Source organism: Sphingopyxis sp. Geo25 (assembly GCF_949769135.1).
Lineage (GTDB): Bacteria > Pseudomonadota > Alphaproteobacteria > Sphingomonadales > Sphingomonadaceae > Sphingopyxis.
Genome location: NZ_CATKOZ010000001.1, coordinates 1,233,775 through 1,349,117 on the forward strand (window position 1 = coordinate 1,233,775; position 115,343 = coordinate 1,349,117).

Sequence of the window (115,343 nt, forward strand, 5' to 3'; positions counted from 1 at the left end):
ATGGCGCTTGCGTTGACGAGCGCGGAGGCGGCCGCTTTGCCAGCGCTTCTCGCTCCGCTTAGCCTGGACCGCGCATCGCTTGCCCCGCTTGAAGCATCGCTCGCCGCGCTGCCATCGCGCACGGTCGAGACGCGCGGATGAACGAGCGGATCGTTCGCGGCCGCGTCGATAGCGCGGGCAGGTTGGTGAGCGCCGACGCGCCGCTGCTGCGCCTGCAACAGCGCGCGGGGGCGGCGATCGGCCAGCCGCTTGCGCTGCCCAATCTCGCGCGGCTCGTTGTGCTGGCGCAGCGGCTGCAGCGCGACATTTCGCGGCCGCTCTATGCCGCTGACGATCATAGCGACATTCATGCGCTCGTTCGCGTCCTGCCCGATGGGGAGGGCGCAAATCTTGAAATCAGCGACTGGCGTACGCGGCCGATCCTGCTTCCCGAGGCGCCGGCTGACGGCGCGGGCATGGCGTCGGCCGACGGGTGGACATGGGAATGCGATCAGCGGCTGCGCCTGCTGACCTTGCACGCCGAGGGCGATGCGCTGCCGATTCCAGCCGACTGGGAGGGACGGTCGCTGTCCGAGTTGTTCGAGCTCCAGCCCGACGAGCAAGGCCGGTTCCCGGTGCTGCGCGCGCTCGCGGGGCAGTCGCGGTTCGACGGGCAACGCGTGCGCGTCGAGACCGAACAAGGCACGGTTACGATGACGCTGGCGGCCGAACCGCTGTTCGACGCAACCGGGCGGCTGACCGGCTTTCGCGGCGTCGCGGTGAGGGGGGCGGCCGATACGGACGCCGGCGAATATCCGGCACCACCGCCCGATCCGGCCTTTGGATCGCTGCCACTGTCCGATCCGCAATTCGGACGGCGGATCGATGGTGCGCTGCGCGGTCCGTTGAGCCGCATCATCGCGACTGCCGAGACGATCCATGGGCAGTTCGACGGGCCGATCCGCGCCGACTATGCGCGCTATGCCGGCGATATCGCGCACGCGGGGCGGCACCTGCTCGGGCTCGTCGATGATCTGGCCGACCTCCAGAATATCGAGCGTCCGGGGTTCAAGGCGGCCGCCGACCAGATCGACCTTGGCGACCTGGCGCGCCGCGCCGTCGGCCTGCTCGGCATGAAAGCGGAAGAAAAGGGCATTCGCATCGACGCGCCGCGCGTCGACGACAAGATGCCGGCGACCGGCGAATTCCGGCGCGTGTTGCAAGTGCTGTTGAACCTGCTCGGCAACGCGATCCGCTATTCGCCCGACAATTCGCAGATATGGATCCGCGTCGATCGCGAGGGCAACCGCGCGATGGTGACCGTGGCCGATCAGGGGCAGGGCATTTCGGCCGAACAGCAGGATGTCGTGTTCGAGAAATTCGAACGACTGGGGCGCACCGATAGCGGGGGGTCGGGGCTCGGCCTTTATATTGCGCGCCGCCTGGCGCGCGCGATGGATGGCGACCTGACCGTCGACAGCGCGCCCGGGCAGGGGGCCAGGTTTACGCTGAGTTTGCCGGCGCGGGATTGAAGGCGCCGCGATTGACGATGTCGTGGCGGGGAGCTCAGATGTCTTCCCCGATCGTTGCGGGCCGGACTTTCAAAGTTCAGGAAAGTTCAGCCCATTGCATCGCCCGTCGTCGCCGGGAAAATTGCCGAACGCATCGCGCTCGCCGCGTGGCAGCCGCACCCGCAAACCGGGCCGCGACCGCATTTATCCGACCCGGTGAAGGCTGGCACAGCGGGATAATGTAGGAAAGGCCTTTTTTGAAGGCGATGACAGCTTCGGGTGAAGGCGGACAACTTCCTGCGCGATCGCCTGCGAAAGCCGGGGATCACATCCGCCAAGGCAGCGATCCGCCGAAAGCGACTATTGCCGAAACCCGATCGCAGCAGGTTCAGTTGCGCTTCGCATTCCACGCGCGAACGGCAGCCATCGTCTTTTCGATATGCGCCTGCGGCTTGCTGTCGCTGTAGCTCAGCAAGATCGTCCCGTTCGGCGCGATCACATAGGATGTGCGATTGGAGAGCGGCTTCCCGTCCGCCCCCTGCATCGTTGCATCATATTGCGCCGCGACCTTCGCGCCCGGATCGGCCGCGACCGCGAATTTGTCGCGGCACTCCGACCGCGAAAACTCGGCGACGCGGTGAATATTGCCTGCAGTCACGCCGATCACCCGCGCGCCCAGCTGGTTGAACTGGCTGTTCGCTTCCGCAAACAGATGCGCCTCAACCGTGCAGCCGGGGGTGAAGGCGGCGGGAAAGAAATAGAGCACGACCGGCCCGTTCCGCAGCGTCTGTCTCAGCGACAGGCGGAATTCCTTGCCCGCCTGCGCCGCATTCAGCGTAAAATCGGGCGCTTTCGCGCCCTGCTGCAGCGCCGCGATGCCCTGCCCGGGAAGGATCAGGGCAGCAAGGCCGAGGCTGGCCGCAAACGCCAGTTTCGTCGCGATTTTCATTTGCGGTCTCCACCTTCAACTGCGGGATCATGCCCCACCGGGGTGATCACTCTACCGCGTTATTTGCCGACCGCAATCACGCCGGTGCCGATCCGCCGACACTTGGACCGCTGCAACCTCGGTTACACGGCGCAAGTGCCAGCCGGACCTCACCCTCGATCAGCAGCGGCGATCGCCGCGATCGATCTCGCGTCCGATCAGCGCACCGGCGGCACCACCGATGATCGTGCCGGGAACGCGGTCGCCATAGCGATCGACCTCGCGGCCGAGCAAGGCGCCCGCGGCGCCACCGACGATCAGGCCTGTCGTGCCGCTGCCGCGCCGGCAATAATAGCGGCGGTCGCGATAGTCGTTGCGGCGATAATCCCTGCGGTAGTCGCGCCGGTAATCGCCATAGCGATCATGGTCGCGGTGGCCGTGATAGCCGTGGCGGTGGTGCCGGTCGTGCGCGTCCGCTTCGGCGGGCAACGCGGGAAAGGCACTGGCGCCAATGAGCGCAGCCAACGCCATATTCCTGAACCCGAACATCTGTTTTCTCCATCCTGTCCCCCGACGCCGTCAAGGTAGAGCGGCGAAGATGGCGCGTGGATGAATTGCCGACGCCCCGCGCGCCTGCGAGAATCGGCTCGACGAACTTTCGGGGCATCCTGCCGCGCCCGATTGACCCCGCGCGCCATTCGGCGCAGCATCGGCGCATGACCTTGACCATCGCCCCCAGCGGTCAGGCGTGCGGTGCCCGCGTGACCGGCGTCGACCTGACGAAGCCGCTCGATGCCGGAACCGTGGCCGAAATTCGCGCCGCATGGCTCGACCATCATGTCCTGTCCTTCCCCGACCAGAAGTTGAGTGCGGAGGATCTCGAGCGCTTTACGGGCTATTTCGGCGGCTTCGGCGACGATCCTTTCATCCAGCCGATCCCCGGCCACGATCATATCATCGCGGTAAAGCGCCGTGCCGACGAGACCGCGCCGCTCTTCGCCGAAAACTGGCATAGCGACTGGAGTTTCCAGGAGCGCCCACCCGCGGGCACCTGCCTTTACGGCATCACCATTCCGCCCGTCGGCGGCAACACCGAATTTTCGAACCAGCACGCCGCGCTCGACGCGATGCCCGCCGAATTGCGCGCGCGCGTCGAGGGGCTGCAGGCCATCCACAGCGCACGCAACGGCTATGCGCCGACCGGCATGTACGGCGCGAACGACCCAAAGGGCCCGGGGGGCCGCAGCATGGACATCCGCTCGGACGACGCGGCGCTGGAGACCCAACTCCATCCCTTCGTCCGCACGCATCCCGAAACCGGCCGCCTCGGCCTGTTCGGCTGCGCGGGCTACATCATCGGTTTCGACGGGCTCGACGACAGCGAGGGGCTTCCCCTGCTCTACGAACTCATCCAGTGGCAAGGGCGCGAGGAGTTTCGCTACTCCCACAAATGGGAGCCCGATATGCTTGTCATGTGGGACAATCGCTCGGTCCTCCACCGCGCGACCGGCGGCTACGACGGCCACGACCGCCTGCTTCATCGCACGACGATCGCGGCGTGGGATGGCGCCTAGGGTCCTGCCCCTAGGCTTTCGTTTCCTTCGCAAGCGTGCTCACCACACCCCATGCAATCAGCGCCTGCCCGCCGAAATAGAGCGGCCAGATCAGCCACATCGTGACGTCGCGGGGGAGCACCCCGCCCTCGGCGGCAAAGATGAACAGATCGCTGGCCAGGAACATCATCGCTCCGATTCCGGTGCGATAGCGCGGGAACTGGCTGCCCCACGCGCTGGCCGCCATCGCCGAGACGAAAAAGCTGTAGACGGCGATGCCGAGCCGTTCGGGCACGGGCATCAGCATGCACGCGATCCAGACGCTTGCTGGAACGGTCAAGGCAATGAGCAAGCGTTGGCTGAAGGTCGTCTTGGGCCGATAGTGGCGCAGGTGGAGGACGATGGCGAGGGCGTGCCCCGCCAGAAATGCCACCGCTCCGGGGATCATCCCCGAGGTTTCGAGCAGGACATCGCCGAGCGCGCCGAGCGCCATTACCGCGGCGATCAGCCAGCCGTAGAGCCCGCGCGCGTTCGCGGCGGCCCAGAGCGCCAGCAGCGTCACACCAGAGCCCTTCCAGGCGATGATCCCAGGCCCATCCCAGCGCTGGACCACCGCGAGGAAAAAGCTGATCCCGCCAAGCAGCGCGAGCAGCCACAACCACCGCGCCCGGTCCCAACCCGCTTGTCCCATGCTCCGCCCCTTTGCATCTTGCCCGCAACCGGCCTAGTGCGCGGCGCATCAAGTACAAGTCAACGGATAGCGTAAATGGTTCACGACATTCACATCATCGGCGGCGGCCTCGCGGGCTCCGAAGCCGCCTGGCAGCTTGCCGAGGCGGGCTATCGCGTACGCCTGTCCGAAATGCGCGGGGGCGGCGACATGACGCCGGCGCATCAGGGCGACACGCTCGCCGAGATGGTCTGCTCGAACAGCTTCCGCAGCGACGACGGCGACAGCAACGCCGTCGGCCTGCTCCACCGCGAGATGCGTGCGCTCGGCTCGATCATCATGCGCGAGGCCGACGCCACCAAAGTGCCCGCGGGGTCGGCGCTCGCAGTCGACCGCGACCTCTTCTCGGGCGGCGTCACCAGGGCGCTTTCCGAACATCCCAATATCACCATCGTCCGCGAACGCATCGACACGCTGCCGAGCGAAGGCCTGACGATCGTCGCCACCGGCCCGCTCACTGCGGCTGGCCTCGCGGAAAGCATCGGCGCCGCGACGGGCAAGGATGCGCTCGCCTTCTTCGACGCCATCGCGCCGATCGTCTACCGCGACAGCATCGACATGGACGTCGCATGGATGGCGAGCCGCTGGGACAAGGTCGGGCCAATCGGCGACGGCAAGGACTATATCAACTGCCCGATGGACAAGGACCAGTATCACGCCTTCGTCCAGGGGCTGATCGACGGCGACAAGACCGACTTCAAGGATTGGGAGAAGGACACGCCTTACTTTGAAGGCTGCATGCCGATCGAGGTGATGGCCGAGCGCGGCGTCGAAACGCTGCGCTTCGGTCCGATGAAGGGCGTCGGCCTCGACAATCCGCGCACCGGGCGATGGCCCTATGCGGTGGTCCAGTTGCGGCAGGACAATGCGCTCGGCACGCTCTGGAACATGGTCGGCTTCCAGACCAAGCTCAAGCATGGCGCGCAGGTCGAGCTGTTCCGCACCATCCCCGGCCTCGAAAAAGCCGAGTTCGCGCGCCTCGGCGGCCTGCATCGGAACAGCTTCATCCGCTCGCCCGAATTGCTCGACGGCGAGCTTCGCCTGAAATCGGCGCCGCACATTCGGTTTGCCGGGCAGATTACCGGCTGCGAAGGCTATGTCGAAAGCGCCGCGATCGGTCTCGTCGCCGCGCGCTTCGCCATCGCCGAGCTTGGCGGCCGCACGCTTGCGCCGCCGCCACCCGAAACCGCGCTCGGGGCGCTGCTCGGCCACATCACCGGCGGCGCCGACGCCGCATGCTACCAGCCCATGAACGTCAATTTCGGCCTCTTCCCGCCGCTCGCCGAGGATGTCCGCAAGAAGGATCGAAAACTCGGCTACACCCGGCGCGCGGGCGAGGCGCTGGCGGAGTGGATGAAGGTCGCGGACGGCGTTGCGGCCTAGGCGCGGGCCGCAGCGGCTGAGAGGTCGGAATGGCGGCTTTGGGGTGGGGAGCGGACGATATGGTCCCCCCATCGACTTGCGATGGGGAGGTGGCGGCCCGAAGGGCTGACGGAGGGGCCGAGCGCGCAGCGCTCGCTAACGCCCGCCGCCCCTCCACCACCGCTTCGCGGAGTGCTGGGTCGTCCAGTCCCCCGGACTGGACTTGGATTGCCGGGGGCAATCCAACCCTGCACTCCCCCTCCCCATCGCAAGTCGATGGGGAGGATCTTATGGCAGCAACCGGCCGCTTTCACACTCTCGTCATTCAGCATCCCTCCGATCCTCCTGTCCGGCCCCGCCGCGGGAAATAATCGTGCTTCCCCCACTGGCGCGCTTGGCTCCCACTGGTTACATGGGCCGCCACCAAACGAGTCGCGAGTGCCGCCCCGAACCCTGCGGGCAGGCGCCGCCCGCATGAGAAAGTGGCATCCATGGAAATCATCACCGGCCTGACCTTCGACGACGTGTTGCTGGTGCCCGGCGCGTCGGACATTCTGCCGTCGGATGCCAATCTCCAGACCCAGCTTACCAGCGACATTTCGCTCAACATTCCGATTCTCTCGTCGGCGATGGATACGGTGACCGAGGCCGACATGGCGATCCTGATGGCGCAGATCGGCGGCATCGGCGTCCTCCACCGTAACCTCACGATCGAGGAACAGGCGGCGGCGGTGCGGCAGGTCAAGCGCTTCGAAAGCGGGATGATCGTCAACCCGATCACCATCACCCCCGACGCGCCGCTCTCCTATGCGACCGCGCTGATGGACCAGCACAGGATCTCCGGCATTCCGGTGGTCGAACCCGGCGGCAAGCTCGTCGGCATCCTGACGCACCGCGACGTCCGTTTCGCCGACAACCCCGGCCAGCCTGTCCGCGAGCTGATGACCGCCGACAATCTCGCGACCGTGCGTCCGGGCGTCGGGCAGGACGAGGCACGCAAGCTGCTCCACCAGCGCCGCATCGAAAAGCTGCTGGTGGTCGATGACGACTATCATTGCATCGGGCTGATCACCGTCAAGGATATGGAAAAGGCGGTGAACTTCCCCGACGCGACCAAGGACGGCAGCGGCCGCCTGCGCGTCGCGGCGGCGACAAACACCGGCGACAGCGGGATCGAACGCGCCGAGGCACTCCTCGATGCCGAGTGCGACCTGATCGTCGTCGACACCGCGCATGGCCATAGCAAGGGCGTCGGCGCCACCGTCGAACGGATCAAGAAATTGTCGAACCGCGTGCAGGTGCTCGCGGGCAACGTCGCCACCGGCGATGCGACCAAGGCTTTGATCGACTGCGGGGCCGACGGCGTAAAGGTCGGGATCGGCCCCGGCTCGATCTGCACCACGCGCGTCGTCGCGGGCGTCGGCGTGCCGCAGCTCACCGCGATCCTCGACAGCGTCGAGGCGGCGTCGAAGCTGGGCGTCCCGGTGATCGCCGATGGCGGCCTCCGCACGTCGGGCGACATCGCCAAGGCGCTCGCTGCGGGCGCGTCGAGCGTCATGGTCGGTTCGCTCCTTGCGGGGACGGCCGAGGCCCCGGGCGAAACCTTCCTCTTCCAGGGCCGCACCTACAAAAGCTACCGCGGCATGGGCAGCGTCGGCGCGATGGCGCGCGGCAGTGCCGACCGCTATTTCCAGCAGGACATCAAGGATCAGATGAAGCTGGTTCCCGAGGGCATCGAGGGACAGGTGCCGTTCAAGGGCCCGGCGAAGGACGTGATCCACCAGCTCGTCGGCGGCGTGAAGGCAGCGATGGGCTATACCGGCAGCCGGACGCTAAAGGATCTGCGCGAGCGCGCGAAGTTCGTGCGCATCACCAATGCGGGCCTGCGCGAAAGCCATGTCCACGACGTCGCGATCACCCGTGAGGCGCCGAATTATCCGGTTGGATAACATGACGGGGGAAGGTTGAAGCAGTGACCCCTGCCGCCCGCATCCAGACCGCGATCGAAATTCTCGACGCCATCGCCGCCGCGGCACGTGAGGGCGGAGCGCCCGCCGATGCCATTTTCGCAGAAGCGATGCGCGCCCGCCGCTATGCGGGGTCGAAGGATCGACGCGCGATCCGGGCGCATGTCTATGACGCGATCCGCTTGGTGCGCTCGGCGCCCGAATCGGGCCGCGCGGCGATGCTTGCGCTCGCCGACGCCGACCCCGATATGGCGGGCTCGTTCGACGGATCGCCCTACGGTCCCGCGCCGATCGCGGCGGACGAGCCGCGCGCCGAGACAGGGCTGGCCGCGCAGGCGCTGGTCGATCTCTTCGACCCGCTGGTGGGGATGGACGAGGGCAGTGCGATGCTTGCCCGTGCCTCGCTCGACCTGCGCGCCAACCGCCTCAAGGCGACGGTAGCGGACCTCGCGACGCTCTTCGCAGAAGGCGAGGCGATCCCGGGCGCGCCCGACGGCTGGCGCCTGCCGCCCGAAACCGCGGCGGCCCAGCATCGCGCCTACACCGACGGCGCGTTCGAGGTGCAGGACGCCGCCAGCCAATATGCCTCGGCCGCGCTCGATGCGTCGCCGGGGCAGGCGATCGTCGATCTTTGCGCGGGGGGCGGCGGCAAGACGCTCGCCATCGCTTCGCTGACCGGTGGCGACGCCGAAATCCTTGCCTGCGACACCAACCGTGCGCGGCTGCAGCAGCTCTCACCGCGCGCCGAGCGCGCGGGCGCGACGCGCATCGAGACACGATTGTTGAACCCCGACCGGGAATCGGAGATGCTCGCCGACTGGCAAGGGCGGGCCGACCGCGTGTTTGTCGACGCCCCCTGCTCGGGCAGCGGGACGTGGCGGCGCAGCCCCGAATTGCGCTGGCGGCTCACCCCCTCGCGGCTCGACCGGCATCTCGCCGATCAGGCCAAGCTGATCGACATCGGCGCCGATCTGGTGGCGCCGGGCGGCAAACTTCTTTATGCTGTCTGCTCGATCATCGCGCGCGAGGGGCGGGTCCAGGTGGACGAGTTTTTGAACCGGCATCCCGACTGGACGGCTGACAGCGGCTATCTGCCCGAAGGCATCGGGCGCGCCGCAGGGCACGGTTTTCTGCTAACTCCGGCGCACGACGGATGCGACGGATTTTTTCTCGCGCGGCTGACACGGCCATGTTAGCATCCCCCGAAATGACGAAATGGGAGAATGTGATGCGCGTCAGTTTCCTGGCTATCGGTGCCGGCCTCATCCTTGCCAGCATGCCCGTGGCCTCGGACGCGCAGCGCGCCGACAATGACATCCTGCCGCGCTCGGTGGCGCTCCAGCATCAGGGGGTGGAGGCGCAGGCGAAGGGCGACCTTGCCGCCGCGGTCGATTTCTATGAATCGGCGCTCGCCGCCGATCCGCGCAACCGGTCGGCGATCGTTGCGCTGGCACAGGTCGCACGGGCACAGGGCTTGCCCGGGAAGGCGATCGGTTTCTACCGCGAGGCGCTGCTTCTCGAACCCAATGACGTCGTCGCGCTGACCGGGCAGGGCGAGGCGCTCGCCGACAAGGGCGCGCTCGAACTCGCGCGCGAAAAGCTTGCCGATGCGAAACGCGTGTGCAAGGCGAACTGCCCGCAGGTCGCCGCGCTCGAAAAGGCGATCGCGGCGGGCAGCGAAAAGCGGGTCGTCGCGGCCGAGGCGATCGCGCCGAAACCCGTCGTCGCGACGGTCGGCACCAGCCAGAACTGATCTTCGCAGATTCGAGACGCCTGGCGTCGGAGTTGGGTGGGAAACTGTCACGCCCTCCCGGATCATTGCGGCCTGGGTTTTTCAAAGTTCAGGGAAGTTCAGCCCATTGCGTCCCCGTTCTGGACCGGGCGGTTCGCCCAGCGCATCTCGCACGCCGTGCCGCGGCCGACTTTATCCGCCAGATGAAGGAGCCGGATGAAGGCTGACACACCGGGATAATGTTGGAAAGGCCTATTTGAAGGCGTGCCGGCTATGGGGTGGGAAGCGGTACGGTAGCTTTCGGCGATGCGTCGCGGAGTTGCGACCGTCAACTTGGTTGCTGAATTCCAGGTGAGCCTATCGGGCTCTCTTCCGAAGATAGCGGTCAAGCCAGTCCAGCGTTTCATGAACGATGTCGCGAATATTAGCCGGCGATAGGCCGAGGCCATGGCTTTCCCCCCAATAACGGAGAAGGCGCGCGGTCTTGCCTTGGCGGTAGAGGGCGTGAAAGAATGTTTCCGCCTGCGCCGGTCCGCCCCTGATGTCGAATTCCCCATGGATCATCAGCAGGGGCGTCTCCACCCGTCCCACATTCGCAATGGGTGAATTGTTCGAATAATGCGTGGGATCCTCGTAAGGCGGTTGGCCGAATCCACGTCCGGATTCGAATATGGTCCAGTTTCTCGATTTTTCATGTTCGATGCCGGGATAGCCGCTCGCAGTCGGGTCGAACTGCCCATGGGCCTGCGCTATGTCGGTCAATCCCGATAGCGCCACGGCCGCCTTGAAGCGGTTGGTCTGGGTAACAAGCGTGTAGACGCTATGCCCGCCAAAACTATGACCCCAAAGGCCAAGCCTCTCGGGATCGGCAATGCCCAGGCTAATCAGCTTATCCACGGCGGGAAGCACATTATCGGCGAGCTCGGCCTTGGGATCGTTCCCCGGCAGGATGCGATGCGATGGTATCGAAGGAACCAGAACGACATATCCCTGTGCCGCATATAATCTCATATTGTGGATGCCCGGCATATAGGGATTGAGCACGAATTCGTCGGCAGTGCGGACAACATAACCTTGATACACCCAAGTGATGACGGGATAGCGTGTTCCTTCTTGGTAGCCCGGCGGCAACAGGACGGCAGCCTTTAGCGACTGGCCGCCGGCCCCGAGATAATCGACCAGCCGTGTCTCCCCCCAATCGACGCTGGCAAGATGCGTATTGACTGTGAGGAGACGTGTCGATTTGCCATCGGGTAGCAATGTTCGCCCCAGATGCAGTCCTGTCTTAGTCGCTTCCCGCCACAGGATCGCGTCATCGCGCGCTTCGAGCAGTTCGGCACCTTTGGGTAGACCCGCTAATGCGCCGGATGGATCGGCATTCCGACCCGGCAGAGCCTCAGAATTCGGACTGGCGGGCCTTATTTCGGCGGCGACATCAGCGGCGAACAGCGCGGCCGAAGTGTCTTCGAACCGAGCACGGGCACGAAACCAGACGGTCCGGGAATCGGGCGCCCAATCCAATAGTTCCAGCGGGTAGCGTGCGGCTTCGGGTGGAGCCAGCCACCGCACCTTACTCGCTCCAGCAAGCGCCATAATGCCAAGTTGTTTTTCCACCATCCATTCGCCGTCGAACTTTGGAATGCGAAGGTCGCGCGTGGGTGGGATGGCGCCGCGCGGCGCGAGTACGGCAATTTGCTCGCCATTCGGCGATACGCTTAACGTAAGCGAGCCCTCGAACGGATAAGCCGGCACTTCGCCCAATATTGACGCCGCTTGTGTATCCGCGTTCACGATCCGGATGATGGCGCGGGGAACATGATCCTGATCCGATATTCTTTCGGCACCGCTTCCCATTGCCGAAACGGTCGGCGACACAGCATCCCGCAGGGCTATCCATGTCTTCGCGGTCCGATCAAATGGCCGGCCGCCTTCGTCGATTAGGGCCGAGACTTGTCCGGCGGGCAGCGTAACGGTCAGCAAGCGGCCGTCATCGAGCCATGCGAAGGGGGCATTTTCCATCCCGATGCCGTTTTGGCAGTTATGGGTGGCACCGCCGCCGCCCGCGCCACCGCGAAGATCGAGTTTGCTCAGCGACGAATATGGTGTCTGCGTCATCACCGGAGCTTCGGTAATCCGCCGTATTTTATCCGAAGCACGATCCCAGACATACAGATGGACATTGTCGCCGCCGCGGGGCTCGGCCCTCTCGGGGCGCGTGGAAAGCATCGCCAATTTGTCACCGGTTGGCGACCAAGTCGCACACCAGAACCCCGCCGCGTGCTCTTGCCCTTGTGTCACATTGCGGCGTTCGCCCGTCCGGGAGGATATCAGCCAGACATCGTTGCGGGATGGGTCGACCTCATAGGATGTGCGTCCGAAAACTTCGCCCTGTCGTGCCGGTCGCTGGACAACCGCCGCTACCCATTCGCCGTCTGGAGATGTCGTAGCCCGTTCGATCGAAACGGTGTCGAGCACGTCGCTTATGACAAAGCTGTGCTTACTATTTTCTGCGGCTATTGCCGAAGTCGCAAGGGCGATATCCAACGCAACGACGAATGAGAGGGCCGAAGCATACTTCAAAATCCATTTAACTGTCACGCCATCAGGACTTTCAATACTAGGTTAGCTAGCTGCCCTCAGAATGATGGATGAGAGTCCGCATTGGCGAAAGCAAAAATCGAGGTGAAATGTCCGCTATCGGTCGTTTCCAGACACTACGCCCAGGCCCTATTTTCTCAGCAACTGCATTTCGCCTTCACGGCCCGCTTCGGCGCGGTCGTTGCGAACTCGGCGCGTGTCAGGTCGCCGGACTTGTCGGCATCTGCCCCCGCGAAGCGCTCGCCCGTCGCCGCCGCCCATTCCTCGAAGGTCAGCAGATTGTTGCCATCCTTGTCGAGCTTGCGAAATCCTGCCGTGCGCGCCGACATCAGTTCGACGCGACTGATCCTGTTGTTCCGGTCGCGATCGAAGCGGTTGAAACGCCGCTCTTCGCGCGACGCCTCTTTCGCGGCGGGCAGTTCGGGCGGCGCTGGTCCGCGCTTCGGCGCACCTGCTCCCGCGACCGGGATCGCAGGCAAGGCTGGCGGCGGTTCAGGCAGCTCCTCCTCCTCGGCGATCTGGCTATAGCCCTTCCACAAGAAAAGCCCGCCGGTCAGCAGCAGCGCGCTTGCCACGCCGCCGATCAGGAATCGCGAAACCGCCATAAAGCCCTCCATCCTGCGACTTAGCTAGCACAGGACGTCGCGCGCCAGCGGAAAACGCCACCAATATGGTCGCGAATATATATATCGAGCAAACTGTTCAAAAATGAAAAATCTATGGCTATATCCGATCAATGCACAACTACCTCCCCTCGCTGAAGCAGATGCAATATCTCGTCGCGCTCCATGAGCACGGCCATTTCGGACGTGCCGCTGACGCGTGTAACGTGACGCAGTCGACGCTGTCGGCGGGGATACGCGAGCTTGAGACCCTTCTCGGTCAGACGCTCGTCGAGCGCACCCGCCGCGTCGTCCGCTTCACCACGCTCGGCAATGCGATCGTGGACAAGGCGCATCGCGTGCTGCGCGAGGCCGAGGAACTGGCCGATATGGCGGCGGCTGCCGCTGCCCCGCTGGTCGGCGAGCTGCGCATGAGCGTGATCCCCACGATCGCGCCTTTTCTGCTTCCCGGCCTGCTTCCGCGCCTTCGCAAGGAACGCCCTTCGCTCAAGCTGTTTCTCCGCGAGGAACCGAGCGCGCAGGCGTGCGAGTCGCTCCACCACGGCATGGTCGATTGCGTCCTCCTCGCGCTCCCCTATGCCTGCGGCGACGTCGAGAGCGAGAAATTGTTCGACGACGCGCTGTTCGTCGCCTTCCCGGGCGACCAGGCCGAGGATCTCCCCGCGATGGTCAGCGCCGACCAGCTCGACCCCGCGCAGATGCTGATGCTCGAGGACGGCCATTGCCTGAAGGATCACGCGCTCGCCGCGTGCAACCGCCCCGAACTGCGCGCCGGCGCCCGCATGATGGGCACATCGCTCCACACGCTCGTCCAGATGGTCGACAACGGCCTCGGCATCACAATGCTGCCGCAGATGGCGATCGAGGCGGGGATCCTCGATCACACCGACATCGACACGCGCCCGCTCGATTCGGATCACGACTGGCGCACCATCGCGCTCGTCTGGCGCAAGGGCAGTCCGCGCGCCGACGAGTTCCGGATGCTCGCGGACATCTTTCGCAAGCATCAGGCGAACTAGCCCCATCGATGCCGGATCAAATCCGGCATGAGGGGGAAAGTCGGCTAACGACCGCAACCGGCCGTTGCCCGCTATTCGCTTACGAAAAAGGGGCCGCAAAACGGCCCCTTTTGCTGTTGCCGTTGACCTGACCGCGCCTAGCGCTGGTCGACCGGCACGTACGGACGGTGCGTCGGGCCGGTGTAGAGCTGGCGCGGACGGCCGATTTTCTGTGCGGGGTCCGAGATCATCTCGTTCCACTGCGCGACCCAGCCGACGGTGCGGGCGAGTGCGAACAGCGCGGTGAACATCGTCGTCGGGAAGCCGATCGCCGAGAGGATCACGCCTGAATAGAAGTCGACGTTCGGGAACAGCTTCTTCTCGACGAAATAGCTGTCGTTGAGCGCCATTTCCTCGAGCTGCAGCGCGACCTCGAACACCGGGTCGTTGACCTTGAGCGCGTCGAACACCTCGCGCACCGTCTTCTGCATCACGGTCGCGCGCGGGTCGTAATTCTTGTAAACGCGGTGGCCGAAGCCCATCAGGCGGAACGGATCATCCTTGTCCTTCGCGCGCGCGATATACTCGGGAATGCGTTCCGGACGACCGATTTCGCGCAGCATGTTGAGCGCCGCTTCGTTCGCGCCGCCATGCGCGGGGCCCCACAGGCAAGCAATGCCCGCCGCGATGCACGCGAAGGGATTGGCGCCCGACGAGCCCGCGAGGCGGACGGTCGAGGTCGACGCGTTCTGTTCGTGATCGGCATGAAGGATGAAGATGCGGTCGAGCGCCCGCTCGACGGCGGGAACCACCTCATATTCCTCGGCGGGGACGCCGAAGGTCATGCGGAGGAAATTGCCGGTGTAGCTGAGGTCGTTGCGCGGATAGACGAAGGGCTGACCGATCGAATATTTATACGCCATCGCCGCAATCGTCGGCATCTTCGCGATCAGCCGGTGGCTGGCGACCATGCGCTGGTACGGGTCGTGGATCTCGGTCGAGTCGTGATAGAAGGCCGAGAGCGCGCCAACGACGCCGCACATGACGGCCATCGGGTGCGCGTCGCGACGGAAGCCGCGATAGAAGGTCGCGAGCTGCTCGTGCAGCATCGTGTGGCGCGTGATCGTATTGTCGAAATCGCTGAGTTCCTGCGCGTTCGGCAACTCGCCGTTGAGCAGCAGGTAGCAGACTTCCATGAAGCTGGAATTTTCGGCGAGGTCGCCGATCGCATAGCCGCGGTGGAGGAGCACGCCCTCGTCGCCGTCGATGTAGGTGATCTGCGACTCACAACTCGCGGTCGAGGTAAAGCCCGGGTCATAGGTGAAGGCGCCGGTCTGGGCGTAGAATTTGCGGATATCGACGACATCGGGGCCGACCGTGCCCTTGAGCACGGGATTCTCGACGGTGGTGTCGCCCAGGGTGATCTTTGCAGTATCGGTCATTTTCTTCCCCTGATGCTAGGGCGGGAGACGTTGCGTTACGCCCCTGCCGGATAATTGTGCGCTGCGTCAAGTCGCGCCAGGCTCGCATCACGGCCGAGCAGCAGCAAGACGTCAAAAATCCCCGGCGACACCGTTCGCCCGGTGAGCGCGGCGCGCAGCGGCTGCGCGAGTTTGCCGAGCCCGACTCCGGCCGACTCGCTTGTCGCGCGAACCGCCGCCTCGATATCTTCGCCAGTCCAGCCGTTCAGGCCGCGCAGCTTTTCGGTGACGCTCGCGAGCACTCCCTCCGGAGCGTCCCTTAGCACCTGCGCCGCCTTTTCGTCCACCGCCAGCGGCAGGGTTTCAAAAAGGAAAAGCGCGCCTTCGGCGATTTCGTCGAGGGTCTTCGCGCGCGGCTTCAGCGACTCCATCGCGCGGGTGAGCAGCGCAAGGTCGGCATCGCCGAGCGCGCGGCCGACGAGCGTTTCGACACGCGGCGCAACAAGGCCGGCGAGGCGGGCGTCATCGGCTTCGCGGATATAGTGGCCGTTGAGATTTTCGAGCTTCTTGAAGTCGAAGCGCGACGGCGAGCGGCCGACATTGGCGAGGTCGAACCATTCGACCGCCTGCTCGCGGCTGATGATCTCGGCATCGCCATGCCCCCAGCCGAGGCGGAGGAGATAGTTGTTGATAGCCTCGGGCAGATAGCCAAGCTCGTCGCGATAGGCGTCGACGCCAAGCGCGCCGTGGCGCTTCGACAGCTTCGCGCCGTCGGCGCCGTGAATCAGCGGCACATGGGCATAGGTCGGCTCGCGCCAGTTCATCGCGCGGATCAGCGCGAGCTGGCGGAAGGCATTGTTGAGATGGTCGTCGCCGCGGATGACGTGGGTGATCCCCATGTCATTGTCATCGACGACGACGCTGAGCATATAGGTCGGCGTGCCGTCGCTGCGGAGCAGGATGAAGTCGTCGAGCTCGGCATTCTGGACGGTAACCGCGCCCTGCACGCGGTCGTGGATCGTCACCTCTCCCTCCTGTGGTGCGCGCAGCCGGATGACGTGCGGGACCGCCGGATCGCCGTCCTCGCGGTCGCGCCATGGGCTGCGGACACGGAAAGGAATGCGCTTCTCCTGCGCCTCGGCCCGCATCGCGGCGAGTTCGTCCTGCGTCAGGTAGCAGCGATAGGCCTCGCCCCTCGCAAGCAGTTCGTGCGCAACCTCGGCATGACGCGGCGCGCGCGCGAATTGATAGACGGTCTCGCCGTCCCAATCGAGGTCGAGCCACCGCATCCCATCGAGGATCGCGTCGATCGCGGCGTCGGTCGAGCGTGCGCGGTCGGTATCCTCGATGCGGAGCAGGAATTTGCCGCCGTGGTGGCGTGCGAACAGCCAGTTGAACAGCGCCGTGCGCGCGCCGCCGATATGAAGATAGCCGGTCGGGGAGGGGGCGAAGCGCGTCACGACGTCAGCGCCGGTCGCTTCTGCCAGATCGGTTGGGGTTTCGGTTGCCACCTTGGCCTCTTTCTTTCATTCTTCCGCCCTTGAGGGTCGGAGGTCGGGGCAGCCCCTAGCATGGCGACAAGGCGGCTTCAAACGCCCATTGGCCTGCGCTTTGCGGCGCCGTTGCGCCGGCTTTTGGCCGACATCGAAGCGCGACTCGACAGCGAGCGGGAACGGACAGGGTTGTGGCTGCCCGTCGCGCTCGGCACAGGCATCGCGGCATGGTTCGCCTTGCCTGCGGCGGCGCACTGGACCGGCTTGCTGTTCATGCTCGCGAGCGGCGGGCTGGCCGGGTTGCTCATCGGATGGTCGAGCCGGATCGGCCGCATGGTCATGGTGGGCTGCGGCATCATCGCGATCGGGGTGCTGCTGATATGGGCGCGCGCGACATCGGTCGGTGCGCCGGTGCTGGCGCAGCCCGCGACGACGGCTTTTTCGGCCGAGGTCGAGGCCGTCGAACCGCTGCCGGCGCGGAGCGAGACGCGACTGATCCTGCGCCCGCGCGGACGCGATGACCTGCCGCCGCGGGTTCGCGTCACGTTGCGTGGCGAAGCGCGCGGCACGATCATGCCGGGCGAGCGGATCGGGCTGCGCGCGCGGTTGATGCCGCCGCCCGCGGCAAGCCTGCCCGGAAGCTATGATTTTGCGCAGCGGGCGTGGTTCGACCGGATCGGCGCGGTGGGAACGGTGTTGGGCGATGTTTCGCGCGCGCCGGGTGCGGGGCAGGGCAGGCAACCGCTGCGCGCCCGGCTGAGCGAGCATATCCACCGCCAGATCGAGGGTTCGCCGGGCGGGATCGCGGCGGCGCTGGTCACCGGGGACCGGGGGGCGATCTCCGCCGAAGACGAGGAGGCGATGCGACGAAGCGGGCTGGCGCATCTGCTGTCGATCAGCGGGTTGCACGTCACCGCGGTGATCGGGTTTGCCATGCTGTTTGCGCGGCGGCTGTTCGCCCTGAGCCCGCGCCTGGCACTGGGCGGATATGTGCTGCCGGTCGCGGCGGCCGCCGGGGCGCTGGCGGGGGCGGGCTATACGTGGCTAGCGGGCGCCGAGGTGCCGACATTGCGATCGCTGATCGCGGCGCTGCTGGTGCTCGTGGCCTTGCTGATGGGGCGCGAGGCGCTGACCTTGCGGTTGGTCGCGGCGGGCGCCTTGATCGTCCTCGTCTGGCGGCCCGAGTCGCTCGTCGGGCCGAGCTTCCAGCTGAGCTTCGCGGCGGTGACGGCGATCGTCGTGCTGCACGAAAGCCCCGCGATGCAGCGCTTCATGGCGCGGCGCGACGAGGGACTGGTGCGACGCTGGGCGCGCGGGATCGCCGGCCTGCTGGTCACCGGTCTGGTGGTCGAGGTCGCGCTGGCGCCGATCGCATTGTTCCATTTTCACAAGGCCGGACTTTATGGCGCGCTGGCAAATGTCGTCGCGATTCCGCTGACGACCTTCGTTGTCATGCCGTTCGAGGCGCTCGCGTTGCTGTTCGACAGCCTCGGGCTCGGAGCACCCTTCTGGTGGGTTGCCGAGCAGGCCCTGCGAGTCCTGATTGCGCTCGCGCATCAGGTCGCCGACGCGCCGGGTGCAGTCGCTACGCTACCGCGGTTTCCGGCATGGGCGTTTGCGCTGGCGATTGCTGGCGGCTTGTGGATTCTCGTCTGGCAGCGATCATGGCGCTGGTGGGGACTCGCTCCGCTCGTCGCGGGCATGGCGGTGCTCGTCCTGCAGCCGCGCCCCGATTTGCTGATCACTGCCGATGGTCGAAACATCGCCGCTGCTGTGCCCGGCGGCGGTTATGCGCTGCTGCGCGATCGCGCGGGCGATTTCGTCCGCGATACGATGAACGAGGCGGGCGGCAGCGACGCGCCGCTGGGCGCGCTGGCCATGCTCGACCATGTCGCGTGCAATGTCGATTTCTGCCGCTGGGTACAGGAGGGCCGCATCGTCCTCGCCTCACGCGGCCGCGACCGGATCGAGGGAAGCGTGATGGCGCCCGCCTGCGCCGCCGCCGATGTGGTGATCAGCGACCGTTGGCTACCACGCGAATGCGTCGGGCGCTGGCTGACGATCGACCGCGACAGTCTGGCGGAAAGCGGCGGGCTTGCCATCTACCTTGGCGAAAAGCCGAAAGCCGTCGCCGCGCTGACGGCGGGCGACGGCCATCCGTGGCGCAATGCGCCGCAGGTCAGTGGTAACGACGAAGCAGTCCCGAAAGCCGCCCTTGCACAATGACGCGCCCAGCTTCGTAGCGCTGGGGTTCGTACGAACTGTTTGCAGGATCGAGCCGGATCATCTTGCCTTCGCGGCGGAAGAATTTGAGCGTCGCATCCTGTCCGTCGACGAGCGCGACGACGATATCGCCCTCGCGAGCGGTGCTGACCTTCTGGATCAGCGCATAGTCGCCGTCGAAAATCCCCGCCTCGACCATCGAATCGCCCGAAACCTCGAGCGCGTAATGTTCGCCGGCGCCGAGCAGCGCGGCGGGAACCGCGAGCTGGTTGTGATCCTCGAACGCCTCGATCGGGACGCCAGCCGCGATCTTCCCGTGCAGCGGCACTTCGACGATATCGTTCGCGGCAATCGGTTTGAGCGAGGGGGCGGGCTTGCGGAGCGGAACGACATTATCGTTGCGCACGGGCGTCTTGGCCGCCTCGGGCACCTTCAGCACCTCGAGCGCGCGGGCGCGGTTGGGCAGGCGGCGGAGAAAACCCCTTTCTTCCAAAGCGCTTATCAGGCGATGGATACCCGATTTCGACTTCAGGCCCAGCGCTTCCTTCATTTCCTCGAACGACGGCGAAATGCCGCTCGCGTCAAGGCGCTGCTGGATGAAGTGGAGCAGTTCGTGCTGCTTCGCGGTCAACATCGCTTGTTCTCCATGATGTCAGTTCCGGACATAGGGAGAACGATAGTGGAACAAACCGGAACTTGTCAAGCGATAGCGATATAGTCCGCTGGTTCACCCACCAAGCGCGCCGGCGCAGCGATGTCGCGGATCACCAGCGCGTTCGCTTCGGCGAGCGGCACGGTGCGGCCGCTGTCCTGTCCGTCGAAGACCGAGAGCAAGCCGCCCTCCAGCCGTGCGCGGAGATAGTCGCGCCGCTTGCCGCCGGGGCCGAGCGCGGCGGCGAGCGGAGCTTGCCGAACCTCGGGTAACGGCGCGTGCGCCCCGGCGAGGTGGCGAACGAGGGGGAGGAGGAACAGCGTCGCGGTGACAAAGGCGGACGAGGGATTGCCGGGCAGGCCGAGCAATATGGCGTCGTCGATGCGGCCGGCAATCAGGGGCTTGCCCGGGCGCATCGCAATCTTCCAGAAATCGAGGGAGCCGCCAGCGTCCTCAAGCGCGCCGCGGACATGATCATGATCGCCGACGGAGGCGCCGCCGACGGTCACGATGACGTCGTGACGTCGCGCCAGGTCCCTGAGAACACGCGATATCATCAGCCGGTCATCGCGAATGTGCAAAGGCAGCGAGACGTCGGCGGGCTCGGTCCCGAGCATCGCCGCGAGCATTGTGCCGTTGCTGTCCGGGATCTGGCCGGGCGCGAGCGCGTGGCCCGGCTGGACGAGTTCGTCGCCGGTGGTGATGATCGCGACGCGCGAACGGGTGCCTACCGGCAACTGCGCGGCGCCGCTCATGATCGCGGCGGCAATGACGCCGGGCGTGACGCGGGTTCCGGCGGCGAGAAGGCGCGCGCCCGTCGGAAAGTCGCTCGCGCGCGACCGGACGTGCTGGCCGGGCCGGATCTCGTCAGCGGTGGCGAGACGCAAATGCGTGCCCTCGGTAATGGCATCCTCCTGGATAACGATCGTGTCGGCGCCCTCGGGAAGCATCGCGCCGGTGAAGATGCGCATCGCCTCGCCGGGGCCGACGCGCTGGAGCGGCGTGCTGCCCGCAGCGATTTCGCCGGTCACCGCCCACGGGCCGGGCAGGTCGGCGGCGCGGATTGCGTAGCCATCCATCGCCGACAGGTCGGCCGAAGGCTGGTCGCGTTGGGCGAGGATATCCTGCGAAAGATATCGACCAAAGGACCGGGAAAAGATGACATTCTCGCTACCGAGCGGCCCTCGCAGGGCCAGCAGCCGGGCCTGCGCCTCCTCGACCGGGAGCAGGCCGCTCATTCGGCGCGCCAGTCGCCCGAGCGACCGCCGCTCTTTTCGAGCAGGCGGATATCGCCGAGGATCATCGCGCGGTCGAGCGCCTTCGCCATGTCGTAAAGCGTCAGGAGCGCAACCGATGCAGCCGTGAGCGCCTCCATTTCGACGCCGGTCGGGCCGGTCGTCGCGGCGGTTGCGCGCACGGCGATGCCGGTGCTTTCCCACGCGAACTCGACCGACACTTTAGAGAGCGCGAGCGGGTGGCAGAGCGGAATGAGATCGGCCGTGCGCTTGGCGGCCATGATCCCGGCAATACGCGCGGTTGAGAGGACGTCGCCCTTGGGCGCGTCGCCGCTGCGGATCGCGTCGAGCGCATCGGCTGACATCGTGATCCGGCCGCCCGCGACGGCGCGGCGCCCGGTGGCGGGCTTGGTCCCGACATCGACCATATGCGCGGCGCCGGTGTCGTCGAGATGAGTCGGTTTGGGTTTCATCGTCGGGAGCGAAGCAAGGCAGGGCTGGAAAGGCAAGGGGAATGGCAGGAAACGACCGATTGCGGACATAAACGCTCCGTGGCAAGTTTACCTGATGCGCCCCATCATTCTGCTTCCAACAGTTTTTCTGCTCTGCAGCTGTATAGGCCAGCCCAGCAGCGATGAGGTCGCGTCAGTTACCTCACCTGACGGAACGACCCGCGCCATTCTGTTCGAGACGAATGGTGGCGCAACGACTGCGTTTGGATACGAAATTAAACTGCGGCCATCGCGCGCAGAAACAGACGACACTGTTGCTGCCGGTGCGCTATATGGGGCCACGCGAAGCGAGTGCAGTTGGGGGGTTAATCTGAGGTGGTCGTCACCGACTGAGCTTGTTGTTGAGTTTATGGAAGCAGACCAGACGAAGCTGCCGGCCCAAGTCCAGATTGGCAACAAAACAGTGGTAATCACTCAGCGCTCTGGAATTTCAGATAAGGCGGCGCCGTGCGGAGGAATGCTCGCTAACTTACGCTAGTGGGCAACGTCTGCTTTCCACCCCAAAGCGGCCGTCAGCCTTCGAGCAGCGCTTTCGTTGCCGCCGTGACGTCGTCCTGGCGCATCAGGCTTTCGCCGACGAGAAAGGTTTTTACGCCGCTTTCCGCGAGGCGTTGGCAGTCTGCGCGGGTCGCGATGCCGCTTTCGCCGACGAGCAACGTGCCCGCCGGAACGCGCTTCGCAAGGCGCTCGGTGACGGCGAGATCGGTTTCGAAGGTGCGCAGGTCACGGTTGTTGACGCCGATCAGGCGCGACTGGAGCTTGGCCAGCGCCCGGTCGAGTTCGGCTTCGTCGTGGACTTCGACGAGCACGTCCATGCCGCGCTCGACCGCCGCCGCCTCGATGTCGCGCATGGCGCCGTCGTCGAGTGCCGCGACGATGATCAGGATCGCATCGGCGCCGATCGAGCGCGCCTCGGCGACCTGCCAGGGGTCGATCATGAAATCCTTGCGCAGGACGGGCAGATCGCACGCGGTGCGCGCGGCGATGAGGAACTCTTCATGCCCCTGAAAATAAGGGGCGTCGGTGAGCACCGAGAGGCAGGCCGCGCCGCCGGCGGCATAGGCGCGGGCATGGTCGGCGGGATTGAAATTGGGACGAATCAATCCCTTGGAAGGCGATGCTTTCTTGATTTCGGCGATCAGGGCGTAGCCGCCCGCATCGATCTTTGCCTGCAGGGCGGCTTGAAAGCCGCGCGGAGCGCCCGCGTCGACACGGTCGAGGTCAGCCATCGAATAGGCCTGCCGCCGGGTCGCGACCTCATCCGCCTTGGTGGCGAGAATCTGGGTGAGCTTGTTCATCTGTAGGCGATCCAGCAATTGAGGAGCGCGTTGGCAAGCCCCTTGTCGATGGCTTCGGCGGCTTCCTCGACCCCGTCGATCCGGTTTTCGACCGCTCCGGCGACGATGAGCGCCTCGGCGGCATTATAAAGCACGGCGTCGCGATAGGCGTTCCGTTCACCTTGCAGGAGGCCGCGCAGCGCGCGGGCATTTTCTCGCGCATCGCCGCCGCGGATCGCCGAAATGGGATGGCCGGGAAGCCCCGCGTCGGCCGCAACGCTGCGCTGCATACGGACATTCTCGCGCGTGACGATCGCGACCTCGTTGCCGCCGGCGAGCGAGAGTTCGTCGAGCCCTTCGTCGCCGGAAATCACCCGCGAATGATCCGTCCCCAACCGGTGCAGCGCTTCGGCATAGACGGGGACATATGCGGGGCGCGCAATGCCGACGAGCTGGCGGGTGACGCGCGCCGGGTTGGCGAGCGGTCCCATCAGGTTGAAGATGGTGCGGCGGCCGATCGCCTTGCGGATCGGCATGATGTGCTTCATCGCCGGATGGTGGTGCGCGGCGAACAGGAAACAGATGCCGAGGTCGGCCAGCTGCGCTTCGGCCATCTGCGCGGCGCGTTCCATGTCGAGGCCAAGCGCTTCGAGCGTGTCGGCGGCGCCCGATTTGGAAGAAGCCGCGCGATTTCCATGCTTCGCTACAGGAACTTCGCACGCCGCCACGACGATCGCGACCGCAGTCGAGACATTCAGCGTATGGTGACCGTCGCCGCCGGTGCCGCAGACGTCGATCGCGCCGGCTGGCGCATCGATCGGGATCATCCGGTTGCGCATCGCCTGCGCAGCGGCGGCGATTTCGACCATCGTTTCGCCGCGCTCGGCCAGCGCGATCAGGAATTCGGTGATCGCCTCGTCGCTGGCGGTGCTGTCGAGAATGGCGGCGAAAGCGTCCGCCGCCTCGTCATGATCCAGCAGTTCGGCGGGATCGGGAAGCGGACCGAAGCGGCTCATGCCGCCTGCCGCGCCGCCACCGGCAGTCCCGCGAGGTGCAGGAAATTGGCGAGCATCGCGTGGCCATGCTCGGTCGCGATGCTTTCGGGATGGAATTGCACCCCGTGGATCGGCAGCTCTGCGTGGCGGAAGCCCATCACCGCGCCATCATCGCTGGTCGCGTTGATCAGCAATTCGGCAGGAATATCGACGACCTCGAGGCTGTGATAGCGCGTCGCGGTGAGCGGCGATGGCAGGTCGATGAACAGGCCGGTGCCGTCGTGGCAGACGGGCGAGGTCTTGCCGTGCATCAGGTGGCCGCGCTGGACGATCCCGCCGAAATGCTGGCCGATCGCCTGATGCCCGAGACAAACGCCGAGCAGTGGGCGCTTGGCTTGGGCGCAGGCGGCAACGAGGTCGAGGCTGACGCCTGCCTCGTTCGGGGTGCAGGGACCGGGCGAGATGAGGAAAGCCGATGCGCCCGTCGCGAGTGCTTCGGCGGCGGTCAGCGCGTCGTTGCGCTCGACGCGCACCTCGGCCCCCAGCTCGATCAGATAATGAACGAGGTTGAAGGTGAAGCTGTCATAATTGTCGATGACGAGGATCATGGGGGCGCCCTAACGGCTTTGCGGGAATTGGGGAAGGGATAGAAGCTTTTCGCGCCGCAATGCTGGCTTTTAGGCCACCATGCGCACGACGACCTTGCCCTTCGCACGTCCGGATTCGAGATAGGCGATCGCTTCGCCGATCTCGGCAAAGGCGAATACGCAGTCGATGACGGGCTCCAGCCTTTCGTCGACGACGAGCTGCGCGAGTTCGGCGAGTTCGGCGCCGCTTGGATGCATGAAGAGATAGCGGTACCTCACGCTCTTTTTGCGAGCCTTGGCGCGGAGGCCGAAGCTGGCGAACCAGAAGAGCGCAGCGAGGCCGACGCCGCGGCCGAGATCCTTTCGTGCGGTCAGCGGTTCCGGCATTCCCGCGACCGAAACGACCATGCCGCCCGGCTTTACCACGCCGAAGCATTTTTCGAGTGTGTCGCCGCCGATCAGGTCAAAGGCGCCGTCCATGTCGCGCACTTCATCCTCGAAATTCTGCGTGGTGTAGTCGATGATATGGTCGGCGCCGAGGCGTTCGACGAGCGCGCGGCCGCGTGGCGAGGCGGTGGTCGTCACCTCGGCGCCGAGCCATTTGGCGATCTGGATCGCGAAAGTGCCGACGCCGCCCGCGCCGCCGGGGATGAGGATGCGACTGCCGGGTTTGAGCTGCAATTCGTCGCGTAGCGCTTGAAGCGCGGTGAGGCCCGCGAGCGGAATGCCCGCGGCGGTATCGAAATCGATCGACGCCGGCAGGAGCGCAATGTGGCTCGCGGGAACGGCGGCATAGTCGGCAAAGGCACCCATCCGGCTCTTCGGAACGCGCGCGAAGACACGGTCGCCGGGCTTGAAGTCGGTGACACCTTCGCCGATGCCTTCGACCGTGCCGGCGAGTTCATTGCCCATGACGACCGGGAAATCATAGCCCTGCACGACCTTCAGCATGCCGTCGCGGGTCTTGAAATCGACAGGGTTGAGGCCCGCGGCGTGGACGCGGACGAGGACGTCGCCGGAACCGGGAACGGGACACGGGACTTCCTGCAACCCGGTCGCTTCAGCGCCGCCGTAGCGATTAAGAACAAAGCCCTGCATCCGTGTCACTCCGCCATCAGCTTCGCAAGATCGTCTTTCCAGAATTTCGCCCAGGTGTGCGTGCTGTGGCCCTTGGTCTCGGCGCTCGCAGGGATGAGGATGTAGCGCGCGCGGGGCATGCGCTTCACGCCCTCTGCGGGGTAGGAGAAGCCCGGCGGGTTGATGAAATCGTCGGCCGAGCTGATCCAGAGCACAGGCACGGTGATCTTTTCGAGGTTCGGCCACGGGTTGTAATTGCGCGACGAATCAAGCTGGTAAATCGTGTCGTTCGCATCGTTGCGGCCAAAGGTGCGCGCGAAGGCCTCGTCCTTATATTTTTCCGCCGCGACGCGGGTCGGATATTGGGCCTGCAGCGCATAGGGGTTTGCACCCGCGATCATCGAGAGCGAAGCGGCGGTGCGCAGGCCCGAGAGTGGCGGGTCGGTGTAATTGCCATCCTTCCACAGCGGATCGGCCTTGATCGCGTCGATCGAGAGGGTGCGCCACATGCGGTTCTCGCCCGCTATCTCGACCGGCTGGCACGCAAAGGGCGCGAGGCGTTCGGCAAATCCGGGGTAGGTTTCGCCCCAGACGAAGGCGTGCATACAGCCCATCGAGGTGCCGAGGATCAGTTCGAGCTTCTGCACGCCGAGCTTTTCGGTGAGCATCCGGTATTGCGCCGCCACCATGTCGTCATAGTCGTACTTCGGGAATTGCATGCGCAGGCCATCGCTGGGTTTCGATGAGCCGCCGTGGCCGAGATTGTCGGGCAGGATGACGTAATATTTGCTGGTGTCGAGAAGCTGGCCGGCGCCGAAGAGTTCGTTCGCGAACTGCGGCTGGAAGAATTGCTTGCCGGTGCCGCCGGTGCCGTGGAGGATCATCACCGCGTTGGCGATGCGGCCCTGCTTGTCACGCCGGGGCTTTCCGAGCGTGGTGTAATGCATCTTGATTTCGGGCAGTTTCTCCCCGGTGTGGAAGGCGAAATCCTTGAGAATCGCGTCGCCCTCGACGGCGCCATCGACCGTCTGGGCATGGGCGGGGGCGGTGCCGGCGAGCAGCAGGGCGAGCGGGGCGAGTATCTTGTACATGGCAGGACGCTAGCGCGCGTCCCGGCGCGGTCAAGCTATTGCCCGTAGCCCGGCGTTCCGGCGAGCCGCACCGCTTCGCGCGCGGCGGCGAAGAGCGCGCCGGCCTTGGCCTCGCACTCGCGCTGCTCATAGGCGGGGTCGCTGTCGGCGACGATGCCCGCGCCTGCCTGGACGTGCATTTCGCCGTCCTTCACGATCGCGGTCCTGAGGACGATGCAGCTGTCCATATTGCCGTCGGGCGCGAAATAGCCGACGCCGCCGGCGTAGGGCCCGCGCGCATCGGCTTCGAGTTCGGCGATGATCTGGCAGGCGCGCACCTTGGGCGCACCGCTGACCGTGCCGGCGGGGAAGCCCGCGAACAGCGCGTCGATCGCGTCCTTGTCGGGCGCGATGCGGCCGATGACGTTCGACACGATATGCATGACGTGGCTGTAGAATTCGACCGTGTAGCTGTCAGTGACGGTCACGCTGCCGCCGGTCGCGGCGCGGCCGACGTCGTTGCGGCCGAGGTCGAGGAGCATCAGATGCTCGGCGCGTTCCTTGGGGTCCGCGAGCAGGCTTTCGCGATTTTCGGCATCCTCGGCGCTCGTGCGACCGCGCGGGCGGGTGCCGGCGATGGGCCTGATCGTGATCTCGCCGTCGCGGACGCGGACGAGAATCTCGGGGGACGAGCCGATGATCGCAAAGCCGGGCAGATCGAGGAAATAGAGGAAGGGGGATGGGTTGATGCGCCTAAGCGCGCGATAGAGGTCGAAGGGCGGCAGGTCGAACGGGGTCGAGAAACGCTGCGAGAGGACGACCTGAAAGATATCGCCCGCGGCGATATATTCCTTCGCCGCCGCGACCATCTTCGCGAACTGCGCGGGCGTCGTCGCGGGGGTCGCGGCAATGTCGGTGGGCAAGGCACCGGTCGTGGCGCGGTCGGCGTGCGCGCTCGCGCTCGACAGGCGCGCGGCGACATCGTCGAGCCGGTCCTGCGCCGCTTCGATCATCCGGTCGATGGCCCCTTCGGGATCGGGCCAAATCGGCGCGATCAGGAAGAGCTCGTCGGCGAGGCGGTCGAAGACGAGGATCACCGTCGGCCGCATGAACACCATGTCGGGCAGGCCAAGGCCCGCGCCCGGCGCGCGCGGAATACGCTCGACGAGGCCGATCGTTTCGTAGGCGAAGAAGCCGACGAGCGTGGCGAGCGCCTTCGGCAGCGCGTCCGGTACGTCGAAGCGGCATTCGGCGACGAGGTCGCGCAACGCCTGCAGCGCGCCCGTATCGAGCGGCTGGAACGCGGTGCGGTCGCGGCGCCAGTTGCGGTTGATGCGGGCCGAGTCGCCGGTGACCTCAAAGAGCAGGTCGGGGTCGAGCCCGATCAGGCTGTAACGGCCGCGCGTCTCGCCGCTTTCGACCGATTCGAGCACCCAGTCGCCGCGTCCGGGCTCGATAAGCTTCAGCGCGGCCGACACCGGGGTCTCGACGTCGGCGATCAGCCGCTGCCACACGACCGCGCCGCGGCCCTGCGCCAGCGCCTCGAGCGCCGCGGCTCTGCCCTCGATCGCCACGCCTGCGCTTATTCGCCGGCCGGCGCGGCGCCGGTCAGCTCTTTGCGGAGCTGATCGACCAGGTCCTTGTTGATCGTCACCCCGACACGGCGCTTCGCCTCGGCGGCGAGTTGTTCGACCAGCTCGTTACCGAATGCCGAGGCGAGCGGTTGCGCGAGCGCGGCGACGCGCGCGGGTTCGATCGACTTGGGATCGGGGCGATCGACCTTGTCGAGCGCGATGACCATCCAGCCGCGGTTGCCGGGGACTTCGAGCGTCTTGACGCTGTTCTTCGCCATCGAGAAGAGCAGCGCGAGTTCGGGAGGGACGCCCTTGCCGTCGCGGCCGAGTTCGGAGCGGCGGCCGCCGATCGTCTGGACGCTGCCGATGTTGGGGCCGGCGGCGCGCGCGGCCTCGGCGAGGCTCTTGCCGCCTTCGACCGCCTTGACGATGGCGCGCGCCTTGTCGCGGGCGACCTTCTGCCCCTCGGCGAAGCGCCATTCCTCGAGCAGGGCGGGGCGGATTTCGGCAAAAGGCGGCGGTGCGGCCGCAAGGATGGATTTCACCGAATAGACGGCAAATTTCTCGTTCTCGACCAGCGTTGCGATCTGGCTTTCGCCTTCGCCGCTACCCTGGAAGGCGCCGCTGACCATCGGCGCGAGTTCGGGAGCGAGCGCGAAGCCCGCCACCTTCGGGGCACGGCCGCTGGGGAGAAGGGCGGGGGTTTCCTCGACCTTCAGCTTGCGGTCGGCCGCGATCTCTTCCAGCGAGGCGCCGCTGTTCACGGCGTCCTGGATCGCGTTGAAATAGTCGACCATCGCCTCGTTTGCCTTGTTCTTGGCGAGTTCGGCGCGGATTTCGGGGGTCGCGTCGGCAAGGCTGCGCGCGGGCTTCGCGGTCACCGCCTCGACCCGTGCGACCGCCCAGCCGAGGCCGGTCTGGGTCGGGCCGAGAATGTCGCCGCGCTTGGCGGCGAAGGCCGTTTTGGCCATCGCGTCGCTGGTCGTCGCGGCGTAGGCCGAAAGGGTGAGTTCGCCCGTCGTCGAGGCCGAAAGCCCCGATGCCTGCGCGGCGGCGGCGAGCGGCGTGCCGGCGCGCGCCTTTGCCGCGATGCTGTTGGCGGTGGCCTGATCGGGGGCGATCACTTGGGCAAAGCGGCGCGTCTCGCTGGCGGCATATTGGGCGGCGTTTGCCTTATACGCCTTTTCGATTTCGGCGTCGCTGACCGCGGGAACCGCAACGGAGCTGCGGTCGAAGAGCGCATATTGCAGCACGCGCCGTTCGGGGACCGTGAACTTCGATTTGTTTTGGGCAAGGAAGCTTTGCAGCGCGGCGTCGCCCGGATCATTCTTCGGTGCGAAGATGCTGGCGGGGATGAAGGTTGCCTGGCCGCTGCGCTGTTCGAGCAGCAGCGCGGTATAGGGGCTGGCAATGCCCGTCGCGATACGCGGCAGGTTACCGATGGGCGCGCCGATCTGTTCGAGCAGCAGCTGCTGCTTGATGTCGCGGCGAAGCTGCGCCTCGGTCATCCCCTGCTGGCGCAGGAAATTTTCGAACGTCTTCTGGTCGAACTTGCCCGACACCCCCGAAAAGGCGGGAATGTCGGCGATACGGCCATCGATCTGGCGCTTGCTGACGCTGAAGCCGAGCTCGGTCGCGAATTGTTCGAAGGCGATGCCGTCGACCATCTGGTTGAGCGCCTGGTCGAGCCCGCCCGATTCGACGAAGGCCGCCATCGTGAGGCCCGGCTGCTGCTGCCGCGCCTGGTTGTAGGCGAGGCGAACGCGTTCGCGAAGCTCGCCGACGCCGAGCTGGCTCTTGCCGACCTTGGCGACATTGGCGCCGCCGAGGCCGCCGAACGAGGCGTTGCCGGTGACGTCGCCGAGCGCGAACAGCACGCCGATCAGGGCGATGAAGCCGAGCGCGATAATCTTGCCGAGGGTGGATCCGAACAGACGGCGGAGAGACGTGATCATGAAACGACTATACTTTCGGCGTGGCGCCTTCGGGCGCGGTTTGGGCGCTGCTTTAGGCGGGAGGCGGGCAGGCTTCAAGGCGGGAAAGCGCGAAGCGGCGCGCGCTTGCATTGGAACGCCGCCGGGCGCTAGGGGCGGGCATCACGACGACAGGCAGGAGGATCGGGTCAATGGCGCGGCGCAAATATGTGGTCGGCAACTGGAAGATGAACGGGCTGACGGCCGCGCTGGGCGAGGCGCAGGCGATTTTCGACGCCGCGAAAGCGCATCCCGCCGTCGATGTGGCGCTTTGTCCGCCTTTTACGCTGATCGGGCCGATGCTTGCGTCGGCGCCGGGCGCGGCGGTCGGCGGACAGGATTGCCATAGCGCGGTATCGGGAGCCTACACAGGATCGGTCGCGGCGGCGATGCTGGCCGACATCGGCGCAACGCTCGCCATCGTCGGGCATAGCGAGCGCCGCGAAGGTTTTGGTGAGAGCGACGCCGATGTGAAGGCCAAGGCCGAAGCGGCGCTCGCCGCCGGTCTGTCGGTGATCCTGTGCGTCGGTGAGCCGCGCGAGGTGCGCGAATCGGGCGGCGCGATCAACTATGTTCTGGCGCAGGTCGCGGGATCGCTGCCGACGGACTTCGATGCGTCGCGGCTTGCCATCGCTTACGAGCCGATCTGGGCGATCGGGACCGGGCTGGTGCCGACGGTTGATGATGTGGCGGCGATGCACGGCGCGATCCGCGCCAAGCTCGGCGAACTCGCGGGTAGCGGTGCGGCGGGCACGATGCGCATTCTCTACGGCGGTTCGGTGAATGCCGAGAATGCCGCCGAATTGCTGGGTGCGGGCGATGTCGACGGCGCGCTGGTCGGCGGCGCCAGCCTGACGGCGGTCAAGTTCGTGCCGATCATCGCGGCGGCCTCGGGGCTCTAGCGATCGTCGCCCCCGCGAGGACGGGGCGACGGTATGCAGGCTTGAACCCCCGGCACTTCATCTCTATGTGCGCCGCGGGCGTGGTCCGTGTGGGACCGCGCAAGTCCGGGAAAATTCGATGTCCAGCCTCTTCACCTTCCTGCTCGTCGTCCAGGCGCTCGTTGCCGCGGCGATGATCGGCGTCATCCTGATGCAGAAGTCGGAAGGTGGTGGCCTTGGCGTCGGCGGCAGCCCTGCGGGCCTGCTGTCGGCGCGCGGCGCGGCGGACTTCCTGACCCGGGCGACGACGGTTCTCGCCAGCCTGTTCGTCGGACTGTCGATCCTGCTCGCGGCGCTCGCGTCGGTAGGTAGCGCTGGCGGTTCGGCCATCGATACCTCGCTGTCGAAATCGGCGCAGCCGAGCAGCGGCGCGCCGACCTCGTCGCTCACCGGCCCGGCACAGGCTCCGGCGCAGACTGCGCCGGCCCAGACTGCTCCGGCCTCGGACGATCCGCTGGCAGCAGCCGCTGCAGCGGCCAGCCAGAGCGCTCCGGCACCCGCCGAGGCCCCTGCCAAGAAATAGACCGGCGGCTTCGGCCACCGGCATCGCACGCGCGGCGGCGGAATTTTTTCCGCCGCAAGCGATTCGACGGCTTGCGCCGTCACCCTCCTGTTGAGTAAGTCTTTCCTCCCATGGCGCGGTTCATTTTTATCACCGGCGGCGTGGTCTCCTCGCTTGGCAAAGGTTTGATGGCGGCTAGCCTCGCTGCCTTGTTGCAGGCGCGTGGCTACCGTGTTCGCATCCGGAAGTTCGATCCCTATCTCAATGTCGACCCGGGCACGATGTCGCCCTATCAGCATGGCGAAGTCTATGTGACCGACGACGGGGCCGAAACCGACCTCGACCTCGGCCATTACGAGCGCTTTACCGGCGTTGCGGCTCGGCAGAGCGACAATGTCACCTCGGGCCGCATCTATCAGCAGATCATCACCAAGGAACGTCGCGGCGATTATCTTGGCGCGACGGTGCAGGTCGTTCCGCACGTCACCGACGCGATCAAGGCGTTCGCGCGCGCCGAGACCGACGACCTCGATTTCGTGCTGTGCGAGATCGGCGGCACGGTCGGCGACATCGAATCGCTGCCCTTCATCGAAGCGATCCGCCAGCTGAGGAACGAGGAGGGGCGCGAGAACACGCTCTCCGTCCACGTCACGCTGGTGCCGTACATCGCCGCCGCGGGCGAGCTGAAGACCAAGCCGACGCAGCACAGCGTGCGCGAACTCGCGTCGCTTGGCGTCCAGCCCGACATCCTGCTTTGCCGCTGCGAAAAGCCGCTGCCCGAGGGCGAGCGCGCCAAGATCGCGCAATTCTGCAACGTGCGGAAGGAAGCGGTGATCCCGGCGCTTGATGCCGATTCCATCTATTCGGTCCCCGTGCAATATCATGGCGAGGGGCTCGACAGCGAAGTGCTGCGCGCCTTCGGCATCCATGACGCGCCCGATCCCGACCTGTCGGCGTGGTACGACATCATGGACCGCAAGCAGCACCCCGAGGGCGAGGTCACGATCGGCGTCGTCGGCAAATATGTCTCGCTGCCCGATGCGTACAAGTCGCTTAACGAGGCGCTCGTCCACGGCGGCATGGCGAACCGGGTCAAGGTCAACATCCGCTGGCTCGACGCCGAAATGTTCGAGCGCGGCGACGACCTCGCGAACGAACTTGAGCCGATGCACGGCATTCTCGTCCCCGGCGGCTTCGGCGAACGCGGGTCGGAGGGCAAGATCGAGAGCGTCCGCTTCGCGCGCGAGCGCAATGTGCCCTTCTTCGGCATCTGCCTTGGGATGCAGATGGCGTGTATCGAGGGCGCGCGGAACACGAGCGGCATCGAAAAGGCGTCGAGCACCGAATTCGGCCCGACGAGCGAGCCGGTCGTCGGCCTGATCACCGAATGGATGAGCGCCGAGGGGCTGCAGCAGCGCGGCGCGAACACCGACATGGGCGGTACGATGCGGCTCGGCGCCTATGAGGCGAAGCTGTCGCCGAACAGCCATGTCGCGGCGATTTACGGCGCGAACGACATCAGCGAGCGTCACCGCCACCGCTATGAGGTGAACGGCGCCTATCGCGACAGCCTTGAAAAGGGCGGACTTGTCTTTTCTGGCATGTCTCCCGATGGCATGTTACCCGAGATCGTCGAGCGGCCGGACCATCCATGGTTCATCGGGGTGCAATTCCACCCCGAACTGAAATCCAAACCCTTCGATCCGCATCCCCTGTTCCGGGGATTCATCGAAGCGGCGGTGAAACAGAGCCGGCTCGTCTGAGGTCTGTTGGGCGGACGACAGGAAAGGGACGACAGGGGCATGGATCACGCGAGACTCGCCGAGCTTCAGGGCCCCGACAGCATCTTTTCCGGTCTGAGCGTCGAGGACTGGGCCGAAATCGCCAGCCGGTCGGTGCAGATCAGCTTCGTGAAGGGCAAGGAGTTGCTCGTCCAGGGCGATCCGGGCGACATGATGCTGATCCTGACCGAAGGCACGGCGCGCGTGTCGATGTTGACCGCGGGCGGGCGCGAGATCGTGCTCGCCTATGCCGAACCCGGCGCGGTGCTGGGCGAGATTGCGCTGCTCGACGGCGGCGAGCGCACGGCGTCGGTGACTGCGACGAGCGCCGGGAGTGCGCTCCAGCTCGGCCGCAATGCGCTCAAGGATTTCGCGGCGAGCCATCCCGAATTCACCTGGTCGCTGATGCAGCAGCTCGCGCGGCGGCTGCGCACCGCCGACCAGACGATCGAAAGCGACCGCGCCTATGCCTCGGGCCCGCGGCTCGCGCGTTACCTCAAACGCCTGATCCGCAAGGACAGTGCCGAAAAGTCGCACCGTGTCGAACTCAGCCAGACCGAACTCGGCAATTTCGCCGGGATGAGCCGCGAGCATATCAACCGCCAGCTCAAGAGCTGGGAAGAATCTGGTGTGATCTCGTTGGAGCAGGGCCGCGTGCGCGTGCTCGATGCGGATATGCTGGAGGATATCAGCGAGTGCGAGGGGTAGGGGCGCCGCAAAACGCCCCTCGCTCGCGAGTGTTTATGCCACCACCGACCTCGTCCACATGAGTCATGCCTGCCGGATGATTCGTGACAGGAGCATGACTTCGTCGGTGCCTGTGCCATATCAAGACGATATCGAAAACACACGCGGGGCCAATTAACATTTGGTTGACCAAATTAACCGTGCATGGGAGGCCGTAACGATATCTGCTGCATTTTGGGGGTAAGGCGATGTTGATTTTCAAGCTATTCGGACGATTCTGGCTGTCGCTCGTTGCGGCATGCGCGATCGGGCTATCGCCAGCGGCGGCCGCCGAACTCGTGACCTATAGCTGGACGACCACCAATGCGGGCTTTGGGTCGCATGTGTCGCAGCCGACATCGGCGACGTTCCAAGTGCCGCTGTCCTCCGTGCTTGCAGGAAAGATCAACTATTCGGATATCAGCAATATTCAGTTTGCTTACCCCGGATTGACGTTCAATGCCTATTCGGCGAGCTCAACCGGGCTGGATTTCGCATCCTATGTGGATCCCGCGACCGGGGCGTTCATCTTTAACAATGTCAATCAGGGTCTCGCGGTGATCGGATATGAGGGCGGCTTGTTTTCGGACAGCTTTCTGTCGATCACGGTCGGGAACCCGAACTCCAGTTTCACGGGCGTTGCCGATCAGTTCAACGCACTGAAGAATGGATCGCCTTATGCAGGGTTCCCGACGGCCGGCTATTGGTCCGCGAGCTTCCCGACCACCTCGGCTGTTCCCGAGCCCGCCACCTGGGCGATGATGCTTCTCGGTTTCGGCGCCGTCGGTTTTGCGATGCGTCGCAAGCGGCATTTCACGACGAGCTACGCGACCGCCTGATCCGGTTTCGTTTCAGCGCGCGACAGGGCGCCCCGGTTTTTGGCCGGGGCGCCTTTTGTTATTCGTCCCAGCCATTTTGCCCCAAATGCCTTCGTTCCGGCCCCAGTGCTAAACGGAGATGCGTCGTGGGGCCGGAATCACAACGCCCGGGCCTCTTCCGAGACCCGGGCGCCTGTGACGAACACTCGCCATCCCCCTTGTGCGCAGACCGGCGACGGATCTGCACTCCCTGGAGCCGGGCCGTTTGGCCGCGTTGAACCAGAAGCCATGTGGGTAGGTCGAAGGGGGCGCTTTGTCACCCTCCACGCGCGATGACGCCTTCTTTTGCGTCCGCCCTGTGGCCGTTGGGCAACATATTGTGCGAATCGTTCGCAAGTACTGCGTGAATTCGTGGCCATTGCCAGCATCGCCCGCGCTCCCTAAAGCGACGGCATGACCGCACCGCGTATCGCGCTTCCAAGGCCGCCCGCCCGATGATCCTGCGTCCTTACGAACGCGCTATCTTCAAACGCTATCTTCTGCCGCAGCGCGGCGAGGGCTTCATCTTCGTCGCCGCGGCCTTCAGCTTCATTGCGGTGACGCTCGGCGTCGCGGCGCTGGTGATTGTGATGAGCGTGATGAACGGCGTCCGCTCCGACCTGTTCGACAAGATCGTGGGGCTCAACGGCCATGCCGTCGTGCAGGGCTTCGGCGGGCGGCTCGACGACTGGCAAGATGTGCTGAAGCAGGCGAAGGCGACCCCCGGCGTGGTGTCGGCGACGCCGCTGATCGAACAACCGTTGCTGGCGAGCTTCAGCGGGCGTGTCGAGGGCGTGCTGGTGCGGGGGATGACCGTGCAGGACATTCGCAAGAATGACGTGCTCGGCGGAAAGGTGCTGCAAGGCAGCCTGAACGCGCTGACCCCCAATTCGGGCAATATTGCGCTCGGCAGCGAGTTGGCACGCAATCTGGGCGCGACGGTCGGATCGACCGTCACGATCATCAATCCGCAGGGACGGGCGACGCCCTTCGGCACCGTGCCGCGCGAGATCGCCTATCGGGTGTCGGCGATCTTCGAGATCGGTGTGTATGACTTCGACAAGGCCTATGTCGTGATGCCGATGGAGGATGCGCAACTGTTGCTGCTGATCGGCGATCAGGTGGGGATGATCGAGGTCAAGGTGACCGATCCCGACCGGGTCGGCGAAACGCTGCAGCCGCTGGCCGAGAAGGTTGCGGCGAAAGCGGTTATTTCCGACTGGCGATCGATGAACGCGAGCCTGTTCGAGGCCTTGTCGATCGAGCGCGTCGCGATGTTCGTGATCCTGTCGCTGATCATCCTTGTCGCCGCGTTCAACATCATTTCGTCGCTGATCATGCTGGTGCGAGCGAAGACGCGCGACATGGCGATCTTGCGCACGATGGGCGCCCCGCGCGATTCGGTGATGCGGATATTCATCGCGATCGGGCTTTCGATCGGCGTTGCAGGCACGGTCGCGGGTATGGCGATCGGGTTCGGGCTGCTTTTCTTCCGCCAGAATGTCCTGCGCGGGTTCGAGATTCTGACCGGGCAATCGCTGTGGGATCCCTCGATCCGCTTCCTCACCGAATTGCCGTCGAAGCCCGATCCGTTCGAGATCACGGGGATCGCGGTCATGACGATCGTTTTCAGTTTCCTCGCCACGCTCTATCCCGCGTACAAGGCCGCGAATACCGATCCGGTGCAGGTGCTGCGCTATGAGTGATGTGGTCCTTGAACTCGCCGGCCTGAAGCGCAGCTTCACCCAGGCCGACGTCACCATCGAGGTGCTGCGCGGCGTCGATGCGAACCTGAAACGCGGCGAAATCGTCGCGCTGCTCGGGCCGTCGGGGTCGGGCAAGTCGACGATGCTGCAGGCCGTCGGCCTGCTCGAAGGCGGCTTCGGCGGCACGATCCGTATCGACGGCGAGGATGTGACGCGCATCGACCAGGGGGAGCGGACGAGGACGCGGCGCGAGAAGATCGGCTTCGTCTATCAGTTCCACCATCTGCTGCCGGACTTTACCGCGATCGAAAATGTCGTGCTGCCGCAGCTGATCCGCGGCGCCAGCCAGGCCGATGCCGAGGCCCGTGCGACCGAACTGCTCGGGCGGCTGGGCCTCGCCGAGCGGCTTCATCACAAGCCGAGCAAGCTGTCGGGCGGGGAGCAGCAGCGCGTCGCGGTGGCGCGCGCGCTCGCGAACCGGCCTTTGCTCGTGCTCGCCGATGAGCCGACGGGCAATCTTGACGAGGCGACCGCCGACCGCGTGTTCGACCAGTTTGTGCAGCTGGTGCGCGACCATGGCTCGGCGGCGCTGGTCGCGACGCATAACGAACGGCTGGCGGCGCGGATGGACCGGGTGTTGCGCTTGCATGAGGGGCATATCGAGGCGTAGCGTTGCGATTCTGCGGGAGGGGACGAATGATCCGTTCGCTATCATTTGCGGCACTTGCTCTTGTGGCCGCGCCGGCGCACGCCGGATTTCAGTCTCCTCCTCCGCCGCCTCCGCCGATCCAGCTTCCGCCACCGCCGGCGGCTATTCCGTCGCAACCCGCGCCGCTGGTCCAGCTTCCGTGTACGGGCCCGGACTATCATGCCTTCGATTTCTGGGTCGGCGAATGGGATGTGTTCCCGAACGGCAGCAGCACGCAGGTCGCGACGAGCAGCATCGAATCGATGTTTCTCGGCTGCGCGATCCGCGAGACGTGGAAACCGCTGAAAGGCGGAGGCGGCGGCTCGTTCAGCCATTATGATGCCGAGCGCCGCTACTGGCGGCAGGCGTGGGTCGACGCGACCGGCGCGCGGGTCGATTTCGATGGCGGTCCGGTTGATGGCGGGATGGTGCTGACCGGCCATTGGGCGAATGTCGTTGCCAAGGGTCAGGACGGCCTTATTCGTATGACCTATTCGAAACAGCCCGACGGATCGGTGCGCCAGCATGGCGAGCAATCGACCGACCACGGGCTTACATGGACGACGAGCTTCGACTTCATTTACAGACCGCGCAAGGCGGGGGAGAAATAATATGGGCCTCTATGATCTTTCGGCGAAGCTGCCGGGCGGCGGCGAGCAGCCGTTGGCCGATTACAAGGGCAAGGTGCTGCTGATCGTCAACACCGCGTCGAAATGCGGCTTCACCCCGCAATATGAGGGGCTGGAAGAGCTGTACCGCGATTACAAGGATCGCGGGTTCGAGGTGCTGGGCTTTCCGTGCAACCAGTTCGGCGCGCAGGAACCGGGCAATGCAGAGGAGATCGCGAATTTCTGTTCGCTGACCTATGATGTGACCTTTCCGCTGATGGCGAAGATCGACGTCAACGGATCGAACGCCGATCCGATCTTCAAACATCTGAAGGACGAGCAGACCGGGCTGCTGGGTAGCGGGATCAAGTGGAACTTTACCAAATTCCTCGTCGATCGCGACGGCAAGGTGGTGTCGCGCCACGCGCCGACGACCAAGCCCGAGCAACTGCGCAAAGAGATTGAGGAATTGTTGGGTTAACCGTTGGCAGAATCACCGCTGTCACTGTAGCGTCATCCGATGGCCTACAGCCCCTTCGTTCCCCTGCGCGTCTTTTCCAGTTTCACGATGCTGGAGGGGGCGATCGAGCCCAAGGCGATTGCAAAAGCCGCACGCGAGCGTGGATTTCCGGCGATTGCGGTCGCCGATCGCAACGGGCTCTACGGCGTCATGGCGTTCGGCGAGGCGTGCAAGGCTGCGGGGGTGCAGCCGATCGTCGGCGCCCTCCTGAGCGTTGCGCGGCCGGGACAGCGGCTGGCGAGCGGCGCCCCGATGATCGACTGGCTCGCGCTCTACGCACAGGACGACACGGGCTACAACAATCTCTGCGCGCTGGTGTCGGCGGCGCACCTCGGCCGGCCGGTCGAGCAGGATCCGCATGTCACGCTCGCCGACATGGCAGGGAAGACCGACGGCCTCATTTGCCTGACCGGTGGCGGCGAGGGGGCGCTCGCGCGGTTGCTTGCGGGCGAGCAGAAAATGGCGGCCGACGATTATGTCGAGCAATTGGAGGCGCTGTTCGGGGGGCGGCTTTATATCGAGCTGTCGCGGCGAAACGACGCGACCGAAATGGCCGCCGAGAACGCGCTGATCGATCTGGCCTATGCCCGGGCGCTGCCGATCGTCGCGACCAATCCCGCCAACTTCGTCGAGCCGCAATTCCACGCTGCGCACGACGCGATGCTGTGCATCGCGCAATCGGCCTATGTCGAGAGCGAGGATCGGCGCGTGTCGAATCCGGAGGCGTGGCTGAAGCCCGCCGAGGCAATGGAGGATGCGTTCAGCGACCTGCCCGAGGCGATGCACAATACGCTCGTCGTCGCGCAGCGCTGCGCCTTCATGGCGCCCAAGCGCAAGCCGATCCTGCCCAGTCTTGCAGGCGACCGCGAGGGTGAGGCGGCGCAGCTCAAGGCCGACGCCCATGCAGGGCTGGAGGCGCGGCTCGCGCATTATCCCGACCTTTCCGCCGAGGAACGCGAGGCCTATGTCAAGCGCCTCGATTTCGAGGTCGACGTCATTACCCAGATGGGTTTTCCCGGCTATTTCCTGATCGTTGCCGACTTCATCAAATGGGCGAAGGCGCACGATATTCCGGTTGGGCCGGGGCGCGGTTCGGGTGCGGGCAGCGTCGTCGCCTGGGCGTTGACGATCACCGACCTCGATCCCTTGAAGCTCGGCCTGCTGTTCGAACGCTTCCTCAATCCCGAGCGCGTGTCGATGCCCGACTTCGACATCGACTTCTGCGAAACGCGGCGCGGCGAAGTGATCCGCTACGTGCAGGAAAAATACGGCCGCGACACGGTCGCGCAGATCATCACCTTCGGAAAGCTGAAGGCGCGCGCGGTGCTCAAGGACACCGGGCGTGTGCTCCAGATGAGCTATGGCCAGGTCGACCGGCTGGCGAAGCTGGTGCCGAACCATCCCACCGATCCCTGGACGCTCGAACGCGCGCTGAATGGCGTCAGCGAGCTGATGACCGAATATAAGCAGGACGACGGGGTGCGGCGCCTGTTCGACATGGCGCGCCAGCTGGAAGGCCTGCCGCGGCACAGTTCGACCCACGCGGCGGGCGTGGTGATCGGCGACCGGCCGCTCGACCAGCTCGTCCCGCTCTATCGCGACCCGCGCTCGGACATGCCGGTGACGCAGTTCGACATGAAATATGTGGAGACCGCGGGGCTGGTGAAGTTCGACTTCCTCGGCCTCAAGACGCTGTCGGTGCTGAAGGAAGCCAAACGGCTGCTCGCGCTGCGCGGGATCGATGTCGATCTCGACGCGCTCGGCTGGGACGATCCGGCGGTCTACGAACTGCTCCAGCGCGGCGAGACCGTCGGGGTGTTTCAGCTGGAATCCGAAGGAATGCGGCGCACGCTGTCGGCGGTGAAGCCGACCAACTTCGGCGACATCATCGCGCTCGTCGCGCTCTATCGGCCGGGTCCGATGGACAATATCCCGCTGTTCGGGGCGCGCAAGAACGGCCGCGAGCCGATCGCCTATCCGCACCCGCTGCTCGAAGGCATCCTTGCCGAAACCTATGGCATCTTCGTCTATCAGGAACAGGTGATGCAGGCGGCGCAGATCCTCGCCGGCTACAGCCTCGGCGGCGCCGACCTCTTGCGCCGCGCGATGGGCAAGAAGGTGCAGGCGGAGATGGACGCGCAGCGCGACACCTTCGTCAAGGGCTGCGGCGAGCACAACGGCATCGACGCCAAGGCCGCGAACGAGCTGTTCGACTTGATCGACAAATTCGCAGGCTATGGATTCAACAAGAGCCACGCGGCGGCCTACGCCTTGCTGTCGTATCAGACGGCTTGGCTGAAAGCCCATTATCCGCACGAGTTTTTTGCGGCGTCGATGTCGTTCGATAGCCACCAGACCGACAAGCTGTCGATCTTCATCGACGACATGCGGCGGTTGGGGGTCGAGGTGTCGCCGCCCTCGATCAACGAGAGCGAAGCCGATTTCTCGGTCGGGCGCGGCGAGGATGGGCTGACGGTGCGCTACGCACTCGGCGCGTTGAAAGGCGTTGGCGAGAAGGCGATGGAGGCACTGGTCGCCGAACGCCATGCGAAGGGCGACTTTGCGAGCCTCGACGATTTCGCGGCGCGCATCGATCCCAAGCTGCTCAACCGGCGGCAGATCGAGGCGCTGGCCGCCGGCGGCGCGTTCGATTGCGTCGAGCCCGACCGGCCCACCGCCTTCGCGGGCGCCGAGGCGCTGCTCGCCTGTGCGAACAGCTCGGCGCACGAGCGCTCGACGGGGCAGGGCGGCCTGTTCGGCGGCGATGTCGCGATCGCGCCGGTGCTTCAGCTGTCGGCGGTCGAGCCATGGACGCTCGCGGAGCGCATGACGCGCGAGAAGGAGGCGTTCGGCTTTTACTTCTCGGCCCACCCGGTCGAGCAATATGAGGCGATCGTCGCGGCGCGCGGCGCGCGCTCCTACGGCGACATTTGCGAAAATGTCGAAATGACGCCGGGAACGCGCATCCCGATGGTGATGGCGGCAATGGTCGAAAGCGCGCGCCCGCGCGTGTCGCAGCGTGGCAACCGCTTCCTCAATTTGACCCTGTCCGACCGCAGCGGGCAATTCCAGTCGAGCTGTTTCGACGAGCAGGCGGGGAAGGTGCTCGAGGCGCTGGCAGCTGACGGCGGCTGCGCGATCCTGTCTGTCGAGCTCGACCTGCTCGAGGGCGAGGAGACGCCGCGTGTTACCGTGCGGGGGGCGCAGTCGCTCGCCGAAATCGCGGCGACGGCGGCGTTGCAGCTGACCTGCCGGGTCGAACTGGCCGATGCGGTGGCGGAAATCGCGAAACTGCTGGAGCGTCGCGACGATGCGCGCGGCAAGGTGGTCATCGCAACGCGCGATCCGCTGACCGATGAGGATGTCCGGGTGGAGCTTGGCCGAAGCTTCGCCCTCGGCCCCGACACCGTCTCGCGGCTTGAAATGATCGCAGGCGTGACCGAACCCGCTCTTTCGCTGGTCGCGCCGCGCGATTTCAGGGCGCGATAGTCCGCTTCACCCTTGCATAGCGCTCGATTCCCGCCCTATCCCTAGGCGGCAACGATAATCGAGGATGCCGAAAATGGGAATGCAGGGTCAGCCGCTGCTCGTCACTAGCCTGATCGACCATGCCGCGCGCGAACATGCGGAGCGCGAGATCGTCTCGCGCTGGGCCGATGGCAGCATCACGCGCTCGACATGGGGCGAGGTGGGCGCGGACGCCCGCCGCTTTGCCGCCGCGATGGTCAGGCTGGGAATGCAGAAAGGCGACCGCATCGCGACGCTGGCGATGAACCATGGTCACCATCTCGTCAGCTGGTACGGCACCGCGGGAATGGGCGGGGTCTTGCACACCGTGAACCCGCGGCTGTTCGACGAGCAGCTCGTTTATATCGTCAATCACGCCGAGGACCGCGTGTTGCTGTTTGACGCGATGTTCCTGCCGATCGTCGAGCGGCTTCGCGACCAGCTTCCCACGGTCGAACATTTCGTGCTGTTCGATGCGCCTGCGCAGGGCGACTATAAATCCTACCGCGATCTGATCGGCGCCGAGGACGGGCGCTTCGAGTGGGTGGAACTGGACGAGCGCGATCCGGTCGGGCTTTGCTACACCAGCGGCACGACGGGCAACCCCAAAGGCGTTCTCTACGAGCATCGCTCGAACGTCATCCACGCGATCACCGAAATCCAGCCCGACGTGTTCGACATGTCGAACCGCAGCGTGATCCTGCCGATCGTGCCGATGTTCCATGCGAACAGCTGGGGCATTCCCTTCGCCGCGGCGACGGTCGGCGCAAAGCTGGTGTTTTCGGCGACCAACGAGGCGCAGGTGCTTTGCGACCTGATCCACGCCGAGGGCGTGACGCACAGCGCGGGCGTGCCGACGGTGTGGCTGGCCATGTTCGCGCATATGGACGCGACCGGCATCGACTATGGAAAGTTGTATCGCGTGATCATCGGCGGATCGGCGGCACCGCGCGCAATGATCGAACGCTTCATGAAGGCTGGGGTCGACGTCGGTCATGCGTGGGGAATGACCGAAACCTCGCCGATCGGTACGATGGGCAAGCGCCCGTGGAACTGGGACGAGATGGCGTTCGACGAGCGCGTCGATATCGTCTGCCGCCAAGGCTGTCCTCCATTCGGGGTCGAACTGCGCGTCGTCGATGACGAGGGCAAGGAACTTCCGCGCGACGGAGTGACGAGTGGGCGGTTACAGATTCGCGGGCCGTGGATCATCCAGCGCTATTTCAAGGCGGGCGAGGATGCCGCCGACGACGACGGCTGGTTCGACACCGGCGACGTGTCGGTCATCCATCCGGACGGCGTGATGCAGATCACCGACCGCGCGAAGGACGTCATCAAGTCGGGCGGTGAATGGATTTCGTCGATCGAACTCGAAAACGCCGCGGTCGGCGCGCCGGGGGTGCAAGAAGCGGCAGCGGTCGGCGTATTTCATCCCAAGTGGGACGAGCGGCCGATCCTGCTGATCGTGAAGAAGCCCGGCGCCGAGGTGAGCGAGGCGAGCGTCGTCGATTACCTCAAGGACAAGGTCGCCAAATGGTGGCTGCCCGATGAGGTCGTGTTCGTCGATGAACTGCCGCACACCGCGACGGGCAAGCTGTTGAAGCGCCAGATCCGCGACGATTTCAAGGACTATAAGCTGAAGTCGCTGACTGCCGCCTGATCATCATCCACGTCATTGCTTCGCTTCACTCGCAATGGCGAGATTCTCAAAACAGCTCCATCTGCCCATCGCGTTCGGGCGGGCGGAACAGGTCGCTGCGGAGCGGCGGGAAGCTCTTGTCCATGCCATGTTCGCGCGCGGCACGCTTGACGCGCTGGCGGATGAGTTGAGGCCAGACGCCTTGTCCCTTCATCCGCGTGAAGAAATTGGGGTCGTTGTCGCGCCCGCCGCGAATGTCCTGCACCATATGCATGACCTTGTCGGCGCGATCTGGATAGTGCGCCGCGAGCCAGGCACGGAATAGCGGCGCGACCTCGAACGGCAGGCGCATCAGGATGTAGGAGGCGCGGATCGCTCCCGCCTCCGCCGCGGCCGCCATGATCGCCTCGATCTCATGATCGGTGATCGCGGGGATGATCGGCGAGATATTGACCTGCGTCGGCACGCCGGCGTCGATCAACTTGCGGATCGCAGCCAGGCGTCGGCGCGGGTGGGGCGCGCGCGGCTCGAGCGTCCGCGCGACCCCGGGATCGAGCGTCGTCACCGAAATCGCGACGCCGACCAGATTGTCGCGCGCCATGGCGGCGAGCAGGTCGATGTCGCGAAGCAGGCGGTCGGACTTGGTCGTGATCAGCAGCGGGTGCCGTGTTTCGGCAAGCACCTCGACGATCGACCGGGTAATTCCCCATTCGCGCTCGATCGGTTGATAGCCGTCGGTGTTGGTGCCGATCGCGAGCGGCGCGACCTTGTAGTTGCGTTTGGCGAGTTCGGCGCGCAGCAGCTTCGCGGCGTCGGGCTTGGCGAACAGCCGGCTTTCGAAGTCGAGACCTGGCGACAAATCGTGAAAGGCGTGCGTCGGCCGCGCGAAGCAATAGATGCAGCCATGTTCGCAACCGCGATAGGGGTTGATCGAACGGTCGAAGCCGATGTCGGGCGAGCTGTTGCGCGAAATGATCGTCCGGGGGCGCTCGACGGTGACCGTCGTGCGCAGCGGCGGGGGCGCGCCATCGACGTCCTCGGCCACGTCGAGCCAGTCGCCATCGGCCGTACGGTCGAGCGATCCGGTGCGGGTGGGGCGCAAATTGGTCGGCGCGCCGCGGCCCGAAATGGGAGGCAGAGGCTTGGTTGGTTCCACCGTTGCAGGATAGTGAAACGTAGAGAACAAATAAAGAACAATTCCGCAATCGCCGAATGATCCGTATGGCTCCTCATTCCAGACGCGGTCGCGCGGACGAGGCATAAAGGTCAGATCTATTCGGTCAGCCGCGGCATCAACTCGACGAAGTTGCAAGGCTTGTGGCGGCTGTCGAGCTGGGTCGACAAAATGCCCTCCCACGCGTCGGTGACGGCGCCGGTCGAGCCGGGAAGGGCAAAGATGTAAGTGCCGCGCGCGACGATGGCGCAGGCACGCGACTGGATCGTCGAAGTGCCGATCTTCTGAAAGCTGATCCAGCGAAACAGCTCGCCGAAGCCGGGGATATCCTTGCCGTCGAGCCGGTGCAGCGCCTCGGGCGTGACGTCGCGGCCGGTGACGCCGGTGCCGCCGGTCGTGAGGACGACATCGACCTCGGGATTGTCGATCCAGTTGTGGAGGCGCGAGACGATCTGGTCGCGGTCGTCGCGGACGATGGCGCGATCGGCGAGGACATGGCCCGCCGCCGTCAGCAGTTCTTCGAGTTTGTCGCCCGACTTGTCGTCGGCCGCGCTGCGGCTGTCCGACACGGTCAGGACGGCGATGCGGACCGGCCTGAACGGCAGGCTTTCGTCAATCGGCATTGGCGAGGCCCGCGGGACCGGCCCAGGTCAGCCGCACGCGGTCCTTACTGTCGGGAAAGCGCGGCCATTTGCCCTGCGCGAGGGCGGCGCGGCTGACCGAAGGCTTGCCCTGCTGCGCCTCGTACATCCAGTAGTTACGGAGCACGATGCCGACATAGCCGCGCGTTTCCCAATAAGGGATCGATTCGATGTAGAGCAAGGGATCGCCGCCATCGCGGATTTCGGTCTGCCAGCGCGCGATCGGCGCGGGGCCGGCGTTATAGGCGGCGATGACCTTCGGAAGCTGGCCGCCGGTCGAGCTGTCCTTGCTGAGATACTGCAGGTATCGCTGGCCGAAATCCATGTTAACGGCAGGAATCTTCAGGTCGCCGGGTGCACGGCCGTCGCCGTTCCAGCGCGCAAGGTCCGACGCGGTGCCGGGACGTACCTGCATCAGCCCGGTTGCGCCCGCGGCGCTGACTGCCTTGCGCTGGAACCGCGATTCCTGGAGCGTGTGGGCGAATACCAGCGCCGGATCGACGCGCCAGCCACCGTTGGGCTCCCACTTGGGTTGCGGATAGCGCGTCGCGGCCGAAAGCTTGCGGCCCTGCGGCGTGTTGTGCGCCAGGTAAAGTTGCGTTTCGGGCAAGCTGAGCGCCTGCGCCATCCCGATCAGTTGCTCGTGCTGGCGCGGGTCGCCGATGCGGGCCTGATGGCGCAGCAGCTCGTCCGAATATCCATCCTCGCCGATTTCGGCAAAGGCCATCGCGGCGCGGACGTTGGGCAATTCCTCGAGCGCGCGCCAGGCGCTGCGATCGGGGCGGACATTTTCGCGCTGACGGTCGGTTTCGACGCCGAGCGTTTCGGCAGCGAGCAGGCCGTAGAGCGTTTCCTCGTTCGCCGCCGCGGCACGAAGGCGCGGCTGAACCGATGCCGGTTCGCCCGAGGCGATCGCGGCGCGGGCGGCCCAATAATAGGCCGCGGCGCGCAACTCGCTATCGGGCGCTTCCTTGGCGACGCGGTCGAAGGCGACGAGCGAGGTGCGATAATCGTGGAGGCGCCACGCGGCGAGACCTTGCACCCATGCGGCCTGCGTCGCCCACGCACTGCCGCCCTGCGCCGAGGCGAGCGCGAGGCGAAGGGCGTTCGCATCGTCATTTTCGATATAATAGGACCAGGCGATCTTCTGTTGCCATTCGTCGCGCGCCTCGGGCGTCAGCTTGTCGGCCGCGGCACTGTAAAGCGCCTCGGCGCCGGCGGGGTCGTCGTTCTTGATCCGGTCGGGAATCGAACGCGCCAGGCCCGACGCCGAAGGATCGCCGATGCTGTCCGCGCCGACGCGGCGCGGCGCGCTGCCTGCCCAGGCGAGCCGCGCCTGCGAAGGCAGCGTCGGAATGTCGGTCGCGCCGCGTTTCGCCGCAAGACGGCCGAGCTGGTCGGCCTGCGGCAATTGCGGCGAACGCGAAAGGATCGGCATGATGTCCGCGACCTCGGCGCGCGGGCTGTTCGCCGCGGTCAGCAGTTCGGCGCGCAAAAAGTCCGCGAGCGGACCATTGTCGTCGCCGATCAGCGCCTTCGCCTCGGCCCACCGCTGGCCGCGGATCGCGGCGAGAACCTGCGTGTACAGCTGCTTCTGCTTGGCCGAGAGCGTCTCGGGTACCGTTTGCGGGGATGCCCTGAAATCGAACGGGCTCGCATCAGCGGCAAGAGCGGGCACCGAGCCGGCCGCAAGCGCGACAATGGCACAGGAAAGGAGTTTCGCGGTCATATTCCTCATCTGTCAACGTCCCCGGTTGAACAGTTTCAGGCTGTCCCAGGCGGCCGCCTTCTGGGCGGGCCGGGCAAGCAGCATCGCGGGATGCGCGACTGCCACGACCTCCAATTTGCCGCCATCTTGGTTAATATCGAGTAACTTTCCGCGCGCGTCGGCAAGCTGGAGTTTCGCCGCCATCCGGACGATGTCGCTGCCGATGAGCAGGAGACGGCCGGGCCTCGCGAGGCGCAGATGGTGCCACAGCAGCCGGTCGAGTTCGGCGGCGTCGCGCTCGTCGATGCGGCCGCCCGGTGGCCGGGTAATCGCGAGGCTGGCGAGATAGCAGTCGGCGCGCGTCGTGCCCACGGCGCCGAGCATGGCGTCGAGCAATTGGCCGGCGGGACCGGTGAAGAGCGCTTGGTCGCGCTGGTCGTCGATTTCGGGCCACGCCGTGAGAAGCATCAAGGGTGCCCCGGCGTTGCCCACGGGCAGCACGCGGCGCGCGTCCCACTGGCTGCCGGGAACATCGGGGTTTGACGCGAGCCAGCTCTGGAACTCGTCCCACGCGTCGGGAAGGGCAACCGGACCCTTTGCTCCGGCCTCTGCGGGCGCTTCCGGGCGCTGGAGCGCGGCGGGCAGGGGGGCGGGCTCGGGCCCCGCAATCGGTGAGGCTTTGGGCTTTGCCGCGGCGTCATTCGCGGCAGGCACATCGAGCCAGCCCGCCGGCGCCTCGCCGACGAGCACGTCCACCCCGGCCAGCGACCACCAGTCATGATAGCTTTCGGCCAGCAAGGCTGAATTTCGCCCACCCATGAATTTGTTTCAAACAGACAGTTGACGGGCGCGTCAATTGGCGGGCATCGCGTTTCGTGACAGAATGAGCGCCGGACACGATGAATGATCGGCGCGGGGACGGCAGAAAGGTGATTGCGGTGAGCGAACGGGAATCGATGCCCTATGACGTCGTGATCGTCGGGGCGGGGCCTGCAGGGCTTTCGGCGGCGATCCGATTGAAGCAGCTGGCGAACGAGGCGGGCAGCGAGCTGTCGGTTTGCGTCCTCGAAAAAGGTTCCGAAGTTGGTGCGCATATCCTGTCGGGTGCGGTAATCGATCCGAAATCGCTCGACGAATTGCTCCCCGACTGGCGGACGCAGGGATGTCCGCTCGCCGAAGTTCCGGTGAACGACAACCAGCATTGGGTGCTCACGAAGAACAAGAAGTTCGGCGTTCCGCACTTCATCACCCCCGGATTCATGCATAACAAGGGGACCTATACGGGTAGCCTGGGCAATCTCTGCCGCTGGCTCGCCGAGCAGGCCGAGGGGCTGGGCGTCGAAATCTTCCCCGGCTTCGCGGCCGCCGAAATCCTCTATAGCGAGGATGGCTCGGTAAAAGGCGTCGCGACTGGCGACATGGGGATCGCGCGCGACGGCAGCCACAAGCCCGACTATGCGCCCGGCCTCGAACTCCATGCGAAATATACTTTCTTTGCCGAGGGCGTGCGCGGGCACCTGACCAAGATGCTCAAGCCGCAATTCGCGCTCGACGCCGAGTGCGAGCCGCAGGTTTATGGCATTGGAATCAAGGAACTCTGGGATATCAGGCCCGAGAATCATGCACAGGGCCGCGTCATCCACACGCAGGGCTGGCCGCTCGACGCGCATGCCAACGGTGGCGGTTTCCTTTATCACCAGGCAAACGGGCAGGTCGCGCTGGGTTTCGTGACCTGGCTCAACTATCGCAACCCGCACATCTCCCCCTTTCAGGAGATGCAGAAGTGGAAGACGCATCCCGAGATCGCAAAGATCCTGAAGGGCGGCAAACGCGTCTCCTATGGCGCGCGCGCCATCAGCGACGGCGGCTGGCAATCGGTGCCGAAGCTGGCATTTCCGGGCGGCGCATTGATCGGCGACACCGCGGGCTTCCTTAACGTCCCGCGCATCAAGGGCACGCACACCGCGATGAAGTCGGGCATGATGGCGGCCGAAGCGGCATTCGCCGCGGTAAGCGCGGGCCGCGGGTCCGACACGCTCGACGCCTATCAGGCGGCCTATGACGAAAGCTGGGTGAAGAAGGAACTGAGCGTCGTCCGCAACGTGCTGCCGCTGGTCGAGAAATTCGGCGACCTTGCAGGCACGATCCTGTCAGGCATGACGATGTGGCTCGAAACGCTGGGGATTCGCGTCCCCTTCACGATGAAGCATCATCCCGACAATACGACGCTTTACCGCGCCGATATGATGCCTAAGCCCGATTATCCGAAGCCCGACGGCGTGCTGACCTTCGACCGCCTCTCGTCCGTATTCCTGTCGAACACCAATCATGAGGAGGACCAGCCGGTCCACCTGCAGCTCAAGGATCCGTCGATCCCGGTCGAATATAATCTGCCGGTGTATGACGAGCCGGCACAGCGCTATTGTCCCGCAGGCGTTTACGAGATCGTCGGGCAGGACGAGGGCGATCCGAAGTTCGTGATCAACGCGCAGAATTGCGTCCATTGCAAGACGTGCGACATCAAGGATCCGACCCAGAATATCAACTGGGTCACTCCCGAAGGCGGCGGAGGCCCCAATTACCCGAACATGTAAGTCCGCTTGCTGGCTCCTGGCCGTCGGCTTTCTTGCGGCGGCCGTTCCGGCCGAAGCCGCGAGCGAAGGCGGCGCGGCGGTCAATGCGCTGGTGCGGGCGCGGCTGGCCGAGGATGCGGGCGATCCAGCCGCGGCGCTGTCTGCCCTGACCAGCGCCGCCAGCGCGGCGCCCGACCTACCGGGGCTTCGCGGGCGAATTTTGGAACAGGCGATCCAGGCGGGCGACCTGGTCGCGGCGCGCGGCGCCGCTGCGCAGCTCTGGGCAAGCGGCGAGCGCCGCTTCGACGCGCAGCTTGTGCTTGTCGTCGACGCGATGAAACGGGCCGACTGGAAGGGCGCGCGCGCCTTTCTGGGGGGGCGGCCCGACAAGACCGGCGGCGATGCGATCGCCAATCTGGTGACGCCGGCGCTGAACAGCTGGATCGACGTCGGCGCGCGCGAGAAGGCACCCGAGCGGCACCTGATAGCGGCGCTGGCGCGCGGGCGGCTCGAACCGACGCTGGCGCTCGAAGCGGCGCTGGTCAGGGTCGCGGCGAAACAGCCCACCGAAGGGGCCAAGCTGGCGGCGGACACGGTGCTGAGCGATCGCACGAGCCAACTCGTCGCGCTGCGGCTGGCGGCGACGCTCGATGCTGCGGGGCAGGCCGACGCCGCGAAGGCGCTGCGCGGGCGGACCGCGATGGCGGCGGGCGGGCGCGAAGACCCGATGCTGCTGCTGTCGGGCCAGCCGGTGACGACGGCGCGCGGCGGTGCGGCGCACTGGCTCGGGCTGCTTGCCGACGGGCTGGCGCGGACCCCAAATGGCAGTCCGAAACTGCCGCTGCTGTTCGCGCGGTCCGCTTATTGGCTGGGCGATCAGGATTGGGCGGTACGCTCGGCGCTCGTCGAGGCACTCGATCGCAACGGGCAGGAGCGCGATGCGATGGCGCTGCTGGCTGGCAGCCGGACCGCGCAGCCGCCGGCGCTGCAGATGCGTCATGCCGAACTGCTGGCCGAGGCGAGCGATATGGCGAGCGCGGTAAAACTCGCCGACGCTGCCGCGCGTACCGAGCCGGCGGCGCGCAGCCTGCTTATCCGCTTTGCCGATATCGCGCGCCGTGCGAACGATCCCGCTGCCGCGGAACGCGCCTATTTGGGTCTGGAAGCGACGCTGGGAGATGTCGCGGACGACGCTCCGCTGCGTGGCTCTCTGCTGATCGCTCGCGCCGAGTTGAAGTTGCAGGCCGGGGATTGGGATGGCGCGGCGCCACTGATGGAAAAGGCGGTCAACCTGCGTCCCGGCGATGCAACGATCCTTAATTTCGCGGGCTATTCGGCGCTCGAGCGCCGCAAGAACGTAAAGCAGTCGCTCGCGCGGATCGAGGCGGCGTGGAAGGCCGAGCCGCAAAGTGCGAGCATCACCGACTCGCTCGGCTGGGCCTATTTCCTGACCGGCCGCATCGACGATGCGGTGCCTTTGCTCGAACTGGCGCAGCGCGGCGATCCGGGCAATGCCGTGATCGTCGAGCATCTGGGCGATGCCTATTGGCAGGCGGGGCGTCGGTTCCAGGCGCGCTATACGTGGCGCGCTGCCGCGCTGTTGGCCGAGGCCGACATGGCGGCGCGGATCGAGGCGAAGCTGCGCGACGGGCTGAGCGCCGCCACCACGGCGCCATGATGGCCGACATGCAGGAAAGCGGCTGGGCGAAGATCAACCTCGCGCTCCACGTTCGCGCGCGGCGGAGCGACGGCTATCACCTGATCGAAACGCTGTTCGCCTTTGTCGATCATGGCGACACGATCGCCGCGGCGCCGGCCTCCTCTGACAGTCTGTCGATCGACGGAGAGTTTGCCGAGGGGCTAGGCAATGGTGCCGACAATCTGGTGCTGCGCGTGCTGGCGCTGCTTCGCGAGCGCTATGGACGCGATCGCGTGCCGCCGCTGGCGTTGACGTTGACCAAAAGGCTCCCCGTCGCGGCGGGGATCGGCGGCGGGTCGGCGGATGCGGCGGCGATGGCGCGGCTCGTACGGCGACATTTCCTGCCCGAACTGGGCGACGCGACGCTGGCGCGGCTGGTGAGCCCGCTCGGCGCCGATATTGCCGCCTGCATCGCCAGCACGACATGCCTTGGCGTCGGGGTCGGCGAGGAATTGAGCCCGGTCCCCGAGCTGGCCCTGACCGGCACCCCCGTGCTGCTCGTCAATCCGCGTCAGCCGGTATCGACGGGGCCGGTGTTTGCGGCATGGGACGGCGTCGATCGTGGTCCGCTGTTCACCGGCGCCGACATGCGCGCGCAGCTGTTCGCGGCGCGCAATGATTTGCAGCGCGCGGCGATCGCGCAATGCCCGGCGATTACCGACGTGCTGACCGAGCTTGGCGCGCTCAGGCCGTGGCTGGCGCGCATGTCGGGATCGGGCGCGACCTGTTTTGCGCTGTTCGATGCGCCCGCGGAGCGCGATGCCGCAGCGGTACGGCTCGCGGAGAGCCATCCGCACTGGTGGCAGATGGCAGGGACGCTGCGGTGAGCGAGGCGTGGCGTCAGCTCGGGACGCCGCGTGCCGGCGGTATCCTGTTGATCGGCGACCATGCGTCGGCACATGTGCCGCCGGATATCGATCTCGGCATCGATCGCGCGTTGCTGCGCGAGCATATCGCGATCGATCTCGGCGTTGCCGAAGTGGCGGCGCTGCTCGTCGAGGCGAGCGTTGTCGATACGGCGATCCTCGGCGGTGTGTCGCGGCTGGTCGTCGACTGCAATCGTGACGAGGACGTGCCCGGCGCCGTTCCGATTGCGAGCGATGGCCACGCCATTCCCGGCAATGCGCTCGACCATGCGGGGCGCGAGGCGCGGCTGGCGCGCTTCTTCCGCCCGTATCATGCGCATATCGCGGCGACGATCGCGGCGCATCGTCCGGCGATGATCCTGTCGCTGCACAGCTTTACCCCGTCGCTGGCAAGCGATCCGGCGCAGGCGCGGCCATGGCATGTCGGCGTGCTTTATAACGCCGACGACCGGCTAGCGGGCCCGGCGATCGCCGCCTTGACCGAGGAGGGGCTGAATGTCGGCGACCAGCTTCCCTATTCGGGCAAGCTGCTCAACGCGACGATGAACCGGCACGCCGAGGCAAACGATATTCCTTATGTGGGAATCGAGATGCGACAGGATCTGGTGCGCGATGCGGCGGGTCAGGCGCGGTTCGCCGAACAATTGGGACGCATGTGCAAGAAAGTGGCATTGTATGTCGCCGAATAGGCGTGTAATGGCGCCTTTCTTCACGACAATTTGAAATAAAATTATCAGAAAGTTTCAAGATGCCTTCTTATCGTTCGCGAACCACCACCCACGGCCGCAACATGGCGGGTGCACGCGGGCTTTGGCGTGCGACGGGGATGAAGGACAGCGACTTCGGCAAGCCGATCATCGCCGTGGTGAACAGCTTTACCCAGTTCGTGCCCGGCCATGTGCATCTCAAAGACCTCGGCCAGATGGTCGCGCGCGAGATCGAGGCCGCTGGGGGTGTCGCCAAGGAATTCAACACGATCGCGGTCGATGACGGCATCGCCATGGGGCATGACGGGATGCTCTATTCGCTGCCGAGCCGCGACCTGATCGCCGACAGCGTCGAATATATGGTCAACGCGCATTGCGCCGACGCGATGGTGTGCATCTCCAACTGCGACAAGATCACGCCAGGGATGCTGATGGCGGCCCTCAGGATCAACATCCCGGTGGTGTTCGTCTCGGGGGGGCCGATGGAGGCGGGAAAGGTGGTGCTGAAGGGCAAGGAGGTCGCGCTGGACCTCGTCGACGCGATGGTCGCCGCCGCGGATGAAAAATATACCGACGAGGAAGTGCAGGCGATCGAGCGTTCGGCGTGCCCGACGTGTGGCAGCTGCTCGGGGATGTTCACCGCGAACTCGATGAACTGCCTGACCGAAGCGTTGGGGCTTTCGCTGCCGGGCAATGGCTCGACGCTGGCGACACATGCCGACCGCAAGGAGCTGTTCCTGCGCGCGGGGCGGATCGTCGTCGAAATGTGCCGCCGCTATTATGAAGAGGATGACGAGGCCGTCCTGCCGCGGAGGATCGCGAGCTTCGAGGCGTTCGAGAATGCGATGAGCCTCGACATCGCGATGGGCGGTTCGACGAACACGGTGCTCCACCTGCTCGCCGCCGCGCACGAGGCAGGGGTCGATTTCACGATGAAAGATATCGACCGCCTGTCGCGCCGCGTACCGTGCCTGTCGAAGGTCGCGCCGGCGAAAAGCGACGTGCATATGGAGGATGTCCACCGCGCGGGCGGGATCATGGCGATTCTCGGCGAACTCGATCGCGCGGGGTTGCTCCACGCGCATTTGCCGACGGTGCATAGCGCGACGCTGGGCGATGCGCTCAACAAATGGGATATCGCGCGGACGAACGATCCCGACGTGCAGAAATTCTTCCTCGCGGCGCCTGGCGGCGTGCCGACGCAGACCGCGTTCAGCCAGGACCGGCGCTGGGACTCGCTCGATCTGGATCGCGAGGGCGGCGTGATCCGTTCGGCGGATCATGCGTTCAGCAAGGATGGCGGGCTTGCGGTGCTGTCGGGCAATATCGCGCTCGACGGCTGCATCGTGAAGACCGCAGGCGTGGATGAGAGCATCCTGAAATTTTCGGGTCCGGCGAAAGTCTATGAGAGCCAGGACGCCGCGGTGGCCGGCATCCTGACCGGACAGGTCGAGGCCGGCGACGTCGTCGTCATCCGCTACGAAGGGCCGAAGGGCGGGCCGGGGATGCAGGAAATGCTGTATCCGACGAGCTACCTTAAATCGAAGGGGCTCGGTGCGGCCTGCGCGCTGATCACCGACGGGCGCTTCTCGGGCGGCACGTCGGGCCTGTCGATCGGCCATGTCTCGCCCGAGGCGGCCGAGGGCGGCGCGATCGGGCTGGTCGAGAATGGCGACATGATCGAGATCGACATTCCCGCGCGCACGATCAACCTGATGGTAGGCGACAGCGTGCTGGCCGAACGCCGCGCCGTGATGGATGCGAAAGGCGAGGCCGGCTGGCAGCCGGCGAAGCCGCGCCCGCGCAAGATTTCGGTCGCGCTGGAGGCTTATGCCGCGATGACGACAAGTGCGGCGCGCGGCGCGGTGCGCGATTTGTCGCAGCTTCGGCGCAAATGACCGGGCGACTCTTCGGTGCGGCCTGCGCATTGCTGTTGGCATCGGGCTGCAACGGTGCGCCCGACAATGGCGCGCTGGCCGAAGCCGAGGCGCACGGGTCGAATGAAGCCCTGAAGGATGGGCGCATCGAATGCGCGCTCGAAGGGGCGAAGGCATTCGACCGCACCTGTACCATCGACGAGATGAGCGGCGCCGACGCGACGATCCTGGTCGTGGGCAAACCCGACGTGGGATACCGCCGGCTACAGATCGCGACCGACGGGCGCGGCGTGATAGCGGCCGACGGGTCGGAGCCCGCCAAGGTCACGATCATCGGCGACGGGGTCATCGAGGTCGCGGTCGGCGGCGACCGTTATCGCCTGCCTGCAAACACGAAGGGGCCGAAGTAACGCGACTTTTGGTTCGGGCGTGCTAGGGTCGGGGCCTATGTCCGTTCCCGCCGACGCCCCGATCCTGACCAGCAGAGCGATGCGTGACGCCGAAGCGGCGTGTGCCGCGTCGGGCACCTCGCTTTCCGAGCTGATGGACCGTGCGGGTGCTGCGGTGGCCGATACCGCGTGGCGGATGGCGGCGGGGGCGCCGGTTCTGATCCTGTGCGGCCCCGGCAACAATGGCGGCGACGGCTATGTCGCGGCACGATTGCTCCGTGAGCGCGGGGCGAATGTGCGCGTCGCCGCACTGGCGCCGCCGACCACCGATCTCGCGAAGGCGGCGCGGGCAAAGTGGGCGGGGGCGGTCGAGCCGATCGACGAGACCCTTGCCGCAGTGCCCGTGGTGGTCGATGCCCTGTTCGGCGTCGGGTTGACGCGGCCGCTGGCGTCCAACCTGACCGGGCAGCTTCAAGCGCTGGCTTTTCGCCGCGTGATCGCGGTCGATGTGCCGAGCGGGGTCGATGCCGATGGCAAGCATGATTGGGTGCCGCCGCTTCCCGCGCATGTGACGGTGGCGCTGGGTGCGTTGAAGCTTGCGCACGTCCTGTTGCCCGCTGCGCAGCATTGTGGACGCGTCCTGCTCGCCGGGATCGGGATCGCGTGCGATGCGACGATCCGCAGCCTGCCGCGCCCGCGCGCGTCGGCGCCCGGCGTTACGTCGCATAAGTTCAATCGCGGGATGATGCTCGTTCGCGCGGGGGCGATGCCGGGCGCCGCTGCGCTCGCTGCCGCTGCAGGCCTGCGCGCCGGGGCAGGTTATGCGGTGCTGAGCGGAGCGAATACAGCGCCGCTGTCCGCGATCATCGTCGAGGACGGCGCCGATTATCGAGAGCGGCTGGGCGACAAACGTGTCGGGGCCGTGGTCATCGGTCCGGGTTATCCGGCGGGCATGGCGCTTGATCGCGATGTCGCGTCCGCGATCGACAGCGGCAGGCCGCTGCTACTCGACGCGGCGGCGATCGATGCCGCGCTGCCGCGCCTGCGCGGGCGTGGGGTGACCGCTATTCTGACGCCGCATGAGGGCGAGTTTGCGCGCGCGTTTCCGGGCGCAGAGGGGAGCAAGATCGAGCGAGCGTTGGTCGCCGCCATGGAAACGGGATCGGTCGTCATCTACAAGGGCGCCGATACCGTCATCGCCGCGCCCGACGGCCGCGTTGTCGCGGCATGGCCGGGTAGTCCGTGGCTGGCGACGGCGGGCACCGGGGACGTGCTGGCGGGCGCCTGCGGAGCGATGCTGGCGCGCGGCGGCGACCCCTTCGATGCGGCCGTCGCGGCGGTGGGCTGGCATATTGCGCGCGCGGCGCATATAGGCCCCGGCCTTGTCGCCGACGATCTGGTTAGGGAATAGAATGACAGACAGTAGGCTGATCGAGCGCATTGCCGCGCGCGGCGATGGCGTGACTGACGACGGGCGCCATGTTGCGGGCGGCGTGCCGGGCGACCGGCTTGCTGCCGACGGGACGCTGGTGCCGGGTCCGAACCGCGCCGAGCCGGTGTGCCGCCATTTCGGAAAGTGCGGCGGCTGCCAGTTGCAGCATGTCGCCGAGGGGGCGCTCGCCGATTTCGTGCGTGACCGCGTCGTCGGCGCTCTGGAAGGACAGCAGGTCGAGGCGGGCGACATACTGCCGGCGTTGATCTCCCCCCCTGCGAGTCGGCGGCGCGCGGCGCTGACCGCACTCAAGATCGGCAAGCAGGTCGCGCTCGGTTTCAACGCCGCGCAGAGCAACCAGATCGTCGACATGCGCATGTGCCCGCTGCTGTTGCCCGAGTTGTTTGCGCTGGTCGCGCCGGTCCGCACCCTGCTCGACGCGATCGCGCCTCAGCGCCGCCCGGTGAAGGTCAAGTTGCAGATGCTCGACCAGGGCGCTGAAATCATCATCGAGGGCGTAAAGGCCGACGGGCTGGACGCGGCGATGGCGCTGCAGGATTTCGCCGGAGAGCATCGGCTGGCGCGGCTGGCGATCGATCAGGGCGACGGGCTGGAGACGGTCTGGCAACCCGAGCCGCCGACGGTGCGCTTTGGCGACATACCGGTCGAAGTGCCGCCCTTCGCCTTCCTGCAGGCGACCGCGACGGGGCAGGCCGCTCTGGTCGACGCGGTGCGGCGCGCGATCGGCGATGCGGCGGCGGTGGCCGACCTGTTCGCTGGGGTCGGAACCTTCGCACTGTCGGTGCAGGCGGGACGGAAAGTCTATGCGGCCGAGGGCGCGCGCGATGCGATCGCGGCACTGACCGGCGCTGCGAACCGCGCGCGGGCGCTGGTCGCGACCGAGCATCGCGACCTGTTTCGCCGCCCGCTCGTTCCCGCCGAGCTCAATCGGTTCGGCGCGGTGATCCTCGATCCGCCACGCGCGGGCGCCGAGGAGCAGGTGAAACAGATTGCGGCCTCAACTGTGCCGGCCATTGCTTATGTCAGTTGCAACCCCGCCAGCTTCGCGCGCGATGCCAGGTTGCTCGTTGCAGGCGGCTATCGCCTCGACTGGGCGCAGCCCGTCGGCCAGTTCCGTTGGTCGACCCATGTGGAACTGGCCGCGCGATTCAGACGTTAGTGGGCGAACATTCCCGAGTGGAGCACGAAGCCCATGAACGCATGGACGCATAGCGCGATGAGCGCGAGGCTCGCGAGCGCGAACACGCCGAAGCGCCACATGACGCGGTTGACCGTCGCCTGGATCAGGCTGTGCAGGATGCGCAGGCCCACATAAGCCCAGGCAAGCTGCGCGTTGAGCCCGCCGCCCATGCCGCCGACCGCCAATGCCAGCGCAACGGCATAGAAGACCGTCGGCTGTTCCATCAGATGGTTATAATTGTGGGCCTTCCACTGCACTTCGGCGGGCAGCACCTCGTCGAGGCCGCGGCCGGTGGTGCCGACAAGATTCTTGGCATCGATCTTGGCACGCTGCATCGCGGGGATGCGCGTCGCATACATCCAGATCCACATGACCATCGACCAGAGCGCGAGCGTCGCGACCGGCCCTAAAATTGCATTCGTTCCCATTATCTTCTCCCCCTCAACCCAAAGTCGCGATCACCGCAAGCAACGACAGCGCCAGCAGGCACAGCGTTGCCACTGAAAAGATGGCGAAGCGCACCGGAATACGGTTCACCGTCGACTGCCACAGGCTGTGGACGATGCGCAGCACGACATAGGCCCAGGCGAGCCCGCGCGTCAGCTCGGTATTGCCGCCCGACAGCTGCAGAAACACGAGGACGGCGTAGAAGATTGTCGGCTGTTCGCAAAGATGCGTGTAATTGTGCGATTTCCAGTTGGTTTCCGGCGGCAGCACGCCCTCCAGATCGACGCCGCGGCCGCCCGGCGGTGCCGCCTTGATGTCGATGCCGATCTTGGAAAAGGCCTGAAAGCGCGTCACGCCCGCCCAGGTCAGCATGACGATCGTCCACAGCGCGAGCACCGCACCGGGTGCGAGCAAACTATCCGACATATGGCTCCCCCTTATGATTTGCCGCCATGCTAAGGCGCCCGGCCGACAATGCAACGGCCGAAGTTTACCGGCGGTCGGCGATCTCCGCCCGGATCGCGTCGCTGTCGCCGCCGACCGTCGGCGCAAAGCCGAGGTCGCGGGGCGGGGCGGCGCTATATCTGACCGGTGGCTGCATTTCCCAGAAACCGCCGACCTGCGGATGCTCTCGGTGGCGGAAGAAGCCGGTGGCAACCAGATGCGGGTCCTCCTTGATATCTTGCAGATCGCGGACCGACATGGCGGGAATGTCGTTTGCGGCGAAGAGATCGAGCCATTCGGCGGTGGTGTTCGTCCGCGTCTTCCGCGCGATCTCGCGATAGACCAGCTGCATATGCTTGCCCTGGGCCTTCGCTGCCTCGAATTCGGCAGAACCGAGCAAAGTTTCGCTGCCGAGCAGACGCATCAGCCGCGCCGTGGATTCGGGCGTGTAGGGAACGACCGCGATATAGCCGTCGGCGGTCGGGAAGGGCTGGCGCGTCGAATCGAGCTGACGCGGATAGCCCGCGGGGCCTATTGGCGGGTCGAGCGTGGCGTCGCGCAGATGTTCGGTGAGCATGAAGGCCGCGAAGCATTCGAACATCGGCACTTCGACGCTTTGCCCCTCGCCGGTACGCAGTTTGTGCACGAGCGCGGCGAGGATCGCCTGCGCGCCGAACTGGCCGGCAATCTTGTCTGCGATCAGCGAGGGCAGGTAGCGCGGGCGCGGATCGCCGTCGACGCGGGGCAGCAGACTGGTCGTACCCGTCGCCGCCTGGATGACGTCGTCGTAGGCCTGAAGATCGGCGTAGGGGCCATCCTGTCCGAAGCCGGTGCCGTGGACATAGATGATGTCGGGTTTGATCGCCTTGCAGCCTTCGTAATCGAAGCCGAGCCGCGCGATCGCCTTGCCGCGCACATTGTGGAAGAAGACGTCGGCGGTCGCGATCAGGTCGCGGAGTACCGTGGCATCGTCGGGGTTTTTTAGATCGAGCGCGATCGAACGTTTGCCGCGGTTCACAGTGAGGTGCGTCGAGCCCATCGTCGGATCGGGAACACCCGAGCCGAGATAGCGCGAGATGTCGCCGATGCCGGGGGCTTCGACCTTGATGATCTCGGCGCCGAGATCGGCGAGCATCTGCGTCGCATAAGGGCCGAAAATGACCGTGGTCAGGTCGACGATGCGGATACCGGCGAGTATGGTCATGCGGTGGGTGTGCCTCTCCTCTTTGCGCCACGACAGAATCGTTGCGGAAGAAAACGAAAAAAGGCAATTGCGCGCGAAGAAAAAGGCCGGCGCATCGCTGCACCGGCCTCTGGATCGATCATTCTACTTCGTTCAGAAAAGCTTCGTCACGGTCGCACTGCGGCGTTCAGGTTCGGCTTCGCCGGTGTACAGGCTCGCCATCGGCTCGTCGCTGACGACGTGGATTTCCTCCGCGCCAAAGCCGTTGAACCTGGTGCGCATCGCGCAGCCATAGGCGCCGAGCATGCCGATCTCGATGAAATCGCCTGCCTTGACATCCGCCGGCAGGAAGAAGGGCCCCGCCATATGGTCGAGGTCGTCGCACGTCGGACCGTAGAAGCTGAACGCGGCCAATTCCGCATTGCTTTCGGGCTCGCGCAGCAACGTCACCGGGAAGCGCCAGCCGACATGCGCGGCGTCGAACAGCGCCCCGTAAGCACCGTCGTTGATGTAGAGCTCGTCACCGCGCCGCTTTTCGACGCGAACGATCAGCGAGCTATACTCGGCCGACAGCGCACGGCCCGGCTCGCACCAGAGTTCGGCCGAATAGCTGATCGGCAGGCTTTCGAAGCTGCGATGGATCGTCTCGAAATAGGCGCCGAGCGGCGGTGGTTCCATGCCGGGATAGGTCGAGGGGAAGCCGCCGCCGACATCGACGATATCGACCGTGACCGCGGCGGCGACGATTGCGGCGCGGACGCGTTCCATCGCCTGGGCGTAGGCGTGCGGCGTCATCGCCTGGCTGCCCACATGGAAGCAGATGCCGAGCGCGTCGGCCGCCTGACGGGTCGCCATCAGCAGTTCGGCAACATCCTCGGGCTCGGCGCCGAACTTTGCGGCGAGGCTGAGCTTCGAATGGTCGGACGAGACGCGCAGGCGCACGAGCAGGTTCAGATCCTGCGCGCCCTCGGTCGCACGGACGATCTTTTCAAGCTCGTCCATCGTGTCGAGCGAGAAGGTGCGCACGCCATGCTTCCAATAGGCTTCGGAAATCGCTTCCTCGGCCTTCACCGGATGCATGAAACAGAGCGTCGCCTTCGGCAGCGTCCGCGCGACGAGGCGGACCTCGGCGATCGAAGCGACGTCATAATGCGTGACGCCCGAATCCCACAGCACGCGCAAGAGGTCGGGCGAGGGATTCGCCTTGACCGCGTACATGGTCGTGCCGGGAAATCGCTCGATGAAAAAACGCGCTGCGCGCGCCGCGGCATGCGGGCGGACAAGCGTTACAGGTTCGACCGGCGAAAGTGCCTGAATCAGCCCGTGGGCGCTATGATGCTGGTGCAACTCAAGGGACCCCCAAAAATAACGTTAAACATCCAAGGCTGCCTTGCGGTTATTGGAAGTCCCCCTGGGGCAGCGGAGCGCGATATATGCAGGGGGGTCCCCCCTGTAAAGACCCTATCGCGCAATTTTGTAACGCAACGGTAACACTCGCGCTGAAACGGGGCAGGGCTGCGCCGAAGGGCCGAAAACAAGACAAATGCGCGTGCCTGCGCTAGACCTGTTTGCCAATGATAGCCGAAAGGACCGACCCGCATGACCTCCCGCGCCGACGTCAATCATAATTTCACCGACGCGGAGCTCGACGAACTCAAGGCGTTCGGGACGGTTGAGTCGCACAAGGCGGGCGACGTGCTGGTCGAGGAGGGCGCGATGGCGCCCGATTGCATCATCACCCTGTCGGGTCACACGGATATCTTTGCCTCGACCGACGAGGGGCGCAAACGCGTCGGGTGGATGGAGCACGGGCAGTTCGCGGGCGACCTGTCGGTCTTGACCGGACAGCGCCATTTGTCGCGTGTCGAGATGGGGGCGGATGGCGAGATCATCCGCATTGCGCACGCCGATTTCCAGCGGCTGATCGCCGGAAATTCCCATTATTCGGACATTTTTGTCCGCGTGCTTTCGGCGCGGCGCGAGTTCAGCAAGCATCGCGGCTTTGCGGTCACCATCATCATCGGCGCGGCGATGGATCGCAGTGTCTATGCGATGCGCGACCTGCTGATGAAGCATGGCGTCGCGCATCGCTGGTTCGATCCCGCCGACGGTCCCGTCGCCGGGCATCTGCTCGCCGAGCGCGGGCTGACCGAGGATCAACTGCCGGTGGCGATTCTGGGCGCCGCCGAAGTGCTGATCCAGCCGACGCCCGAACAGTTGGCGCAGGCACTGGGGCTCGACCTGCTCCCCGACGGGTCGACCGCGGACGTGCTCGTCGTCGGCAGCGGGCCAGGCGGGCTCGCCGCGGCGGTCTATGCCGCATCCGAAGGGCTGACCGTGATCGCCATCGACGCGCTTGCGCCGGGCGGACAGGCGGGGACGTCCTCGAAGATCGAAAATTATCTCGGCTTTCCGACCGGCATTTCGGGGAACGAGCTCGCACGCCGCGCGACGGTGCAGGCGCAGAAGTTCGGCGCGCGGCTGGTGTCGCCGGTGCGTGCGGCATCGATCGGACGCGACGGCGATGCTTATTGCCTGCATCTCGCCGACGGGCGCAAGCTGCGTAGCCGCGCGGTCGTGGTGTCGAGCGGGGCGCAATATCAGCGCCTGCCGATCGAGGGGATCGAGAATTACGAAGGCCGCGGCATCTATTATGGCGCGACGCCGATGGAGGCGCAGCTGTGCAGCAACGCCGAGGTGACGGTCGTCGGATCGGGCAATTCGGCGGGGCAGGGGGCGATCTATCTCGCGGGCGTCGCGAAGAAGGTCTATGTCATTTTCCGGCGCAAGAGCCTGCGCGAGACGATGTCCGAATATCTGGTCAAGCGACTAGAGGAACATCCGAATATCGAGATCATCGGATCGACCGATGTCGTGGCACTGCGCGGCGAGGGGCAACTCGACGGGCTGACCTATCGCTGCCGTGAGACCGGCGCGGAGGATCTTTGCGACTGCAAATTCCTGTTCCTCTTCCTCGGCGCGAACCCGAACACAGGCTGGTTGCCGAAGGAAATGGTCTGCGACGAAAAGGGCTTCGTGAAGACCGGCACCGATATCGCTCCGCTCGAACTGGTACGCGCAGGCTGGTCGCTCGACCGGATGCCGAGCCGCTTCGAGACGAGTTGGCCGCGCATTTATGCGGTAGGCGACGTGCGCAAGGGATCGGTGAAGCGCGTTGCGTCGTCGGTCGGCGAAGGATCGGTCGTGGTAAGCGATATCCACCAGGCGCTTGCGGAGGTGATTGCCGACGTCAGCTCAGGCGCGTCTTGAAATCCTCGTAACCGAACTCGCGGACCAGCTTGAGGTCGTCACTCTCGCTGTCCCAGAGCCAGATCGATGGCAGCGGCACGCCGTTGAAGGTGTTGGTCTTCACCATCGAATAATGCGCCTGATCGAGGAAGGCGAAGCGCTGGCCGATATGCGCGTCGCCGGGCAGACGATAGTCGCCGATGACGTCGCCGGCGAGGCAGGACGGGCCGCCAAGGCGTGTCGGCATTCCATCCGGTCTCTCCCCCAGCATCGCGGGGCGATAGGGGGCTTCGATCACGTCGGGCATGTGGCAGGTCGCGCTGATGTCGGTAATGCCGACCGGCATACCGTTATCGAACAGGTCGAGCACTTCGCCGACGAGGATGCCCGCGTCGAGTGCGACCGCTTCGCCGGGTTCGATCATCACGTCGCAATTCGTCGCGGCGCGAACCTGCTTCAGGAATGCAATCAGCTCGTCCGTCTGGTAGTCGGCGCGGGTAACATGGTGGCCGCCGCCGAAATTGATCCATTTGAGCTGGCCGAAGAAGGGGCGCAGCATTGGCTGCACCGCCGCCCAGGTGCGCTGAAGCGGCGGGAAATCCTGTTCGCAGAGGCTGTGCATATGGATGCCGTCGACGCCCGCCATATGCTCCGGGAGCAATTGGGTGACCGGGAAGCCGAGGCGGCTGCACGGCGCGGCCGGGTCGTATTTCGCGACCTCTCCCTCGCTGTGCATCGGGTTGATGCGCAGGCCGATGTCGAAGCGCTCGCCTTTCGCGCGCAGCTCGTCGAGCAGCGGACGAAAGCGCGCGATCTGGCCGGGCGAATTGAAGATCAGATGATCCGACAGGCGGGCGATTTCGGGGAGGTCGGCTTCCTTGTAGCCGGCGCAATAGGTCGCGACCTCCCCGCCATATGCTTCGCGTCCCAGTTTGGCCTCGTAGAGCCCTGACGCACAGACGCCGTCGAGATAGTCGGTGACGGTCGATCCCAGCGACCACATCGAAAAGGCCTTGAGCGCCGCGAGTACGCGCGCGCCCGACTGGTCGCCGATATGACGCAGCACGGTAAGGTTCGCGCGCACTTTCGCAGCATCGACCACAAAAGCGGGCGAGGGGACGCGGGTCAGGTCGAAATGGGCAAAGGCCCCGGGATCGCCGGCTCTGGTTTCCATGGCGCGCCTCTAGAGTGTTTCGCGGGATGATGAAAGCGGATCGGATCCGCGGAGCGCAAGGTGAGGGCGCGACGGGCCGCTTTCAAGACACCGGGGTTTTCACGTTGCCCGCCGCGGTCTGCACCGAATAGCTGAAAGGTGTGTCCTCCCATCCGGTTTTGGCGCCGCCATGCACGCCATCGCGGCGGATCACCGCGATGCCGCCCCCGATGCTGTAGCCTGCATCCTCGATCCGCTTGATCGCCGCTTCGGCGGCGGCCTGGGGCGCCATTCCGCCGCGCATCAGTTCGACGGCGTGATAGGTAGGCAGGAAGCGCATCATGACATCGCCATTGCCGGTCGCGACCGCGCCGCCGACCGCCTGATCGACATAGGCGCCGGCTCCCGCGATCGGCGAGTCGCCAACGCGGCCAGGAATCTTGAACTCGCGTCCGTTGGTCGAACAACCGACACAGAGATTGCCAGCGGCGTCGAGCGCGATGCTGCCGACGGTGTCATGGCCGACGAGTTGGTCTCCCTTGCGGATCGGTTCGGGATCGAAGGCGTCCGTCTTTTCGCCCTTCGCGGCCCATTTGTCCCACGCCTGCTGCGACACGACGCTGGTCAGCGAGGTTTCGGTGAAGCCCATGCGCGCGGCGAAGCGGGTCGCATCGTCGCCGACGATCAGGCTGTGCTGGGTTTCCTCCATCACCTTGCGCGCGACCGAGATCGCCTTTTTGACACGCTTGAGGCAGCCGACCGCACCAAGGTCGTGGGTCGGCCCCCACATGATCATCGCGTCGAGCGTCGTTTCACCGACCTCGTTGGGGACGCCGCCCGCGCCGACCCAATAGTCGCCGAGCAGTTCGACATGGTTGATCGCCGCCTCGACCGCGTCGATTGCCGATGCGCCGCCTGCGAGCATCGGCCAGCCGACGGCGTTGGCGCCGGGACCGAAATCCCATGTCGTCAGGATGAACGGCTTGCCGGTTGGAATGGCCTTGGGCGCGGCGGGTTTCGCCGCGGCGCCTGTAATCCCGAGCGCGGCCAGCCCCGCTGCTGCCGCGCCGAAAAACCGTCTGGAAATCGCTTTGTCCGTCATCGCCCGTCCTCCCGCTCGCGGCGAGGCTAGCGGGCGGGGCGTCAGGCTGCAATCGGCGCCTTGAAGATGAAGAAGGCGCCGCCGCAGATCAGCGCGAAGCCGATCAGATGGTTCACCGTCAGCCGCTCGCCGAGCCAGAAGGTCGCGAAGCCGGCAAAGACAATCAGGGTAATGACTTCCTGAATCGTCTTGAGCTCTGCGGTCGTATAGACCGCGTGACCGACGCGGTTCGCCGGGACGGCAAGACAATATTCGAAAAAGGCGATGCCCCACGCGACCAGGACCGCCAGCCATACCGGCCGCGACAGGTCGCCAAGATGCCCGTACCAGGCAAAGGTCATGAAGATGTTCGAGACGAACAGCAGCCCGATGGGCAGGATATAGGCCGTCATGGAATTCCCTTGCAGACGCGGGCGCCGACACTGGCCGGCCCCCGCAGCAGCAATCAGAAATCGAGCGGCGCGTCCAGTTCCTTCACCTGCCAGGGAAGGCCGTGCTTGTTCAGCATGTCCATGAAGGGATCGGGGTCCATCTGCTCCATGTTGAACACGCCCTGGCCTGACCATGTGCCGGTTACCATCATCGCGGCACCAATCATCGCGGGGACGCCGGTCGTGTAGCTGACGGCCTGATTGCCGGTTTCGGCATAGGCGTCTTCATGATCGCAGATATTGTAGAGGTAGAGCGTTTTTTCCTTTCCATCCTTGCCGAGGCCGGTTGCGATCACGCCGATATTGGTCTTGCCCTTGGTCGTCTCGCCAAGGCTCGAAGGTTCGGGAAGGACGGCCTTCAGGAACTGCAGCGGGATGATTTCCTTGCCTTCGTAGATCACCGGATCGATCCGCGTCATGCCGACATTCTGGAGGACGGTCAGGTGCTGGATATAAGCATCGCCGAAGGTCATCCAGAAGCGGATGCGCCTGATCTCGGGCAGGTGGGTTTTCAGGCTTTCGATCTCCTCATGATACATGAGGTACATATTCTTGGGTCCCACAGCTTCGAAGTCGAAGGTCTGCTTGACCGACATCGGCGGGGTTTCGACCCAGTCGCCATTTTCCCAGTGACGCGCGACCGCGGTCACTTCGCGAATATTGATCTCGGGGTTGAAGTTGGTCGCGAAATGCTGACCATGATCGCCGCCGTTGCAGTCGAGAATGTCGAGCGTGTCGATGCGGTCGAAATGATGCTTCTTGAGCCAGGTCGTGAACACGCTGGTGACGCCGGGGTCGAAGCCCGAACCGAGCAGCGCCATCAGCCCCGCATCCTTAAAGCGGTCGTGGTAGGCCCATTGCCAGTGATATTCGAACTTCGCCTCGTCGCGCGGTTCATAGTTGGCGGTGTCGAGATAATGCGCGCCGGTGGACAGGCATGCCTCCATGATCGTCAGATCCTGATAAGGCAGCGCCAGGTTGACGACATGCGTCGCGCCGACTTCGCGGATCAGCGCCGCGGTCGCATCGATATGGTCGGCGTCGACCTCGGCGGTCTTGATCGTGACGCCGGTGCGCGTCTTCACCGACTCGGCGATCGCGTCGCACTTGAACTTGCGGCGGCTGGCGAGCGTGATGTCGGGAAAGATGTCGGGGTTCATCGCCATCTTGTGCACCGCGACCGAACCGACGCCGCCTGCGCCGATCACCAGAACCTTGCTCATGTGAAAAATCTCCTGCGCCTAGCTATGCGGCTTGTGTTGTATGCCGCGGCCTATAGGACGAAGCGATGACACAGCAAAGCCCCGAAGCCCTGATCGATCCGAACCGCGCACCGACACTCGCAGGGGTCGAACGCGCGGCGGCGAAAGTCGCTGCCTTGCTGCCGCAAACCCCGCTGCTGCCGCTCGAAGTCGACGGCCAAACCGTGTGGTGCAAGGCCGAATGCCTGCAGCCGATCGGCTCGTTCAAGATTCGCGGGGGGTGGCACCGGATGAGCGATCTCACGCCTGAGGAGGCGGCCGCCGGCGTTGTCGGCGTATCGAGCGGCAACCACGCCCAAGGTGTTGCCTGGGCGGCCAAGCGGCTGGGGATCCGGGCAACGATCGTCATGCCGAGCAATGCTCCCGCTATGAAACTTGCAGCGACGCGCAGACTCGGGGCCGAGGTCGTTCTGTATGACCGCGTGACCGAATCGCGCGATGTCGTCGCCGCCAAGTTGCTCCGCGAGCGCGGTGGAACGCTCGTCCATGCCTATGGCGATCCGTGGATCATCGAGGGGCAGGGTAGCGTGGGGATCGAAGCGAAAGCACAGATGCAGGCGCGCGGGATTGACGGACCCGACAAGGTGATCGCCTGCTGCGGCGGCGGCGGGCTGTCGGCGGGTTTGGCGCTGGCGCTGCCCGATGCCGAGATTGTGGCGGTCGAGCCCGAGGGCTGGGACGACGTCACACGCAGCCTCGCCGCGGGAGAAATCCTGTCGGTCGAAGACCTTGCCTATCCGACCGAATGCGACGCTCTCCAGACGCCCCAGACCTGGCCGATCAACTTTGCGGTGCTTCAGGCGCGTGGCGTGAAGGGCGTGGTCGTGACGCGACGCGAGGTTCGCGACGCCGTGCGCCTCGCCTTCGAAAAACTGCATCTCGTCGTCGAGCCCGGTGGCGCCGCCGCGCTGGCGGCCGTGGTGGCGGGCAAGGTCGCGGTGACCGGTGCGACGCTGGTCACGCTGTCGGGCGGCAATGTCGATCCGCTGAAATTCGCGGAGATTATTACCGAATAGGAAACTTGTCGCGGCGCAAGCGTTGGGATGGAGAAGGAGACGTATGATGCAGAAGAGCATGATCCTGACGAGCGCGATGGCGCTGGTCCTGTTGACGGGATGCGAGAAGGCCGAAGCGCCGGCGCCGACCGATACCCCGACGACGACCGAGGAAGTGCCGGTCGAGACCGTTCCGGCCGAGGGAGCCGAGGCGACCGATCCCGCAACTGCTCCCCACCGCTTTGCCGACTGGGCCGGGAAATGGACCGGCGTCGAGGGGATGTACGCGACGATCACTCCCACCGACCCCGGCAAGTACAAGCTGGAAATGCAGTCGGACCTCGACACCAAGGGCACTTACGACGGCGAGGACAGCGAGCATGGCATCAAGTTCAAGCGCGGCAGCGAAGAGCTGTCTCTCCGCCGTGGTAGCGGTGACGAAACCGGCCTCAAATATCTCGCCGGCAAGAAGGAGTGCCTGATCGTCAAGGAGGGTGAGGGCTACTGCCGCGACTGATCTTCGAAACGGCGACAGGGCTTTTTTGACACTGTCGCCGTTTTGTCATCGAAACGACGCGGGAATCGCAACAAACGCTGCCATGCGCGGCCCCGGATCCACCTCTCTCCGGGAGACCATGACCTATGGCCAGCCAGCCCAATCGCAAGATCGCCGCCGCCGTCGTTCGCGAAGATGCCGAACAGAAGCAGCGCCTGCTCGACCGCGCTTTTGCGCTCGCTTTCAAGGGGCTGGTCTATGCGCAGATCTGGGAAGATCCGGTCGTCGACATGGAGGCGCTGGCGATCGAGCCCGGCAACCGGATCGCGACGATCGCGAGCGGCGGTTGCAATGCGCTGTCCTATCTGACCGCCGACCCGGCGGAGATCGTGGCGGTCGACCTCAACACCGCGCATGTCGCGCTCAACAATCTGAAGCGCGTCGCGGCGCAGCGGCTGCCCGATTATGAGAGCTTCCGCCGCTTCTTCGCCGAAGCCGACAGCGTGGCCAATATCGCCGACTACCGCACCTTCATCCGCCCGCATCTCGACGAGACGAGCCGCCGCTATTGGGAAGGCCGCGATCTCGTCGGACGCCGCCGGATCAACGGTTTCGCCAGCGGCCTCTACAAGCGCGGACTACTCGGCAATTTCATCGGGCTCGCGCATCTGATAGCGCGGATGCACCGCATCGATCTGAAGCAATTTCTGGACGCGAAGACGATCGAGGAGCAGCGCGCGATCTTCGACGAGAAATTCGCGCCCTTCTTCGACCGCAAGCTGATCCGCTGGATCACCGACCAGCGCTCGTCGCTCTTCGGGCTCGGCATCCCGCCAGCCCAATATGACGCACTCGCCGACGGCAAGCCGATGGCCGATGTGCTGCGCGGTCGGCTCGAGAAGCTCGCCTGCGATTTCCCGCTCAAGGAGAATTATTTCGCCTGGCAGGCGTTCGGGCGCGGCTATGGCAAGGGGAAGGCCGCGCCGCTGCCGCCTTATCTGCAGGCTGGTCATTATGCCGCGGTGCGCGCGCGCGCCGAGCGGGTGACGATGCTGCACGCGAACATGACCGACATGCTCGCCGCGAACGATGCTGCGAGCTTCGATCGCTATATCTTCCTCGACGCGCAGGACTGGATGAGCGACGCGCAACTCGCCGCCCTCTGGACCGAAGTCACGCGCACGGCGCGTCCGGGTGCGCGGGTTCTCTTTCGCACCGCCGCCGAGCCGACGCTGCTGCCCGGCCGTCTCCCCGACGATCTGCTGCGCCGCTGGGACTATCGCGAGGACGCGTCGCTCGATTACACGCGCCGCGATCGCTCGGCGATTTACGGCGGGGTTCATCTCTATGTGTTGAAAGACGCCTGAGCGTGGCGGCGCATGGCGAGTTGATGGACAGCGTCTATCGCACGCAGCGGCATATCTATGACCTGACCCGCAAATATTATCTGCTCGGCCGCGACGGGTTGATCGCCGATCTCGCGCCGCCGCGGGGTGGGAGCGTGCTCGAAATCGGATGCGGCACCGGGCGCAACCTGATCGCGGTGGGCAAGGCGTGGCCCGAGGCGCAGCTGTTCGGGATCGATATTTCGGAAGCGATGCTGGAGACCGCGCGTGCGTCGGTGACCAAAGCCGGCGTCACCGCGACGCTGTCGCAGGGCGACGCGTGTGATTTCGACGCGCAGGCGCTGTTCGGCCGCGCGACCTTCGACCGCGTGTTCATCAGCTATGCGCTGTCGATGATCCCCGACTGGAAGGCGGCGCTGGTGCAGGCAGCAAGCTGCGTCGCGCCGGGCGGGCGGCTCGAGGTCGTCGACTTCGGCCAGCAGGACCGGTTGCCGGGGCTCTGGCGGCGCGCGCTGTTCGGCTGGCTGGCCCGGTTCCATGTCGCGCCGCGCGCCGAAATCGGCCGCGTCATTGCGGCGCTGGCGAAGGAAACGGGCAGCGCCGGGCATTGCCGCAGCCTCTATCGCGGCTATGCGATCCGCGGCGGTCTCGCGCGCGGCTGATTTGCTGCTATCGTCCCCGAAAAGGAGGGGCGAATGGGCGAGACGATCGGACAGGCGGAGCGGGTGCAGCTCCCTGCGGTGATGGAGACGCTGGCGCAGGCATTCCAGACCGACCCGGCGCTGTCGTGGATATTGCCCGACCCCGATCACCGCGCGCGGGCGCTACGAAGCCTGTTTCATGTGCTCGTGCCTGCCGATTTCCGTGCGGGCGTGGCGCTGCGGTCGGACGGCGACGAGGCCGCCGCTCTCTGGCGCGCGCCCGGACAGGCTCACAGCGGCACACTCGAATTCCTGCGCAGCGTCCTTCCGCTGACCGCGACCTTCGGCACAGCTTTGCCGCGCGGGCTGAAAGTGCAGGGCAGCATCGACGCGCACCGGCCCAAGGGGCGCTTCTGGTATCTCCACTATGTCGGCGTCCGGCCCGACCATCAGGGCAAAGGCCATGGCGGGCGGATCATCCGCGCGCAGACGGCGGTGGCCGATGCCGAAGGGGTGCCGTGCTGGCTGGAGACCGCAACGCCGGAGAATGTGCCGCTATACGAACGACTGGGTTTCGTTACGCAGATCGAATGGGATGTTCCCGGCGGCGGTCCCCATTTCTGGGGTATGATGCGGCCCGTTTCAAATCCATGAGATGGCGAAGAGGATAAGGCCAACGACGCCGACGATGATCAGCCCTATAAAGCAGCCAATGCGTTCGCGGCGCTTTTTCAGATCGGGGATGCTGGCCGAGTCAGCGACGATACCGAGCGCTTCCAGCAGATCGAACGGCATCGGCCTCAGTCGTCGAAGCCGACGAAGCGGACGGCTTCTTCGACGCTCTTGCGGTTCGATACGACCGCGTTGGCCGGGAAGTTCTCGTCGGGCCAGCCCATCGCGACGCAAATCATGATCACCTGGTCGTCGGGGATGCGCGCATGTTCGCGCACGACGGGGCTTTGCATGATGCCCTGGCTGTTGATCACGCAGCCGATCCCGCGCGACCAGGCGGCGTTGACCAGCGCATTGGTGACGGCGCCGCAATCGAAGGGCGCGATGTCGCTGCCGAGCAGGACGCGGTCATAGGTCACGACGATGCTGACCGGCGCGTCGAACTGGCGAAAGCCGCGCAGCACCCAGTCCTGCCGCCCATCCCTGTCGTCGCGCGCGATGCCCATCGCGCCGAACAATTGCTTGGCAACCTCGATCTGGCGCGCGCGGTGCATGTCCGCTCCGCCGTCGAACCGGCGAAATTCCCGGCTGTCGGGCTTGCCAGCCAGGATACCCTCGGTATTGCCGCGCCGGATCGCATCGAGCGGCGCGCCCGTTACGACCGAGAAATTCCAGCACTGATTGTTGTACGAGGAGGGCGCGCGCATCGCGACTTCGAGTATCTCGGCGACCAGCTGTTTCGGGACGGGCTTGTCGAGGAAGCCGCGGATCGAACGGCGGCCCCGGACGACCGCGTCATAACCGGGGGCGCTCGTCACGCGGCCTTGCGCAGCTCGAGACGATCCCAGATTTCGACAAGTGCGTCGGTCAGTTCGCGCATCATCGCCTCGTCATGCGCCGGGCCGGGCGTAAAGCGCAAGCGTTCGGTACCCCGCGGCACGGTCGGGAAATTGATCGGCTGCACATAGACGCCATATTCGGCGAGCAATATGTCGCTGATCTTCTTCGCGCGCACCGGGTCGCCGACCATCAGCGGCACGATGTGCGTCGTCGAATCCATCACCGGCAGGCCCGCGTCGCGGAAGCATTGCTTGAGATAGGCTGCGGCTGCCTGCTGCGCGTCGCGCTCGACGCTCGACGCCTTGAGGTGACGGACGCTGGCGAGCACGCCGGCAACGAGCACCGGCGACAGGCTGGTGGTGAAGATGAAGCCCGGCGCGTAAGAGCGGATGACGTCGACGATATTCTTTTCGGCGGCGATATAGCCACCCATCACGCCGAATGCCTTGCCCAGCGTACCTTCGATGATCGTCACGCGGTGCGCAGCCTCGTCGCGGTCGGTGATGCCGCCGCCGCGCGGGCCGTACATGCCGACGGCATGGACTTCGTCGCAATAGGTGAGCGCATTATATTTCTCGGCGAGGTCGCAGATTGCGTGGATCGGCGCGACATCGCCGTCCATCGAATAGACGCTCTCGAACGCGATCAGCTTGGCCGCCTCTGGATCGTCGGCGGCGAGCAGTTCCTCGAGATGATCGAGGTCGTTGTGACGCCATACGCGCTTTTCGCAGCCCGAGTTGCGGATTCCCGCGATCATCGAGGCGTGGTTGAGCTCGTCCGAATAGATGATGCAGTTCGGCAGCAGCTTGCCGAGCGTGCCGAGCGTCGCCTCGTTCGAGATATAGCCCGAAGTGAAGAGCAGCGCGCCGTCCTTGCCGTGCAGATCGGCAAGCTCATGCTCGAGGTCGATGTGGTAGTGCGTGTTGCCGCCGATGTTGCGCGTGCCGCCCGATCCGGCGCCGACGTCGTGCAGCGCCTCTTCCATCGCCTCGATGACCTTGGGATGCTGCCCCATTGCGAGATAGTCGTTCGAGCACCAGACGGTGATCGGCTTCGGCCCGTTGTGGCCCGCGAAGCAACGCGCGTTCGGGAACGCGCCCTTGTTGCGAAGAATATCGATGAAGACGCGGTAGCGTCCTTCTTCGTGCAGCCGGTCGATCGCGCGTGCGAAAATATCGTTATAGTTCACGTCTCAGCCCCGCAGTCAGGTGCCAGTTCGGCTTTCGGCGCCGCTCCCTCCGGCGACGGTTTTCGGCGCCGCAATAACCGCGAAACGCCGCGAAATCCAGTGCGAACGATTCGCAGCAGCTGGGTCAAATTGTCTCGATCGACCCGATGCCATAGGGCGCGAGCGCCGCGAGTGGCGGAGGTGGACGATCGCCGCTGCGCGTGAACACCGCGATGCCGGGAGCGGGCTCGGCAGGCCACTTCTGGCCGTCGGTCAGATAGGCGACGCGCCGGGCGATCCCTGCCGCGCCGTCGATCAGGCGAACACCGGGGCCGGCAACCGCCTGCAGTTCTTCGGCGAGCAGCGGGAAGTGGGTACAAGCGAGGACGATGACGTCCATCGCATCGCCGCCGGGCTGGTCGCGCAATCCTGCGATCGCGCGCTCGATGGCTGCCGGGTCATAGGCTTTGCCGTTGAGCTTTGCTTCAGCCGCGGTAACCAGCCCGGGGCTGCCGTGGCGCAGCACCGTCTTGTCGCTCGCGAATTTGGCGCTGAGATTGTCAACATAGGGCTGGCGCACCGTCGCCTCGGTGCCGAGGACGCCTATCACGCCGGTTTCGGTCAGCTCGGCAGCGGGTTTGATTGCGGGGACCGTCCCTACGATCGGCAGATCGAGTGCCGCGCGAACGTGCGGCAGCGCAATCGTCGACGCAGTGTTGCACGCGATCACCGCGAGCCGCGGCTGGTAGCGTTCGACAAGGCGGCCGAGCAGCGCCGGAACGCGCGCGGCCAGTTCCTCGTTCGTCTTCTTGCCATAGGGCAGGCCCGCATAGTCGGCGGCATAGACGAACGGTGCGGTCGGAAGCAGCGCGCGCGTCGGGCCGAGCACGGATAGCCCGCCGAGACCGCTGTCGAAGAAGAGGAGGGGGGAGTCCGGGTCGGGGGAATGATCCATATCGGACGCGGCGATACGCCAAACGCCCGCCGCACGGCAAGCTTGGCGTTGACCCACGGCCCCAGGTGCCGCCAAAAGGCGCTCGCAGCCGGAGGCGAGTCCGGCAAGCTGGGGAGCGCCGCGTGACGATCATCGCCTTGGCCGTGATGGGCTATTTGCTGGGGTCGATCCCCTTCGGGATCATCCTGACGCGGCTGTTCGGCGCGGGCGACCTGCGCCAGATCGGGTCGGGCAATATCGGCGCGACCAATGTGCTGCGGACGGGGCGCAAGGAATTGGCGGCGGCAACGCTGATCCTCGACGGCGCAAAGGGCGCGGTCGCGGTGTTCCTGGCGCGCCATTTCGTACCCGAGTTGGGGCAGGACGGTGCGATGATCGCGGGCGCCGCAGCGATGATCGGCCATTGTTATCCGGTGTGGCTCAAATTTCGCGGCGGTAAAGGGGTAGCGACGCTGCTTGGCCTGTCGCTCGCGCTCGCGTGGCCGATCGGCGTTGTGTTTGCAGTCGTCTGGCTTGCGGCGGCGTTGCTTTCACGCATATCCTCGCTGGGCGGCATGGTTGGGGCAGTATCGGCGCCGGTCGCTGCGCTGGCGCTCGGCTATCCGGTCTATGCGACCGGGCTCGCGGGACTGGCGGTCATTGTGCTGTGGCGACACCGCGAAAATATCGTGCGGCTGCGCGCCGGGACCGAGCCGCGCATCGGCGCAAAGAAGGACACAGCCGCGTGACGCCTGCCGAACGGATGGCACGGCTGCGCCTGATCCGCACGCCGCATGTCGGTCCTGTGAGCTGGCACCATTTGATGGAGCGCTTCGGTTCGGGCGAGGCGGCGCTCGAGGCGTTGCCGGACCTTGTGCTTCGGGGCGGCGCAGGGAAACCGCGCATCGCCTCCGCCGAACTCGCAGAGCGCGAAATCGAGCGCGTCGCCAAATTGGGCGCGCGGCACGTGTTCAGCGACGACGCTGACTATTCGGCGCTGCTGCGCGAGGCCGAGGGCGCACCGCCCGTCATCATCGTGCGCGGCGACATGGCCATGCTCCAGCAGCCGTGTGTCGCGATCGTCGGCGCGCGCAACGCTTCGGCCGTCGCGTGCCGCTTTGCGCGGCAGATGGCGGCCGATCTTGCCGCGCGCGGGGTGACCGTGGTCAGCGGGCTGGCGCGAGGGGTCGATACCGCTGCGCATGTCGGCGCGCTGGGCGGATCGACCGCGGCGGTGATCGCGAGCGGGATCGACATCGCTTTTCCGCCCGAAAATACCGCGCTGCAGGAAAAGATCGCGAGTGACCAATTGCTGATCGCCGAGCAGCCGCCGGGCACCGAACCATTGGCGCGGCACTTCCCCGCGCGCAACCGCATCATCGCAGGCCTTGCGCACGGAACACTGGTGATCGAGGCGGCGCCCCGTTCGGGTTCGTTGATCACGGCGCGGCGCGCGGGCGATTTCGGACGCGAGGTCATGGCCGTGCCGGGGTCGCCGCTCGACCCGCGCGCGCAAGGGTGCAACCAATTGATCCGCGAGGGCGCAACGCTGGTGCAGACCGTCGACGATGTGCTCGAAGCGCTGGGTCCGATCGACGATCGCATGGCGCGCGAACCGCGGCGCGCGTCGTTCGAGATGGCGCAGGTGGTCGAGACGGGGGACGGGGATCGCGATGCCGTCGCCGGACTTCTCGGCCCGACGCCGGTCGCGGTGGACGAGATCGTGCGGCAATCGGGGCGACCGGCCGCCGCGGTGCAGCTCGTGCTGCTCGAGCTCGAACTGGCGGGCCGCGTCGCGCGCCACGCCGGCGCACGGGTTTCGTTGATGTGATCGGCTGCACAGCGGCCTAACGTCCTCTATTCTAACAACTCATCGCGGTTCAGCCACGGTTCAGCGGCCGACCGACAGGTTGATGATATTGTATCTCATGCCGGGGAGTTGGATGATGCGAAGCCGATTACTGACGGGTGTCACGATGTTTGCGGTGCTGGCTTCGGGGCCTGCTCCGCTGCCTCTGGCGATCGCCAATGCCCGAACCATCGATCCGCAGCAGGGCTTCTGCCGCAATGCCGGCCCGCTACCGCGTCTCGACCCCGAAGTGAGGCCGCAACCGCAGCAGAATGACGGGCCGTATAAAACGCGCGGCGGTCGCGACCGCGCCGACGATATGGCCGAAGCGCTGCCGATGCCTGAAGCACCGCCGCCTCCGCCGCCCCCGCCACCTCCGCCGCCGCCGTTGATGGCGCCGCCATCGCCGATGGCCGACGGTGCGGCGCGCGAGATGGTCGTGACCGGCAGTGCGGCCGGGTCGGCGTCGGCGCCGGTCAGTGCCACGCCGCCCGTTGAAGGCATCAGCGCGGGATCCGCCGCCGACTTCGGGGCACGGAGCGACGTTTCGAGAATGCCCCCGCGCCCCTATCCGCAGCCGCAGTCGGGTATATTGACCGCCGGCGAGCATGACGACCTGCTGAATCCCGAACTCTATGCCGCTTATGTAAACCGCAGCAATCTGGGGCAGGAGATCCGGACGATGCCGCGGGTCGATACGACGCGGGTCGTGACGGTGAAGGTCAACGACCGCAGCGGCCACCCGATTCCCTTCGCCGATGTCGTCGTCACCTGCAGCGACGGCAACCGCATCACGATGGCGACGCAGGCCGACGGCAGCGCGGTCTTTTTCCCCGGCCTCGACCGGCTGAGCGAACGGGTCACCGTTTCGGCGCGGAAAGCCGGACGGACGATTGCCGACGCGCGTGCCGTGCTGGTGAGTAACGCGCCGGGTGGCCAGACGGTGGGACTGACCGCGAGTCAGGCGGCAACGAAGGCGACGAAGCTCGACCTGATGCTCGTCGTCGACACGACCGGCAGCATGGGCGACGAGATCCGCTACCTCCAGTCCGAAATGCGCTCGATCATCTCATCGATTACCGCAAAGCACCGTGATCTCGATATCCGGATCGGCTTTGTCTTTTACCGCGACCTCGGCGACGATTACGTCACGCGCACCATCGCCTTTACCCGCGACGTCGGCGCGGCGCAGGGTTCGCTCGCGCAGCAATATGCGACCGGTGGCGGCGACTATCCGGAGGCGATGGACCAGGCGCTGATCCGTGCGGTCGGGCAGGACTGGCGCCCCGATGCGGTGAAATCGCTGCTGCTCGTCGCCGATGCGCCGCCGCACGACGAACTCTTCGGACGAACGTGGCAAGCCGCCGAGGTGGCACGCGCCAAGCGTATCCACATCACCCCGGTCGCGGCGTCGGGCGTCGCCGACAAGGCCGAATATGCGATGCGGGCGATGGCAGCAGCAACCCAGTCGCGCTACCTGTTCCTGACCGACGACAGCGGCGTCGGCAATCCGCACGCGCCGCCGGCGATCGACTGCTATCTCGTCACGCGCCTCGATGCGCTCGTCCGCCGCGTCGTCGACAGCCAGATCAGCGGTCGCCGCATCGAACCCGAGGATCAGGAGGTCATTCGCAGCGTCGGCAAATACGACGCAGGCAAATGCATCCTGCCGGCCGACTTCAAATGGCAGAACCAGTAGGTAGCGAAAACGCCCCCGATATTGCTTGACGGTATCGCCGCTTCCTCGTCATTGCTCGCGCCGGAATGGCGGGGGAATTTGACATGCCGTTTGATGCCAGCCTGCTGGTGCCGACTCTGCAACGAACAAGGAGTTTGGTTGAGAGAATTCCACATGCGGCATTAATCTGCTGGCTCGGGGTCACCGTTCTGGGTGCTGCGGCTGACGTCGCCGCACGCGCGATGGGTGGCAACGCTGCCGTCATCTGGTTAATGCACGGGTTCGGACTGACCTTCGCCGAAATCTGGATAACGCGCGAGGCTTTGCGAGCTGAGGGATGTCGTCCGGTGTTGACCTTCGCAGGCATCTTCACTCTCTATCTCCTGAGCCTGATTGTCGGACTGGGCATCTTCTTCGGCCTGCTTCTCTTTATACTGCCTGGCCTCTATTTCGCGGCAAGATGGTATCTGGCAGGCGCGATCCTGGTACAGGAAGGCGGCGGTACCGGTGCGGCGATCTGGCGTTCCTGGGACTTGCTTCAGCGTCATTGGCTTACCGCTTTCGTCCTCGGCCTTTTTTTGGGCGGAGCTGCGCTTTCGCCGCTGCTCGTCGATGCCAATGAAATGCCGGGCACGGGACAGGCTTTTGCGTTGCTGCTCGGATTCAATGTGATATCGGCTGGCGGGATCGTTGGTGGATATATTGCATCGGTAGCGCTCTACTTGAACATCGAACGGCCAGCCTCGACCTTACAGGAAATTTTCGGTTGACGATCCCGCCAGCCGCGCCACCCTCGCGCGTACGTACGTAAGAGTTTCCGGGGAACGAGTTTTTCATGCAGTTGGTAATTGTTGAATCGCCCGCCAAGGCGAAGACGATTGAGAAATATCTCGGTCGCGATTTCAAGGTTCTGGCAAGCTATGGCCATGTCCGCGACCTGCCGCCCAAAGACGGCTCGGTTGATCCGGACGACAGCTTCGCGATGCAGTGGCAGATGTATCCCGACAAGGCGAAGCGGATGAAGGACATCCAGGACGCCGCGAAGAGCGCCGACCGTCTGATCCTCGCGACCGACCCCGATCGCGAGGGCGAGGCGATCAGCTGGCATGTGCAGGAACTGCTGCGCCAGAAAAAGGCGCTGCCGCAGGCGGTCGACCGCGTGACCTTCAACGCGATCACCAAGCAGGCGGTGACCGATGCGATGGCGCATCCGCGCGAACTCGATACCGACCTGATCGACGCGTATCGCGCGCGCCGCGCCCTCGACTATCTCGTCGGCTTTACCCTGTCGCCGGTGCTGTGGCGCAAGCTTCCCGGTGCAAAATCGGCGGGCCGCGTCCAGTCGGTCACGCTGCGCATGATCGTCGAGCGCGAGCGCGAGATCGAGGCCTTTGTTGCGCAGCAATATTGGTCGGTCACGGGCCTGTTCGAAATGGCGGGCACGCCGTTCAAGGCGCGCCTGTCACGCTGGCGCGGCGACAAGATCGAGCGGCTTTCGATCGGAACCGAGGCTGATGCGCGCGCCGCCGAAGCCGATGTGAAGGCCGGGCATTTCACCGTCGACACGGTCGAGACCAAGCCGCTCGCCCGCAACCCGCCCCCGCCGTTCACGACGTCGACCCTGCAGCAGGAGGCGGCGCGCAAGCTCGGCTTTTCTGCAAGCCACACCATGCGCGTCGCGCAGGATCTCTATGAGGACGGCGCGATCACCTACATGCGTACCGACGGCGTCCAGATGGACGGCAGCGCGATCAGCGCCGCGCGCAAGGCGATCGCCGATCGCTATGACGGCGGCTATGTTCCCGACCAGCCGCGGCAATATCAGACCAAGGCGAAGAACGCGCAGGAAGCGCACGAGGCGATCCGTCCCACCGATTTCTCGAAGGACAAGGTCGGCGGCGGCGATCACGCGCGCCTCTACGAACTGATCTGGAAGCGCGCGCTTGCGAGCCAGATGGCGTCGGCGCGGCTCGAACGCACCAGCGTCGATCTCTCCGACGGCACGGGGAAGACCGTGCTGCGCGCGACGGGGCAGGTGGTGAAGTTCCCTGGCTTCCTTGCGCTATACGACGAGGGCCGCGACGATGCGGAAGATGAAGATGCGCGCCTGCTTCCCGCGATGGGGAAGGGCGACGCGCCCGCGAAGACCGGCGTCGAGGTCGAAAGCCACGAGACCCAGCCGCCGCCGCGCTATTCGGAAGCGAGCCTCGTCAAGAAGATGGAAGAGCTCGGCATCGGGCGCCCGTCGACCTATGCCGCGATCCTGCAGGTCTTGAAGGACCGCGCCTATGTGCGCGTCGAGAAGAACCGCTTCATTCCCGAGGAGAGCGGGCGATTGCTGACGGCGTTCCTCGAGCGTTTCTTCAATCGCTATGTTGAATATGATTTCACCGCGGGGCTCGAGGAAGAGCTCGACGACGTGTCGGGTGGCCGCGCGCAGTGGCAGGCGGTGCTCGAGCGTTTCTGGCGCGATTTCAAGCCGCGTACCGGCGAGGTGATGGAGCAGAAACCGTCGGAAATCACCGCGGCGCTCGACGAATTCCTCGGGCCGTACCTGTTCCCCGACAAGGGCGACGGCAGCGACCCGCGCCTCTGCCCCAATTGCGGCACAGGGCGGCTCGCGCTGCGCGGCGGCAAGTTCGGGCCGTTCATCGCGTGCAGCAACTATCCCGACTGCAAGTTCACGCGGAAATTTGCGCAGCCGGGCGGTTCCGATGCTGGCGACAGTGGCCCCGAGGTGATGGGAACCGACCCCGAAAGCGGGTTGGAAGTGTCGAAGCGCAGCGGCCGTTTCGGTCCTTACATCCAGCTCGGTGACGGCAAGGAAGCCAAGCGTTCGTCGATCCCGAAAGACATCCCCACGGAAGACTTCGACCTCGACTATGCTCTGCGCCTGCTCAGCTTGCCGCGTGACGTCGGCACGCACCCCGAAAGCGGCAAGCCGATCGTCGCGGGGCTGGGGCGCTATGGCCCCTATCTGCTCCACGACGGCAAATATGCGAAGCTGACGGGCACCGCCGAAATCTTCGATATCGGCATGAACGCCGCGGTGGCGCGCATAGCCGACGCGGCGAATGGCGGCGGACGCGGCGCGCGGGCCAAAGCCGAGCCGCTGAAGACCTTCGGGCCGCATCCGACGAGCGGCGGCGAGATGAAGCTGATGGCGGGGCGTTTCGGTCCCTATGTGACCGACGGCACGACCAATGCGACGCTGCCCAAGACGGTCGAGCCCGATGCGCTCACCGCCGAAGAGGCCGTCGCGCTGATTGATGCGCGCGCGGCAAAGGGACCGGCCAAGGGAAAGAAAAAGGCTCCCGCGAAGAAAGCGGCCGCCAAGAAAGCTCCGGCCAAGAAGAAAGCCGCCAAGGAATAAGTCCGAAGGGCGGCATTTTCGTTGCCGCTTCGACGTGTTAGCATCGGCGCATCGGGAGGTACTTCAATGCGCCGCTTGCTTGCTGCCTTATCCGCTTTTCTTGCCCTGTTCGCGCTGCCCGCCGCCGCGCAGCAACCCGGCGCCCTGATCTCTGCCGAGCCGATGGCCGCCACGCCGCCGGGCGTGCAGGCATGGAAAATCCTGTACTGGACGAGCAACGGCAACGGCCAGCGATTTCAGGTGACGGGTATCGTCGCGGCGCCGATGGAGGCAATCCCGCCGCGTCCGCGCCGGGTGATCGCCTGGACGCACGGCGCATGGGGCGTCGCGGAGAAATGCGCTCCGTCGCTGAGTCCGAATTTCTTCGAATACAGCGCCGGGATGGACGCCGTCCGATCGGGCTATGTCGTCGTCGCCCCCGATTATATCGGCCTCGCGAGCCCGACGATGCATCCATTTCTGGTCGGTCCCGACACCGCGAATGCGGTGCTCGACGCCGTGCGCGCGGCGCGGGCGATCCCGGGCGCCGCAGCGGGCGGCAGCTTCGCGGTGTGGGGCGAGTCGCAGGGCGGTCATGCGGCGCTGTGGACGGCAACATCGGCGCGCAGCTACGCGCCCGATCTGACTCTCGTCGGCACCGCCGCCGCGGCGCCGCCGACCGACCTGGCCGCCAATTTGCGCGACGGGAGCGACAAGAATGCGCGCGCGTTGCTGCTATCCTTTGCGCTGCACAGCTGGTCGACGCTCTATGGCTTCCCGCAGGACAGCATCGCCAATCGCACCAACCAGGGCATCGTCCGCCGGTTGGCCGAAAATAATTGCGTCGCCTTCAACAAGAAGCCGAAGCTCGGCACGATCCTCGGTATCCTCACCATCGCGCGGGCGACGCGAACGAAGGATATCGCAAAGATCGAGCCCTTCGGCTCCTTCGCGCGTGCCAACAGCGTCGATGCCGCGCGCGTGCCGGGCCCGCTGTTGATCGCGCAGAGCAGCAAGGACACGATCGTCGCGCCCGCCGTCACGCGCAAGTTCGCGAAGGCGGTCTGCAGGCGCGGAACGCCGACACGCTGGATCGACATGGCGGTCGATCATGGTTCCAGCGCGAAGGACAGCGCGCAGGAAACGATCGGCTGGATCACCGCACGCTTCGACGGCATCGCCCCGCCGAACGACTGCCGGCGGATTTAATCGACCCAGTCGAGCCCCATGTCGCGATAGACGCTGCGGTCCTCGTCCCAGTTTTCCTTGACCTTGACGTGCAGGAACAGGTGGACCTTGCGGCCCATCAATTCGGTCAGTTCGGCGCGGGCGCGGGCGCCGATTTCCTTGATGCGGGCGCCGCCCTTGCCGAGCACGATCGCGCGCTGGTTGTCGCGCGCGACGAAGATCTGCTGGTGGATCTCGGCGCTGCCGTCGGGGCGCGTCTTGAACAGCTCGGTCTCGACCGTCGACTGATAGGGTAACTCCTCGTGGAGCTGGCGGTAGAGCTGCTCGCGCGTGATTTCGGCGGCGAGCATGCGTTCGGGGGCGTCGCTCACTTCATCCTCGGGAAAGTGCCACGGCCCCTCGGGCATCAGCCCCGCGAGATTGGCCTTGAGCTCGGCGACCCCGTCGCCGCTGCTCGCCGAGATGAAATAGGTCTCGTCGAACGCGACCTTCGCATTGAGCTCGGTCGCGATCGTCAGCAGCTTATCCTTCTTGGTCAGATCGACCTTATTGAGGATCAGATATTTCTTCTCGGGCCGGTTCGCGATGCCCTCGAGGACGCGCTCGACGCGGCCCGTCAGCTTGGCTGCGGCATCGACCATCATGAGGATCGCTTCGGCCTCCTCGAGGCTGCTCCACGCGGCCGCAACCATCGCGCGGTCGAGTCGGCGCGTCGGCGCGAAGATGCCGGGGGTATCGATCAGCACGATCTGCGCATCGCCCTCCATCGCGACGCCCATCAGGCGCGTGCGCGTCGTCTGCGCCTTCGGACTCACGATCGCGACCTTCTGGCCGACGAGCGCGTTGACGAGGGTCGATTTGCCGGCGTTCGGCGCACCGACGACGGCGACGAAGCCGCAGCGCTGGGTCATTTTGCTTCTTCCTGTATCAATCGCTCGAGCAGCGCCGCCGCTGCGGCCTTTTCGGCTGCCTGTTTCGACGCGCCTTCGCCTTCGGCCTCTGCAAGCTTGCCCACCGCAACCGCGACCAGGAACCGCGGAGCATGGTCGGGGCCGTCGCGGCGGACGAGACGATATTCGGGCGGCCGACGTTTGCGCGCGAGCGCCCATTCCTGCAGCGCCGCTTTGGGATGCTTGGGCGCCGCAACCTGGCCGTCGATCATCTCGCCCCATTTCGCGACGATGAAAGACCGCGCGGCGTCGTCGCCAAGATCGAGCCAAAGCGCGCCGATCAACGCCTCGAGCACATCGGCGGCGATGTTGTCGCTATGCCGCCCGCCGTCGCCGATCGCCTGGCTGCCGAAAAGGACATGCGCGTTTAGGTCCAGCCCTTGCGCGATCCGCGCGCAGGTTTCGCCCGACGCGAGCGCGTGAAGCCGCGACGAAAGCTCGCCCTCGGCAGCCTTTGGAAAACGGCGGAACAATTCGGACGCGATGACGAGGCCAAGCACGCGGTCGCCGAGAAACTCGAGCCGCTGATAGTCGCCCGCGCCGCTGCTGCCGTGGGTCAGCGCCTCTTGATAGAGGCTCAGGTTGCGGGGGCTGGCGCCGGTAAGGGCAGCGATCGTCTCCGCGGAAACGCGGTCGCTCAAAAGCCTTCCCCGATACGGCTCCAGCGCGCGGCGGTGAACCAGCTGATCGGGTTGATCCAGCTTGCCGACCCGTCGGTCGAGAACATGCCGACGAGCGCGTGGCCAACGAGATTCTCTTCGGGAACAAAGCCAATGCCGCCATTTTCCTGCGCCTCGAAGCGGCTGTCGGCGCTGCGGTCGCGGTTGTCGCCCATCAGGAACAGGTGTCCAGCGGGCACCGTCACGAGTTCGGTATTGTCCTCGGGGATCGTGGTGATGTCGAGGATCGCATAGCTCTTGCCGCTGGGAAGCGTCTCGCGGAACTGCCGGTACCGGCACTGGCGCTGGCCATTCGCACCGATCTCTTCGAACTGCGGGGCGTAGCAGGGCAGGGAGCCCGTGGTGCGCGAGGCGTCGAGCATGTTCTGCGTCACCGGGATCACGAAATCGGCCATCGGCTCGCGCTTCAGCGGCTTGCCGTTCAACCAGACGATGCCTTCCTTCACCTGCACCGTATCGCCGGGCAGGCCGATCACGCGCTTGATATAGTCATTGTCGTTGACCGGCGGCGCCTTGAATACGACGACATCGCCGCGCTCGGGCGTGCGCGCGAAGACGCGGCCCGGAATCAGCGGCACGCTGAACGGCAGGCTGTATTTCGAATAGCCATAGGCCATCTTGTTCACGAGCAGATAGTCGCCGATCAGGAGGCGCGGCTGCATCGATTCCGAGGGAATGTTGAACGGCGACAGGAAAAAGCTTCGGAAAATTAGTACCGCGATCGCCAGCAGCGCGAGAAAACGGACGGTATCGACCGCCTCTTCTCTGGCCGATACCGGCGCCGGTTCGGGCGTCGCGGGGCCGGGCTGGGCGGCGGGCGAATTGTCGGCGGTCAGGCTGGCGTCGGTCATCGCCCGGCATTGGCGACGAATAGGTCTGCGCGTCAAGCAAATATCGGCGGATCGCGCTGGCGCGGCGGCTGCCGCTGGCGTAGAGGCGTGGCCCGATATTGAAGGAGCTGCGACATGACGACCGCCGATCAGGCCTGGCAGGCGCTTGCCGACTGGCAGCCGCAGAAGCTGACCGATCTTGTGTCGGCCGATCCCGAGGCGCGGTTGCAGGCGCTGGTTCGTACGGTCGCCGATATCCGCTTCGACTTCGCCAAAACCCATCTAGACGATACGGCGATCGGCATTTTGGGTGGCCTCGCCGCCGCGCAGGACTTTGCCGGGCGCCGCAAGACGTTGTTTTCGGGCGGCATTGCCAATCCCACCGAAAATCGCGCCGCCGAGCATAGCGCCGAACGCGGCGAGGGGAGCCCCGAGTCCGTCCATGTCGCGCAGGCGCTGCATCAGCGGATGCGGATGATGGTCGATGCGATCGAAGCGGGCGCGTTCGGAGAAATCCGGCACTTGCTCCACATCGGCATCGGCGGCTCGGCGCTTGGCCCCGACCTGCTCGTCGATGCATTGGGACGGCATAGCGAGCGTCATGATGTCGCGGTCGTTTCGAATGTCGATGGCGCCGCGCTGGCGGAGGCCTTCGCGAAATTCGATCCGGCCTACACGCTCGTCGCGGTCGCATCGAAAACCTTCACGACGACCGAGACGTTGCTCAACGCGTCGTCGGCACTGCAATGGCTGGAAGAGGGCGGCGTCGACGATCCGCTCGGCCGCTTCATCGCGCTGACCGCGATGCCCGAGCGCGCGATGGAATGGGGGATCGACGAAACGCGCATCCTGCCGTTCAGCGAGACGGTCGGCGGGCGTTATTCGCTGTGGTCGTCGATCGGTTTTCCCGCCGCGCTCGCGCTCGGCTGGGATGCGTTCGCCGACCTGCTCGAAGGCGCGGCCGAAATGGACCGGCATTTCCGCCTTGCGGAGGGCGCCGACAATATCTGCCTGCTCGCGGCATTCGCCGACCAGATCTATGCCAACCGCCTCGGCTGCCAGACGCGTGCGGTATTCGCTTATGATGAACGCCTGCGGCTGCTTCCCGACTATCTCCAGCAGCTTGAAATGGAGTCGAACGGCAAGTCGGTGACCCTTGAGGGCAAGCCGCTCGTGCAGCAAAGTGCGCCGATTACCTGGGGCGGCGTCGGCACCGATGCGCAGCACGCTGTATTCCAGCTGCTCCATCAGGGCAACCACCTCATTCCGGTCGAGTTCGTCGTCGCGCGCGAGCCCGATCATCTGCTCGACGATGCGCATCACGAAACGCTCGTCGCGAATTGTATCGCGCAGGGGGCGGCGCTGATGGCGGGCCGCGCGAGCGCGGACGGCGCGCGCGCCTATCCCGGCAACCGCCCGTCGACGACGATCCTGCTCGACCAGCTGACACCGCGCAGCCTCGGCGCGCTCATCGCCTTCTACGAGCATCGCGTCTTCGCCAACGCGGTCCTGCTCGGGATCAACCCGTTCGACCAGTTCGGGGTCGAGCTGGGGAAGGAGATGGCGAAGGGGCTCGCCGAAGGCACGATCGAATTCGATTCCGCGACGCAGGCGCTGATGCAGGCGGCGCTCGGCGCCTGAGGTCCCCTCGCTGTCTCTGACCGCAAAATTCGATTGGCAAGCCGCCGGCGCGTAACCACATTGACGTCGGCGGCGAATGTCTGCCTGACCATTTCAGGGGTAATTCATGAGCGACTTCGACTATGATCTCTTCGTCATCGGCGCCGGTTCGGGCGGCGTGCGCGCGTCGCGTGTGGCGGCCTCGCACGGCGCGCGGGTTGCAGTGGCGGAGGAGCATCGGGTCGGCGGCACCTGCGTGATCCGCGGTTGCGTGCCGAAGAAGCTGCTCGTTTACGGGGCCCATTTCGCCGAAGATATCCACGACGCGCGCAAGTTCGGCTGGGACGTTCCCGAGTGCCGCTTCGACTGGAACGTGCTTCGCGACAATGTGCTTGCCGAGGTCGACCGGCTCGAAGGCCTCTATGGCCAGACGCTTGATAACCACAAGGTCACCGTCTTCAAAACACGCGCGACGATTGTCGGGCCGCAGAAGGTCCGGCTCGCCGACGGCACCGAGCTGACCGCCGAGCGTATCCTGATCGCGACCGGCGGCTGGCCGCACGTTCCCGAGTTTCCGGGCAGCGAGCACGCGATCACCTCGAACGAGGTCTTTCATCTGGAGAGGCTGCCGAAGCGGATCATGATCGCGGGCGGCGGCTATATCGCGAACGAGTTCGCCGGCATCTTCAACGAATTCGGCAGCCAGGTGACGATCGTCAACCGCGGCGACACGATCCTGCGCGGCTATGACGAACAGATCCGCGACCGGCTGCTCCAGATTTCGATGACCAAGGGCATCCACTTCAAATTCAACGTGCCCTTCCAGTCGATCGAGAAGAATGACGACGGTACGCTGACCGTCCATCTGGAAAATTGCGATCCCTTCATCGTCGATGCGGTGCTGATGGCGACCGGCCGCGTGCCGAACACCAAGGGTATCGGCCTGGAAGAGGTTGGCGTCGAACTCGACGAACAGGGCGCGATCAAGGTCGACGAGACGAACCAGTCGTCGGTGCCGAGCATCTATGCGGTCGGCGACGTGACGAACCGCATTCAACTCACCCCCGTCGCGATCCGCGAAGGTCAGGCGTTCGCCGACAGCGTGTATGGCGGCAAACCGACGGTCGTCGACTATCAGAATGTCCCGAGCGCGGTGTTCAGCCATCCTCCGATCGGCGCGGTCGGGCTGACCGAGGCGCAGGCGCGCAATCAGCTCGGCACGGTGCGCATCTACACCAGCGATTTCCGCGCGATGAAGAATGTCCTCGCGGGCCGCAACGAGCGCGCGCTGTACAAGATGGTGGTCAATGCAGCGACCGATCAGGTCGTCGGGCTCCACATGATCGGCCCCGACGCGCCGGAGATTTTGCAAGCGGCCGCAATCGCGGTGAAGGCGGGACTGACCAAGGCCGATTTCGATCAAACGGTCGCATTGCATCCAAGCATGGCCGAGGAACTGGTGCTGCTGAAATAGCCCCACTCATCGTCACCCCGGCGAAGGCCGGGGTCTCGACATTGTATCATCACGCACCGGTGAGATCCCGGCCTTCGCCGGGATGACGATGAAACGGAAAAGATTTCTAATCGCAACCGACATGCTATCTTCCAGCCATTACAAGCAAGGGAGAGGCGCATGACGGGCACGGTACTGGTCACTGGAGGTAGCGGCTATATCGCGGGCTTCCTGATCCGGCAGCTGATCGAAAACGGCTGGACGGTGAACACCACCGTGCGCAGCCTGAAGCGCGAGGACGAGGTTCGCGGCTGGCTGCAGGTCGATAACAGCAAGCTTCGCTTCTTCGCCGCCGATCTCGAGAACGACGCCGGCTGGGCCGAGGCGATGGCGGGATGCAGCCATGTCGCGCATGTCGCTTCGCCTTTTCCGCTGGACGTTCCCAAACATGCCGACGATCTGGTTGTCCCGGCGCGCGAAGGCGCGCTGCGTGCGCTGCGCTTTGCCAAGGGTGCGGGTGTCCGGCGGTTCGTCCTGACGTCGTCGATGGCCGCGATCGCCTATGGCCATGGCCAGGACCGCGAACTCTATGACGAGTCCGACTGGACCAATCTCGATAACCCCGGTGTCATGCCTTATCCGCGCTCGAAGACCGTCGCCGAACGCGCGGCGCGCGACTGGGTGGCGGCCGAGGGCGGCGACCTCGAGTTCGCCTCGGTCAATCCGGCGGCGGTATTCGGGCCGCTGCTGTCCGACGACCTGTCGACCTCGATCGAACTGGTGAAGCAACTGCTCGAAGGCAAGGTGCCGATGTGCCCCGATATCGGGTTCGGCATCATCGATGTGCGCGATGTCGCCGACCTCCATTATCGCGCGCTGACCGCGCCGGACATTCGCAACGAACGCTATGTCTGTTCGGGGCCGTTTCTGAAGATGATCGACGTCGCGAACATACTGACCGCCAACCTTGGCGATAAGGCGAGAAAGGTGCCAACGCGGAAAATGCCCGACTGGCTGCTGAAGCTGTTCGCGCTCGTCCGCCCCGAACTCAAGCAGCTTGTGGCCGAGCTCGGCAATGTGCGCGGCGGCGACAGCAGTCACGCGATGCAGACGCTCGGCTGGACGATGCATACGCCCGAGGAGGCTGTGCTCGCCACAGCGCACAGTCTCCTCGAACGCGGCATTGTGAAAGTCTGACGCCGCCTACGCGATCGTCGGAACGATCCCGCCCTCGGCGCGGATTGCGGCGCCGTTGGTCACCGCGGCGAGCGGGCTGGCGAGATAGGTCACCATCGATCCGATCTCGTCGGCTTCGATCAGGCGGCGGATCAGCGACAGCGGACGCAGTTCCTCAAAGAAGGCCTTTTCACGCTCGGCTTCGGGCGCGTCGGGGTTCGAGACGACCGAGCGGATGAAGTCGACGATGCCTTCCGAGCGCGTCGGCCCCGGCAGCACCGTGTTGACGGTAACACCCGTACCCCGCGTCTGTTCGGCAAGCCCGCGCGCGATCGTCAGCTGCGCGGTCTTGGTCATGCCATAGTGGATCATCTCGGCGGGCGGCAGCAGGCCGCTCTCGCTGGCGATGAAGATTACGCGGCCCCAATTTTTCTCCAGCATCTTCGGAAAATAATGCCGCGACAGCCGCGCGCCGCTGACCACATTCACCTCGAAAATATGGTGCCAGTCGGCGTCGCTGATCTCGGTAAAGGGTTTTGCTTCGTAGATGCCGAGATTGTTGACGAGAATATCGGTCGCGGGAACCGCGGCGATCAGCGCATCGGCGCCTTCGGCCGTGGCAGGGTCGGCGAGGACGGCGCGGATTTTGCCCGACTGCGATAGTTCGGCAGCGGCTTCGTCGAGCTTCGCCTGGTTGCGTCCGGTGATGACGACTTCTACGCCCTCTTCGGCGAGGCGCTTGGCGATCGCATAGCCGATGCCCGCGGTCGATCCGGTGACGATGGCGGTCTTGCCCTTGAGTTTCAGGTCCATGAGTGAATTCCTTTCACGCGTTGGTGCTGGTTCGATGCGCCGAAGATAGCGTTTTGTGCCATTGTTGATTAGAATGCGCCTCATCATTTCAGTGGTGATTCAAAATCAGGAATGGCGATGGACAACCGGTTCGGCGATATCGAGACCTTCCTTGCGGTGGCGAGCGGTGGCAGCTTTGCCGCGGGCGCCAAGGCGCTGCGACTTACGCCTTCGGCGGTTAGCCGCAGTATCGCCCGGCTCGAAGAGCGGCTCGGCACGATCCTGTTCCGCCGCACGACGCGATCGCTCGCGCTCACCGCCGAGGGAAGCGTGTATCGCGACCGGATGAGCGTGCTGCTCGCCGAGATCGAGACGGTCGAAAACGGCCTCGGCCGCGACAAGCAGGGGCCGCGGGGGCTGCTCCGCGTCAACGCCTCGCCGTCGATCGGCGTGCCGTTGCTGCCGATCCTGCCGCGCTTCATGGCGCGCTATCCCGAGATCATTCTCGACTTGGCATTGTCCGACGCGATCGTCGATCTGGTCGAGGAGCGCGCCGACATCGCGATCCGGATCGGCCCGCTGCGCGACACGAGCCTGCGCGCCAAGAAACTCGGGCACAGCCGCATGGCGCTGGTCGCGAGCCCCGCTTATCTCGCGCGGCGCGGTACGCCGCATGCACCCGACGATCTCGATGCGCACGACTGCCTGCGCTTCAGCTTTCGCCGGTCGATCGACAGTTGGCCTTTCCGTATCGGCGGGCGGGTCGTTCACCGCCCGGTGCATGGCAGCTTCTTCGGCAATTCGGGGGATATGGTGCGGCAGATGGCGGTCGCGGGCGGCGGTATTTCGCGCCACGGCCATTTTCATGTCGCGGGCGATCTTGCGGCAGGGCGGCTGGTCGAAGTGCTCGGCGATTACCACCCCGGCGACGGCGAGGATATTCACGCACTCTACGCGCCCGAAGATCGTGCCGCCGCGCGCATTCGCGCCTTCCTTGATTTCCTCGACGAGGAGTTGGTGATCGCGCCTTAGCCGATCCGGTACGGCACGACATCGCGCCGGTCGGGATCGACCAGGATCGGGCGGTCGCTCGGCGGAAAGGCTCGCTGATCGCAATCGTCGCGCGGGCAGATGCGGCATGAGAGGCCGATGCGCGTCGCGGCCTGCGGTGCGGTAACGTCGACCCCGTCGGCGTACACGAAATCCGCGGCATATTGCGCCTCGCACCCCAGCGCGACGGCGTAGCGGCGTGGGCTGCGCGCATAGCTTCCCGACGGTTTCACCAACCCCTTCGCCATCGACACATAGCGCAGGCCATCGGGTGTCTCGGCGAGCTGGAACAGGATGCGGTCGGGGATCGCTGCCGCCTCGTGGACGATCCAGAGCGGGCAGGCGCCGCCGAAGCGCGCGAACTGCAGCCGCGTCGCGCTGTGCCGCTTGGTGATATTGCCTGCCATGTCGACGCGGCAGAAGAACATCGGAATCCCGCGCGCGCCGGGACGCTGAAGCGTCGAAAGGCGATGGCACGCCTGTTCGAAGCTGACGCCATATTCGAGGCGCAGCCGGTCTATGTCGTGGCGCACGGCGCGCGCGCTGGCGCGGAACGGGGCGTAAGGCATCAGCACCGCACCCGCGGCGTAATTGGCAAGCCCGACGTGAAGCAACTGCCGCGCCGCCGCAGTGCGGAGCGGCGATGCTTCGACGACCGTAGTAATCTCGTCCGCGAGTGCGAGTGCAGCGAGTTGGTGCGCAAGCTGGAAGCGCCGGCTTTCGGCGGGCTGGGATGGATCGATCACGAGATGCCGCATCGTGGCGTCGAAATCGCGTAGGCTGATAGTCTGCTGATAGACGATCGAGATGCCGAGCGCATCGCGCAGCCGCCGCTCGATCGTCTCGACCGCGGGCGACGGCTCCTTGCCGCGAAGCTGGGCCGCCAGCGTCTCGGCGGCGCGGTCGATGCTGTCGACATAATTGCCGGCGTCGTGAAACCAGTCGCGCACCTCTTCCCATGGCAGGCGGCTCCCCTCGGCGGTGCCGCCGGTCAGCGCCTCGTCGATGATCTGCAGCCGCTGTCCCGCGCGGCGATAGGCGGCGTGGAGTGCGACGAAATGGTCGGCGAACTGCGGTTGCTGGAGCGCCGCGCGCTCGAGCTGTTCGGGAGGCAGTGGCGATGCAGCGAAGAGCGGATCGGCGGCGGCTTCGCGCAATGCGCCAGCGCGGCGATCGCCCGCATCCGCGGCGACTTCTTCCCATTCGAGCGGAAACAGCTTTTGCAGCCGGTCGAGCAACGCTGGCGTCAGCGGACGGTCGTCATGCTCGATCTGGCTGAGATACGAGGTCGAGATTCCCAGCGTTTCTGCGAACTCGGCCTGACGGATGCCGCGCTCGCTGCGTAGCTGGCGCAGCCGGTTTCCGGCGAAGATGCGTTGGCGGGCCATGCGCTTCGATACTTTGCAAACTTGTACTTTGCAACTTTGCAAATTCACATTTGCATGAACCGGGCATTCGGCGCAGACGGCACATTCCCATTCTTACGGAGAAGCCGAGTGTCCGCCAATATCGCCGAAATGGAACGCCGCCGCGCCGCCGCCGCCCTTGGGGGCGGCCAGAAGCGCATCGATGCGCAGCATGCCAAGGGCAAGCTGACGGCGCGCGAGCGGCTCGACGTGCTGCTCGACGAAGGCTCGTTCGAGGAACTCGACACCTATGTCGAGCATGATTGCGTCGATTTCGGGATGCAGGATCAAAAGGTTCCGGGCGACGGCGTCGTCACCGGATCGGGGACGATCAACGGCCGCCTCGTCTATGTCTTCAGTCAGGATTTCACCGTCTTCGGCGGCTCGCTGTCGAAACGCCATGCCGAGAAGATCTGCAAGGTCATGGACAAGGCGATGCTCGTCGGGGCGCCGGTGATCGGCCTCAACGACAGCGGCGGTGCGCGTATTCAGGAGGGCGTCGCCTCGCTCGGCGGCTATGCCGAGGTGTTCCAGAAAAATGTGCTGGCGTCGGGCGTGGTGCCGCAGATCAGCCTGATCATGGGCCCGTGCGCAGGCGGCGCAGTGTACAGCCCGGCGATGACCGACTTCATCTTCATGGTGAAGGACAGCTCATACATGTTCGTCACCGGCCCCGATGTCGTCAAGACGGTGACCAACGAGGTGGTGACGCAGGAAGAACTCGGCGGCGCGATCACGCACACGACGAAAAGCTCGGTCGCCGACATCGCGTTCGAGAACGACATCGAGGCGCTGCTCGCGACGCGTGATTTCGTCGATTACCTGCCCGAGAATAACCGCAGCGGCGTGCCGGTGCGGCCGACCAGCGACCCGTTCGACCGCGCCGAAATGAGCCTCGACACGCTGATCCCCCCGAACGCGAACCAGCCGTACGACATGCACGAGCTGATCCGGAAGACGGTCGACGAGGGCGATTTCTTCGAGGTGCAGCCGGCGCATGCCGCGAACATCATCTGCGGCTTCGGACGCATCGAGGGGCGCACCATCGGCATCGTCGCGAACCAGCCGCTGGTGCTCGCGGGGGTGCTCGACATCAATTCGTCGAAGAAGGCGGCGCGCTTCGTCCGTTTCTGCGACGCGTTCGAGATTCCGATCATCACCTTCGTCGACGTCCCGGGCTTCCTGCCCGGCACCGCGCAGGAATATAACGGCATCATCAAGCATGGCGCGAAGCTGCTGTTCGCCTATGCCGAGGCGACGGTGCCGAGAAGATCACGGTGATCACGCGCAAGGCCTATGGCGGCGCCTATGACGTGATGGCGTCGAAGCATCTGCGCGGCGATCTGAACTATGCCTGGCCGACCGCCGAGATCGCTGTGATGGGCGCGAAGGGCGCCGTGGAAATCATCTTCCGCAGCGACATCGGCGATCCCGAAAAGATCGCCGAGCGCACTAAAGAATATGAGGACCGTTTCGCCAACCCCTTCGTGGCGGCGCAGCGGGGGTATATCGACGAGGTGATCTATCCGCATTCGACGCGGCGGCGGATCGCGCTGGGGCTGCGGAAGCTGCGGAACAAGCAGTTGGAGAATCCGTGGAAGAAGCACGATAATATTCCGCTATGACACGCGCGACGAGGCAGAGGCGATTGAACGCCGAAGAGCGGTGGCCGCACCTCTATCAGTTTCTCGGGGCTTACCTTCATCAGGATTGGCCAGAGGATAGCGGAACGCCGGAGGCTGCCGTCGATTTAGCTATCGCCGAGCATAGTTTGGAACAGCGTCAAGCCGTGGCACGACAGTGGTGGAATTGGAATGCCGTTGAGGGCTCGAATGCTGATCCAAGGCCGGCGATCAATGATGGCCTTGGGGTCGAAGTTTGGTTCGACACGCCTCTAGAAGCACGACAGTTCATGAACTTGGTTTACGACAGGCTTGTCGTTTCGATCCGGAAAGAAGTGAAAGACTGGAAGCCATGAAACTAGGCCGCCTCAACCATATCGGCGTTGCGACGCCGTCGATTGCCGACAGCATCGTCTTTTACCGCGATGTGATGGGCGCGACGAAGATCCATGAACCGTTCGACCTGCCCGAGCAGGGGGTTAAGGTGTGCTTCGTCGATACGCCGGGGGCGGACGGGGCGCTCAACGGGACGCAGATCGAGCTGATCGAGCCGCTGCCGGGCAATGTCTCGATCGCGGGGTTTCTGGAGAAGAACCCGGCGGGGGGGCAGCATCATATGTGCTACGAAGTCCCCGATATTCACGCAGCCAAGGCTGAGTTCGAAGCGATGGGCAAGCGGGTGCTCGGCGAACCGCGGATCGGGGCGCACGGGACTTTGATTTTCTTCCTGCACCCCAAGGATATGGGCGGGGTGCTGACCGAGATTATGGAGACGCCGAAGGGCGATCACTGACCTGTGTTCCCCGGCGCAAGCCGGGGCCCACGACTTCTGGACCCCGGCTTGCGCCGGGGAGCACGAAACGAGATTGCATATGACCGACAAACCCACCCTCGACCAATGGGCCGAAGCCGCTGCCAAGGAAGTGAAGGGCAAGGACCTCACCTGGCACACGCCCGAGGGGATCGACGTCAAGCCGCTCTACACGGCCGAGGATGTCATGACCGACCCCGGCCTGCCCGGTTTCGCGCCCTTCACGCGCGGGGTGCGCGCGTCGATGTATGCGGGGCGGCCGTGGACGATCCGCCAATATGCGGGTTTCTCGACCGCCGAGGAATCGAACGCCTTCTATCGCCGCAACCTTGCCGCGGGGCAGAAGGGGCTGTCGGTCGCGTTCGATCTCGCGACGCACCGCGGCTATGACAGCGACCATCCGCGCGTTGTCGGCGACGTCGGCAAGGCGGGGGTCGCGATCGACAGCGTCGAGGATATGAAGATATTGTTCGACGGCATCCCGCTTGACCAGATGTCGGTGTCGATGACGATGAACGGCGCGGTGATCCCGATCCTGGCGTTCTTCATCGTTGCGGGCGAGGAGCAGGGGGTCGAGCGCAAATTGCTCGACGGCACGATCCAGAACGACATCCTCAAGGAGTTCATGGTCCGCAACACCTATATCTATCCGCCCGAACCGAGCATGCGGATCATCTCGGACATTTTCGGCTACACCAGCCGCGAGATGCCCAAGTTCAACAGCATCTCGATCTCCGGCTATCATATGCAGGAAGCCGGCGCGACGCAGGTGCAGGAGCTGGCCTTCACGATTGCCGACGGGGCGGAATATGTGCGCTATGGCGTCGCATCGGGCCTCGACATCGACAAGTTCGCCGGGCGCCTCAGCTTCTTCTTCGCGATCGGCATGAACTTCTTCATGGAGATCGCCAAGCTGCGCGCCGCGCGCGTGCTGTGGCACCGCGTGATGACCAACCTCGGCGCGAAGGACGAGCGGTCGAAGATGCTGCGCACGCATTGCCAGACGTCGGGCGTCTCGCTGACCGAGCAGGACCCGTACAATAACGTCATGCGCACGACGATCGAGGCGATGGCGGCGATGCTCGGCGGCACCCAGTCGCTGCACACCAACGCGCTCGACGAAGCGATCGCGCTGCCCACCGATTTCTCCGCCCGCATCGCGCGCAACACCCAGATCGTCATCCAGGAAGAGACGGGGATGACCAAGGTCGTCGATCCGCTTGGCGGATCTTACTATGTCGAGGCGCTGACGCAGGAGCTGGTCGACAAGGCGTGGGAGATTATCGAGCGCGTCGAAAAGGAAGGCGGCATGGCGAAGGCGGTCGCCGCCGGCTGGCCCAAGGCGATGATCGAGACCGCCGCCGCGGCGCGGCAGGCGCGTGTCGATCGCGGCGACGATGTGATCGTCGGGGTGAACAAATATCGCCTTGCAAACGAAGACCTGCTCGAAACGCTCGAAGTCGACAATAGCAAGGTCCGCGAGGCGCAAATCGCGCGGATCAACAGGACCAAGGCGGGCCGCGACGAGGCGGCGTGCCAGGCGGCGCTGAAGGCTCTCCGCGATGCGGCGGCGGGCGAGCAGTCGATCGAGAACAACCTGCTCGCGCACGCGGTCGAAGCCGCCCGCGCGCGCGCCACGCTCGGCGAGATCAGTGCCGCTATGGAAGAGAGCTTCCAGCGTTATGCGACCCAGCCGACCCCGGTGAAGGGCGTCTATGCCGCGCCCTACGAAGGCGATGCGCGCTGGCAGCAGGTGCTCGACGGGGTTGCCGCGGTCGAACGCCGGATGGGGCGCAAGCCAAAGCTTCTCGTCGCGAAGATGGGGCAGGATGGCCACGACCGCGGCGCGAACGTCATCGCGTCGGCGTTCGGCGACATGGGCTTCGACGTCGTGTCGGGACCGCTGTTCCAGACTCCCGAGGAGACGGTGGTGCTGGCGCTCGACAGCGGCGTCGACGTCGTCGGCGCGTCGAGCCTTGCCGCGGGACACAAGACGCTAATCCCCGAGCTGATCAACAAGCTCCGCGAAGCGGGGCGCAGCGACATCAAGGTGATCGCGGGCGGCGTCATTCCGCCGCAGGATTACGACTATCTCCGCGACGCCGGCGTGCAGGGCATCTATGGCCCCGGCTCGAATGTCGTCGAATGCGCCGCCGATGTGCTGCGTTTGCTTGGCCATAATATGCCGCCGATTGGAGAAGCTGCGTGACTGAAGAACTGACCAAATCCCCCTCCCGCTCGCGGGAGGGGCTAGGGGAGGGCATGTCTGCATCGCCGTCCCCAGAACAGGCCCTCCCCCGACCCCTCCCGCAAGCGGGAGGGGAGAGCAGGACCGACTGGACCCGCGAAGAAATCGCTGCCCTCTTCGACCTGCCGTTCGACGAGTTGATGTGGGAGGCGCAGGGCGTCCACCGCCGCCATCACGCGCGCGGCGAGGTGCAGCTTTGCACCTTGCTCAGCATCAAGACCGGCGGCTGCGTCGAGGATTGCGGCTATTGCTCGCAGTCGAAGAGCGCCGACAGTGGCCTCAAGGCGACCAAGCTGATGGATGTGCGCGCGGTGCTGCAGGCCGCGGCGCAGGCGAAGGATGCGGGCTCGAAGCGTTTCTGCATGGGCGCCGCGTGGCGGAACCCCAAGGACCGCGACATGGCGGCCATCGTCGAGATGGTCGAGGGTGTACGCCAGATGGGCATGGAAACCTGTATGACGCTAGGGATGCTCAGCAAGGAACAGGCGCAGACGCTCGCGGTCGCGGGGCTCGACTATTACAACCACAATATCGACACGAGCCCGGAGAATTACGCGAATATCATTTCGACGCGGACCTTCCAAGATCGTCTCGACACGCTCGAGGAAGTTCGCAACGCCGGGATTAACGTCTGCTCGGGCGGCATCGTCGGGCTCGGCGAGACGCGAACCGACCGCGTCGGTTTCATCCACGCGCTCGCGACGCTCGAACGCCATCCCGAAAGCGTGCCGGTCAATGCGCTGGTGCCGGTAAAGGGCACCGTGCTCGGCGACATGCTGGCCGACACGCCGCTCGCAAAGATCGACGATATCGAGTTCGTCCGGACGATCGCGGTCGCGCGGATCACCATGCCCAAATCGATGGTCCGCCTGTCGGCGGGCCGCGAGAGCATGTCGGAGGCGACGCAGGCGCTCTGCTTCATGGCGGGCGCGAACAGCATCTTCACCGGCGACAAGCTGCTGACGACCGCGAACGCGGGCGACAATGCCGACGCGGCGCTGTTTGCGAAGCTCGGGCTGCGGCCGATGGAGAGCGAAGAGCCGATGCGGATGGAGGCGGCTGAGTAAAATCCCCCTCCCGCTTGCGGGAGGGGTTAGGGGAGGGCTTGTTCCCTCCGAACAAGTTTTCGATCTTCGCTTGCGGACAGGCCCTCCCCCGGCCCCTCCCGCAAGCGGGAGGGGAGTGAAGAGTGTTCAAGAAAATCCTGATCGCCAACCGCGGCGAAATCGCCTGCCGCGTCATCAAGACCGCGCGCCGCATGGGCATTGCGACCGTCGCCGTCTATTCGGACGCCGACGCGCGCGCGCCCTTCGTCCAGATGGCCGACGAGGCGGTACATATCGGGCCGTCGCCCGCGTCCGAATCCTATCTGATCGCCGACAAGATCATCGCGGCGTGCAAGCAAACTGGCGCCGAGGCGGTGCATCCGGGCTATGGCTTCCTGTCCGAACGCACCAGCTTCGCCGAAGCGCTGGCGAAGGAAAATATCGCCTTTATCGGCCCGCCGGTGAACGCGATCGCGGCGATGGGCGACAAGATCGAGTCGAAGAAGCTCGCGAAGGAAGCGGGGGTCAATGTCGTCCCGGGTTTCGTCGGCGAAATCCGCGACACCGAGCATGCCGTCGAGATTTCGAACGAGATCGGCTATCCGGTGATGATGAAGGCGTCCGCCGGTGGCGGCGGCAAGGGCATGCGCCTCGCCTATGACGAAAAGGACGTTCGAGAGGGCTTCGAAGCGACCAAGCGCGAGGGGCTCAACAGCTTCGGCGACGACCGCGTCTTCATCGAGAAATTCATCCTCAACCCGCGCCACATCGAAATCCAGATCCTCGGCGACCAGCACGGCAATGTCCTCTACCTCAACGAGCGCGAATGCAGCATCCAGCGCCGCCACCAGAAGGTGGTCGAGGAAGCGCCGTCGCCCTTCGTCACCGAAAAGATGCGCAAGGCGATGGGCGAGCAGTGCGTCGCGCTGTCGAAGGCCGTCGGCTATTACAGTGCGGGCACGGTCGAACTGATCGTGTCGGGCGCCGACCCGACGGGCGAAAGCTTCTACTTCCTCGAAATGAACACGCGCCTGCAGGTCGAACATCCGGTGACCGAAGCGATCACCGGCATCGACCTGGTCGAGCAGATGATCCGTGTCGCTGCGGGCGAAAAGCTCGAGATGACGCAGGACGATATCAAGATCGACGGCTGGGCGATCGAGAACCGCGTCTATGCCGAAGACCCGTACCGCGGCTTCCTGCCCTCGACCGGGCGGCTCGTGCGCTACCGCACCCCCGTCCCGGCGTGGGAAGGCGACGAACGCGGCGTCGACGGGGTGCGCGTCGATGCCGGGGTCGAGGAGGGCGGCGAGGTGTCGATCTTCTACGACCCGATGATCGCGAAGCTGGTGACGTGGGGCAAGACGCGCGACGAGGCCGCCGATTTGCAGATCGCGGCGCTCGACCGCTTCGAGATCGAAGGGCTCGGCCATAATATCGATTTCGTCTCGGCGATCATGCAGCATCCGCGCTTCCGCTCGGGCGAGCTGACGACCGGATTCATCGCCGAGGAATATCCCGAAGGCTTCCACGGCGCGCCTACTGACGCGAAGATTACGCGCGCACTCGCGGCGATCGCGGGCTTCATGGCGAGCGCCGAGGCCGACCGTGCGCGCCGCACCGACGGCCAGCTCGGCGACCGGCTTGAGCCGCCCGCAAAATGGCAGGTATCGATCGACGGCGAAGCGCACAAGGTCAAGATCGGCGAGAAGCATATCAAGGTCGATGGCGACAAGGTCGACATTGCGCTCGAATATACGCCGGGCGACCGGCTCGTCGTTGCCGAGATCGACGATAGCGAACTTGCGGTGAGGGTCGCGAAGACACGCGCAGGCTGGAAGATTACGACGCGCGGACATATTCACGACGTACGCGTACTGCCTTGGAATATCGCGCCGCTGGCTGGCCATATGATCGAGAAGATCCCGCCCGATCTGTCGAAATTCCTCATCTGCCCGATGCCGGGTCTGCTCGTCGCGCTTCACGTTGGCGAAGGCGACAAGGTCGAGGCCGGCCAGCCGCTTGCGACGGTCGAGGCAATGAAGATGGAGAATATCCTCCGCGCCGAAAAAACGGGCACGGTGAAGAGCGTCAATGCCGCGCAGGGCGACAGCTTGGCAGTCGATGCGGTGATCCTGGAGATGGAATAGGCGTCATCGCTAGTCCATTTTTCGTCATTCCCGCGAAGGGTGCCGGGAGTCACTTGCCTCCCGACACCCTTCGCGGGAATGACGAGAGTTGGATGATATGCACCTGAATCACGACACCGACGCCCCTGCGGCCGCGCCGATCGACTTCGACACCTTCCTGAAGGTCGACATCCGCGTCGGCACGATCATTGAAGCCGAGCCCTTTCCCGAGGCGCGCAAACCAGCGTTCAAGCTGAAGATCGACTTCGGCCCCGCGATCGGCATCAAGAAGAGCAGTGCGCAGATCGTCGACCGCTATGCCATCGAGGAGTTGCCGGGGCGGCAGGTCGCTGCGGTCGTCAACTTCCCGCCGCGCCAGATCGGCAAGTTCATGTCGGAGGTGCTGACATTGGGTTTCGCCGACGAGGCGGGGTCGGTCATCCTCTTCGCCCCTGACCGGCCCGTTCCGAACGGCTCGCGGCTTTTCTGACCGCCTGTCACCAAATCCGTCCCGGCGGCGAACGTCTCCTGCCGCCGCTCCGAACCGGCGCGAAAAACAGGAGAGATATGATGAAATTTGTCATGACCCGGGGATTGACCGCGCTGATAGGCGTGTTCTTGCTGGCGCCCGCTGCCGCGGCGAGCGAGGATTATGCCGCACCCTATCGCGACCTCGCGCAGGCCAACCGGATGCTTGATGTCGCGCTGGCGACCTCGACCTACACCTCCGACGGTGCGCTAATCCTCGATATCCCGGGTCGGCCGCTCGAAACATTTCGCGGAAGCGAGGCCATCCGCGCCGCCTATGTCCGCGTGTTCGGACAAGTCGATCCTGGTACGCCGATCGACATCGAATTCCGCTTTGCCGACGCGGCGCCGCGCCCGGGCCGGCACGACGGCGCCTATCGGCTGCATGCGACGGTCGGCGGGCGTGACATCGTCAATTACGGCCGCTTCACCGTGACGTTGGTCCGCGAGGACGGAGCATGGCGCATCGCCGAGGACGTCGGTACGGTGACCACCGCCGAAGATTTCAACGCGCTGCCCCCGGCGCGGCTCTAGCCGCTTGGTGCTTCGCCCGTCAGTCGCTTGCCGAGGAACAGCTTGAACAGGACGAACGCGATGAGGCCGACGACGGCCGTCGCGACGTGGAAGAGCCAGAAGCTCGTCGTCGGCATCGACGAATACCAGCCGCCAACCTCGCCGACGATCTTGTTCGCGCCGAAGAAGGCGAGATAGTAGATGCCGACTACTGTGGCATTGAGCGCTTTCGGTGCGACCTTTGTGAACAGAGCAAGGCTGACGGGCAGGATGTGTGCGAAACCGATGCTGTTGAACAGGTGGAACATCAGCGGCCAGAACGGCCCTATCTTGCCGCCGCCTTGCGTCGCCGCAGCCATGAACAGGCAAAGGCCACCGGCAATGGTGAAGAAGCTGCCTATGATCATTTTACCGAGCTCGTCGGGCTCCTTGTAGCGCTTGCCGTACCAGACGTAGAAGGCCGCAACGGCGACCAGCATCGAGAAGCTGGCCGCGGCGTCGATCGTGATCATGTAGCTCGTGGGCAGCGTCGTGCCAAAGAAGGTCAGCTGGAAATGCTGGTCCGCCCAGACGAGATAGGCGTTGAAAATCTCCTGATTGGTGAGCAGCGCGATTGCCAAGGCGGGGACGAGGATCAGCAGCGCAGCCACGCGAGTCCAGTCTTCGCGCGTCATTGGTTCCTTCGGGGCAGCAGCCCTTTCGACGCGAAGGTCTCGGTTTTCGGCGGGGAGCCAAGGCTTTGCGTATATATACAGCATCAGCCCAGCGACCATCACCACGCCCGCGGTACCGAAGCCCCAGTGCCAGCCAACCTTCTCGCCCAGCGTCCCCGAAATCAGCGGCGCGACGATCACGCTGACATTGATCGCGATATAGAAGATCTGGAACGCCATCGCGCGGCGGAGGTCGTTCGGGCCGTAAAGCTCACCGACCTGGCTCGCGATATTGCCCTTGAACAGCCCCACGCCGACGATCAGCGCGAGCAGCGCGAGCAGGAACGCGCCTTCGAACGCCATCAGGAAATGGCCGACCGCCATGAAGATGCCGCCGAGGATCAGGGTCGTGCGCCGACCCAGCCAGCGGTCGGCAATGAAGCCGCCGGCGATCGGGGTCAGATAGACCAGCGAGGTGTAGTCGCCGAAAATCTTCGACGCGAGCGGCTGGCCGTCGATCCCGCCGTACCAGTCGCGCAGCGCGGACAGCCCGACCACGCCCGCCGCATTCTCTGGCAAGAGCAGATATTTGACCATGTAGAGCACGAGCAATGTCTGCATCGAATAATAGGAGAAGCGCTCGCATCCCTCGACGAACGCGAGATAACCGAGGCCCTTCGGATGCCCCAGAAAGGCGCGGTCGTTGCGGTCCGCCTCAAAATCGGGCGTCGCCTCTGCGATGGTCATTCGGTCACTCCCCGGTCATTCTCTTGTCCCGCGACGGTAAAGTTTCACCTGAAACTTGCCAGTGGCGTTCGACGAACGACCGGCTTACGCTACGCGCCGGGAATAAAAGGGGAGAGGGTCGATGACTTTACCGGTAACTGCGTTCGTTGCGGCCGTTTGCGCGCTGTTGCTGCTGGCGACCGCGATCGACACCGTGCGTCAGCGCTTGCGGCTCAGCGCCGCGTTCGGCGATCATGGCGATGCCAAGCTGATTAGCGCCAGCCGCGCGCACGGCAACCTTGCCGAATATGCGCCGATCACGATCATCCTGCTTGGCTTGCTGGAGACCGTGCGCGCCAATCATATGGGCTTGATGGTTATTGGCGCGATCTTCCTGATCGGCCGTGTTGCGCATGTGATCGGGCTCTACACGCCGTCGGAGCCAGGCAAGGCGCCGCTGGGGCGGCAGGTGGGCGTGGTGGCGACTTTCGGCACATTGCTCGCGCTTGCGAGCTGGACGCTGTGGGTCATCGTGACCCAGAATTTGTAACATCTTTCGTCATGCCGGACTTGATCCGGCATCCATCGCAGCGGCCCGTCATGGACCCCGGATCAAGTCCGGGGTGACGAAAAGAAGTGCGTCAATCGATCAGCGCCACCGCGCGGATCCAGCCCGCGCTGGCGCGTTCGATCTTCACCGGAAAGCAGCTCAGCGTCCAGCCCGTCGGGGGCAGGGCGGCGAGGCCCGTCAGCTTCTCGATCTGGTAATAGGGTTTGATCCGCCCGGCCTTGTGGCCTTCCCAGATGATCGAGGAGTCGCGCGTCTCGGCCCAGCGTCTTGCGGTATGGCTGAACGGGGCATCCCAGCTCCACGCGTCGGTTCCGACGACCTTGACGCCGCGTGTCGTCAGATACAGCGTCGCCTCGGCACCCATGCCGCAGCCTTGGTCGGTAAAATTGTCGGTGCCATAGATGGCGCCCGACTGGACCAGCACGATGTCGAACGGCTGAAGCTCGTGGCCGATCCGCCCGAGTTCGGCCTCGACATCGGCGCCGCTCACGACATGGCCCGCGGGGCGGTCCGAGAAATCGAGCTTCACGCCCGGACGGAAGAAGAGGTCGAGCGGTGCCTCGTCGATGCTCGGCGCGGCGCTCGCGCCCTCGTCGGTCGTCGAGTGGAAATGCCATGGTGCATCCATATGCGTGCCATTGTGCGTGCTGAGTGTCAGGCTCTCGACCGCCCAGCCTTCGCCGTCGGGCAGATCGTCCTTCGTCAGCCCGGGAAAGAACATCGCGATCTGTTCCCACGTATTGTCGTGGGTCATGTAGGTAATCCGCGGGCGCATCACCGGCGGGTCGGAGACGACATCGTTGGTGATCGGGATCGAGAGGTCGATGAACTGCATGGCGCGCAGTCTGCCACCGGAATGACGCTGCGCCAAGAAGGCTTGCGCGGCGTCGCCGGACAGCTACACCGGCCCAAACCCGTTCGTGTCGAGCGAAGTCGAGACACCCATCGGTCGTGTACGCCGTCAAGGCATCTCGACTTCGCTCGATGCGAACGGGAGGGGGACAGGCCCGAGAGGCCAAGGGAGAGTTTATGACCGACGCCGCCGCGGCCGCCGACCACGCCGCCGCCTACCAGCCGACCGCGAAGGATATCCGCATGGTCATCGCCGCTTCGTCGGCGGGGACGATCTTCGAATGGTATGATTTCTTTATCTACGGTACGCTCGCGGCGATCATCGGCAAGGCCTTTTTCCCTAGCGATAATGCCACGCTCGAAATCCTGCTCGTCTGGGCGGGCTTCGCGGTCGGCTTCGGCTTCCGCCCGCTCGGCGCGGTGCTGTTCGGCTTTCTCGGTGACCGGCTCGGACGCAAATATACCTTTCTCGTCACTGTCACGCTGATGGGTATCGCGACCGCGGGGGTCGGCATGATCCCGTCGGCGGCGACGATCGGCGTCGCCGCGCCGATCATCGTGTTGCTGCTCCGTATTCTGCAGGGTCTCGCGCTCGGCGGCGAATATGGCGGCGCGGCGGTCTATGTGGCGGAGCATTCGCCGCCTGAAAAACGCGGCTTCTATACCAGCTTCATTCAGGCGAGCGTCGTTGGCGGCTTTGTCCTCAGCCTGATCGTCGTTCTCGGCTGCAAGGCGATGATGCCGGATGCCGTGTGGGAAAGCTGGGGCTGGCGTGTTCCGTTCCTGCTGTCGCTCATCCTGCTCGCGATTTCGCTGTGGATGCGTCTCAAACTCTCCGAAAGCCCGGTGTTCCAGGCGATGAAGGCCGAGGGTGAGATTGCGAAGAATCCGATCAAGGAAAGCTTCACCTACCCCGGCAATCCGAAGCGCATCTTCGTTGCACTGTTCGGCATTGCCGCAGGTCTGACGGTGATCTGGTACACCGCGATGTTCTCCGGCCTGTCCTTCCTCAAAGGGCCGATGAAGGTTGAGGATACGGCCGCCGAAATCATCGTCGGAATTGCCGCAGCGCTGGGTATGGGATTCTTCCTCCTGGCGGGACGCCTGTCCGACCGCATCGGGCGCAAGAAGCCGATCGTCTGGGGCTATGCCGCGACGCTGGTGTTGCTCTTTCCGCTCTTCTGGCTGATGGGCAGCGTCGGCAATCCGGCGCTGACCGCGGCGGCGGAAAAGGCGCCGGTCGTCGTCACGGGATCCAAGTGCAGCTTCGATCCCTTTGCGCAGACGCAGGAAACTGCGTGCGGCAAGACACTCGGCGAGCTCACCAAGCTGGGTGTTCCCTACCAGGTCGTGTCGAACGAAACGGGGTTCGACAGCGTGAAGGTGATGATCGGCGAGCGCGAGGTCGCGAGCGAAGATCCGGTGCTGCTCAAACCCGCGCTCGAGGCGATGGGCTATGGCTTCGACAAGCAGATCCCGGCGCCGTTCGGCATGGCGGTCATCCTCGTCGCGCTACTCGGGCTCAGCGCGCTGTCGGGCTTCACCTATGGCCCTGTCGCCGCGCTGCTGTCCGAAATGTTCCCGCCGCATGTCCGCTATTCTTCGCTGTCGATCCCCTATCACCTCGGCACCGGCTATTTCGGCGGTTTCCTGCCGCTGATCGCGAGTTTCATCGTCGCCAAGACGGGCAATGCCTATGCCGGGCTGTGGTACACCTGGGTCGTGGTGCTGGTCGCGTTCCTCGTGTCGGCCTTCCTGCTGGAGGAGCCGGTCGAGGGGCAGTGGGACAAGCCGCCACCGTCCGCGTGCGATGCCGCCTGACCCATTGGCGCTGCCGATAAAGCCGTCTAGGGGCTTTGGCATGATCGATATTGCATCGCCGCTGCGTCTCCGCCTCGATTCCGCCGCGCTCGTCTCCAACTGGCGCTGGCTGGCGGCGCAAGGGGGCAAGGCGTGCGGCGCGGCGATCAAGGCGAACGGATATGGCCTTGGCGCGCGCGAGGTAATGCGCCATCTCGCCACGGCGGGATGCCGCGACTTCTTCGTCGCGAGCTGGAGCGAGGCGGCGGCGCTGATGCCGCTCGCCGGCGACGTGTCGCTGTCGGTCCTTCACGGCGTCGGCGCGAGCGATATGGTCGCTGCCCGCACCCTCCCGGCGCGTCCGGTGCTGTGCAGCGTCGAACAGGCGCTGCGCTGGCGCGAAGGTGGGGAGGGGCGGCCATGCGACGTGATGGTCGATACCGGCATGAACCGTCTCGGCCTGCGTCCCGAGGAGGCCGCGAGTGGCGCACTCGACAGCCTCGCAATCGAAACGTTGCTCAGCCATCTCGCGTCGGCCGATGAGGACAGCGATCAGAATGCGCGGCAGCTGACGGCCTTTCGTGCGGTCCGCGCGCGTGTTCCGGCGCGGCGTTACAGTCTTGCGAACAGCGCGGGCATCTGCCTTGGCCCCGACTATGGCTTCGACCTGACGCGGCCCGGGCTGGCGCTCTACGGCGGGATTCCCCGCGCGTCCGCCGACGGACATATCCGGCAGGTCGCCTATCCCGAGGCGCGCATCATCCAGCGACGCGTTGCGCGTGCGGGCGAGACGGTGGGGTATGGCGCGACCTGGACCGCGCAGCGCGACACGCCCGTGGTCATCGCCAATATGGGTTATGCCGACGGTTATCTGCGTTGCCATGCCGGGATCGGCGGTGCGACGCGGGAAGGGCAGGCGTTGCCCTTGATCGGGCGCGTCTCGATGGATCTGATCGCCTTCGACGCGAGCGGAGCCCCGGACGCCGCCGAAGGCGACTGGCTGACGATCGATTATGACCTGCCTTCGGTCGCGGCGCAAAGCGGGCTGTCGCAATATGAACTGCTGACCGGCCTCGGCGCGCGGTTCGAGCGCGTCTGGGAGTGACGCCCACTACCGGATCAGCGGCGAAGGGGTGCGCAGCCCCCAGGGATCGAAGCGCGCGCGCCGGATCCAGCGCGTGCAGATCCACTTCGTCCCCTTGGTGACGGCCTGCCCGATGTGGCGGCTGTCCAGATCGACCTGGCCGTCGGGGCGCGTGTTCGCGAACGTGAGCATGTCACCGGTGCGCCCCTTGATGTCGAGGCCCGCCGCCGGAAAACTCGTTTCGCCGCCCTGATAATCCTCGTTCAGATAGACGATCGCCGTGCGGACGCGCTGGTTGGCTTCGCCGGGCAGGCAATCATGATGCTCGCGATATTGCTGTCCGGGTTCGTAGCGGAGGACGATCAGCGGCTCGCCGGCCTCGACGTCGGTGCCTGTAGCGGCGGCGAGGCGCAGGTTGAGCGCATGGAGTACCAGATCCTGCTGGATCGGTCCCAGTACGGCGTTGAACGAGGTGCGGATCGGATTGGGGCTTTGCCGTCCGGTCCGCGAATCGACAACGACCGACGGTGCGAGAAACGGCGTCGCAAGGTCGATAACGTGCGCACATTCCGCGGGCGAGAATAGCTTGCTTCGCCGGGCTGCGACCGGTGACCGTGCGAGCACCTCCTCCGCGGGCAGGGATCGCGGCCGACCGTCGCCGCCAATATCCATCGCGCGCAACAGTTCGACCTGCCGCGCCGCCATTGCGTCTTCGGGCGCAGCGGCTTCGAGTAACTCGAAGGCTTCCTTCCACCTCGGCTCGCCGCCGGCGCCGAGTGCGACAAAAACGGCATAGGTGGTTGTCGCGGGCTTGTATCCCGCGCGACCGGCATGACCGAAAAACAACCGCGCCCGGGCAAAGTCGCGCTGCAAAGGCTGGCCATAGACATGCCACAGGCCGAGCTCGTTGAGGGCCTCGCCATCGCCGCGCCGTGCGGCGTCGGATACCAGCTCGATGGCTTCTGCGGTGTCGCCGGCTTCGAGCAGCCGCCGCGCGCGGATCGAGAGGGAGGCTGGAGTGACCATGTCGCCTCCTACCGAAGGATCGGGGACAAAAAAAGAGGGCCGGACAAGCGTCCGACCCTCCCCTTTTTCGACGTCAAGTTCGATCAGAACTTGGCCACGATACCAGCGTAGAAATACTGGCCGCGGTTGTCGTAAATGCCCGAGCCCGCGCCGACGCCGGTTAGACCGAACGGCGGCTTGCGGTTGAACACGTTGTCGATACCGGCGTAGAAGTTGAAGCCTTCCGAGACATCAACCGCAGCGCGGATGTCGACATAGGCCACCGACGGATATTTCTGAACCGGGGCATAATCGAGGTTCTGCGGCGGAAGGCCGTTGAGCTCGTTAAAGTCCTCGTAGGTGTTCAGGTACATCTTGTCGATCCAACGGAACTGGTAGCCGAAGGTGACATTCTTGTACTTGGCGCTCAGGTTGACGTTGACCTGGTTCTTCGGGTCGCCGAGCTCGCCGAGAATGCGGTTCTTGAACGTCGGGTCCGCCGGGTTCAGGAACTCGTCACGCTGCAGAACGCGCGTGTAGAGACCGCCGAAGGTGAACGTCCAGTCGCCGTCGGTGTAGCGATAGTCGATCTGCGCATCGATACCGCGTGCCTTCAGCTTCGCGTAGTTCTGGCTGATCTGGATCAGCGAGCCTTCGAGAATCTGGAACGGGATTTCACCACGCGGACCACCACCCGCACCGGCACGCTGGAAGAGCGAGCAGAACGGGTTGGTCGTGATATCCGGCAGGTCGTAACAAGCGTTCGCGATCTGCTGCGCCGAAGGCGCAGTGATCACGTCGTCGACCGTGATGGTGTAATAGTCGGCCGACAGCGACAGGCCGGGGATGAACCGCGGCTGCAGCAGCACACCAACGGTGTACGAATCCGACTTCTCCGCCTTCAGGTCGGTGTTACCACCGCTGAGGATTTCGAGCGACGAGCTGTAACGATAGTCATAGCCAGCCGGACGGCCCGCGGCCGTACAATTGGCGAGACGGTTGGCCGAGCCGGTGGCAAGGTTGACCGCCGAGCAGGGATCGCCAAAGCCCGGAGCGAAGTTCTGACCCTGCGCCGAGTAGAGGTCGGCAAGGTTCGGAGCACGAACCGCACGAGCGTAGGTGCCGCGGAACCCGATGTCTTCGATCGGCTTCCACATGATTTCACCACCATAGGTGTAGGTGGTGCCGGCGCCGCCCTTATAGTCCGAAATACGGCCATTGGCACGCAGCGTCAGTTCATGGGCGAGCGTTTCGTCACGCAGCAGCGGAAGCTGGATTTCGCCATAGACTTCCTTCACTTCGAACGCGGGCGAGTCAAAGCTCGGGATCGCGTTGTAGAAGGCGTAACCTTCCTGCGTGAGGTCGTCGAGGTCGTACTTCAGCGTTTCACGGCGATATTCCGCACCCAGCGAGAAGGCCACGGGGCCGCCCGGCAGGTTGAAGAATTCGCTCGTGTCGCCGGCGACATAGCCGCCGATGTTGAGCTGCGTGATCTTGCCGGTCGCCAGCGAGTCGACGAGCACATAGTCGCGCGCCGCCTGGGAAACCGAACCTTCGCCGAACGGATTGATCGGAACGCAGGCCGCGACGTCGGCAGCGAGGCGCGGATCGTCACCGGCGCTGAGCGGCGTGCCGTACACGTACGACAGCGGATCGTTGCCCGGGAGCTTCGAGCGGCAGACGATGTTGCCATTCGCATCGCGGGTGGTGTCGACGCCCAGCAGATAGCGCTGGATGTTCACATTGCCCTTGATGAGGTTCTTTTCCTTGTGCTCGCCGTAGTTCGCGAAGACTTCGTAGTTCCAGTCGTCGTTGAACTCGCCGCGCGCACCGATCACGGCGCGATAGGTTTCACGCGTGATTTCTTCGTCGCGGGTGCCGAAGTCGGTCCAGTTGCGACGCAGGCTGAAGCGGAAGGTGCCCGCGGTGATCGCAGCCTGCTGCGCAGCAAGCTGCGCCGCAGTCAGTGCTGCGCCCGTGTTCACGTTGACGGTCGAGCCGAGGAACGTGTTGGTCAGCAGCGTGCGTGCCTGAGTCGACAGATAGGGGTTGTCGAGACGGATGCGTTCGCGGCCGCCCGGATCACCCAGCGTCGCGCCCTGCGAGAAGAAGGGACCGCTCTGCGAACCCTGGGCTTCCGAGCGGACATACTTCGCCTCGAGGAACGGAACGAACGCCGGCGAGACTTCGAAATGCGCGATGAGGTTAGCCGAATAGCGCTGAAGCTGCGGCGAAAGCGCGATCAGGCGACCTTCGCGGCCCGTGTAGCCGTTGCCGCCGATGAACGGACCCGTCGGGCCCAAGCCGGCGCGGTCGCCGGTCTGCGCGATCAGGCTGCCGTCGGGCTGGAACAGGAAGGCGCAGGTGAAGGCCGTGCCGCCGCCGCGGCCGCAGGGAGCCGTCGTCGGGTTCGGATAGGCCGCAACCATGCCGCCGAGGCTGATCGTCGTCGAGCGGATATCGCGGAAGAAGTAGCGGTCGAACCCGCCGGCCGCGCCATTCGGCGAACCCGGAGCGTCGGCTTCGACGACGAGGAAGGCGTCGTTCGTGTCGAGATACGGACGGCCCGAGGCATAGAAGTCCTGGCTGTGCGCATATTCGAGGTTGATCGCGATGTTGCCGCGCCCTTCGGCGAAGTTCTGGCCTGCGGTGACCGAAAGGAACTGGTTGCCCGCATCCTTGTACTTCGAGATGCCGCCCTGGCCGCGGACCTGGACGCCTTCGAAGTCGTCCTTGAGAACGAAGTTGACGACACCTGCGATGGCGTCCGAACCGTAAACGGCCGATGCGCCGCCGGTCACGATGTCGATGCGCTCGACGAGGTCCGACGGAATGGTGTTGGTGTCGACCGACACGCCGTTCGACAGCACGTCCGAACCGACGTGGCGGCGGCCGTTGACGAGGACCAGCGTGCGCTGGGTGCCGAGACCGCGAAGGTCGAGCAGGTTAAGACCGCGCGTTCCGAGGAAGCGCGTCGAGTTCTGCTGGCTGAAGGTGCTGCGGAGCTGCGGGAGGTCGTTGAGAAGGTCGCCGACCGAAATGCCGCCGGTTTGGAAAATCTCTTCACCGGTCACGACCGCAATCGGGTTTGCCGATTCAAGGTTCGGCTGGCGGATGCGCGAGCCAGTGACAACGATCGCGCCCGATTCCTCGGAATCGCAAACGCCGTTGCTGTCGGCATCGACGCAATCGGTCGCGCCCTGCGCGAACGCCGGCATGGCGCTGAACAATGCAAGAGTCAGGGCAGAGCCCCTGACCAGCAAGCTAGTCTTTTTCATGATATGTTTCCCCGTTTACCGTTCTGAGAGACTGAAAAGAGAACGGCCTGTCGTCTAGAAAGACGGAAAATTACGGCGACACAAGTCCCGCGGGATGAATTTTCACAGATATGCAACGTGAGCGCCTGCGTTGTGTCATTTTGGCAACACCGGGTGAGGCGTCCGCAGGAAAAGGACATTTCGCAGTTGCGATATGATTTGACGATCATGGACGAGATAGCGTCAAAAAAGTTCCTCAAATTGGTATCTGTTGCAACTAAATTGCGAGAGGCGGTTTGGTCGACCCGCCCGAAGCGGCGCGCGGCGCCGCTGAAAAATGCTTGCAGGCTGTGTGTTGCCCGTGCCGAGGCGCGTTTCCGCTGACCGCTTCCCCGCCCACCGATTCGGTCCCGGGCACGCATGTTGCGGCGCATCATGATTTGATGCTATTGCCATGGCCGCACCGAAAAGCGGGAGTGCGGCCGGGGGAACCTGGCCATGGGGTACAGGAGCCTGGGTCAGCATGACAAAATCGAAGACGACCGGGGATGACGGCGTCGTTACCATCAAAAAATATGCGAACCGGCGCCTCTATGACACCGAACGCAGTTGCTACATCACGCTCGACGATCTTGGCGCCATGGTCCGCGACGGCCGCGACTTCCGCGTCGTCGATGCCAAGAGCGGCGAGGATATCACCCATAATGTCCTGACGCAGATCATCATGGATACCGAGACCAAGGGCGAGACTCTGCTGCCCGTCAATTTCCTCCGCCATTTGATCGGCCTCTATGGCGACAAGATGCAGTCGGCGGTGCCGCAGTATCTCGAAGCCTCGATGGCGTCGTTCCGCAAGAACCAGCAAGATGTCCGCGCCGCCTTCGAAGGCGCGCTCGGGGCGAATCCATTGGCGGAGTTGACCCGTCGGAATCTCGAGATGTTCCAGCAGGCGGCGGGCGCCTTCATGCCAGGCGCTGCGGGTAGCAAATCGAAAGATGCCGAAATCGCCGCGCTCAAGGCCGAAATCGCCGACCTCAAGGCCGAGCTTGCCGGCAAGAAATAACCGGAGCGCTCTCTCGCTCCCAGATTAGAAAACAGGACAGATGATCAAGCATGCGCTCAGCGTAACCCGTCAGGCCGACTTCGCGGCCTGGTATCAGGACGTCATTGCCGAAGCCGACCTTGCCGAGGAATCGGGCGTGCGCGGCTGCATGGTGATCAAGCCGTGGGGTTACGGCATCTGGGAACGCATCCAGAAGGTCATGGATGCGGCGATCAAGGATGCCGGCGTCCAGAACGCCTATTTCCCGCTCTTCATTCCCTTGAGCTTCTTCGAGAAAGAAGCCGATCATGTCGACGGCTTCGCGAAGGAAATGGCGGTGGTCACGCATCATCGCCTGATCCAGGACGCGAAGGGCAAGCTGATCCCCGATCCCGAGGCGAAGCTCGAGGAGCCGCTGATCGTCCGCCCCACGTCCGAAACCGTGATCGGCAATGCGATGAGCCGCTGGGTGCAGAGCTGGCGCGACCTGCCGCTCAAGGTCAACCAGTGGGCCAACGTCGTTCGCTGGGAAATGCGCACGCGCATGTTCCTGCGCACCAGCGAATTCCTGTGGCAAGAGGGCCATACCGCGCACGCCGACCGCGACGACGCGATGGCCGAGACGCTGCGCGCGCTCGAAATGTACCGCGCCTTTGCCGAGGATGTGCTCGCAATGCCGGTGATTGCAGGTGAGAAGCCCGAAAACGAGCGTTTCCCCGGCGCGGTCGCGACCTATTCGATCGAGGCGATGATGCAGGACGGGAAGGCGTTGCAGGCCGGCACGTCGCACTATCTCGGCACCGGCTTCGCCGAGGCTGCGGGCATCCGCTATCAGGACAAGGACGGCGGCCACAGCCTCTGCCACACGACGAGCTGGGGCACCTCGACGCGCATGATCGGCGGCGTCATCATGACGCACGGCGACGATGATGGCCTGCGCTGTCCGCCGCGTATCGCGCCGCACCAGATCGTCATCGTCCCGATGCTGCGCGACAATGAAGAAGATACCGCGATCCTCGACTATTGCCGCGACCTCGAAAGCCAGTTGAAGGCGCTCGACGCCTTCCGCGAGCCGGTGCGCGTGCTGCTCGATACCACCGGGGCCAAGGCGCAGACCAAGCGTTGGGGCTGGGTCAAGAAGGGGGCTCCGATCATCGTCGAAGTCGGCCCGCGCGACGTTGCGGGCGGCAATGTCGCGGTGATCCGCCGCGATCGCCTCTATCAGGAGAGCGGCAAGCTCGACACGGCGTTCGTCCCGAAGGGCGAGTTCGTGGCGAGTGCCGTCGCGACGCTGACCGACATTCAGGCGAACCTCCATGCCGAGGCGAAGGAGCGACTGCATTCGAACATTCGCCGCGACGTCACCGACCTCGCGGCCCATTTTGCCGGCGACGACAAGTTCGTCGGCTGGGTCGAAGTGCAATGGTCGCGTCCGACCGGCGCCGCGCTGGACAAGATCGTCGAACAGTTGAAGGCGCTCAAGCTGACGATGCGCAACACGCCCCTCGACGCCGCGCCGGCCGACGGCGCCTGTTTCTTCACCGGCGAACCCGCGGTCGAACGCGTGCTCATCGGACGGACCTATTAATTGGCCAAAGCACCGAAACGGCCGCAACCCGCCGGGCTGCCGACGAGCGAGCAGATCCTCCGTTTCATCGAGGACAGCCCCGGCGCGGTCGGGAAGCGCGAGATCGCCAAGCATTTCGGACTGCACGGCGCCGACAAGATCGCGCTGAAGGCGCTGCTCAAGGACATGACCGACGAGGGGCTCGTCGACATGGCGCCGGGGCGCGCTTTCCATAAGCATGGCGGGCTTCCGAAGGTTACCGTGCTGCGCGTTGCGGCGGTCGAGGGCGATGTCGTCTGGGCGGTGCCCGACCGGTGGGAAGGCAGCGGCCCGCCGCCGCGGCTTCGCGTAATGGAGAAGGGCCGCAAGGGCGCGCTGGGGATCGGCGATCGCATCCTGTCGCGCACCGAGGAGCGCGGCAACGGCCATGTCGCGCACCCGATGAAGAAACTGCAGGCGGGCGGCGAGACGATCATTGGTGTGCTCGTCACCGACACCGGCCCCGGCGGCAAGCCGATGACCTGGCTGCGCCCCGCCGACAAGCGCGCGCGCTTCGACTTCGCGGTGTCCGACATGGGCGAGGCGCAGATCGGCGATCTCGTGCGGGCCGAACTGTCGGGTCGCGGGCCGGCGACCAAGGCGCGCGTGATTGCCGTGATCGGCGATCCTTTCGCGCCGCGCTCGCTCAGCATGATCGCGATCGCGCGGCACGAAATTCCACATGTCTTCAACGACGAGACACTCGATGAAGCCGAGCGCGCCGCGAAGCTGCCGCTGACCCCCGACGGACGCGAGGATCTGCGCGACCTGCCGATCGTCGCGATCGACCCGATCGACGCCCGCGACCATGACGATGCCGTCTGGGCGATCCCCGACGAAGATGACAAAAACAAGGGCGGGTGGAAGGCGATCGTCGCGATTGCCGACGTCAGCTATTATGTTCGTGCCGATGGCGCGCTGGACCGCGAGGCACGGCGGCGCGGCAACAGCGTCTATTTCCCCGACCAGGTCGTGCCGATGCTCCCCGAGACGCTCTCGGCAGGTGTCTGCTCGCTGAAGGCGGGCGAAGACCGCGCGGCGATGGCGTGCCATCTGACCATCGACAAACATGGCAAAGTGACGTCATGGCGTTTCACGCGCGCGCTGGTGCGGCTTCGCGCGAACATCGCTTATGAACGCGCGCAAGCGGCCTATGACGCCGATTTGCCCGACGAGGGCTGGGACGCCGATGTTCTCCCGACGCTCAAAAATCTCTGGGGCTGCTGGACCCTGCTCGCAAAAGCTCGCGCCGCCCGCGCGCCGCTCGACCTCGATCTGCCCGAACGGCAGGTGCGGCTCGACGAACAAGGCAATATCGCCGAAATCAAGGTGCGCGAGCGGCTCGATTCGATGCGGCTGATCGAGGATTATATGATCGCGGCGAACGTCGCGGCGGCAAAGGCGCTCGAGGCGAAGAAGTCGCCGGTGATGTACCGCATCCACGAACCGCCGAGCCGCGAAAAGCTCGTCAGCCTGAAGGACTATCTCGAAACCTTCGAGCAGAGTTTCGCGCTGGGGCAGGTCATCACGCCCGCGGTGTTCAATCGCCTGATCGACGGCTTTTTGGGCGACGACCGCCTGCCGCAGCTGATGGAGGCGATCCTGCGCAGCCAGACGCAGGCTTATTATGGTCCGGCCAACTCAGGCCATT

The 115,343-nt window shown here is 65.2% G+C and carries 99 protein-coding genes and 1 pseudogene (2 of these 100 only partly in view); 58 read left to right on the forward strand and 42 right to left on the reverse strand.

What is annotated here, in order from left to right:
• Both QOL68_RS06110 and QOL68_RS06115 read left to right on the forward strand, forming a co-directional pair.
• Window positions 1–141: the 3' end of a hypothetical protein gene (locus QOL68_RS06110; RefSeq protein ID WP_058456059.1), read on the forward strand. Its footprint begins 753 nt before the window's first position; the window shows 141 of its 894 coding nt (coding positions 754–894); its start codon lies off the left edge, out of view; its stop codon occupies window positions 139–141.
• Window positions 138–1,511: a sensor histidine kinase gene (locus QOL68_RS06115; RefSeq protein ID WP_058456060.1), complete on the forward strand. Its 1,374-nt coding sequence runs from the start codon at window positions 138–140 to the stop codon at window positions 1,509–1,511. Before QOL68_RS06110 ends, QOL68_RS06115 begins: the two co-directional genes overlap by 4 nt.
• 367 nt (window positions 1,512–1,878) lie before the next feature.
• Here QOL68_RS06115 and QOL68_RS06120 read toward each other — a convergent pair whose 3' ends face one another.
• Window positions 1,879–2,439, reverse strand: a complete 561-nt coding sequence (locus QOL68_RS06120; RefSeq protein WP_058456061.1) for a peroxiredoxin — start codon at window positions 2,437–2,439, stop codon at window positions 1,879–1,881.
• A 159-nt stretch (window positions 2,440–2,598) separates the two neighbouring features.
• A complete protein-coding gene (locus QOL68_RS06125) occupies window positions 2,599–2,967 on the reverse strand; it encodes a glycine zipper 2TM domain-containing protein (protein ID WP_058456062.1) in 369 nt (122 codons plus the stop codon).
• A gap of 167 nt (window positions 2,968–3,134) precedes the next feature.
• Between QOL68_RS06125 and QOL68_RS06130 the strand changes: the two genes are divergently transcribed.
• Window positions 3,135–3,992, forward strand: a complete 858-nt coding sequence (locus QOL68_RS06130; RefSeq protein WP_282947843.1) for a TauD/TfdA dioxygenase family protein — start codon at window positions 3,135–3,137, stop codon at window positions 3,990–3,992.
• A gap of 10 nt (window positions 3,993–4,002) precedes the next feature.
• On the opposite strand, the gene QOL68_RS06135 is transcribed toward QOL68_RS06130, so the two are convergent.
• Complete coding sequence (locus QOL68_RS06135; protein WP_282947845.1) at window positions 4,003–4,662, reverse strand: lysoplasmalogenase; 660 nt, start codon at window positions 4,660–4,662, stop codon at window positions 4,003–4,005.
• Window positions 4,663–4,737: 75 nt separating this feature from the next.
• Here QOL68_RS06135 and trmFO point away from each other — a divergent pair, with 75 nt between their 5' ends.
• The 4 genes from trmFO to QOL68_RS06155 all read left to right on the forward strand — a co-directional run bounded on the left by trmFO (window position 4,738) and on the right by QOL68_RS06155 (window position 9,783).
• Window positions 4,738–6,084 carry a methylenetetrahydrofolate--tRNA-(uracil(54)-C(5))-methyltransferase (FADH(2)-oxidizing) TrmFO gene (gene trmFO / locus QOL68_RS06140; protein ID WP_282947847.1) on the forward strand — a complete coding sequence of 449 codons (1,347 nt, stop codon included), beginning with the start codon at window positions 4,738–4,740 and terminating at the stop codon, window positions 6,082–6,084.
• A 470-nt stretch (window positions 6,085–6,554) separates the two neighbouring features.
• Window positions 6,555–8,012, forward strand: coding sequence for an IMP dehydrogenase (gene guaB / locus QOL68_RS06145; protein ID WP_282947849.1), 1,458 nt, complete (start codon window positions 6,555–6,557; stop codon window positions 8,010–8,012).
• A gap of 23 nt (window positions 8,013–8,035) precedes the next feature.
• Window positions 8,036–9,226 carry an RsmB/NOP family class I SAM-dependent RNA methyltransferase gene (locus QOL68_RS06150; protein WP_282947851.1) on the forward strand — a complete coding sequence of 397 codons (1,191 nt, stop codon included), beginning with the start codon at window positions 8,036–8,038 and terminating at the stop codon, window positions 9,224–9,226.
• A 32-nt stretch (window positions 9,227–9,258) separates the two neighbouring features.
• On the forward strand, window positions 9,259–9,783 hold the full coding sequence (locus tag QOL68_RS06155) for a tetratricopeptide repeat protein (RefSeq protein WP_058454683.1): 525 nt from the start codon (window positions 9,259–9,261) through the stop codon (window positions 9,781–9,783).
• Between the two features lie 336 nt (window positions 9,784–10,119).
• On the opposite strand, the gene QOL68_RS06160 is transcribed toward QOL68_RS06155, so the two are convergent.
• A complete protein-coding gene (locus tag QOL68_RS06160; RefSeq protein ID WP_282947855.1) occupies window positions 10,120–12,360 on the reverse strand; it encodes a S9 family peptidase in 2,241 nt (746 codons plus the stop codon).
• 137 nt (window positions 12,361–12,497) lie between these two features.
• Window positions 12,498–12,965, reverse strand: a complete 468-nt coding sequence (locus QOL68_RS06165) for an EF-hand domain-containing protein (protein ID WP_282947857.1) — start codon at window positions 12,963–12,965, stop codon at window positions 12,498–12,500.
• A 131-nt stretch (window positions 12,966–13,096) separates the two neighbouring features.
• Between QOL68_RS06165 and QOL68_RS06170 the strand changes: the two genes are divergently transcribed.
• Window positions 13,097–14,002: a hydrogen peroxide-inducible genes activator gene (locus tag QOL68_RS06170; protein ID WP_058456068.1), complete on the forward strand. Its 906-nt coding sequence runs from the start codon at window positions 13,097–13,099 to the stop codon at window positions 14,000–14,002.
• Window positions 14,003–14,139: 137 nt separating this feature from the next.
• Here QOL68_RS06170 and QOL68_RS06175 read toward each other — a convergent pair whose 3' ends face one another.
• Window positions 14,140–15,423: a citrate synthase gene (locus QOL68_RS06175; protein ID WP_058456069.1), complete on the reverse strand. Its 1,284-nt coding sequence runs from the start codon at window positions 15,421–15,423 to the stop codon at window positions 14,140–14,142.
• A 35-nt stretch (window positions 15,424–15,458) separates the two neighbouring features.
• Window positions 15,459–16,913: a glutamate--tRNA ligase gene (gene gltX, locus QOL68_RS06180; RefSeq protein WP_282947862.1), complete on the reverse strand. Its 1,455-nt coding sequence runs from the start codon at window positions 16,911–16,913 to the stop codon at window positions 15,459–15,461.
• A gap of 123 nt (window positions 16,914–17,036) precedes the next feature.
• Here gltX and QOL68_RS06185 point away from each other — a divergent pair, with 123 nt between their 5' ends.
• A complete protein-coding gene (locus QOL68_RS06185; RefSeq protein WP_283404282.1) occupies window positions 17,037–19,121 on the forward strand; it encodes a ComEC/Rec2 family competence protein in 2,085 nt (694 codons plus the stop codon).
• Here the strand turns inward: QOL68_RS06185 and lexA are convergent.
• The 10 genes from lexA to QOL68_RS06235 all read right to left on the reverse strand — a co-directional run bounded on the left by lexA (window position 19,075) and on the right by QOL68_RS06235 (window position 30,052).
• Window positions 19,075–19,752, reverse strand: coding sequence for a transcriptional repressor LexA (gene lexA, locus QOL68_RS06190; protein ID WP_058456071.1), 678 nt, complete (start codon window positions 19,750–19,752; stop codon window positions 19,075–19,077). The genes QOL68_RS06185 and lexA overlap by 47 nt on opposite strands.
• Window positions 19,753–19,817: 65 nt before the next feature.
• Complete coding sequence (locus QOL68_RS06195; RefSeq protein ID WP_282947864.1) at window positions 19,818–21,008, reverse strand: molybdopterin molybdotransferase MoeA; 1,191 nt, start codon at window positions 21,006–21,008, stop codon at window positions 19,818–19,820.
• Window positions 21,005–21,478 (reverse strand): cyclic pyranopterin monophosphate synthase MoaC, encoded by a 474-nt coding sequence (moaC, locus tag QOL68_RS06200; RefSeq protein ID WP_282947865.1) that lies wholly within the window; start codon window positions 21,476–21,478, stop codon window positions 21,005–21,007. Before moaC ends, QOL68_RS06195 begins: the two co-directional genes overlap by 4 nt.
• A 551-nt stretch (window positions 21,479–22,029) precedes the next feature.
• The gene (gene trpC, locus QOL68_RS06205; protein WP_282947866.1) at window positions 22,030–22,815 is read right to left on the reverse strand and encodes an indole-3-glycerol phosphate synthase TrpC; all 786 of its coding nucleotides are present in this window, start codon (window positions 22,813–22,815) and stop codon (window positions 22,030–22,032) included.
• Window positions 22,812–23,810: an anthranilate phosphoribosyltransferase gene (trpD, locus tag QOL68_RS06210; RefSeq protein WP_282947869.1), complete on the reverse strand. Its 999-nt coding sequence runs from the start codon at window positions 23,808–23,810 to the stop codon at window positions 22,812–22,814. Before trpD ends, trpC begins: the two co-directional genes overlap by 4 nt.
• Complete coding sequence (locus tag QOL68_RS06215; protein WP_282947870.1) at window positions 23,807–24,397, reverse strand: anthranilate synthase component II; 591 nt, start codon at window positions 24,395–24,397, stop codon at window positions 23,807–23,809. Before QOL68_RS06215 ends, trpD begins: the two co-directional genes overlap by 4 nt.
• 69 nt (window positions 24,398–24,466) lie before the next feature.
• Window positions 24,467–25,474 carry an NADP-dependent oxidoreductase gene (locus QOL68_RS06220; RefSeq protein WP_282947871.1) on the reverse strand — a complete coding sequence of 336 codons (1,008 nt, stop codon included), beginning with the start codon at window positions 25,472–25,474 and terminating at the stop codon, window positions 24,467–24,469.
• Between the two features lie 5 nt (window positions 25,475–25,479).
• Window positions 25,480–26,544 carry an alpha/beta fold hydrolase gene (locus QOL68_RS06225; protein WP_282947873.1) on the reverse strand — a complete coding sequence of 355 codons (1,065 nt, stop codon included), beginning with the start codon at window positions 26,542–26,544 and terminating at the stop codon, window positions 25,480–25,482.
• Window positions 26,545–26,579: 35 nt separating this feature from the next.
• A complete protein-coding gene (gene trpE / locus QOL68_RS06230) occupies window positions 26,580–28,097 on the reverse strand; it encodes an anthranilate synthase component I (RefSeq protein ID WP_058456395.1) in 1,518 nt (505 codons plus the stop codon).
• Between the two features lie 8 nt (window positions 28,098–28,105).
• On the reverse strand, window positions 28,106–30,052 hold the full coding sequence (locus tag QOL68_RS06235; protein WP_282947877.1) for a peptidylprolyl isomerase: 1,947 nt from the start codon (window positions 30,050–30,052) through the stop codon (window positions 28,106–28,108).
• Window positions 30,053–30,222: 170 nt separating this feature from the next.
• On the opposite strand from QOL68_RS06235, the gene tpiA reads away from it, so the two are divergent.
• From tpiA to QOL68_RS06290, 11 genes are all read left to right on the forward strand, one after another.
• On the forward strand, window positions 30,223–30,972 hold the full coding sequence (gene tpiA, locus QOL68_RS06240; protein ID WP_282947879.1) for a triose-phosphate isomerase: 750 nt from the start codon (window positions 30,223–30,225) through the stop codon (window positions 30,970–30,972).
• Window positions 30,973–31,090: 118 nt separating this feature from the next.
• On the forward strand, window positions 31,091–31,534 hold the full coding sequence (gene secG, locus QOL68_RS06245) for a preprotein translocase subunit SecG (RefSeq protein ID WP_204992966.1): 444 nt from the start codon (window positions 31,091–31,093) through the stop codon (window positions 31,532–31,534).
• A gap of 110 nt (window positions 31,535–31,644) precedes the next feature.
• Window positions 31,645–33,276, forward strand: a complete 1,632-nt coding sequence (gene pyrG, locus QOL68_RS06250) for a CTP synthase (RefSeq protein WP_058456399.1) — start codon at window positions 31,645–31,647, stop codon at window positions 33,274–33,276.
• A 39-nt stretch (window positions 33,277–33,315) separates the two neighbouring features.
• Window positions 33,316–34,002, forward strand: coding sequence for a Crp/Fnr family transcriptional regulator (locus tag QOL68_RS06255; protein ID WP_058456400.1), 687 nt, complete (start codon window positions 33,316–33,318; stop codon window positions 34,000–34,002).
• A gap of 227 nt (window positions 34,003–34,229) precedes the next feature.
• A complete protein-coding gene (locus QOL68_RS06260; RefSeq protein WP_282947883.1) occupies window positions 34,230–34,859 on the forward strand; it encodes a PEPxxWA-CTERM sorting domain-containing protein in 630 nt (209 codons plus the stop codon).
• 473 nt (window positions 34,860–35,332) lie between these two features.
• Entirely contained in the window at window positions 35,333–36,583 is a 1,251-nt protein-coding gene (locus QOL68_RS06265) for a lipoprotein-releasing ABC transporter permease subunit (protein WP_282947886.1), read from the forward strand.
• Window positions 36,576–37,253, forward strand: coding sequence for an ABC transporter ATP-binding protein (locus QOL68_RS06270; RefSeq protein ID WP_204992965.1), 678 nt, complete (start codon window positions 36,576–36,578; stop codon window positions 37,251–37,253). Before QOL68_RS06265 ends, QOL68_RS06270 begins: the two co-directional genes overlap by 8 nt.
• Before the next feature lie 62 nt (window positions 37,254–37,315).
• Window positions 37,316–37,882 carry a hypothetical protein gene (locus QOL68_RS06275; RefSeq protein ID WP_283404283.1) on the forward strand — a complete coding sequence of 189 codons (567 nt, stop codon included), beginning with the start codon at window positions 37,316–37,318 and terminating at the stop codon, window positions 37,880–37,882.
• Window position 37,883: 1 nt separating this feature from the next.
• Window positions 37,884–38,360 carry a glutathione peroxidase gene (locus tag QOL68_RS06280; RefSeq protein WP_058456405.1) on the forward strand — a complete coding sequence of 159 codons (477 nt, stop codon included), beginning with the start codon at window positions 37,884–37,886 and terminating at the stop codon, window positions 38,358–38,360.
• A gap of 39 nt (window positions 38,361–38,399) precedes the next feature.
• A complete protein-coding gene (dnaE, locus tag QOL68_RS06285) occupies window positions 38,400–41,888 on the forward strand; it encodes a DNA polymerase III subunit alpha (RefSeq protein ID WP_282947891.1) in 3,489 nt (1,162 codons plus the stop codon).
• A gap of 73 nt (window positions 41,889–41,961) precedes the next feature.
• The gene (locus QOL68_RS06290) at window positions 41,962–43,566 is read left to right on the forward strand and encodes a long-chain fatty acid--CoA ligase (protein ID WP_282947893.1); all 1,605 of its coding nucleotides are present in this window, start codon (window positions 41,962–41,964) and stop codon (window positions 43,564–43,566) included.
• Between the two features lie 46 nt (window positions 43,567–43,612).
• On the opposite strand, the gene QOL68_RS06295 is transcribed toward QOL68_RS06290, so the two are convergent.
• From QOL68_RS06295 to QOL68_RS06310, 4 genes are all read right to left on the reverse strand, one after another.
• Complete coding sequence (locus QOL68_RS06295) at window positions 43,613–44,701, reverse strand: PA0069 family radical SAM protein (RefSeq protein ID WP_502957376.1); 1,089 nt, start codon at window positions 44,699–44,701, stop codon at window positions 43,613–43,615.
• 116 nt (window positions 44,702–44,817) lie between these two features.
• On the reverse strand, window positions 44,818–45,342 hold the full coding sequence (moaB, locus tag QOL68_RS06300) for a molybdenum cofactor biosynthesis protein B (RefSeq protein ID WP_204992960.1): 525 nt from the start codon (window positions 45,340–45,342) through the stop codon (window positions 44,818–44,820).
• Window positions 45,332–47,089 carry a lytic transglycosylase domain-containing protein gene (locus QOL68_RS06305; protein WP_282947896.1) on the reverse strand — a complete coding sequence of 586 codons (1,758 nt, stop codon included), beginning with the start codon at window positions 47,087–47,089 and terminating at the stop codon, window positions 45,332–45,334. Before QOL68_RS06305 ends, moaB begins: the two co-directional genes overlap by 11 nt.
• 12 nt (window positions 47,090–47,101) lie before the next feature.
• Complete coding sequence (locus QOL68_RS06310) at window positions 47,102–47,887, reverse strand: uracil-DNA glycosylase family protein (RefSeq protein ID WP_282947898.1); 786 nt, start codon at window positions 47,885–47,887, stop codon at window positions 47,102–47,104.
• A 119-nt stretch (window positions 47,888–48,006) separates the two neighbouring features.
• On the opposite strand from QOL68_RS06310, the gene QOL68_RS06315 reads away from it, so the two are divergent.
• The 8 genes from QOL68_RS06315 (at window position 48,007) to QOL68_RS06350 (ending at window position 57,791) form a co-directional block, all read left to right on the forward strand.
• Window positions 48,007–49,662 carry an electron transfer flavoprotein-ubiquinone oxidoreductase gene (locus tag QOL68_RS06315; protein ID WP_282947900.1) on the forward strand — a complete coding sequence of 552 codons (1,656 nt, stop codon included), beginning with the start codon at window positions 48,007–48,009 and terminating at the stop codon, window positions 49,660–49,662.
• A gap of 91 nt (window positions 49,663–49,753) precedes the next feature.
• Window positions 49,754–51,319, forward strand: coding sequence for a hypothetical protein (locus tag QOL68_RS06320; RefSeq protein ID WP_282947902.1), 1,566 nt, complete (start codon window positions 49,754–49,756; stop codon window positions 51,317–51,319).
• On the forward strand, window positions 51,316–52,167 hold the full coding sequence (locus tag QOL68_RS06325; RefSeq protein WP_282947904.1) for a 4-(cytidine 5'-diphospho)-2-C-methyl-D-erythritol kinase: 852 nt from the start codon (window positions 51,316–51,318) through the stop codon (window positions 52,165–52,167). Before QOL68_RS06320 ends, QOL68_RS06325 begins: the two co-directional genes overlap by 4 nt.
• The gene (locus QOL68_RS06330) at window positions 52,164–52,895 is read left to right on the forward strand and encodes an N-formylglutamate amidohydrolase (RefSeq protein ID WP_282947905.1); all 732 of its coding nucleotides are present in this window, start codon (window positions 52,164–52,166) and stop codon (window positions 52,893–52,895) included. The genes QOL68_RS06325 and QOL68_RS06330 overlap by 4 nt, the downstream gene beginning before the upstream one ends.
• Window positions 52,896–52,954: 59 nt before the next feature.
• The gene (gene ilvD / locus QOL68_RS06335; protein ID WP_282947907.1) at window positions 52,955–54,811 is read left to right on the forward strand and encodes a dihydroxy-acid dehydratase; all 1,857 of its coding nucleotides are present in this window, start codon (window positions 52,955–52,957) and stop codon (window positions 54,809–54,811) included.
• Window positions 54,808–55,200, forward strand: a complete 393-nt coding sequence (locus tag QOL68_RS06340) for a hypothetical protein (RefSeq protein WP_282947908.1) — start codon at window positions 54,808–54,810, stop codon at window positions 55,198–55,200. The genes ilvD and QOL68_RS06340 overlap by 4 nt, the downstream gene beginning before the upstream one ends.
• A gap of 37 nt (window positions 55,201–55,237) precedes the next feature.
• Entirely contained in the window at window positions 55,238–56,590 is a 1,353-nt protein-coding gene (locus QOL68_RS06345) for an NAD(P)H-hydrate epimerase (protein ID WP_282947910.1), read from the forward strand.
• Window position 56,591: 1 nt separating this feature from the next.
• Window positions 56,592–57,791, forward strand: coding sequence for a class I SAM-dependent RNA methyltransferase (locus QOL68_RS06350; RefSeq protein ID WP_282947912.1), 1,200 nt, complete (start codon window positions 56,592–56,594; stop codon window positions 57,789–57,791).
• Here QOL68_RS06350 and QOL68_RS06355 read toward each other — a convergent pair.
• From QOL68_RS06355 to QOL68_RS06370, 4 genes are all read right to left on the reverse strand, one after another.
• A complete protein-coding gene (locus QOL68_RS06355; protein WP_282947914.1) occupies window positions 57,788–58,240 on the reverse strand; it encodes an MAPEG family protein in 453 nt (150 codons plus the stop codon). The genes QOL68_RS06350 and QOL68_RS06355 overlap by 4 nt on opposite strands.
• A gap of 13 nt (window positions 58,241–58,253) precedes the next feature.
• Window positions 58,254–58,685: an MAPEG family protein gene (locus tag QOL68_RS06360; RefSeq protein WP_204992950.1), complete on the reverse strand. Its 432-nt coding sequence runs from the start codon at window positions 58,683–58,685 to the stop codon at window positions 58,254–58,256.
• A gap of 64 nt (window positions 58,686–58,749) precedes the next feature.
• Window positions 58,750–59,907 (reverse strand): CaiB/BaiF CoA transferase family protein, encoded by a 1,158-nt coding sequence (locus tag QOL68_RS06365; protein WP_282947917.1) that lies wholly within the window; start codon window positions 59,905–59,907, stop codon window positions 58,750–58,752.
• A 132-nt stretch (window positions 59,908–60,039) separates the two neighbouring features.
• A complete protein-coding gene (locus QOL68_RS06370) occupies window positions 60,040–61,233 on the reverse strand; it encodes a type III PLP-dependent enzyme (RefSeq protein WP_282947919.1) in 1,194 nt (397 codons plus the stop codon).
• A 252-nt stretch (window positions 61,234–61,485) separates the two neighbouring features.
• On the opposite strand from QOL68_RS06370, the gene QOL68_RS06375 reads away from it, so the two are divergent.
• The gene (locus QOL68_RS06375) at window positions 61,486–63,156 is read left to right on the forward strand and encodes an FAD-dependent oxidoreductase (RefSeq protein WP_282947921.1); all 1,671 of its coding nucleotides are present in this window, start codon (window positions 61,486–61,488) and stop codon (window positions 63,154–63,156) included.
• Here QOL68_RS06375 and QOL68_RS06380 read toward each other — a convergent pair.
• The 4 genes from QOL68_RS06380 to QOL68_RS06395 all read right to left on the reverse strand — a co-directional run bounded on the left by QOL68_RS06380 (window position 63,137) and on the right by QOL68_RS06395 (window position 67,044).
• Window positions 63,137–64,309: a carboxynorspermidine decarboxylase gene (locus QOL68_RS06380; RefSeq protein WP_058456423.1), complete on the reverse strand. Its 1,173-nt coding sequence runs from the start codon at window positions 64,307–64,309 to the stop codon at window positions 63,137–63,139. The genes QOL68_RS06375 and QOL68_RS06380 overlap by 20 nt on opposite strands.
• 82 nt (window positions 64,310–64,391) lie before the next feature.
• The gene (locus QOL68_RS06385) at window positions 64,392–65,390 is read right to left on the reverse strand and encodes a glycosylasparaginase (RefSeq protein WP_282947924.1); all 999 of its coding nucleotides are present in this window, start codon (window positions 65,388–65,390) and stop codon (window positions 64,392–64,394) included.
• A gap of 41 nt (window positions 65,391–65,431) precedes the next feature.
• Window positions 65,432–65,782, reverse strand: a complete 351-nt coding sequence (locus tag QOL68_RS06390) for a DMT family protein (RefSeq protein ID WP_204992944.1) — start codon at window positions 65,780–65,782, stop codon at window positions 65,432–65,434.
• 53 nt (window positions 65,783–65,835) lie between these two features.
• A complete protein-coding gene (locus tag QOL68_RS06395) occupies window positions 65,836–67,044 on the reverse strand; it encodes a saccharopine dehydrogenase family protein (RefSeq protein WP_282947929.1) in 1,209 nt (402 codons plus the stop codon).
• A gap of 65 nt (window positions 67,045–67,109) precedes the next feature.
• Between QOL68_RS06395 and QOL68_RS06400 the strand changes: the two genes are divergently transcribed.
• From QOL68_RS06400 to QOL68_RS06420, 5 genes are all read left to right on the forward strand, one after another.
• Window positions 67,110–68,099, forward strand: a complete 990-nt coding sequence (locus QOL68_RS06400) for a threonine ammonia-lyase (RefSeq protein WP_282947931.1) — start codon at window positions 67,110–67,112, stop codon at window positions 68,097–68,099.
• A gap of 46 nt (window positions 68,100–68,145) precedes the next feature.
• Entirely contained in the window at window positions 68,146–68,595 is a 450-nt protein-coding gene (locus QOL68_RS06405) for a hypothetical protein (RefSeq protein ID WP_282947933.1), read from the forward strand.
• 125 nt (window positions 68,596–68,720) lie between these two features.
• Entirely contained in the window at window positions 68,721–69,941 is a 1,221-nt protein-coding gene (locus QOL68_RS06410) for a BtaA family protein (RefSeq protein ID WP_282947935.1), read from the forward strand.
• A gap of 2 nt (window positions 69,942–69,943) precedes the next feature.
• A complete protein-coding gene (locus tag QOL68_RS06415) occupies window positions 69,944–70,582 on the forward strand; it encodes a class I SAM-dependent methyltransferase (RefSeq protein ID WP_282947937.1) in 639 nt (212 codons plus the stop codon).
• A gap of 33 nt (window positions 70,583–70,615) precedes the next feature.
• Window positions 70,616–71,215, forward strand: a complete 600-nt coding sequence (locus QOL68_RS06420; RefSeq protein ID WP_282947939.1) for a GNAT family N-acetyltransferase — start codon at window positions 70,616–70,618, stop codon at window positions 71,213–71,215.
• Here the strand turns inward: QOL68_RS06420 and QOL68_RS06425 are convergent.
• From QOL68_RS06425 to murI, 4 genes are all read right to left on the reverse strand, one after another.
• Window positions 71,204–71,356: a hypothetical protein gene (locus QOL68_RS06425; RefSeq protein ID WP_282947941.1), complete on the reverse strand. Its 153-nt coding sequence runs from the start codon at window positions 71,354–71,356 to the stop codon at window positions 71,204–71,206. The genes QOL68_RS06420 and QOL68_RS06425 overlap by 12 nt on opposite strands.
• Before the next feature lie 5 nt (window positions 71,357–71,361).
• Window positions 71,362–72,051 (reverse strand): nitroreductase, encoded by a 690-nt coding sequence (locus QOL68_RS06430; protein ID WP_282947943.1) that lies wholly within the window; start codon window positions 72,049–72,051, stop codon window positions 71,362–71,364.
• Window positions 72,048–73,262 carry a 5-aminolevulinate synthase gene (gene hemA, locus QOL68_RS06435; RefSeq protein WP_282947945.1) on the reverse strand — a complete coding sequence of 405 codons (1,215 nt, stop codon included), beginning with the start codon at window positions 73,260–73,262 and terminating at the stop codon, window positions 72,048–72,050. The genes QOL68_RS06430 and hemA overlap by 4 nt, the downstream gene beginning before the upstream one ends.
• Before the next feature lie 124 nt (window positions 73,263–73,386).
• Entirely contained in the window at window positions 73,387–74,196 is an 810-nt protein-coding gene (gene murI, locus QOL68_RS06440) for a glutamate racemase (protein ID WP_204992936.1), read from the reverse strand.
• 122 nt (window positions 74,197–74,318) lie between these two features.
• Here murI and plsY point away from each other — a divergent pair, with 122 nt between their 5' ends.
• From plsY to QOL68_RS06470, 6 genes are all read left to right on the forward strand, one after another.
• Window positions 74,319–74,924 carry a glycerol-3-phosphate 1-O-acyltransferase PlsY gene (plsY, locus tag QOL68_RS06445; protein WP_204992935.1) on the forward strand — a complete coding sequence of 202 codons (606 nt, stop codon included), beginning with the start codon at window positions 74,319–74,321 and terminating at the stop codon, window positions 74,922–74,924.
• Complete coding sequence (dprA, locus tag QOL68_RS06450) at window positions 74,921–76,006, forward strand: DNA-processing protein DprA (RefSeq protein WP_282947949.1); 1,086 nt, start codon at window positions 74,921–74,923, stop codon at window positions 76,004–76,006. The genes plsY and dprA overlap by 4 nt, the downstream gene beginning before the upstream one ends.
• 115 nt (window positions 76,007–76,121) lie before the next feature.
• Complete coding sequence (locus tag QOL68_RS06455) at window positions 76,122–77,723, forward strand: vWA domain-containing protein (protein WP_282947950.1); 1,602 nt, start codon at window positions 76,122–76,124, stop codon at window positions 77,721–77,723.
• An 83-nt stretch (window positions 77,724–77,806) separates the two neighbouring features.
• The gene (locus QOL68_RS06460; RefSeq protein ID WP_282947952.1) at window positions 77,807–78,472 is read left to right on the forward strand and encodes a hypothetical protein; all 666 of its coding nucleotides are present in this window, start codon (window positions 77,807–77,809) and stop codon (window positions 78,470–78,472) included.
• A gap of 65 nt (window positions 78,473–78,537) precedes the next feature.
• Window positions 78,538–81,075, forward strand: a complete 2,538-nt coding sequence (gene topA / locus QOL68_RS06465) for a type I DNA topoisomerase (RefSeq protein WP_282947954.1) — start codon at window positions 78,538–78,540, stop codon at window positions 81,073–81,075.
• Window positions 81,076–81,141: 66 nt separating this feature from the next.
• Complete coding sequence (locus QOL68_RS06470; RefSeq protein WP_282947956.1) at window positions 81,142–82,263, forward strand: lipase family protein; 1,122 nt, start codon at window positions 81,142–81,144, stop codon at window positions 82,261–82,263.
• On the opposite strand, the gene era is transcribed toward QOL68_RS06470, so the two are convergent.
• From era to lepB, 3 genes are read right to left on the reverse strand one after another with little or no spacing between them, the layout of a single operon-like run.
• On the reverse strand, window positions 82,260–83,153 hold the full coding sequence (gene era, locus QOL68_RS06475; protein ID WP_282947959.1) for a GTPase Era: 894 nt from the start codon (window positions 83,151–83,153) through the stop codon (window positions 82,260–82,262). The two genes, QOL68_RS06470 and era, sit on opposite strands and share 4 nt — an antisense overlap.
• Complete coding sequence (rnc, locus tag QOL68_RS06480; RefSeq protein ID WP_282947961.1) at window positions 83,150–83,833, reverse strand: ribonuclease III; 684 nt, start codon at window positions 83,831–83,833, stop codon at window positions 83,150–83,152. The genes era and rnc overlap by 4 nt, the downstream gene beginning before the upstream one ends.
• A complete protein-coding gene (gene lepB, locus QOL68_RS06485; protein ID WP_204992927.1) occupies window positions 83,830–84,723 on the reverse strand; it encodes a signal peptidase I in 894 nt (297 codons plus the stop codon). Before lepB ends, rnc begins: the two co-directional genes overlap by 4 nt.
• Before the next feature lie 114 nt (window positions 84,724–84,837).
• Between lepB and pgi the strand changes: the two genes are divergently transcribed.
• The 3 genes from pgi (at window position 84,838) to QOL68_RS06500 (ending at window position 88,972) form a co-directional block, all read left to right on the forward strand.
• On the forward strand, window positions 84,838–86,343 hold the full coding sequence (gene pgi, locus QOL68_RS06490) for a glucose-6-phosphate isomerase (RefSeq protein ID WP_282947965.1): 1,506 nt from the start codon (window positions 84,838–84,840) through the stop codon (window positions 86,341–86,343).
• A gap of 106 nt (window positions 86,344–86,449) precedes the next feature.
• Complete coding sequence (gene gor / locus QOL68_RS06495; RefSeq protein ID WP_282947967.1) at window positions 86,450–87,796, forward strand: glutathione-disulfide reductase; 1,347 nt, start codon at window positions 86,450–86,452, stop codon at window positions 87,794–87,796.
• 159 nt (window positions 87,797–87,955) lie between these two features.
• Window positions 87,956–88,972 carry an SDR family oxidoreductase gene (locus QOL68_RS06500; protein WP_282947969.1) on the forward strand — a complete coding sequence of 339 codons (1,017 nt, stop codon included), beginning with the start codon at window positions 87,956–87,958 and terminating at the stop codon, window positions 88,970–88,972.
• Window positions 88,973–88,978: 6 nt separating this feature from the next.
• On the opposite strand, the gene QOL68_RS06505 is transcribed toward QOL68_RS06500, so the two are convergent.
• Window positions 88,979–89,764 carry an SDR family NAD(P)-dependent oxidoreductase gene (locus tag QOL68_RS06505; protein WP_282947971.1) on the reverse strand — a complete coding sequence of 262 codons (786 nt, stop codon included), beginning with the start codon at window positions 89,762–89,764 and terminating at the stop codon, window positions 88,979–88,981.
• A 117-nt stretch (window positions 89,765–89,881) separates the two neighbouring features.
• On the opposite strand from QOL68_RS06505, the gene QOL68_RS06510 reads away from it, so the two are divergent.
• Window positions 89,882–90,775 carry a LysR family transcriptional regulator gene (locus QOL68_RS06510; protein WP_282947973.1) on the forward strand — a complete coding sequence of 298 codons (894 nt, stop codon included), beginning with the start codon at window positions 89,882–89,884 and terminating at the stop codon, window positions 90,773–90,775.
• Here QOL68_RS06510 and QOL68_RS06515 read toward each other — a convergent pair.
• Window positions 90,772–92,181: a helix-turn-helix domain-containing protein gene (locus QOL68_RS06515; RefSeq protein ID WP_282947975.1), complete on the reverse strand. Its 1,410-nt coding sequence runs from the start codon at window positions 92,179–92,181 to the stop codon at window positions 90,772–90,774. The two genes, QOL68_RS06510 and QOL68_RS06515, sit on opposite strands and share 4 nt — an antisense overlap.
• Before the next feature lie 108 nt (window positions 92,182–92,289).
• Here QOL68_RS06515 and QOL68_RS06520 point away from each other — a divergent pair.
• The 8 genes and pseudogenes from QOL68_RS06520 (at window position 92,290) to QOL68_RS06555 (ending at window position 101,117) form a co-directional block, all read left to right on the forward strand.
• Window positions 92,290–93,824: pseudogene (locus QOL68_RS06520) on the forward strand (acyl-CoA carboxylase subunit beta).
• Window positions 93,825–93,847: 23 nt separating this feature from the next.
• A complete protein-coding gene (locus QOL68_RS06525; protein WP_156417345.1) occupies window positions 93,848–94,177 on the forward strand; it encodes a contact-dependent growth inhibition system immunity protein in 330 nt (109 codons plus the stop codon).
• Window positions 94,174–94,614 (forward strand): methylmalonyl-CoA epimerase, encoded by a 441-nt coding sequence (mce, locus tag QOL68_RS06530; RefSeq protein WP_282947981.1) that lies wholly within the window; start codon window positions 94,174–94,176, stop codon window positions 94,612–94,614. Before QOL68_RS06525 ends, mce begins: the two co-directional genes overlap by 4 nt.
• Before the next feature lie 79 nt (window positions 94,615–94,693).
• A complete protein-coding gene (gene scpA / locus QOL68_RS06535) occupies window positions 94,694–96,841 on the forward strand; it encodes a methylmalonyl-CoA mutase (RefSeq protein ID WP_282947983.1) in 2,148 nt (715 codons plus the stop codon).
• Window positions 96,842–96,894: 53 nt separating this feature from the next.
• On the forward strand, window positions 96,895–97,947 hold the full coding sequence (gene bioB / locus QOL68_RS06540) for a biotin synthase BioB (RefSeq protein ID WP_282947985.1): 1,053 nt from the start codon (window positions 96,895–96,897) through the stop codon (window positions 97,945–97,947).
• Window positions 97,948–98,069: 122 nt separating this feature from the next.
• A complete protein-coding gene (locus QOL68_RS06545; protein WP_282947987.1) occupies window positions 98,070–100,076 on the forward strand; it encodes an ATP-binding protein in 2,007 nt (668 codons plus the stop codon).
• Between the two features lie 97 nt (window positions 100,077–100,173).
• Entirely contained in the window at window positions 100,174–100,545 is a 372-nt protein-coding gene (locus tag QOL68_RS06550; protein WP_282947989.1) for a tRNA-binding protein, read from the forward strand.
• 80 nt (window positions 100,546–100,625) lie between these two features.
• Complete coding sequence (locus tag QOL68_RS06555; RefSeq protein ID WP_283404284.1) at window positions 100,626–101,117, forward strand: Cif family virulence factor; 492 nt, start codon at window positions 100,626–100,628, stop codon at window positions 101,115–101,117.
• Here QOL68_RS06555 and QOL68_RS06560 read toward each other — a convergent pair.
• Complete coding sequence (locus QOL68_RS06560) at window positions 101,114–102,496, reverse strand: peptide MFS transporter (protein ID WP_282947993.1); 1,383 nt, start codon at window positions 102,494–102,496, stop codon at window positions 101,114–101,116. The genes QOL68_RS06555 and QOL68_RS06560 overlap by 4 nt on opposite strands.
• A 121-nt stretch (window positions 102,497–102,617) precedes the next feature.
• On the opposite strand from QOL68_RS06560, the gene QOL68_RS06565 reads away from it, so the two are divergent.
• Window positions 102,618–103,025 carry an MAPEG family protein gene (locus QOL68_RS06565; protein WP_282947995.1) on the forward strand — a complete coding sequence of 136 codons (408 nt, stop codon included), beginning with the start codon at window positions 102,618–102,620 and terminating at the stop codon, window positions 103,023–103,025.
• Window positions 103,026–103,116: 91 nt separating this feature from the next.
• On the opposite strand, the gene QOL68_RS06570 is transcribed toward QOL68_RS06565, so the two are convergent.
• Window positions 103,117–103,881 carry a cyclase family protein gene (locus QOL68_RS06570; protein WP_282947997.1) on the reverse strand — a complete coding sequence of 255 codons (765 nt, stop codon included), beginning with the start codon at window positions 103,879–103,881 and terminating at the stop codon, window positions 103,117–103,119.
• Between the two features lie 194 nt (window positions 103,882–104,075).
• Between QOL68_RS06570 and QOL68_RS06575 the strand changes: the two genes are divergently transcribed.
• Window positions 104,076–105,719, forward strand: coding sequence for an MFS transporter (locus tag QOL68_RS06575; protein ID WP_282947999.1), 1,644 nt, complete (start codon window positions 104,076–104,078; stop codon window positions 105,717–105,719).
• A gap of 40 nt (window positions 105,720–105,759) precedes the next feature.
• Entirely contained in the window at window positions 105,760–106,803 is a 1,044-nt protein-coding gene (alr, locus tag QOL68_RS06580; protein WP_282948001.1) for an alanine racemase, read from the forward strand.
• A 6-nt stretch (window positions 106,804–106,809) separates the two neighbouring features.
• Here alr and QOL68_RS06585 read toward each other — a convergent pair whose 3' ends face one another.
• Both QOL68_RS06585 and QOL68_RS06590 read right to left on the reverse strand, forming a co-directional pair.
• On the reverse strand, window positions 106,810–107,808 hold the full coding sequence (locus QOL68_RS06585; RefSeq protein WP_282948003.1) for a 2OG-Fe(II) oxygenase: 999 nt from the start codon (window positions 107,806–107,808) through the stop codon (window positions 106,810–106,812).
• Between the two features lie 83 nt (window positions 107,809–107,891).
• Complete coding sequence (locus QOL68_RS06590; protein WP_282948005.1) at window positions 107,892–111,065, reverse strand: TonB-dependent receptor domain-containing protein; 3,174 nt, start codon at window positions 111,063–111,065, stop codon at window positions 107,892–107,894.
• A gap of 502 nt (window positions 111,066–111,567) precedes the next feature.
• Between QOL68_RS06590 and phaR the strand changes: the two genes are divergently transcribed.
• The 3 genes in view from phaR to QOL68_RS06605 are tightly spaced (at most 40 nt apart) and all read left to right on the forward strand, a layout consistent with a single transcriptional unit that may run on beyond the window.
• Entirely contained in the window at window positions 111,568–112,107 is a 540-nt protein-coding gene (phaR, locus tag QOL68_RS06595) for a polyhydroxyalkanoate synthesis repressor PhaR (RefSeq protein ID WP_282948007.1), read from the forward strand.
• Between the two features lie 40 nt (window positions 112,108–112,147).
• On the forward strand, window positions 112,148–113,674 hold the full coding sequence (gene proS, locus QOL68_RS06600; protein ID WP_282948009.1) for a proline--tRNA ligase: 1,527 nt from the start codon (window positions 112,148–112,150) through the stop codon (window positions 113,672–113,674).
• On the forward strand, window positions 113,675–115,343 hold the 5' portion of the coding sequence (locus tag QOL68_RS06605; protein ID WP_282948011.1) for a ribonuclease R family protein. 662 nt of this gene lie beyond the right edge of the window; the window shows 1,669 of its 2,331 coding nt (coding positions 1–1,669); it begins with the start codon at window positions 113,675–113,677; its stop codon lies beyond the right edge, outside the window. It begins immediately after the preceding gene.

Excerpts from the sequence above, each read along its gene's own strand:
- QOL68_RS06115 (WP_058456060.1), top strand. The coding sequence starts at position 138 with ATGAACGAGCGGATCGTTCGCGGCCGCGTCGATAGCGCGGGCAGGTTG.
- QOL68_RS06120 (WP_058456061.1), bottom strand. The coding sequence starts at position 2,439 with ATGAAAATCGCGACGAAACTGGCGTTTGCGGCCAGCCTCGGCCTTGCT.
- QOL68_RS06125 (WP_058456062.1), bottom strand. The coding sequence starts at position 2,967 with ATGTTCGGGTTCAGGAATATGGCGTTGGCTGCGCTCATTGGCGCCAGT.
- QOL68_RS06130 (WP_282947843.1), top strand. The coding sequence starts at position 3,135 with ATGACCTTGACCATCGCCCCCAGCGGTCAGGCGTGCGGTGCCCGCGTG.
- QOL68_RS06135 (WP_282947845.1), bottom strand. The coding sequence starts at position 4,662 with ATGGGACAAGCGGGTTGGGACCGGGCGCGGTGGTTGTGGCTGCTCGCG.
- trmFO (WP_282947847.1), top strand. The coding sequence starts at position 4,738 with ATGGTTCACGACATTCACATCATCGGCGGCGGCCTCGCGGGCTCCGAA.
- guaB (WP_282947849.1), top strand. The coding sequence starts at position 6,555 with ATGGAAATCATCACCGGCCTGACCTTCGACGACGTGTTGCTGGTGCCC.
- QOL68_RS06155 (WP_058454683.1), top strand. The coding sequence starts at position 9,259 with ATGCGCGTCAGTTTCCTGGCTATCGGTGCCGGCCTCATCCTTGCCAGC.
- QOL68_RS06165 (WP_282947857.1), bottom strand. The coding sequence starts at position 12,965 with ATGGCGGTTTCGCGATTCCTGATCGGCGGCGTGGCAAGCGCGCTGCTG.
- QOL68_RS06170 (WP_058456068.1), top strand. The coding sequence starts at position 13,097 with ATGCACAACTACCTCCCCTCGCTGAAGCAGATGCAATATCTCGTCGCG.
- QOL68_RS06175 (WP_058456069.1), bottom strand. The coding sequence starts at position 15,423 with ATGACCGATACTGCAAAGATCACCCTGGGCGACACCACCGTCGAGAAT.
- lexA (WP_058456071.1), bottom strand. The coding sequence starts at position 19,752 with ATGTTGACCGCGAAGCAGCACGAACTGCTCCACTTCATCCAGCAGCGC.
- QOL68_RS06195 (WP_282947864.1), bottom strand. The coding sequence starts at position 21,008 with ATGAGCGGCCTGCTCCCGGTCGAGGAGGCGCAGGCCCGGCTGCTGGCC.
- moaC (WP_282947865.1), bottom strand. The coding sequence starts at position 21,478 with ATGAAACCCAAACCGACTCATCTCGACGACACCGGCGCCGCGCATATG.
- trpC (WP_282947866.1), bottom strand. The coding sequence starts at position 22,815 with ATGAACAAGCTCACCCAGATTCTCGCCACCAAGGCGGATGAGGTCGCG.
- trpD (WP_282947869.1), bottom strand. The coding sequence starts at position 23,810 with ATGAGCCGCTTCGGTCCGCTTCCCGATCCCGCCGAACTGCTGGATCAT.
- QOL68_RS06215 (WP_282947870.1), bottom strand. The coding sequence starts at position 24,397 with ATGATCCTCGTCATCGACAATTATGACAGCTTCACCTTCAACCTCGTT.
- QOL68_RS06220 (WP_282947871.1), bottom strand. The coding sequence starts at position 25,474 with ATGCAGGGCTTTGTTCTTAATCGCTACGGCGGCGCTGAAGCGACCGGG.
- QOL68_RS06225 (WP_282947873.1), bottom strand. The coding sequence starts at position 26,544 with ATGTACAAGATACTCGCCCCGCTCGCCCTGCTGCTCGCCGGCACCGCC.
- QOL68_RS06235 (WP_282947877.1), bottom strand. The coding sequence starts at position 30,052 with ATGATCACGTCTCTCCGCCGTCTGTTCGGATCCACCCTCGGCAAGATT.
- tpiA (WP_282947879.1), top strand. The coding sequence starts at position 30,223 with ATGGCGCGGCGCAAATATGTGGTCGGCAACTGGAAGATGAACGGGCTG.
- secG (WP_204992966.1), top strand. The coding sequence starts at position 31,091 with ATGTCCAGCCTCTTCACCTTCCTGCTCGTCGTCCAGGCGCTCGTTGCC.
- pyrG (WP_058456399.1), top strand. The coding sequence starts at position 31,645 with ATGGCGCGGTTCATTTTTATCACCGGCGGCGTGGTCTCCTCGCTTGGC.
- QOL68_RS06255 (WP_058456400.1), top strand. The coding sequence starts at position 33,316 with ATGGATCACGCGAGACTCGCCGAGCTTCAGGGCCCCGACAGCATCTTT.
- QOL68_RS06260 (WP_282947883.1), top strand. The coding sequence starts at position 34,230 with ATGTTGATTTTCAAGCTATTCGGACGATTCTGGCTGTCGCTCGTTGCG.
- QOL68_RS06265 (WP_282947886.1), top strand. The coding sequence starts at position 35,333 with ATGATCCTGCGTCCTTACGAACGCGCTATCTTCAAACGCTATCTTCTG.
- QOL68_RS06270 (WP_204992965.1), top strand. The coding sequence starts at position 36,576 with ATGAGTGATGTGGTCCTTGAACTCGCCGGCCTGAAGCGCAGCTTCACC.
- QOL68_RS06280 (WP_058456405.1), top strand. The coding sequence starts at position 37,884 with ATGGGCCTCTATGATCTTTCGGCGAAGCTGCCGGGCGGCGGCGAGCAG.
- dnaE (WP_282947891.1), top strand. The coding sequence starts at position 38,400 with ATGGCCTACAGCCCCTTCGTTCCCCTGCGCGTCTTTTCCAGTTTCACG.
- QOL68_RS06290 (WP_282947893.1), top strand. The coding sequence starts at position 41,962 with ATGGGAATGCAGGGTCAGCCGCTGCTCGTCACTAGCCTGATCGACCAT.
- moaB (WP_204992960.1), bottom strand. The coding sequence starts at position 45,342 with ATGCCGATTGACGAAAGCCTGCCGTTCAGGCCGGTCCGCATCGCCGTC.
- QOL68_RS06305 (WP_282947896.1), bottom strand. The coding sequence starts at position 47,089 with ATGACCGCGAAACTCCTTTCCTGTGCCATTGTCGCGCTTGCGGCCGGC.
- QOL68_RS06310 (WP_282947898.1), bottom strand. The coding sequence starts at position 47,887 with ATGGGTGGGCGAAATTCAGCCTTGCTGGCCGAAAGCTATCATGACTGG.
- QOL68_RS06325 (WP_282947904.1), top strand. The coding sequence starts at position 51,316 with ATGATGGCCGACATGCAGGAAAGCGGCTGGGCGAAGATCAACCTCGCG.
- ilvD (WP_282947907.1), top strand. The coding sequence starts at position 52,955 with ATGCCTTCTTATCGTTCGCGAACCACCACCCACGGCCGCAACATGGCG.
- QOL68_RS06340 (WP_282947908.1), top strand. The coding sequence starts at position 54,808 with ATGACCGGGCGACTCTTCGGTGCGGCCTGCGCATTGCTGTTGGCATCG.
- QOL68_RS06345 (WP_282947910.1), top strand. The coding sequence starts at position 55,238 with ATGTCCGTTCCCGCCGACGCCCCGATCCTGACCAGCAGAGCGATGCGT.
- QOL68_RS06350 (WP_282947912.1), top strand. The coding sequence starts at position 56,592 with ATGACAGACAGTAGGCTGATCGAGCGCATTGCCGCGCGCGGCGATGGC.
- QOL68_RS06355 (WP_282947914.1), bottom strand. The coding sequence starts at position 58,240 with ATGGGAACGAATGCAATTTTAGGGCCGGTCGCGACGCTCGCGCTCTGG.
- QOL68_RS06360 (WP_204992950.1), bottom strand. The coding sequence starts at position 58,685 with ATGTCGGATAGTTTGCTCGCACCCGGTGCGGTGCTCGCGCTGTGGACG.
- QOL68_RS06365 (WP_282947917.1), bottom strand. The coding sequence starts at position 59,907 with ATGACCATACTCGCCGGTATCCGCATCGTCGACCTGACCACGGTCATT.
- QOL68_RS06375 (WP_282947921.1), top strand. The coding sequence starts at position 61,486 with ATGACCTCCCGCGCCGACGTCAATCATAATTTCACCGACGCGGAGCTC.
- QOL68_RS06380 (WP_058456423.1), bottom strand. The coding sequence starts at position 64,309 with ATGGAAACCAGAGCCGGCGATCCCGGGGCCTTTGCCCATTTCGACCTG.
- QOL68_RS06385 (WP_282947924.1), bottom strand. The coding sequence starts at position 65,390 with ATGACGGACAAAGCGATTTCCAGACGGTTTTTCGGCGCGGCAGCAGCG.
- QOL68_RS06390 (WP_204992944.1), bottom strand. The coding sequence starts at position 65,782 with ATGACGGCCTATATCCTGCCCATCGGGCTGCTGTTCGTCTCGAACATC.
- QOL68_RS06395 (WP_282947929.1), bottom strand. The coding sequence starts at position 67,044 with ATGAGCAAGGTTCTGGTGATCGGCGCAGGCGGCGTCGGTTCGGTCGCG.
- QOL68_RS06400 (WP_282947931.1), top strand. The coding sequence starts at position 67,110 with ATGACACAGCAAAGCCCCGAAGCCCTGATCGATCCGAACCGCGCACCG.
- QOL68_RS06405 (WP_282947933.1), top strand. The coding sequence starts at position 68,146 with ATGCAGAAGAGCATGATCCTGACGAGCGCGATGGCGCTGGTCCTGTTG.
- QOL68_RS06410 (WP_282947935.1), top strand. The coding sequence starts at position 68,721 with ATGGCCAGCCAGCCCAATCGCAAGATCGCCGCCGCCGTCGTTCGCGAA.
- QOL68_RS06420 (WP_282947939.1), top strand. The coding sequence starts at position 70,616 with ATGGGCGAGACGATCGGACAGGCGGAGCGGGTGCAGCTCCCTGCGGTG.
- QOL68_RS06425 (WP_282947941.1), bottom strand. The coding sequence starts at position 71,356 with ATGCCGTTCGATCTGCTGGAAGCGCTCGGTATCGTCGCTGACTCGGCC.
- murI (WP_204992936.1), bottom strand. The coding sequence starts at position 74,196 with ATGGATCATTCCCCCGACCCGGACTCCCCCCTCCTCTTCTTCGACAGC.
- QOL68_RS06455 (WP_282947950.1), top strand. The coding sequence starts at position 76,122 with ATGCGAAGCCGATTACTGACGGGTGTCACGATGTTTGCGGTGCTGGCT.
- QOL68_RS06460 (WP_282947952.1), top strand. The coding sequence starts at position 77,807 with ATGCCGTTTGATGCCAGCCTGCTGGTGCCGACTCTGCAACGAACAAGG.
- topA (WP_282947954.1), top strand. The coding sequence starts at position 78,538 with ATGCAGTTGGTAATTGTTGAATCGCCCGCCAAGGCGAAGACGATTGAG.
- QOL68_RS06470 (WP_282947956.1), top strand. The coding sequence starts at position 81,142 with ATGCGCCGCTTGCTTGCTGCCTTATCCGCTTTTCTTGCCCTGTTCGCG.
- era (WP_282947959.1), bottom strand. The coding sequence starts at position 83,153 with ATGACCCAGCGCTGCGGCTTCGTCGCCGTCGTCGGTGCGCCGAACGCC.
- lepB (WP_204992927.1), bottom strand. The coding sequence starts at position 84,723 with ATGACCGACGCCAGCCTGACCGCCGACAATTCGCCCGCCGCCCAGCCC.
- pgi (WP_282947965.1), top strand. The coding sequence starts at position 84,838 with ATGACGACCGCCGATCAGGCCTGGCAGGCGCTTGCCGACTGGCAGCCG.
- gor (WP_282947967.1), top strand. The coding sequence starts at position 86,450 with ATGAGCGACTTCGACTATGATCTCTTCGTCATCGGCGCCGGTTCGGGC.
- QOL68_RS06500 (WP_282947969.1), top strand. The coding sequence starts at position 87,956 with ATGACGGGCACGGTACTGGTCACTGGAGGTAGCGGCTATATCGCGGGC.
- QOL68_RS06505 (WP_282947971.1), bottom strand. The coding sequence starts at position 89,764 with ATGGACCTGAAACTCAAGGGCAAGACCGCCATCGTCACCGGATCGACC.
- QOL68_RS06510 (WP_282947973.1), top strand. The coding sequence starts at position 89,882 with ATGGACAACCGGTTCGGCGATATCGAGACCTTCCTTGCGGTGGCGAGC.
- QOL68_RS06515 (WP_282947975.1), bottom strand. The coding sequence starts at position 92,181 with ATGGCCCGCCAACGCATCTTCGCCGGAAACCGGCTGCGCCAGCTACGC.
- mce (WP_282947981.1), top strand. The coding sequence starts at position 94,174 with ATGAAACTAGGCCGCCTCAACCATATCGGCGTTGCGACGCCGTCGATT.
- scpA (WP_282947983.1), top strand. The coding sequence starts at position 94,694 with ATGACCGACAAACCCACCCTCGACCAATGGGCCGAAGCCGCTGCCAAG.
- bioB (WP_282947985.1), top strand. The coding sequence starts at position 96,895 with ATGTCTGCATCGCCGTCCCCAGAACAGGCCCTCCCCCGACCCCTCCCG.
- QOL68_RS06550 (WP_282947989.1), top strand. The coding sequence starts at position 100,174 with ATGCACCTGAATCACGACACCGACGCCCCTGCGGCCGCGCCGATCGAC.
- QOL68_RS06555 (WP_283404284.1), top strand. The coding sequence starts at position 100,626 with ATGAAATTTGTCATGACCCGGGGATTGACCGCGCTGATAGGCGTGTTC.
- QOL68_RS06560 (WP_282947993.1), bottom strand. The coding sequence starts at position 102,496 with ATGACCATCGCAGAGGCGACGCCCGATTTTGAGGCGGACCGCAACGAC.
- QOL68_RS06565 (WP_282947995.1), top strand. The coding sequence starts at position 102,618 with ATGACTTTACCGGTAACTGCGTTCGTTGCGGCCGTTTGCGCGCTGTTG.
- QOL68_RS06570 (WP_282947997.1), bottom strand. The coding sequence starts at position 103,881 with ATGCAGTTCATCGACCTCTCGATCCCGATCACCAACGATGTCGTCTCC.
- QOL68_RS06575 (WP_282947999.1), top strand. The coding sequence starts at position 104,076 with ATGACCGACGCCGCCGCGGCCGCCGACCACGCCGCCGCCTACCAGCCG.
- alr (WP_282948001.1), top strand. The coding sequence starts at position 105,760 with ATGATCGATATTGCATCGCCGCTGCGTCTCCGCCTCGATTCCGCCGCG.
- QOL68_RS06585 (WP_282948003.1), bottom strand. The coding sequence starts at position 107,808 with ATGGTCACTCCAGCCTCCCTCTCGATCCGCGCGCGGCGGCTGCTCGAA.
- QOL68_RS06590 (WP_282948005.1), bottom strand. The coding sequence starts at position 111,065 with ATGAAAAAGACTAGCTTGCTGGTCAGGGGCTCTGCCCTGACTCTTGCA.
- phaR (WP_282948007.1), top strand. The coding sequence starts at position 111,568 with ATGACAAAATCGAAGACGACCGGGGATGACGGCGTCGTTACCATCAAA.
- proS (WP_282948009.1), top strand. The coding sequence starts at position 112,148 with ATGATCAAGCATGCGCTCAGCGTAACCCGTCAGGCCGACTTCGCGGCC.